Raw genomic sequence first — 114,809 nt, 5'->3', positions numbered from 1 at the left:
GCCGCGACGGCACCCACGATCGCGCCGATGATGGCCCACTTCTTGGCGTTGTTCGACGCCTCCTGGGCTTCGGCGTAGCGGCCCTGGACCCACAGCCCGGACACCTTGGTGGAGTAGACGATCGACACGATCCCGAACGGCAGGCAGCACAGCACCGTGACCAGGATCGCCCAGACCAGATAGTTCTCCGGCTCCTGCCATCCCGGCTGGGGCGCCGGCCATCCGGCGGGCGGGGGCTGCCCCTGCCACCCCGGCGGCTGCTGGCCCTGCCACCCGGCGGGGTGCTGAGCCTGCCATTCCGGTTGTTGGCCTTGCCATTCCGGTTGCTGCCCCTGCCATTCTGGCGAACCGCCGGGCGGCACGGGAGGATAACTCATGGCGGCTGCCTTTCCCTGTGGTTCCCGCGGTTGGCGAACAGCTTTGCTGCCGTACCGGTTCGCCCGCCGGAGAAGTCAGGTAAATATACCCCCAAACATTGTTCTCGGGCCGTGAGATTCGCGGGCCGGATCAGATCCCGCCGCGCGTCACCAGCTGGCGGGCAATCACGTTGCGCTGGATCTCGTTGGTGCCTTCGCCGACGATCATCAGCGGCGCGTCCCGGAAGTAGCGTTCCACATCGTATTCGGTGGAATAGCCGTAGCCGCCGTGGATTCGCACCGCGTTCAGCGCGATCTCCATGGCGACCTCGGAGGCGAAGAGTTTGGCCATCCCCGCTTCCATGTCGCAGCGTTCGCCGCTGTCGTAGCGCTCGGCGGCGTACCGGGTGAGCTGTCGCGCCGCGGTGAGTTTGGTCGCCATGTCGGCCAGGTAGTTCCCGATCGACTGATGCTGCCAGATGGGCTGGCCGAAGCTCTCCCGCTGCTGGGCGTAGGCCAGGGCGTCTTCGAGCGCCGCGGTGCCAACGCCGAGGGCGCGGGCGGCCACCTGGATACGTCCGGTCTCCAGGCCCTTCATCATCTGTGAAAAGCCATCGCCCGCAACGCCTCCCAGCAACGCCGTGCGAGGTAGGCGGAAGTTGTCGAATGACAGCTCGCACGACTCCACGCCCTTGTAGCCCAGCTTGGGCAGGTCCCGCGACACCGTCAGGCCCGGCCCGTGCTCGACGAGCGCGATCGAGATGCCCCGGTGACGCGGGGTGGCGTCCGGGTCGGTCTTGCACATCAGGGCGATCAGCCTGGAACGGCGGGCGTTGCTGATCCAGGTCTTGGATCCGTTGATCACCAGGTGATCGGCGTCGTCGGGGCCGGCGGGCAGCGCGGTGGTGGTCATGTTCTGCAGATCCGAGCCGCCGCCGGGCTCGGTTAGCGCCATGGTGGCGCGCACCTCGCCGGTGGCCATCCGCGGCAGGTAGCTGCGCTTCTGGTCCTCGGTGCCGAACAGCGTCAGCAACTTCGCGACCACGGTGTGCCCGCCCATCGCACCGGCCAGGCTCATCCAGCCGCGCGCCAGTTCCTCGGTGACGCGCACGTAGCACGGCATCGACACCGGCGAACCGCCGTACTCCTCCGGAACGGCCAGACCGTAGATGCCGATCCGCTTCATCTGCTCGATCCAGGCCTCGGGGTAGGCGTTTTCGTGTTCGACCTCGCGAATGCTCGGTTTGACGTCGCGGTCGATGAACGCCCGCACCGTGGCGACCAGCATCTCTTCTTCGTCGTTCAGTTCCCCGCTCACCCGCGACCACCCGATCCACTTGCGCCGAACGTCGACTTGATGTGCGAAATCGGAGCGAAAGGGCGCCACCAAGTCGACGGCGGGTCGATTCCGAATTGACCCTCGATTCCACAGCCTGCCAGCATGGGTCGTTGTGACGCGTGACGGGTATGCGGGAATCCGCGAGGGCGGACCGTACTTCGACGACCTCTCGGTGGGGCAGGTGTTCGACTGGGCGCCGTCGATGACGCTGTCGTCCGGATTGGCGGGCGCTCACCAGGCGATCGTGGGCGACCGGCTGCGGCTGGCGCTGGACGCCGACCTGTGCGGCGCGGTGACGGGCCTGCCGGCGCCGTTGGCCCACCCGGGGCTGGTGTGCGACGTGGCGATCGGGCAGTCGACGCTGGTGACCCAGCGGGTCAAGGCCAACCTGTTCTATCGCGGTCTGGTGTTCCACCGGTTTCCGGTGATCGGCGATTCCCTCTACACCCGCACCGAAGTGGTTGGGCTGCGGGCGAATTCGTCGAAGCCGGGACGGGCGCCGACCGGACTGGCGGCGCTGCGGATGATCACGATCGACCAGGCCGATCAGTTGGTGCTCGACTTCTACCGGTGTGGCATGCTGCCGGCCGGCCCGGATTGGCGGCCGGAGGACGGGCCGCACGACGATCTGTCCGGCATCGGCGCCGACGTGGCCGGCCCGGCCCACGATCCGACCGCGCACTGGGCCGGCGAGGTGTTCCGGGACAAGGTGCCCGGCCCGCACTTCGACGCCGGCGTGGCGGGTGCGGTGCTACACAGCACCGCCGACGTGGTCAGCGGTGCTCCCGAACTTGCCCGGCTCACCTTAAATATCGCTGCCACGCACCATGATTCGCGGGTCGGCGGTCGCCGGCTGGTGTATGGCGGGCATACCATCGGGCTGGCCTTGGCGCAGGCGTGCAGGTTGCTGCCCAATCTGGTGACGGTGTTGAACTGGCAATCCTGCGATCACACCGGGCCCGTGCACGAGGGCGACACGCTCTACAGCGAGCTGCACGTCGAATCGGCCGAGCCCACCGATCACGGCGGCGTGCTGGGGCTGCGCTCGCTGGTGTATGCGGTCAGCGACACCGCGGGTGAACCGGACCGTCCGGTGCTGGACTGGCGGTTTCACGCGCTGCAGTTCTGAGACGAGGTGCGCCACGCGCACAATGGGGACGTGAGCTCGGCGGCAACCCACTGGGGAAGCAGCGGGCTGGCCCATTTGACCGGCCTGCCCGACGGTCCCGCCGACTTCTCCCGCGCCAACGTGCTGACTCGCGCCCTCGAGGTCGCCACGGCCGTCGGTGACCGGCTGGGCATCGCTGTCGATGCACCGAGCCTGCTGACGGGGCGGGCGGCATTGCTGGGATTGACCCGCGCCGGGCGGGTCTCGCCCGGCGGCGCCACCCGCCTGCTGGCCGCCCGCGATGGCTGGTGCGCGCTCACCCTGTCGCGCGCCGACGACGTCGACGCCGTCCCGGCGCTGGTGCAGGCCAACGACGTGGGCGCCGACCCGTGGCCGGTGCTGGAGCGGTGGGCCGCCACCCGCCCGGCGTCGGAGATCGTCGAACGGGCGGGGCTGCTCGACATGCCGGCGGCGGGCCTGGGCGAGGCCGTGCCCGCGCCGCCGCGGATACGCGCCGCCGGAGCGCGGGTGGCACCGCGCCCGCCGCAGGGTCTGCTGGTGGCCGACCTGTCCTCGATGTGGGCGGGCCCCCTGTGCGCGGGGCTGCTGGCCCGCGCCGGCGCCACCGTCGTCAAGGTCGAAAGCCCGCGGCGCCCCGACGGCACCCGGGCAGGCAACCGGGCGTTCTTCGACTGGATCAACGGCCAAAAGCTCTGCTATGCACTAGATCTCGAAACTCAAACCGACGAATTGCGGGACTTGCTGGCCGTCAGCGACATCATCATCGAGGGCTCGCGCCCCGCGGCCCTGGCGCGCCGCGGGCTCGGACCCGATGACATCACGCCGCGCGCCGGCCGAATCTGGTTGCAAATCATCGGTTATGACGGCCGCAGACCGGGATTCGGCGACGACGCCGCGGTGGCCGGTGGGCTGGTCGGCACCAGCGCCGACGGGCCGGTGTTCTGCGGCGACGCGATCGCCGACCCGCTGACCGGGCTGGACGCGACCCTGGCGGTGGCCGAATCCCTGGGCCGCGGTGGCGGCGAGTTGATCCGCGTATCCATGGCCGGGGTCGCCGCGGCCTACGCGGCGCTACCGACCGGGCCGTCGGCATCGAGCGCGCGCGTGTCGGCCCCGCAGGCGCCGCCGGCCTCCCCGCCGGCGTCCGGGCTGGGTGCCGACAACGAGGCCGTACGCCGCCTGGTCGGCCAGAAGCGGTGTCTGTCATGCTGATCCAACGGGCCACCTTGCTGGACGGGACCAGGACCGACATCCGGGTGGGTGCGCTGATCGAGGAGATCGCCCCGCCGGGCGAGGGCCTGGCGGCGCGCCCGGGGGAGGGCGTGCTGTACGCCGGCGGTGGCACCGTCCTGCCCGGCCTGCACGATCACCATGTGCACCTGCGCTCGGCGGCCTCGGCGCAGGATTCGTTCCTCGTCGGGCCGCCCGGGGTCAGCACCGAAACCGAACTCGCCCACTTGCTGGCCAACGCCACGCCGGGCCCCGACGGCTGGATTCGCGCGGTGGGCTACCACGATTCGGTTGCCGGAGAACTCGATCGGGGCGCGCTCGACGCCATCGTCCCCCACATTCCCGTGCGCATCCAGCACCGCAGCGGGGCGCTGTGGATCCTCAATTCCGAAGCGCTGGGCCGGGTCGGGCTGGCCGAGCATCCCGACGGCCGGCTGCGCAGCGCCGACCGCGGCTGGTCGTTGGCCCTGCAGCGGCGCGAAACCGATCTGGCCGAATTGAGCCGCCGGATCACCGCGACCGGTGTCACCGGCGTCACCGACGCCAGCCCGGATCTGGACGCCGACGACATCGAATCGCTGACGACCGCGCACCGGCGCGGCGAGTTCCGGCCCCGGTTGAGCTTCCTGTCGCCGGGCAAGAAGATCCTGCACGACGACGCCCTGGACCTCGACGGGCTCACGGAATGGGTTGCGCGCCAGCATGACAACGGTCAGCCGGTGGCCGTGCACTGCGTGACCGCGGCCCAGCTGGTGGTGACCATCGCGGCCCTGCGCGAGGCGGGCGGCCACCCGCACGACCGCATCGAGCACGCCGCGGTGGTGCCCGACGACAACCTGTCCGACCTCGCCGGGCTCGGGGTCACGGTGGTGACGCAGCCCAACTTCGTCGCCGAGCGCGGCGACCAATACCTCGCCGAGGTCCCCGCCGCCGAGCACGATCAGCTGTGGCGCGTCGCATCCCTGCGCAACGCGCGGGTGCCGGTCGCGTTGTCCACCGACATGCCGTTCGGCCACGGCGATCCCTGGACGGCGATGCGCGCCGCGGTGCACCGCACCACGGTCCAGGGCGCCGTTCTCGGCCCGCGCGAATGCGTCTCGGCGCGAGAGGCTTTGACGATGTTTTTGGGCCGAGCCGATCAGCCGGGCCGGCCGCGCACCGTGGACGTCGGGCAGCCGGGGGACCTTTGTGTGCTCAACGAACCGCCGCAGACGGCGCTGGCCGCCCTGGACGCCGGCCTGGTGGCGGCGACCGTCATCGGCGGTGAGTTGGTGTACTTCGCGATGTGAGGCGGTGTCAGGCGGCCGGGCTGAGCGCGGCGCGCAGACTGGTGCATTGGCTGTCGAAAAACCGCCGCGACACTTGGGCTTTCGGCAACACCAGGTCGAAGCCGTGGAAGGCGCCCGGAATGGTTTCGACCTGGCACGGCACCCCCGCGGCCGTCAGGCGCTCGGCGTAGGCGAGGTCTTCGTCGTGGAACAGGTCGTGCGTGCCCACCCCGATCCAGGCCGGCGGCAATCCGCTGAGGTCGTCGCGGCGCCCGGGCACGGCGACCTCGGGGTCGGCGTTGCCGAGATACGCCGCCCAGCCGAACTTGTTGCTGCGGTTGTCCCACAACCGGTAGTGCGCCCTGGGTGCGGTGGCCGAGCTGCGGTCGTCGAGCATGGGGTAGGTCAGCAGCTGAAATGCCGGGCTCAGCTCGGCGCGGTCGCGGGCCAGCAGGGCCAGGGCCGCCGCGAGGCCGCCGCCGGCGCTGGCGCCGCCGATGGCGATGCGGTAGCGGTCCACCGAGGGCAGCCCGGCCAGCCAGGTCAATGCCGAATAGCAGTCTTCCAGCGGCGTGGGATACGGATGTTCGGGCGCCAGACGGTATTCCACCGAGGCGACGGTGATGCCCAGTCGCCTGCTGAAGCCGCTGCACAGCTGGTCATCCTGTTGGGCGGTGCCGATCACGTATCCGCCGCCGTGGATCCACAACAGCGCGGGCGCGGGCGCGCTGACTCCGGCGGGCCGGAACAGCCGGACGCCGGCCCCCGAACCCAGGGTGATCGATTCGACGCCGGCGACGGGCTTGCCCAGGCGTGCCCGCCACGCGAGCCCCGCCCGCATCAGCGGCAGGGTCCTTGGACCGACGAGCCGACGTGGGGCGACGCGGGCGAATCGTTGCAGGTCAGGATGAACATCGTTGTTCGTCACCGCATCAGTATCACCGACGCGGAAAATCAGGGGACGGCTATAGGGGATCTGCCGTGCACCATCGACATCTAGGAGGCAGCGTGACCGCCAACACCCCCCGGCTCGCTTCGCGGTTCGTCGACACGGCTCTGGGAACGCTGCGCGTTCAGGTCAGTGCGGGCACCGGACCCGCCGTCCTGATGTGGCCGAGCCTGTTGATGACGGGCGACCTGTGGGCCGGGCAGGCCGCGCGCTTCGGCGACAGCCATCGCCTGGTGCTGATCGATCCGCCCGGCCACGGCGCCAGTGCGCCGCTGCGCGCGATGTTCAGCTTCACCGACTGCGCGCGCTGCGTCGTCGACCTGATGGACGGCCTCGACATCGACAGGGCCCATTTCGTCGGCAACTCGTGGGGCGGGATGATCGGCGGCACCTTCGCCGCCCGTCACCCCGACCGCCTCGACCGCGCGGTGCTGATGAATTGCACGGCCTCGAAAGCCGGTGTCGCGCAACAGGTGCAGTATGCCGCCATGCTGTGGTTGGCGAAGGTGCTCGGCGGCATCCGGCCGCCGCTGACCCACTCGGCCGTCCGCGCTTTCCTGGGGCCGACGACGCTGCGCACCCGCCCGGACGTGGTGGCGACCGTGCGGGCAGCCGTGCAGTCGGTGGACACCGATTCGGTCCGCTGGGCGGTGCGCAGCGTGGTGTCCGCGCGGCCCGACCAGCACGCCCTGCTAGCGGGGGTCACGGCGCCGGTGCTGGTGGTCGCCGGCGCGGAAGACGCCACCTTTCCGGTGGCCGAGACCCGCGCCATGGCCGACTCGATCCCCGGCGCGTCCTTCGCCGTGCTCGACGGGGTCGCGCACCTGGCGGCGCTCGAAGAGCCCGCACGGGTCAACGAGCTGCTGGACGCGTTCTTGTTCGGCCGATGAGGTAGGCCGACGCCGTCCCGCCACGAGCCGAAAAGCCTTGCCCGAGAACATAACTCCGAAGCACCCGCTACCCCGGCGAGGGCGGCGCGCACGTCCGGCACGCGCCGGTGGGTGAACCGTGCCGGTCGCTGCACCGTAGCCGCAGGGAGGGTCTGGACGAGAAATGGATTAACGGAGCCACGATCGGGGTATCGGAGCAATGCTGACGCACGGGCTTGCCGTCAGCGTGTTGGGGTTTGCCGGTGCGTCGCCGCAACGTCCCGCAACGGGACCGAGTGGCGGCACACCGCCCGATCGGCCAGGACGCGAGGACGTGGAATGCTTGGGCAGCTTTACGATCGGGCACTTGGCGGGGAGCGATGTTGGATCCGTCATGACGACGGCGAACTGCGGCCGCTGCCGGCGCACCGATGGTTGGGTGCGCGACGTCCCGGCGACGGAACTGGCGACGCCGTCGACCAAGCCTTCGACGAAATCTTCGACGAAGCCGTCACGCGGATGTGCACCGGACCGACAATCGAGCTGGGTTGCGGTCCGGGCCGGTTGGTGGCGAGGCTGGTGCAGCGGGGCATCCCCGCGCTCGGCATCGACCGGTCCGCGACCGCGATCCAGCTGGCGGGTCGCGGTGGTGCACCCGCCCTGTTGGGCGACGTCTTCGAGCCGCTGCCGGGCACGGGCCTGTGGCAGACGGTCCTATTGGTCGACGGCAATGTCGGGCTCGGCGGGGATCCCCGCCGAATCCTCGGGCGCGCCTTCGAGCTGTTGGCCCGCGGCGGGCGGTGCGTGGCCGAATTCGAGGCCGAGGCCATCGGCATCTGTTCGCGCTGGGTGCGCCTGGAGTCGGCGGGGGAGGTCGGACCCTGGTTTCGCTGGGCATCCGTCGGGGTGGACAGCGCCGCCGCCCTGGCCGCGCAGGTGGGGCTGACGCTGACCAGCGTCAGCCTTATCGGTGGCCGGGTGATCGCCGACCTGACGGCCGGGTAAGCGTGTCGTACACAGCAAAATTCGGCGAACGCAGCGAACCTTCAAAAGCCGTTCAAACAGCGTAAATATCGTCGTCAGCGAGCATGCCCGGCAAAGCGATTCCGCCACGCCCGCGCGTTCTGAGGAAACCTCAGTTTGCGAAACCCCGTGAGGGGTACAGTCCCGTTCATGACGGCGAATGGTCCGGGCATTACCGATTGCGTGAAATGGTTGCTGCGGGCCCGCCCCGGCGACTATGCGCTGGCGTTGAGTGTGGCCGGGGCTTCGCTGCCCGTGGTAGGCAAGCATCTTGAACCCCTGGGGGGTTTGACCGCCATGGGTGTGTGGGGCGCCCGGCACGCGCCCGAGGCGATCTCCGCGGTGACCAAAGGCTGGTTCACACCCGGCATCAACGACGTCCGTCGCCGTGACCGCGAGAGCACCCAGCAGGTGTCCCTCGCCGCATTGCGTGGGGTCGTGGCGGCCGCGGACCTCGAGGCGGACTGGCCCGTCGCCGAGAAGACGCCGCCGATCTGGGACGGCCTGCGCCAGCGCCGCTATCTCTATCGCCGCGCCGTCCACTACGGGGACCACCCCGATCAGGTGCTCGACGTCTGGCGGCGCAAGGACCTGCCGGCGCAACCCGCACCCGTCCTGATCTTCCTGCCGGGCGGCGCCTGGGTGCACGGCAAGTGCATGGGCCAGGGATCGGCGCTGATGTCCCGGCTCGCCGAGCAGGGCTGGGTTTGCCTGGCGGTCAACTACCGCGTCTCGCCGCACCACCGCTGGCCCCGCCATATCGTCGACGTCAAGACCGCCATCGCGTGGGCGCGCGCCAACGTCGACAAGTTCGGCGGCGACCGCGATTTCGTTGCGGTGGCGGGATGTTCGGCCGGTGGGCACCTGAGCGCGCTGGCCGGGCTGACGCCCCACGACCCGCAATTCCAGGCGAAGCTGCCCGAGGGCGCGGACACCTCGGTGGACGCGGTCGTCGGGATCTACGGCCGCTACGACTGGGAGGATCGCTCCACGCCGGAGCGCGAACGGTTCGTCGAATTCCTCGAGCGCGTCGTGGTGAAAAAGTCGATCGCCCGGCGCCCCGAGATCTTCCGCGACGCGTCCCCGATCGCGCGCGTGCACCGAAACGCGCCGCCCTTCTTGGTCATTCACGGCAGCAAGGACACCGTGATCCCGGTCGAGCAGGCGCGCAGCTTCATCGAGCGGCTGCGGGCGGTGTCGCATTCGATGGTCGGCTACCTGGAATTCCCGGGCGCCGGTCACGGCTATGACCTGCTCGACGGCGAGCGTGCCGGCGCCGCGGCGCACGTCACTTCGCTGTTCCTCAACCAGATTTACCGCACCAAGACACGCGTCGGGGCTAAAGAGGTCATCTGAACCGGCACCGCTGAGTATGGTCCCTCTATGGGCAAGGGGCAGGGGTGAAGAGGCTTAGCGGGTGGGACGCCGCACTGCTGTACAGCGAAGCGCCGAATGTCCACATGCACACCATCAAAGCCGCCGTCATCGAGCTCGACGCTGACCGCCGGTCACTGGACGTCGACACCTTCCGCGAGGTCATCGCCGGGCGGCTGCACAAACTAGACCCGTTCTGCTACCAGCTCGTCGAGGTGCCGCTGCACTTCCACCACCCGATGTGGCGGGAGAACTGCGAGCTCGACCTGAACTATCACATCCGCCCCTGGCGGGTCTCGCCCCCCGGAGGCCGGCGCGAACTCGACGAGGCCATCGGGCAAATCGCCAGCACGCCGCTCGACCGCAGTCGCCCGCTGTGGGAGATGTACTTCGTGGAAGGCTTGGCCAACAACCGGATTGCGGTCGTCGGCAAAATTCACCACGCCCTGGCCGACGGCGTCGCCTCGGCGAACCTGATGGCCCGCGGCATGGATTTGCAGCCGGGCCCGGAGGGCAAGCCGTACGCCTGTGACCCGCCCCCCACCACGCGGCAGCTGATGGCGTCGGCCTTCGCCGACCACATGCGCCATGTCGGACGGCTGCCGCACACCATCCGCTACACCGCCCAGGGTTTGGGCCGGGTGCGCCGCAGTTCGCGCAAGTTCTCCCCGGAGCTGACCCGGCCCTTCGAACCGCCACCGACCTTCATGAACCACAAGATCACCCCCGAACGCCGCTTCGCCACCGCCACCCTGGCGCTGGCCGACGTCAAGGAGACCGGCAAGCGGCTCGGGGCGACGATCAACGACATGGTGCTGGCCATGGCGACCGGGGCGCTGCGCACCCTGCTGCTGCGGTACGACGGCAAGGCCGAACCGCTGTTGGCGTCGGTGCCCATGAGTTTCGACTTCTCGCCCGAACGGATCTCGGGCAATCGCTTCACCGGCGTGCTGGTGGGCCTGCCGACGGACTCCGACGACCCGCTGGAGCGGGTGCGGTGCAGCCACGAGAACGCCATCGCCGCCAAGGAAAGCAACCAGCTGATGGGCCCGGAGCTGGTCAGCCGGTGGGCCGCCTACATGCCGCCCCGGCCCACCCAGGCCTTCTTCCGGTGGGCGTCCGGTCGCGACGGGCACAACAAGATCCTCAACCTGAACATCTCCAACGTTCCGGGCCCGCGCGAGCGCGGCCGGGTGGGCGGGGCGCTGGTCACCGAGATCTACTCGGTGGGCCCGTTGACCGCGGGCAGCGGCCTGAACATCACCGTGTGGAGCTACGTCGATCAGCTCAACATCTCGGTGCTCACCGACGGGTCCACCCTGGAGGACCCGCACGAGGTCTCCGACGCCATGGTCGCTGACTTCATCGAAATACGCAGGGCCGCAGGACTTTCCGAAAAGTTGACGGTCGTCGAGGCCGCGATGGCCCCGGCGTGATCGGGCCGGATCGCTAGCTGATCACCGTCGGCGGTAAGCCGGATCTCGCCGGGACGTTAACGCCATTTCCGGCGCCCGTTACCATCGGTCCGACAGGAGCTATCTGGAAGCCACCCATTCCCTGAAGGAGCTGTGCGGCACGTGAGCACTGGGAACGACGACGCCAACGAACCCGAAGTCCTGGTCGAACAACGGGATCGAATCCTCATCATCACGATCAACCGGCCCAAGGCCAAGAACGCGGTCAATGCCGCGGTGGCCAATGGCCTGGCCGCCGCCGTGGACCGGCTCGACAACGAGACCGGCCTCTCGGTGGGCATCCTCACCGGCGCGGGGGGCTCGTTCTGCGCGGGCATGGACCTCAAGGCCTTCGCCCGCGGCGAGCTGCCCATCGTGGAGGGCCGCGGCATGGGCTTCACCGAGCGTCCGCCGGTCAAACCGCTGATCGCGGCGGTCGAGGGCTACGCGCTGGCCGGCGGCACCGAACTGGCGCTGGCCACCGACCTGATCGTGGCGTCCAAGGATTCGGCGTTCGGCATCCCGGAGGTCAAGCGCGGGCTGGTCGCCGGCGGCGGCGGGCTGCTGCGGCTGCCGCAGCGCATCCCGTCGGCCATCGCCATGGAGCTGGCCCTGACCGGTGAGAACCTGAGCGCGGAGCGCGCGCATGCGCTGGGCATGGTCAACGTGCTGGCCGAGCCCGGCACGGCGCTCGACGCCGCGATAGCGCTGGCCGAAAAGATCGCGGCGAACGGGCCGCTGGCGGTGGCCGCCACCAAGCGGATCATCGTCGAGTCCCGCGGCTGGAGCCCCGAGGAGATGTTCGCCGAGCAGAACAAGCTGCTGGGCCCGGTGTTCTCGTCGAACGACGCCAAGGAGGGCGCGATCGCCTTCGCCGAGAAGCGCCCGCCCAAGTGGACGGGCACCTGAGTTAGGCAGCTCGATCCCCTTCGGCCGCAAGGCTTTCTGAGTCCGCGCTGTCCTCGGCGGTGACCGGGCCGGCCACCGCCGCTGCGGCATCGGTGGTCGGCGGCGGAGCCAGCCCGGGTTCGGGGGTCAGCAGCATGGTCGTGCGGGCTTCCAGCACGTGGCCGATGAAGAAGTCGTAGATGACGATGCCGACGACGGCGCCGATCAGCGGGCCGACGATCGGGATCCACCAGCAGCCGGTGGTGCCGCCGTAGTCGCCGGGCAGCCCGGCGCGCAGTCGGGTCATCGTGGTGGTGTCCAGTCGGGTCTGTCCGTGGCGGAGGGTCGGCGATTCCACGTGGTTCCTTACCGGGTCGGCGGTCTACGGGCCGGGCACCGTGAAGCGGGTCCGGGCGGGCATCGGGGTGGGTTAACCCACCGCCAGCTGCGGGTAAACCTCGCCGGCACGCTCGGGCGATGCGGCGTGCTGACGGCGCTGGGCCGCAAGATAGTTGCGTGATCTAAACTACAGTCGAGCATGACACTTTTGGCCAGCTTTGTAACGTGTTGAGACCGGAGAAAGATCGAGGATGAGCATTTCGTTGCTGCTCGAGATGGCCGCGTCGGGCAACGCCGAGCGCACGGCCGTGGTGTCGGGGGACCTGCGGCTGACAACGCAACAGCTCAGCGATCTCGCCGACGGCGGCGCCGGGGTGATCGCCGCGTCGAACGCCAAGCACGTCGCGTACGTGGGCACCGGCGGCGCGATGCTGCCGGTGCTGATCTTCGCCGCGGCGCGCGCCGGCGTGCCCTTCACGCCGATCAACTACCGGCTCTCCGCCGACGGCATCCAGGCGCTGATCGGACGGCTGCCCGAGCCGTTGGTGATCGTCGACAGCCGCTACCGCGACGCCGTCGGCGAGGTGTCCGACCGCGCGATGGTGTCCGACGATTTCCTGGAGGCCGCGCGCGATCGCGGCCAGGCCGCGGAGGTTCCCGCGTTTCCCGACCCGGATTCCATCGCGATCGTGCTGTTCACCTCCGGCACCACCTCGCAGCCCAAGGCCGTCGAGCTCTCACACAACAACCTGACCAGTTACATCACCGGGACGGTGGAATTCGGGGCGGCGGAGGACACCGACGCCGCGCTGATCTGCGTGCCGCCGTATCACATCGCCGGGGTCAGCGCCGCGCTGTCGAATCTGTACGCCGGACGCAAGATGGTGTATCTGCCCAATTTCGATGCGCAGGAATGGGTTCGGTTGATCAACGCCGAGAACGTGACCACCGCGACGGTGGTGCCGACCATGCTGGACCGCATCATCAGCGTGCTGGACAACGGCGATGGAACGGCCATCGAGCTGCCGTCGCTGCGCAACCTGGCCTACGGCGGTTCCAAAGTGGGCCTGCCGCTGGTCCGCCGCGCGCTCGAGCTGCTGCCCAACGTGGGCTTCGTCAACGCCTACGGCCTGACCGAGACCAGCTCGACGATCGCGGTGCTCACCCCCGACGACCATCGCGCCGCGCAGGCGGCGTCGACCGCCGAGGCCGCCCGGCGGCTGGGGTCGGTCGGCCAGGCGGTGGCGGGCATCGAGCTGCAGATCCGCGACGAGGCCGGCAACGTGCTGCCGCCGGGGCAGACGGGCGAGCTGTTCGTGCGCGGCGAGCAGGTGTCGGGCCGCTACACGGGGATCGGCTCGGTGCTCGACGACAACGGCTGGTTCCCCACCAAGGACATCGCCATGCTCGACGACGAGGGCTACCTATTCATCGGCGGGCGCAGCGACGACACCATCATCCGCGGCGGCGAGAACATCGCGCCCGCCGAGCTGGAAGAGGTCCTGGTCGAGCACCCGCACGTGCGTGACGTCGCCGTGGTCGGCGTCGAGGACCCGCAGTGGGGCCAGGCGATCGTCGCGGTGGTGGTGCCGGCGGCGGGCGCCGACCCCGACCCCGAGGAATTGCGTGAATTCGTCCGCAAGAGTTTGCGCGGTTCGCGCACTCCCGACGAGGTAGTGTTTCGCGACGAGCTGCCCACCACCGCGACCGGCAAGGTCTTGCGGCGGGAGATCATCCAGACCCTCACCGGATTGCGCGCCGCACCGGCCCAGCAGTAAGCGATCAAGGACGGAAATCAATGATCAAGAACGGAACTCGTCTCGCCAGCCAGGTGTGCGACACCCAGGTGATCGTCGTCAGAAGCGCCGACAGCCTGGACGACTTGCGGTGTGGCGGTGCGCCGATGGTGCCGGTCGGGGGCGAGCGGTCGGGCGAATTGGACCCGGCGTTCGCCGACGGCACGGTCATGGGCAAGCGCTACGTCGGCGAGACCGGCGCCGAGGTGCTGGTGACCAAGCCGGGCGCGGGCAGCCTGAGCATCGGGCAGACCGCCCTGCAGCTCAAAGAGGTCAAGCCGCTACCCGCCAGCGACTGAGCGGGTCAGCGCGCGGCGTCCTGCTTGCCCGAAATCTTGTTGCGGGCAACGAATTCCTTTGCCTTGATCAGGAATTCGAGTTGCTCGCCGACCTGATGCAGCGGGCCCGCGTTGCGGGTGGAGCGGCAGAGCACGATCGCGCCCTCCAGCGCGGCGATGGACATCACCGCCAGGGAGGCGGCGTCGGCGTCGTCGAAGCCGTCGTTGACGAATGCGCGGGTGAGCGCGGTGCACCAGCGGCCCAGGATGGCGCCGGCCTCGGCGGAGAGCTTGGGACCGTCGTCGTCCGAACAGCCGATCGCCGCCGCCACGACCGGACAGCCGGCGGTGAAACCGCCGTCGGTGAGCAGCCGCTCCCAGAATCCGACGAACTCGGCCAGCAACACCCTGGCGCCCCGCCCGGCGGCGTCGTCGATCATGGCGGTGATGGAGTCACCCGAGTAGCGCAGCGCCTCGGTCAGAATCTGGTTGCGCCCGTCGGGAAAGTGGTAGTACACCGAACCGCGCGGGGCGCCGCTGCGGGCGAGCACCGCGTCGATGGTCACGCCGGCGGCTCCGCGCTCGCGCATCACTTCGGCGGCGCTGGCCAACATCTTCGTGCGGGTGCCCCCGCGTTTCGCCCGGCCCTGCCCCGGCGCGGCCTCATCGATCGTTGACGTGGGAGCACCTCCCGGAGCTGGGATCATGCAGCGTGCGAGTGCCGCAACGCGGGCCAGTGCATGTGGCGGGGGCTGAAGCGGAAGGTGCGGCGCCGCAAGTCTGGCATCTCGCGGGTGTATTGATAGCCGGCGACGTTGAGCTCGATGATCCACATGATGTTCTCCCGGCCTGTGATCGGCCCTAGATTATGCTATGAAACATATAAGACATCCGTAAACTAAGCAATTCCTCAGGCAAAGTGTGATCTACGTCGCACAAATTGCAGGCTGGCCGCATCCCGGCTTGCGGGCGCCGGCGCACAGCGACCTCAAAATTATGCTCTTTAGCATAATTTCGAGGCGTGCGGCTCGCTGAGCGGATGGTCGTCAGCCCCGCGCCGGCAGACCCGTCTCGGGGAGCGCCGAGGCTGAAACGCCGAACGTGCACCCACGGCGAAAAATCGACGGAAAATTCGCTCTGAGTGCACGCTCGGCGGTGAAAGCCAGGGTCACTCGATGGTGTGGCCCATCGGCATCAACACGCTCTTCTGCTGGGTGAAGTGCTCGACGCCCTCCGGCCCGTTCTCACGGCCGATGCCGGAGTTCTTGTAGCCGCCGAACGGGCAGCACGGGTCGAACGCGTACCAGTTGATGGCGTAGGTCCCGGTGCGGATCTTCTCCGAGACCTCGATGCCCCGCTGCACATCGGCGGTCCACACGCTGCCGGCCAGGCCGTAAACCGAGTCGTTGGCGATCTTGATCGCGTCCTCTTCGGTGTCATAAGGGATGATCGACAGGACCGGGCCGAAGATCTCTTCCTGGGCGATCGTCATCTTGTTGTCGACGTCGGCGAAAACCGTTGGCTGCACGAAGAATCCGCTGTCCAGACCCTCCGGGCGGCCGCCGCCGGTCACCAGCCTTGCGCCCTCCTCGATGCCCTTGGCGATGTAGCCCTCGACCCGGGCGCGCTGCTTCTCCGAGATCAGCGAGCCGATCTGGGCGGCCGGGTCCGACGGCAGGCCCACCGGCAGCGCCTGAACGAAAGCGCTTACGGCGTCCACGATTTCGTCATACCGCGACCGGGGGGCCAGGATGCGGGTCTGGGCCACGCAGGCCTGTCCGCTGTTCATGATCCCGGAGAACACCAGCATCGGGATCGACGCGGCCAGGTCGACGTCGTCGAGCACGATGGCCGCTGACTTTCCGCCCAGCTCCAGCGTGCACGGCTTGAGCATGTCCGCGGCGCGACGGCCGATCTCCTTGCCGACGGCCGAGCTGCCGGTGAAGGAGAAGAGGTCGACGTCCGGGTTCGACGTCAGCGCCTGCCCGGTCTCGATCCCGCCGGGCACCACCGACAGCACGCCCTCGGGCAGCCCGGCCTCGGCGAAGGCCTCCGCCAAAGCGTTTGCACTCAAAGGGGTTTCGGCGGCCGGCTTGAGCACCACCGTGCAGCCGGCCAGCAGCGCCGGGCCCAGCTTGTTGACGGCCAAAAACAGCGGCACGTTCCACGCGACGATCGCGCCCACGACGCCGATCGGCTCGCGGTGCACGATGCTCTGCCCGTAGCCGCCGGTGCGGACCTCTTTCCACTTGACCTGGTCGACGGCGGGGCCGGCGAAGAAGTTCAGGGCCCCGATCGAGCTCATCCAGTGCATCGTCTCGACGCTGGTCGGCGGCTGCCCTGTCTCGGCGGCCAGCAGCTGGGTGAACTGGTCCTTGCGCTCCTCCATCAGCTTGAGCGCGTTGGCGATCACGGCCGCGCGCTCCTTCGGCGAGGTGGTGGGCCAGGGGCCGTTGTCGAAGGCCGCGCGCGCCGCGGCGACCGCGGCGTCGACGTCGGCGGCCGCGGCCAGCGGCACCTTCCCGACGTACTCGCCGGTGGCCGGACAGTGCACCTCGATGACATCGGAGGTGGACGGTTCGGTCCACTTGCCGCCGATGAAAAGCTTGTCGTATTCGGTCTTGCTCTCGGTCATGGCGCCACCCTACCCAAGGCGACGCAAAACGAGAACACGTTTCACTCTTGGGGTTGCAGGACCAGCACCAGATTGCTGACCAGGAACTCGCGCAGTAGCGGCACCGAGGTCAGCCACCACGCCCATCGCGGGTGGTAGCGGGGAAATGCGGCCACGCCGGCCCCGGTATTGGCCGCCCAGGCCAGACCGTCGGCGGCGGACACCTCGAACAACGACGACCCGTAGTTGTTTTTGGGCGGGTGGCCGTGCTTGCGGGTGTATCGCGCGGCGGCCCGGGCGCCGCCTAGGTAGTGCGTCAGGCCCATCTCATGGCCACCGAACGGCCCCAGCCAGACCGTGTAGGACAGCACGGCCAGCCCGCCGGGCTTGGTGACCCGCAGCATCTCGGTGCCCAGCTGCCAGGGCCGCGGCACATGCTCGGCGACGTTGGAGGACAGGCAGATGTCCACGGAGTCGTCGGCGAAGGGCAGCGCCATCCCCGAGGCGCGCACGCATGGCGCCGCCGTGCGGACACCGGCGGGCCCGGCCGCGTGCATCTCGCGGGGGTCGGGTTCGACCCCGACATAGCGGACCCCGGCATCGGTGAAGGCCGCCGCGAAGTAGCCGGGGCCTCCGCCGACGTCGAGCAGCGTGCGCCCGGCCGGTGAACCGCCGTGGGTGCCGCGCCACAGGTCGCCCACCATCGCGGCGGTATCGGCGGCCAGGGCGCCGTAGAACCGGGCCGGATCCGACTGCTCGTAGCGAAACTCCGACAGCAGCCGCACCGAGCGGGCCAGCGTCGCCCGGCGCGCGAAGAGGTCGGTGGCGCCCACCGGGCACACCCTACGGAGGCGGCCGGAACCGTCGGCATGCCGCCGGCGCGTATCGCCGCCGGTTAGGCTGGCCATCGATGTCTTCCTTGCGCTCCGTGCTGCTGCTGTGCTGGCGCGATACCGGGCACCCGCAGGGCGGCGGCAGTGAGGCGTATTTACAGCGCATCGGCGCGCAGCTGGCCGCGTCCGGCATCGCCGTCACGCTGCGCACCGCCCGCTATCGCGGTGCGCCGCGCCGCGAGGTCGTCGACGGCGTGCGGATCGACCGTGCCGGCGGCCGCTATTCGGTGTACGTGTGGGCGTTGCTGGCGATGTTCTGGGCCCGGCTCGGGCTCGGCCCGCTGCGCAGGGTGCGGCCCGACGTGGTCGTCGACACCCAGAACGGCCTGCCCTTTCTGGCCCGGCTGATCTATGGCCGCCGGGTGGTGGTGTTGGTGCATCACTGCCACCGCGAGCAGTGGCCGGTGGCGGGCCCGGTGCTCGGCCGGCTCGGCTGGTTCGTCGAGTCGACGCTGTCGCCGCGGGTGAACCGGCACAACCAGTACGTGACGGTGTCGCTGCCGTCGGCGCGCGACCTGGTCGCCCTGGGCGTCGACGGCGCCCGGATCGCGGTGGTGCGCAACGGCGTCGACCGGGCGCCGGCGCAATCCCTGTCCGGCCCCCGCTCGGCGGCGCCGCGGGTGGTGGTGCTCTCGCGGCTGGTGCCGCACAAGCAGATCGAGGACGCCCTGGATGCGGTCGCGCGGCTGTTGCCGCGGATACCGGGTCTGCACCTGGACATCGTCGGCGACGGCTGGTGGCGCGGCAGGCTCGTCGAGCACGCGGCTCGGCTCGGCATCTGTTCGGCGGTGACGTTTCACGGTCACGTTGACGACCTCACCAAACACCATGTGCTGCAAGGGGCTTGGGTGCACCTGCTGCCCTCGCGCAAGGAGGGCTGGGGCCTGGCCGTCGTCGAGGCGGCCCAGCACGCGGTGCCGACCATCGGCTACCGATCCTCGGGCGGACTGTCGGACTCGATCGTCGACGAGGTGACCGGGATCCTGGTGGACAGCCACGCCGAGCTGGTGGATCGGCTCGAAGAACTGCTCGCCGATCCGGTCCTGCGCGATCAACTGGGCGCCAAGGCGCACACCCGCAGCGGCGAATTCTCCTGGACGCAAAGCGCCGACGCGATGTGCGGCGTGCTGGAAGCGGTGCAGGCCGGCCGCACGGTCAACGGGCTAGTCACCGGGCGGGGCTGAGCGGGCGCGGCGCCGCCACGCGCCGATCACCGCGCCGGCGCCGGCGCTGATCAACATCGCCAGCCACGCCAGGTGCGCGATCACCGTGGCGGTCCGCTGACCGGCGGCCACCGTGGCGGTCCGCCCGCCGATCCGGTAGAGCGCGATCTCGTGGTCGCGATAGACCGGTGCCATCGCCCCCAGGGTGCGTGCGGCCGCCCCCATGTCCCCGGCGCTGTCGGATTCGACCACCAGCCAGGCCACCCCGGCCGCGGCCAGCGCCGACGGGTCCGGGCCGGACAACAGGAGCTGCTGGACCGCGCGGGCGTGCGCGCCTTCGCCGGTGATGGTGGTCCCCGAGATCACCAAGTCGCCGGTGCTCAGCACGTCGGCGCGCACCCACCGGGGCAGCGGATCCAACACCGGCGCCGCGCCCGACCAGGAGAACAGCCGCATGGTGCCGGCCGGCAACACCGCCACTGCGCCCGGCTGGGCGTCGATCGCCGCAGCGACGGCGGCCCAGCCGCGCGGATAGCGCACGGGCGCCACCTTGCCGAACACCCCCCAGCCCAGGTCCGGCAGCGCCAGCAACAGCGCCAGACAGCAGACCAGCGCCGGGGCGCCGCCGCCGGGGAGTCGGAGCCAGCGGCGCAGCGTCACCACCGCGCCGGCCCCGGCCAGCGCGTAGCCGGGCATCGCCAGCGCCACCCACTTCTGCCCGTCGCGTAGCACCCCGAAGCCGGGCACGGCGTCGACCACCGTGCCCAGCAGCGCCACGCCCGGCCCGGTGGCCAGCGCCGCCGGGATCAGCACGGACACGGCCGCCAGCGCCAGCAGCGGCACCACCGCGGGGCGCCGGACGACCGTCGGCAACCCCGCGGCCACCACGCCCAACAGCACCACCGCCGAGAACACCGCGAAAAGCGTGGTGCGCGAACCGGGTACGGCGTCGCCGTTCCAGATTCCGCCGAGGCTGGCCAGGCTGCCCAGGGTGCCCAGCCCCGGCTCGGCGCGGGGGGCGAAGGCCTCGACCCCTAGCCGGTTGGCCGCCGTGTGCGCGGTCAACGACGAACCCATCGCCGACGCCGTCAGCCATGGGGCCGCCGCCACCAGGGCGGCGCCCAACGCAACCCCGGCGCACCACCCGCGCCCCCGGCCGGGACCGGGCGCCGCCAGGCAGGCCAGCGCCACCGTCGCGGTGAGCAGCAGGCCCGTCGGGGTCAGCCCGGCAAGCGCGATCCAGAAGGCCAGTGCGAAGAACCCGAACCGGCTTGAGTTCGGTGCCGTCCGCAGCGTCAGCATCGCCGCGGCTACCCAGGGCAGGCAGCCGTAGCCGACCAGCAGGCTCCAATGCCCCTGCAGAAGCCGTTCCGCGACATAGGGATTCCAGATCGCCACGGTGGTGGCGACGAACTGGCCGGGCGCGCCCGCGCAGGGCAGCGCGACCGCAACGAGCCGGGCCGCGCCCCATCCCGCCAGCCACAGCCCCGCCACCAGCAGCGCCTTGACCACGACGCCGCCGTCGATCAGTTGGGAGGCCAGCGCGACCGCGAAATCCTGCGGGGTGGCGCGTGGCGCCGACGTGAGCCCCAGCGCGGTGTCGGACAGGTAGGACCGCGGCGTCGACACCGCGTCACGCAGCAGCAGGTATCCGGGCGTCAGGAGCGGCCCGACCACCAGCAGCGCCAAGACCAGTGCGTACCCGGGTCGGGTCCAGCGCACGGTTAACGCATCCGGGCCGGGCTATTCCCGGTCGTGCGTGCCGGGCGGCTTCGCCTCGGTGGGCCCCGCCTCGGTGGGCTCCTCCGGGCCGGGCGTGCCGGGCTCCTGACGCGCCTCGGGCCGCTGGGTGGGCAGCTTCTCGGTTTCGGCTTCGGCGCCGGGCACCGGTTCCTCGAGGCCGCTGCGGCCGAAGAAGTCCTGGTCGCCGCGGTCCAGGCCGGGGTCGGTCAGCGCGCTCTCGCTGCGCAGGCTGAACGATGCGAGCAGCCCGCCGCCGATCAGCGCGATCAGGCCGACCGCGGTGAAGGTGATGGGCAGCACCCGCGACCACAGCGCCAGCCGGTCGCGCTCATCGCGGGCGGCGTTCACCTGGGATTCGATGGTGTCCTCGTTCGAGGTGACCTTGTAGTCGGCCAGCGTGAGCTCCGGCTTGAGCGGATCGCGGGCGAAGTAGTGATCGGCGTGCTCGGTCTGCTTGACGATGGTGCCCGACACGGGATCCACCCAGAAGGTGCGTTGCGCCGCGTAGTAGCGGGTCATGGTGATCTGTTCGTTCGGGTCACCGCCCTGCACGCCCCACATCGACGCCGACGTGGTCTGCTTGGCGTCCTCGTTGCCCGCCAACAGCGACGGGTAGGCCACCGGGGCCACCAGCTTGCCGTCGGCGTTGTAGCCCACGTTCTGGGTGAACTTGTACGTGGTCAGGCCGTTGACGTCTTCCTGGGTGTCGTAGTTGACGTCGAACGCCTTCTGCGCGATCGGATCGAAGTAGGGGTAGGTCTTCTTCTCGGTGTGGAACGGGAACCGGTAGGACAGCCCCTCGTGCCGCAGCGGCATCGCGGTGGGCGGGTTTTCGTCATTGACGGCACGCGGCTTCTGGACCGAACCGCCGGCATGGGTGTCGTCGGAGACGGCCAGCGCGGTCTTGCGGTTGAGCGTGACGGTGTCGACGATCGCCAGCAGCAACCCGCTGTCCTTCTGCTTGTCCGTGCGGCGCAACGAACTTCCGACTTGCAGCGTGACCACGTCGGAGTTGGCGGGCGACTCCACGCTGATCTGCTGCTGGGAGACCAGCGGCACGTTCTGGTTGACGACGACGTGGTCGGTCGACAACGACCCGGAGTCCAGCGCGGTCCCCGTGCCGTCACCGATCAGCGTCGCGTCGATGTTCAGGGGGACCTTGGTGATCCTGCTGGTGGTGTACGTCGTCAACAGCAGCGCGGCGATCAGCAGGGCAGCTCCGAGTCCGATGATCCCGCATGCGGCGAACCGCAACATGACTGCTCGGTTCACGTCGCTGTGCCCTCCTCATTTTCGTGCTTCATCAGCCGCGACCCGCCCCGAGCAGGCAGCCCGGGGCAAACTCGTTCGACCCTAACAGCAGAAAGTAAGGCAGCGACTTACGAACCTGTTGCTCGCGCGGACGGGCCCCCGGTGTGCCCATTCGCCCGGCCGCGCGGCACAGGCAAACTGTGGTGGTGAGCGACGACCAGCGGGTGGGTGGGGTGCGCAGCTTCCTGCCGGCCGTGGAAGGCATGCGCGCGTGCGCGGCCATGGGCGTGGTGGTCACGCACGTCGCGTTCCAGACCGGGCATTCCAGCGGCGCGACGGGCAGGCTGTTCGGCCGCTTCGACCTGGCCGTGGCGGTGTTCTTCGCGCTGTCGGGTTTTCTGTTGTGGCGCGGGCATGCCGCGGCCGCACGAGGTTTGGGGCCGCGCCCGGCCACCGGCCACTACCTGCGGTCGCGGGTGGTCCGCATCATGCCGGCCTATGTGGTCGCGGTGATCGTGATCCTGACGCTGTTGCCCGACGCCGACCACGCCAGCCTGACGGTCTGGCTGGCCAACCTGACGCTCACCCAGATTTACGTGCCGCTAACGCTGACCGGCGGGCTGACCCAGATGTGGAGCCTGTCCGTCGAGGTCAGCTTCTACCTGGCGCTGCCGATCCTCGCGCTGCTGGCCCGCCGCCTACCGATGCGGGGCCGGGTCCCGGCGATCGCCGCAGTGGGGGCGCTCAGCTGGGCGTGGGGATGGCTCTTCGGGGCCGACTCCGGCTCCGGCAGCAATCCGCTCAACTGGCCGCCGGCGTTCTTCTCCTGGTTCGCCGCCGGCATGCTGCTGGCCGAGTGGGTGCACAGCGGTGTCGGGTTGCCACACCGCGTCGCGCGCCGGCGGTTGGTAATGGCCGCCGTCGCGGTGGGCGCCTACCTGGTCGCGGCGTCCCCGCTGGCGGGCCCCGAAGGCTTGGTGCCGGGCACGCCGGCCCAGTTCGCGGTGAAGACCGCCATGGGTTCGCTGGTGGCCTTCGCGCTCGTCGCCCCGCTGGTGCTGGACCGCGTCGACACCCCGCACCGCATCCTGGGGACCACCGCCATGGTGACCCTGGGGCGATGGTCCTACGGGCTGTTCGTCTGGCACCTGGCGGCGCTGGCCATGGTGTTCCCGGTGCTCGGGACGTTCCCCTTCACCGGCCGCATGCCCACGGTGCTGGTGCTGACGCTGCTCTTCGGCTTCGCGATCGCCGCGGTCAGCTATGCGCTGGTCGAGTCGCCGTGTCGAGAAGCGTTGCGCCGCTGGGAGAAACGCGAGAGGCCGGGCGAGTCGGCTCGGGGTGTCGACGCCGAGGCGGACGCGATCGCGCCCTAGGAGTTTCAGCTCGGGCGCGGGTATACGGCTTCGGGAGGTAAGAGGTTCAGGGGGTACTCGTTCATCGACAGTACGAGCAAGTCGGCGGGCTTGGAGATGTCCACATAGTGGTGGCCCGAGCCGGGGTGATCATGCATTTCCGTCAGCAATTCGATGATCTCCGCGGCAACGGCCGCGTCCAACCGCCACACCACGGCGCCGTCGCGAAATTCAATCTCGGCAGCTTCCGGCTCGATGATGAACTGGTGAATCGTTGCCCCGTGGTCCAGCCGGGCTGAAGCCTGTTGTGCGGCCTCAGTCAGTGCCGCAAGGACAGTGTCGACGCCAGCGGTATCCATCGCCAGCAGCACCGCATCGTCGCCCATGTACAGCTTTTCGGCCAGTTCGGCATAAATCACGCTCATAAGCACCATGCTTTCTCATTGTCAAACAAATGTTAATGGCCGGAAGCTGTTGGCGGCTGCGCTAATTGCACCCCGGTCCTACCATCTTGTGTCTCGAACAGGTTCACCGCTGGGATCAAAGTGTTCGGCGTGAGGGCCGCAGCAGTGCATAGTGGTCGGGACCGATTGCGGGTGAGCCTATTTGCTTCAGAAGCAAATCAGTGGCTGCCGGCCGGGCCTTCTTCCCATTCTTCGATGTTGGTTTCGCCGAGCCAGTGTTTATGAGCATGTGGCGGCGGGATCACTTGCGGTCCAAAAGAAGGTCCGCCGCCGATTACCGGTTCCTCACCCAGCTTCGGCGCTGGCAGTTTAGGTGCAGGAGCTGGGGGTTGGGGGGCGGTGGGCGGGATACCGACCGTCCCCGAGCGCGGTGGGGCTGACGCTTCCTTGTGAGTTGGAAGACCGTTGATTCCGACGTTGTCCCACCTGCTGTTCGGCGCGTTGTGCGGGTTGTAGTCCCAGTGCGGGTAGTGATACCGATCTTGGCCAGGGTCGTACCGCCACTCGCCGCCGTTCTTGTCCCACAAGTGCTGTTCGCCCTTTGCTTGGGCGCTCGGCTTACTAGCCGGTCCGACGGTCACCGGTCCATCGACAGGCGGGCGAACACCTTCGGGCGGCAAGCCGGGGCCTACAGGCTTGCCTTGGGGGTATGGCGGCGGGGGTGGTTGCCATGGCTGCGGGGCTGGGTCGTCTTTGAAGGTGTGACTGTCGACGGTGTGGACGGGGTTGTCCTTCGGTGGACTGTCGAAGGCCGGACGTTGCGGGAAAGTGTCGCTGACACCGGCCACTGCGGCGGTAATTTTCCCGGCGACTTGTTGGTCTAGGGCGACCAATTGTGCGGCGCGCCGGCGGATCTCGCCGGCGAGGACTTGCGCTTGGGATTGGCGGGCGGCCCGCTGCGCGGTCGATCCGCCAACCATGCGATCTGTGACGGAAAGGTCTTCGCCGACTTTATATCCCGCCGATTGGGCATCCTGTATGGCGTAGCGGACTCGGGAGCGGGCGGCATATAAGTCAGAGGCGCCGTTGCGCGCCACGCGTGCAGCCGCCTGCAGCTGGTCGGCAGCTGAGCTGACGGTTTCCATGTCAGCGCGCGTCGCGACGCGCAGCGCCGTAGCGGCTTCGCCTCGCCAATCGACCGAAGCGGCGTCCCACCATACCTGGTGGGACAGCGCATAGCTGCGCTCGGCCACGGTCTCCCAGTGGGCGGCCGCCTCAGTAAGATGGTCGGTCGGCCAGGTCAACACCGCCGACAGGCCAGGAACCCCTGCGACCGTGGCCATCGCTACACGCTTATCACGGGCTGCACCACAGAGGCCAGCTGATTAGCCGATCGGTTCTCGTTGGCAAGATAACGGCGGTCTGCTTCAGAGACGTGCGTAGCGGTGGACCCTACCCGAGCGGCCAGTGCCGCGGTGAAGACTGTGACATCGGCGTGGGCGGCGTTGACTGCCGTCGCGCTGGGCTGCCATGACAATCCGAAAGTCGCCGGCGACACCATCGCGTTCAAATCGTCCGCAGAGACGGCCCAGCGGGCCGCCATCGCTTGCACGCCCGCGTTATTTACCCGCAACGTCTCCTGCACAAGCGAAAGTGTAGGCAATCGAGAGGGTCCGAGCCATTCACCCATCATCGTCTATGAACTGCCTAGCAGGCCTTCACCGCTGGCGGCACTCGCACTTAATTTGGCCGGCTTGCTACAGGCATGTCATGCGACCTTTAACCCGTACACGTCATTGTTGAGTGGGCCGGCTTCGCTTGGACCCAGGTGTCGACGCGGAAGCCGACGCGATCGCGCCCTAGCCGGTGCGGTCCATCCACTCTTCCAGCTCGTGCGCGGACGGTAGACAGATGGCCCGCTCGATCTTGGCGAACAGATCGCGCCCGTACTCGACGGCCGATTCGATGAGATTGCCCAGCGCCTCGAGATGGATGCCGTCGCTGAGCAGGTAGGCGTTCTCACCGACGACGCTGACGTGGCTGGGCTGAGCCGTCTCGCGCAGAAACACCTTGGGCCAGTAGGTGTCTCGGTTCCAATCGTTCATCAGTTCCATCAGGCGTGGGCGCTCGCCGGCCGGGTAGTAGGCGGACGGGCTGATCGAGATCTCCAGCAAGTCGCGCCGTAAACCGTTGACCCGCAGGTTGACGTGCAGCTTGCCGCGCTCGTAGCTGGACAGCAGCAGGAACTCCTCGCCGTCGTCGCTGCGGAAGAACCGCAGCTGGCGCGAGCGCAGATAACGTTCGATCAGCTCGGTACTCAACGGCTCGATCCGCATGTCCCCGACGATGGTGCGGCGTCCTTGGAGAATCCTTGGCGGCGTCGGTCAGCTGGCTTCCGCGGCCGCCAGACGCTCGATGATCTGTTCGCGGACCGCGGACCGGCGGGCCTTGCCGGCGTCGTCGCGTAGCGGGGTGTCGACGAACTCGACGGTGTGTGGCACCTTGTACCCGGCCACGTGGTCGCGCAGAAACGCTTGCACACCAACGGAATCCAGAGCGGAACCTTCTTGCGGGTGCACCAGCGCGTACGGCACCTGGCCCAGGTCGTCGTGGGGGACGCCGACGACCAGACAGGACAACACGTCCGGGTGCGCCGAGAGCGCGTTCTCGATCTCGGCGGGGTAGACGTTGCGGCCGCCGACGGTGAACATGTCGACCCGCCGGTCCGAGAGGTACAGGAAGCCGTCGGCGTCGAAATAGCCCAGATCACCCAGTGAGTCCCAGCCGTCGCGGCTTTTCGCCGTGGCGCCGACGTAGCGGTAGGTGGGCGCGCTGTCCGGGCCGGGCCGCATATAGATCTCGCCGACGACCCCGGGCGGGCAGGGATTGCCGTCGTCGTCGAGCACCTTCATCTCCCCGGCGACCACCACGCCGACCGAGCCGCGGTGCGCCAGCCATTGGTCCCCGGAGATGAAGGTCAGCGCCTGTAATTCGGTGCCGCCGTAGAGCTCCCAGACTTTCTCCGGGCCCAGCAGGTCGATCCACGCCTGCTTGATGGCGGGCGGGCAGGGCGCGCCCAGATGCCAGAACCGGCGGATCGACGACAGGTCGTAGGTATCCGGGTCGGCCTGGTAGACCGGCAGCGTCCGCTGCATGATCGTCGGCACCGTCGTCAGGAACGTCACGCGGTGGTCGGCGATCAGTCGCAGAAACCGCTCGGGGTCGAACCGGCTCATCAGCACCAGGTGATGGCGCATCAGCAGCGCGATCGTCGCGGTACTGAAACCGGTGTTGTGGCTCAACGGCACCGGCACCAGGGTGGTGTCGCCTTCCTGGGCGCCCAGCGGGTAGCCGATCGCCGATGGTATCCGGCTGTCGCCGCCGGATTCGATCAGTTTGGGCCGCCCGGTGCTGCCACCGGATCCCATCACCTTCCACACCGGCGACACCGCCTCGGGCAACGCCGCGTCGGACAACGTCGGATCGGGCTCGAAACCTGCTGGCACGCTTGCCATTCCAGGGTGGTCGCGCCCGACCAGCAGGGCGGGTGGCCGCAAGTCCAGCAGGGCCTGCAACTCCGCGTCGGGCAACCGGGCGGACAACGGCTGCGGCACCGCGCCCAGCTTCCAGCACGCCACCGCGGCCTGGATCCACTCGACCGAATTCGGCAGCACCATGGTCACGTAGTCACCGACACCCACACCGCGCTCGGCGTAGGCGCGGGCCAGCCGATTCGTCGAGCGGTCGAGCTGGGCGCGGGTGAGGGTGATGCCGTCGCAGGTGACCGCCGGCTCGTCGGGGGCGAGTTCGGCCAGTGCCGAAATCTGCGTGCCGATCGGCGGGATCGGCTCACTCATACGCGCCCTGCCGCTCGAAGATGCGGCGCGGGTTGTCGACCAGCATCGTATGCAGCTGCTCGTCGGTGACGCCGCGCTCCTTGAGCGCCGGGATGACGTCGTTGTGGATGTGCAGGTAGTGCCAGTTCGGCAGCATCTGCGATCCCAGCTCCTCCGGGATCGCATCGAAGTAACAGTTGGCGTCGTGCGAGAGCACCATCTTGTCGGCGTGTCCGCGCTCGCACATCTGCACCACCGTGTTCACCCGATCCTCGAAGGGCAGGAACGCGTCGATGCCGAAGCGGTCCATCCCGAGGTAGGAGCCGGCGGCGATGAGCTCCTCGAGGTAGCCGATGTCGGTGCTGTCGCCGGAGTGCCCGATGATCACCCGGCTCAGGTCGACGCCCTCTTCTTCGAAGATGCGCTGCTGCTCGAGCCCGCGCCGCAGCCCCGCGTGGGTGTGCGTCGAGATCGGCACACCGGTGCGCTTGTGCGCCTGGGCGACCGCGCGCAGCACCCGCTCGACGCCCGGTGTGACGCCGGGTTCGTCGGTCGCGCACTTGAGGATCCCGGCCTTGATGCCGGTGTCGGCGATGCCCTGCTCGATGTCGCGGACGAACATGTCGGTCATGATCTCGGGGCCGCCAGCCAGTGCGCCCGGACCGAGGTAGTGGAAGTACATCGGGACGTCGTTGTAGGTGTAAAGACCTGTCGCCACAACGATATTCAGCTCGGTCTCGGCCGCGACCCGGGCGATCCGGGGGATGTAACGGCCCAGGCCGATCACGGTGAGGTCGACGATGGTGTCCACGCCGCGGGCCTTCAGCTCGTTGAGCCTTTCGATCGCGTCGGCCACCCGCCGATCTTCGTCGCCCCACGCCTCGGGGTAGTTCTCCGCGATCTCGGTGGTCATGATGAACACGTGCTCATGCATGAGGGTGACGCCTAGCGCGGCGGTATCGATGGACCCGCGAGCGGTATTGAGTTCTGACACGCCACTGATGCTAGGTCGACTGACAGCCGACCAACAGAGCCGTTTTGTTCCAGCCACCCCGACGGCCGCCGTATTGCAGTACCGTCACCCTCGTCTTCGTCGAGAACCCACTGGGAGTCACGTCATGTTGCTCAATCCCAACCACCTGCAACGCCAGTACCCAGACCGCCGCTCGGGGGAGATCATGGCCGCCACGGTGGACTTCTTCGAATCCCGCGGCAAGGCGAGGCTGAAGGCCGACGACCACGAACGCGTGTGGTACTCGGACTTTTTGGAGCACGTCGGCCGCGAGCGCATCTTCGCCTCGCTGCTGACGCCGAAGCAGTACGGTGCCGACGATTGTCGCTGGGACACCTACCGGATCAGTGAGTTCGCCGAGATCGTCGGCTTCTACGGGCTCAACTACTGGTATCCGTTCCAGGTCACCGCCCTGGGCCTGGGCCCGATCTGGATGAGCGCCAACGAGGATGCCAAGCTCAAGGCCGCCGCGTTGCTCGAGGCCGGGGAGGTCTTCGCCTTCGGCCTGTCGGAGCAGACCCACGGCGCGGACGTCTACCAGACCGACATGATCCTGACGCCGAAAGGCGGGGGCTGGACCGCCGCCGGCGAGAAGTACTACATCGGCAACGCCAACGTGGCCCGGATGGTCTCCACCTTCGGCAAGTTCGACGGCACCGACGAGTATGTGTTCTTCGCCGCCGACTCGCAGCACGAGCGCTACGACCTGATCAAGAACGTGGTGAACTCCCAGAATTTCGTCGCCAACTATGCGCTGCGCGACTACCCGGTCACCGAGGCCGACATCCTGCATCGCGGCCCCGGGGCCTTCCACGCCGCGCTGAACACCGTCAACGTCTGCAAGTACAACCTCGGCTGGGGCGCGGTTGGTATGTGCACGCATGCCATGTACGAGGCGGTCACCCACGCCTCGAACCGCATCCTGTACGGGACGGTCGTCACCGACTTCACCCATGTGCGGCGGCTGCTCACCGACGCCTACGCGCGGCTGGTCGCGATGCGGCTGGTCGCCACCCGGGCCTGCGACTACATGCGCAGCGCGTCTGCCGAAGACCGTCGCTACCTGCTCTACAGCCCGCTCACCAAGGCGAAGATCACCAGCGAGGGCGAACGCGTCATCACCGCGCTGTGGGACGTCATCGCGGCCAAGGGCGTCGAGAAGGACACCATCTTCGAGGCTATGGCGCGCGAGATCGGCCTGCTGCCCCGGCTGGAGGGCACCGTCCACATCAACATCGGGCTGCTCGGCAAGTTCATGCCCAACTTCCTGTTCGCGCCCAACAGCGAGCTGCCGGTGATCGGCCGCCGCGACGATGCGGCCGACGACACCTTTCTGTTCAACCAGGGGCCGACTGGCGGGCTGGGCAAGGTGCGGTTCCACGACTGGCGCGCGCCGTTCGACGCCTTCGGACACTTGCCCAACGTGGCGCTGCTGCGATCGCAGATCGACGTGCTGGCCGAGATGCTGGCCAGTGCGACGCCGGATGCCGTGCAGCAGAAGGACATTGACTTCGCGTTCGCAGTCGGGCAGCTGTTCGCGACGGTGCCCTACGCGCAGCTCATCCTGGAGGAGGCCGCGCTCTCCGACATCGACGAGACGCTGACCGACGCGATCTTCGCGGTGCTGGTTCGCGACTTCAACGGCTATGCCGTCGAGCTCAACGACAAGCCGTCGACCACCGACGCGCAGGCCCGTTTCGCTACGCGGATGATCCGTCGTCCTGTGTACGACCCGTCGCGCTATGACCAGATCTGGAAAGAGCACGTGCTGCCGCTCAGCGGCGCGTACCGCATGCGGCCGTAGCTGCGCGTCGCCTCGCGGCACCGAACGTGAAGTTAGTTTCACGCCGGGCCGCCAACGTGAAGTTACTTTCACGCTCGACAACGAGCGCTGGTGGCACGTCTTCTGCGCCCTGCGCCCAAGCGCGTCATGCGCGAGTTTGATGCGCCTTCCAGCGATCGGGGTCGTCTTCGAGCGCGGCGCGGTCCCAGCCGGCATGCACCGCAGCCGCTTCGTAGGTGTCTTGTAAGAACCCCAGGAGCGTGCGGTCGGGGTCGGCCGCCTGCCGCACCGCCTCGTAGGGCAACAGGTACTCGCCGAGATCCGTGTCGTAGCCCGCCTCCTCGGGACCGACGGGGTGGTCGGCAAAGCCATCGGGTTCGGGATAGGCGTAGGCGTAGAAGGCGCCCTCGTCACCCCCACCGGGAAAGAATCCGCAGCTGCTCAGTTCTCGCGAGTAGCCCTCCACCATCACCCAGTCTCCGCAATTGGGTGCGCCCCCCGGGTGGCGGGGCGCACCGCGCCCGGAAAATCTGGTGCACGCGAGATCCATTGCCCCCCAGAAGAAATGGACGGGACTTACCTTACCCATGAACCGGGACCGAAACTGGCCGAGCACGCGGTTCGCCGCAATCAGCTGACGCCAGAACAGGTTTGCCGCATCGGGATCGTATGACGCATGCTCGACGTCTTCGGCGAACGGCACGGCCGGGTCTACCTCGTTGGGATGCGCTTGAATGCGCGTGGAGAAACCCAGCTCGTCGAGTGCCCGCATCGTCTCCGCGTAGAACTCGGCCACCGATTTCGGTTCCAGGCGCACACCGCGGGTCGCACCGGTGCTGCTGCGGATCATCAGCACGTGGTCGATGAAATCGAACTCCATGTCGAAGACCGCCTTCCCATACGGAATCGCAGATGTCGTCAAGCCACGCGGGGTCACATACGAGGTGACCTGCCACCAGTGGTTGACCAAGGGCGAATGGGCCAGCCGGACCTTTCCCACGATCTGTGCCCACATGTGCAGCGTCTGCCTCGTTGCGGCCCAGTCGTCGACCCGCAGGCTGGGCCAGGCCACTTTGTCCTGGTGCGTCGTCACGATCACTCCTCGGCTGTTGTTCGGCGGCGTCGCTACCACCGATAGTGCTCGCTTGCCGGATTTCTCGCTGGCGTGCGCGGCGGTCTGCCAATCGTCTGCAGCCCCTTGACTGTGACGCAGCTCACCGTAATATGACCAGTGGTCATTCACCATAGGAGGGGCATTGCCAACGGTCACCTGGGCACGCGTCGATCCGGCCCGTCGTGCCGCGATCATCGAAGCCGCGGAGGCGGAGTTCGGGGCGCACGGGTTTTCCCGGGGCAGCCTGAACGTCATCGCACGCCGTGCCGGGGTGGCCAAGGGCAGCCTGTTCCAGTACTTCGCGGACAAGCGAGACCTGTACGCGTTCATCGCCGACATCGGCAGCCAGCGGGTGCGGGCGTATATGGAAGACCGCATCCGCGAACTCGACCCGAGCCGGCCGTTTTTCGAGTTCCTCACCGACTGGCTCGACGCGTGGGTGGCCTACTTCGCCGACCACCCGCACGAACGGGCCTTGCACGCCGCGGCGACGCTGGAAGTCGACACCGAGGCCCGGGTCAGCGTGCAGCACGTCATCCACCGGCACTACCTGGAAGTGATGCGCCCACTGGTGCGCGAGGCGCAGCGGCGGGGCGACCTGCGCGCGGATTCCGACACCGATGCGCTGCTGTCCTTGCTGCTGCTGATCTTTCCGCACCTGGCGCTGGCGCCCTACATGCGCGGCCTGGATCCGATTCTCGGGCTCGACGAGCCCACACCGGAGCAGCCGGCGCTGGCGGTGCGCAGGCTCGTCGCGGTGCTGGCGGCCGCGTTCTCGGCTTCGCCGCTGGAATCCGCCCCCAAACGATCTGAGGAGGTCACATGAATCGCACCCGAATCGCCTCGATGGCCCAGGGCGGCCTCAACTGGGACAGCTTGCCGCTCAAGCTGTTTGCGGGCGGCAATGCGAAGTTCTGGAATCCGGCCGACATCGACTTCTCGCGCGATCGCGAGGACTGGGAGCGGCTCACTGACGACGAACGCAGCTACGCGACGCGGCTGTGCGCGGAGTTCATCGCCGGCGAGGAGTCGGTGACCCAAGACATCCAGCCGTTCATGGCCGCGATGCGGGCCGAAGGCCGGCTCGGCGACGAGATGTACCTGACGCAGTTCGCCTTCGAGGAAGCCAAGCACGTCCAGGTGTTCCGCATGTGGCTCGACGCCGTCGGCATCACCGAGGACCTGCACTACTACCTGGAGGACGTTCCGACCTATCGCACGATCTTCTATGAGGAACTGCCGGACTGTCTGAACGCGCTGACGGTCGACCCGTCACCGGCCGCGCAGGTCCGCGCGTCGGTGACCTACAACCACATGGTCGAGGGCATGCTGGCGCTGACCGGTTACTTCGGCTGGCACAAGATCTGCGTGGAGCGCGGGATCCTGCCCGGCATGCAGGAGCTGGTGCGTCGCATCGGCGACGACGAGCGACGCCACATGGCGTGGGGCACCTTCACCTGCCGGCGCCACGTCGCCGCCGACGACGCCAACTGGGGCGTCTTCGAAACGCGGATGAACGAGCTGATGCCGCTGGGTCTGCGCCTGATCGAAGAGGGCTTCGCCCTCTATGACCCGATGCCGTTCGGCCTGTCGGTGGACGAGTTCATGGCCTACGCCTCCGACAAGGGCATGCGACGCTTCGGCACCATCTCCAGCGCGCGCGGGCGCCCGCTCGCCGAGATCGACCTCGACTACGAGCCCGTCCAGCTCGAGGACACCTTCGCCGAAGAGGACGAGAAGCTGCTGGCGGGCGCCTCGGCTTAACCGGCCCGGGCGCTCACTCGACCTTGTTGCCGCCCGACGAGGAGCCGCTCTCGGATTCCCCGACCCACACGGTCTTGGCGTTGACGAACGCGCGGATGCCCAGGCCCGCGAGTTCGCGTCCGTAGCCCGACCGCTTGACGCCGCCGAATCCCAGCTCCGGGTAGGACACCGTCATCCCGTTGATGAAGACCTGGCCGGCCTCGATCTCGTCGATGAAGCGCTGCTGTTCGGCCTCGTCGTTGGTCCAGGCGTTGGACCCCAGGCCGAACGTGGTGGCGTTGGCGATCTCGATGGCTTCGTCGATGTCGGCGGCCCGGTACATCGACGCGACGGGGCCGAACACCTCCTCGGTGTAGAGGGCCATGTCCTTGGTGATGTCGGTGACGACGGTCGGCGGGTAGAACCACCCCGGCCGGTCGATCGGCTTGCCGCCGAGGCGAATCTTGGCCCCCGCCGCGGCGGCGTCGTCGACCTGCTTGGCGATCTCGTCGCGGCCCGACTCGGTGGCCAGCGGACCCACGTCGGTGTCCGGGTCGGTGGGGTCACCGACGGTCAGCGCCTCCATCTGTTCGGTGAACTTGTCGACGAACGCGTCATAGATGTCGGTGTGCACGATGAACCGCTTTGCGGCGATGCAGGATTGGCCGTTGTTCTGCACTCGGGCGGTGACCGCCGTCTTGGCCGCCTCGTCCAGGTTCGCCGACGGCATCACGATGAACGGGTCGCTGCCGCCGAGCTCGAGCACGGTCGGCTTGATCTCGTCACCGGCGATGGCCGCCACCGACTGGCCGGCCGGCTCGCTGCCGGTCAGGGTCGCCGCCGCCACCCGCGGATCGCGCAGGATGCGCTCGACCGCGCTGGAGGAGACGAGCAGGGTCTGGAAACAGCCCTCGGGGAAGCCGCCGCGGGCGATCACGTCGGCGAGGTACAGCGCGGACTGTGGCACGTTGGACGCGTGCTTGAGGATCCCGACGTTGCCGGCCATCAGCGCCGGCGCGGCGAACCGCACGGCCTGCCACAGCGGGAAGTTCCACGGCATCACGGCGAGCACGACCCCGAGCGGTTGGTAGCGGGTGTAGGCCTTCTTCGCGCCCACCGCCTCGGCGTCGGCCGGCTCGTCGGCCAGCATCTTCTCGGCGTTTTCGGCGTAGTAGCGAAAACCCTTGGCGCACTTCAGCGCTTCCGCCTTGGCCGACTTCAGGGTCTTGCCCATCTCCAGCGTCATCATGGCGGCGACCTCGTCGGCCTCCGCTTCGAGCAGGTCGGCGGTGGCGTTTGCCCACTCGGCGCGTTGGGCAAACGTGGTGTTGTGGCGGTAATCGAGGAAGCGTTCGTAGGCACGGGCAATCGCGGCGTCGACCTCCTGGTCGGTGGCCGGGGTGAAGGTCTTCACTGTCTCGCCGGTAGCCGGGTTAATGGTGGCGATGGGCACGTCGGCCCTCCTTCATCGGGTTCGTGTTGCATACGGCTGAAAAGTCCAACACCTAGCCTGCCACTATCGTTCCCCTAAGGGAGGTGTCGGATGAGCAAAGCCGCTGAGCTGATCGTCAAGTGCCTGGAAAACGAGGGTGTTTCCGTCGTGTTCGGGGTTCCGGGCGAGGAGAACATCCGGTTCGTGCAGGCGCTGGCGTCCTCGAACATCCGCTATGTGCTCACCCGGCACGAGCAGGCCGCCTCGTTCATGGCCGAGATGTACGGCAGGGTCACCGGACGCGCCGCGGTGGTGTCGGCCACGCTGGGACCCGGCGCGATCAACATGCAGCTCGGGGTGGCCGACGCCACCACCAACAGCACCCCGTTGGTCGCCATCTCCGCGCAGGTCGGCCACGACCGGGAGTTCAAGGAGTCACACCAGTACGTCGACCTGGTGTCGATGTTCGCCCCCATCACCCGGTGGTCGGCCGGCGTCCCGACGGCGCGCGCCATCCCCGAGATGGTCCGCAAGGCGTTCAAGGTCTCCGAGGCCGAACGTCCGGCCGCGGTGTATCTGGCCGTGCCCGAGCACATCGATGCCGACGACACCGACTATGACCTGGCGCCGTTGCCGCGCAACGTCGTCCGCGCCGACGCCCCGGCGCCCCGCCAGGTGGCACGCGCGGTCGAGGTGCTGCGCAACGCCAAGCGCCCGGTGGTGCTGGCCGGGCACGGCGCCGCGCGCGCCGACGCCACCAAGGCCCTGGTGCGCTTCTCCGAGGAGTTCGGCATCCAGGTGGCCAACACCTTCCACGGCAAGGGCGTCATGCCCGACGACCACCCGAACAGCATCGGGACGCTGGGCTTCATGCGGCACGACTACGTCAACTTCGGGTTCGACAACGCCGACGCCGTCATCACCGTCGGCTACGAGCTACAGGAATTCGACCCGGTCCGGATCAACCCGCAGGCCGACAAGAAGATCATCCACATTCACCGGTTTCCCGCCGAGGTCGACGCTCACTACTCGGTCGACGTGGGGATCATCGGCGATATCAGCGACTCGCTGAACGCGCTGACCGACGCGCTGTCCGGCCATACCTTCGAACATGCCGCCGATGTCCCCGGATCGGGCCTGCTGGCCGAGGAATTCGAACGGGGACAACAGGATTCGCGCTACCCAATGGCGCCCGCCCGGGTGGTCGCCGACACCCGTGCGGCACTGGGCCGCAGCGACATCGTCCTGGTCGACACGGGCGCCACCAAGATGTGGATGGCCCGGCTCTACCCGACCTTTGAGCGGAACACCTGCCTGATCTCAAATGGCTTGTCCACCATGAGTTTCGCCCTCCCCGGGGCGCTGGGCGTCAAGCTGGCACAGCCAGAGGCGAAGGTGCTGGCCGTCGTCGGCGACGGTGCGTTCTTGATGAACTCCCAAGAGATCGAGACGGCCGTGCGCGAGCGGATCCCGCTGGTGGTGCTGATCTGGGAGGACGGCGGTTACGGCCTCATCGAGTGGAAGATGGACCTCGAGCTCGGGGCGCACTACTACGTGAAGTTCAACAACCCCGACGTGGTGAAGTACGCGGAAAGCTTCGGCGCCAAGGGATATCGGATCTCTCACGCCGATGAACTGCTGCCGACGCTGCGGGCCGCGCTCGACGACGACGGGGTCTCGCTGATCAGCTGCCCGGTCGACTACTCCGAGAATCTGCGGTTGACCGACCGCCTCGGCGAGCTGGACGAAACGCTGTAGACGCCTGCGCCGGCTCGGGTCAGGACGCCTGCTTGATCTTTATCTGGTCGGTGTAGGAGTAGCCCGCCGGGTGCCCGCAGGCGGGGATGACATAGGTCTGCTGCGCCGTGCCCTCAAGGGTGTTCGGGTCCCACGTCATATGGGAGCTGGAGGCATACTGAACGGAACTGCCGTCGGCGCAGGCGACGTTGTTCATCGTGTCCAAGACCCATTGACCGTCGATCAATCGCGCCTGGCTGCCACCCAGCCCGGCTTTGATGAAGATGCATCCGTCGCCACAGGAGTTGACCGCCCAAGAGGTGTTGAACGTTGCCCCGGCCGGTGTTGTCGCGGTCTCGGTGTAGTTGCCGTTCATTGTGGGCGTATCGGCCCATGCGGTGCCGGCGCTACAGGCAGCTAAGCCGGCGAACATAGCGGTTGTCGCAAAACCCCGTGCGAAAGCCATGCCCATCTTTCCTTCCGTCGAGCTCACCCAGGTGTCGAGCGTTCATGATGGTGTATCACAGGTCGCGCTTCACCGCTATTCGGCAAACTTATTCGACGTCGGGTGGTGCGGCGGGGGTCCGCGGTGCGGGCGGTCTCGCGCGGGCCGTCATGGTGAAAGCCCTTGACTGTCACGGCAATTAACGGGGGCTGGGTGGTGCCCGCCGTGGGGCACCTGGGAATGGGCACCGGGGCGGGACCGTGGTCGAATGGGCACATGCTGTTCCGTCAGCTGGAGTATTTCGTCGCGCTCGCGCAAGAGCGCCACTTCGCGCGCGCGGCCAGGGCCTGTTACGTCTCCCAGCCCGCGCTGTCGGAAGCCATCCGCAAGCTCGAATCCGAGCTCAACGTCCCGCTGGTGCGGCGCGGACAGAAGTTCGAAGGGCTCACCCCCGAAGGTGAGCGGCTGGTGCCATGGGCGCGGCGCATCCTGGCCGACCGCGACGCCCTCAAGCAGGAGGTGACCGCGCTGCGGGCCGGCCTGACGGGCGAACTGCGGCTCGGGGTGGTGCCGGCCGCTTCGACTACCGTTGCGCTGCTGACGGACCCATTCTGCGCGGCGCATCCGTTGGTGCGGGTTCAGCTCGAGGTCAACCTGCGCTCGGCCGGCATCGTGGAGCGCGTCCGCAAGTTCGAATTGGACGCGGGCATCCTGTATCCGGACCAACAGGACACGGCCGACCTGCTGGTCACCCCGCTCTATCATGAGCAGCCGGTGCTCATCGCCGCCGCCGAACTCCTTGGCGGCGAGGCGAAAACCATGGCGTGGACGGATGCCGTGCGGCTGCCGCTGTGTCTGCTGACGCAGGGCATGCGGGGGCGCCGGGTCATCGACGACGCGCTGGCCACCCACGGCCTGCAGGTCACCCCGCAGCTGGAAACCGATTCCGTGGCAGCGCTGTTCGCCCACGTTCGCACCGGCCGGTGGGCAAGCATCGTGCCGCAACCATGGATCCACACCTTGGGCGTGCCCGCGGGCGTGGTGGTGCTGCCGTTGCGGCGCCCGTCGGTCACGGCGTTGATAGCGCTGGTCACCAACCGGGCCGAGCCGGGTTCGTTGCTGACCCGCGCGCTGCGCCGCATCGCGCGCGAGGCCCGCCTCGGCGTCACGCTGAGCGAGCCGTCCTAGCCGCGCTGATCGGCGCCGCCTATCAGCCGGTCGGAACCGCGTCTTGGACAACCGCGCGGTCGCCCTCCGAGACTGGGCTTGACCCCCGGCTGAAGGAGGCCTCGATGGCCAAGTGTGTGATGGTGCTCTACCCCGACCCCGTCGACGGGTATCCGCCGCGCTACGCGCGCGACAGCGTGCCGACGATCCGGGGATACCCCGACGGCAGCACCGTGCCGACCCCGTCGACCATCGACTTCACCCCCGGCGAGCTCCTCGGCTGCGTGTCGGGCGCCCTGGGGTTGCGCAGGTTCTTTAAAGACGCGGGACACGAGTTGGTGGTGACGTCGGACAAGGACGGGCCGGATTCGGAATTCGAACGCGAGCTCGCCGACGCGGAAATCGTGATCTCGCAACCATTTTGGCCGGCCTACCTGACCGCGGAGCGCATCGCCAAGGCGCCCCACCTCAGACTGGCGCTGACCGCCGGCATCGGCTCGGACCACGTGGATCTGGACGCGGCGCAAGCGCGCGGGATTACCGTGGCCGAGGTGACATACAGCAACAGCATCAGCGTCGCCGAGCACACGGTGATGCAGATCCTGGCGCTGGTGCGCAATTTCGTGCCGTCGCATCGATGGGCGGCCGGCGGCGGCTGGAACATCGCCGATTGCGCCGCGCGCGCCTACGACCTGGAGGGGATGGACGTCGGATTGATCGCCGCCGGGCGGATCGGGCGTGCCGTGCTGCGCCGGCTGGCGCCCTTCGACGTCAACCTGCACTACACCGACACCCGCCGGCTGGCGCCCGAAGCCGAGAAACAACTCAACGTGACGTTTCACCCCACGGTCGAATCGCTGGTGCGGGCGGTCGATGTGGTGTCCATCCACTCACCGCTCTACGACGACACCCGCAGGATGTTCGACGAGAAGCTGATCTCGACGATGCGGCGGGGCTCCTACATCGTCAACACCGCCCGCGCCGAGGAGACCGTCCCGGAAGCCATCGCGGACGCGCTGAGGTCCGGCCAGCTGGCGGGCTACGCGGGAGACGTGTGGTATCCGCAGCCGCCGCCCCCCGATCACCCCTGGCGCTCGATGCCGAATAACGCTATGACACCGCATGTTTCGGGCACCACATTGTCCGCGCAGGCGCGCTACGCCGCCGGCACCCGCGAAATCCTGGAAAGCTGGTTCGCCGGCAAGCCCATCCGCCCCGAGTACCTGATCGTCGAAGGCGGCAAGCTCGCGGGCACCGGAGCGCTGTCCTACCAGAAGTAACCGATCCATTGGCCGCGTCATGCGCGAAAGCGGTTGCACCACAGGGGCGACTCATCGCGGCGCCGCGCGACCCGTCGCCGCGGTGGCGTTGAAGCGGCGATCCACCCAGTCGCCGAAACGCGGCGCGGATTGGATCTGGCCGGCGGCCGCGAAGAGATCGGTGAGGCGTTGCTCGCTGCCGACCACGGTGTCGTCCAGCGGGATCGGCTGCCGCAGCGTGCGGCCCTGCGCGACGGCGGCGACGGTGGGATCGACGCCTGCGGACCTGGCGTACTCGCCGGCCCACTGCTGCGAGTGCTCGCGCGCCCAGGCCGCGGCTCTGGCGTACCGCGCCAGTAGATCCCCCAGGGCCGTGTTGGTCTTGGCGTCGCCCAACGTCTTGTCGGACGCGACGCCGAACGAGTACTTGTGCTTGCGTGTGACCAGGCCGCGCACCGGGAGTTGCTGTTCGGCCTGGGCGGTGTAGGGGTCCCAGACCGCCCAGGCGTCGACCTGACCGTTGCGGAATCCCGACAGGGCGTCGGCGGGCTGCAGGAACACGAGGTGGACATCGGCCGGTGTGAGACCGGCCTTGTCCAGCTGGTCGAGCACATTGGCGTGCGCCGAACTGCCCTTGGCCAGCGCGATCGTCTTGCCGCGCAGGTCGGGGACCGTCTGGACGGTCGAATCGGTGTGGACCAGGATCTGGTCGCCGGGGCCGCCGCCGTCGTATGCGGACACCACCTTGATGCGGGCGCTGGCGACCGCGCCGAAAATCGGTGGGGTGTCACCGGTGATGGCGAAGTCGATCTTGCCCGCGGCGGCGGCTTCGATCATCGGCGGCCCGGATGTGAAGGTGGAGAAAGCGATCCGGTACGGGAGGCCCTGCAGTTCGCCGGCGGCGCGCAGCATGGCGTCGGTGGCCACGCTCTTTTGATCGCCGACCGTCAGCGTGACGTCGGCCAGCTCTGACAGCGGGACTTGCTGCGGCACCTGGCCGGGACCGGCGGCGTGTGGGCGGGAGACGCACCCCGGCAGCAGGAGGGCGACGGCAGCCAGCAGCAGCGCGGCATGGCATCGTAGATTCACGGGTTGCGTAATCCTCTTGGCTGTCGGCGGGTGCGATCCGCGCCGGCAAGTCTGCGGCGCAGTGCCAGGCGAGGTTATGGCAGATCGGTTGGGCTGACCAGGGTTTGAATTGCGGTGAACGGAACCGCGATGGGAAACCCCTCGGCCGTCAGTTGGCGCTGGTCGCCCGCGGCAAGCTCATCGGCGGGACGTAACCGCCGATCAGGGCGCGGTGCCACCACGCCCGATCACGCCGCAGCTCGGCGGGTGTGGTGAAGCGGTACTGGTAGAGCTGCGCCCGCACGAACCGGGGGGGCGCATCCGGAAAGGGATTGTGCCGCAACAACCGCAGCGTCGGTCGATCGTTTTCCAGCAAGCGTTGCAGGAGCGGCCTCAGCCACGGCTGCGCGTAGCCCGGCGAGATCGCGGCGAACCACATCAGCCAGTCCAGGCGCAGGTGATAGGGCGCCCACTGCCGCGGCAGCCGCCGCGGTGCGCCCGGCTTACCCTTGAATTCGTATTCCTGCCAGACGGTCTGGGCGGTGATGACCGCTTCGTCGGTGCCCTCGAGCACCACCTCCCGGCGGATCCGTCCGATGCTGCCGAAGGCGCCGTAGGTGTTCACCAAGTGGAACGAGTTGAACGACATGTTCATTCGTTGCCGCGACGACAGCATGTTGGCCACCGGCCAGTAACTCATGAACACCACGGCGGCGGTGACCGCGACCACCAGACCGACGAACCAGGGCGGCGTCGGGCCCGCATGCGCCGGGACCAGGCCGTTGGGCAGCACGGTCGCGATCGACGCGTCATCGATGGCGCTGAACGCCAGCACGATCGTGACCCAATTCAGCCACGCGAAATTGCCCGAGGCGACCAGCCACAACTGGGTGACGACGATGATCGCGGCGGCCACGCTGGCCACCGGCTGCGGCGCGAACAATCCGAACGGCACGATCAGCTGCGCGAAATGGTTGCCCGCCACCTCGATCCGATGCAGCGGCTTGGGCAGGTGGTGGAAGAACCAGCTCAACGGACCCGGCATGGGTTGCGTCTCGTGGTGATAGTACAAACACGTCAGATCGCGCCAGCACGGGTCGCCGCGCATCTTGATCAGTCCCGCACCGAATTCCACGCGGAACACCAGCAGCCGCACCATCCACAACGTCAGGACTGGAGGGGCCACGTCGTGGTTGCCCACAAAGATCATCAGGAACCCGGTTTCGAGCAACAGCGATTCCCAGCCGAACGAGTACCAGGTCTGCCCGACGTTGACGATCGACAGATAAAGCACCCACAGTGCCAGCCACATCACGATCGCGGCCCACAACGGCACCGCGTCGGCGGCCCCGGCGACGACCGCCGCCGACAACGCCGCCCCTAGCCAGGCGACGGCGGAAAACAGCCGATCGGAATACCGCAGATGAAACAGGCTCGGTGTGCGCCAAAACGATTGCCGCGCCAGAAACCGCGGAATGGGCAGTATGCCGCGCTCCCCGATGAGGGCGCGGAACTGGACCGCGGCCGCTATGAACCCGAGCAGGTAGATCGCCGCGGCGCCGCGCTCGAGCACCAGTCTGCCCACCCAATATTGGGGTGCGGAAAACCAGTCCATGGCGCTAACTCCTCGGTCGGTGACGGCTACGCCAACCCGCGTATCCAGTCAATCAGCCGGTAAACGGGTAGCCAATAGCCCGGCCGACTATGCGTCGCGGGCCACCGGCGCGTGGGGGGAGCGCAACCACCGAAGCGGCAAGCACCGCAAGCGAAATCAGGGCCAGCGCCTGGACACTCGCGGAATGGCCGGCGTAGCCGTCGGCCGACCGCCAGGGTTGCCGTGACACCGCCGCCCCGGCCAGGATCAGCCCGCCCGCGCCGCACACCACGCTCAGGCGCTCCCAGCGCCGCTGGTGCAGGACGTATCGCAGGCCCAGGGCCGCCCCCATCACCACCGCACCGCCCACGCCCGCGATCAGCGCCCCGGCGGCCAGCACGGGGACGGCCGCCCAGGGGCCGGGCCGCCACGGTCGCGCGGGTTCGGCAGTGTCGTCGACCGTTCGTCGCCGGGTGCGCCAGAGCGCCAACAGCGCCAGCAACGGCAGCAGGGCCAGCCCCACCGCCAGGCCGGCCCGGTAGAGCGAGTTGGAGGCGAACGTCAGCGTGATGGTCCCCGGGTCGCCCGCGGGCACCACCCAGCCCTGCTGCCACCCGTTGACCGCGACCGGCGTCAGGCGCGCCCCGGTGCTGGTGCGCGCCACCCAGCCCGGGTTGATGCTTTCCGGGATGACCAGCACCCGGGAGTTCGGGGAGGCGGGTGCCTGCACTTCGCGCCGATCCGGGCCCCATGCGCGCCATGTCGAAACATGAAGGGGCCGTGCGATTTCGGCGGGCACCGGGGCGGACAGCTGGGCCCCGTCCACGACGAATTGAGCGCCCGGGCTGATCAGCAACTCCTGTTGGCCCGCGGGCAGCGCGATCGGGTCGTGTTCGCACGGCACCGCCGCGACGGGGGCGTCGTCCAGGATCGCCCCCACGGTGGTGTGAATCGCGGTGTGCACGAACCGGCCCGCGACCGCGATGACCGGTCCGCGCTCGCAGCCGACGGTGACCTCCCGGGCGCGGTTGCGGCCGGGGTCGGGGGCGGCGATCGGGTTGCCGTCGACGCCCAGGGCCGCGATCTCGGCCAGCCCCGGCGGCTTGAGTTGGTCGAAACCCAAAGCGTTGCGGTCGATGACGTCTTCCCAGTTCAGCAGGCTGATGGTCACGGTGTCGGTCACCCGGGGTTTGAGCGGGACCGTCTGCGTCCCCTCGGCGTTCACCGCGACCACCTGCGGGCCGTCCCCCAGGTTGACGGCCACCATCGTCGGGTGCACCGGCAGCACCGATCGACCGGGAGTCAGCCGCACGCCGGTGACCTCGGTGGGCCGCGGCAGGGTGAGCGTCAGCGTGGGCGGGGTCTTGTGCTGCACCACCCGCTGGGGTGCCGTCCACGCGGTGGCCGGGTCGCCGTCGGTGGCCGCGTAGGCGGAGCCGAGGACGTCCACCGTATCCGAATCACCGTGGGCGACCGTGCTATTCGGCTCTGCGATCAGGTCGGCGAGCTTCGGGCCCTGCCGCGGCCGTACCCACACCGCCGGGATCACCGACACCGGTTCCGGCACGGTCAGCGTCCGGCTGAAGTTGACCGGTTCCTCCGGGGCCAGGGCCATCGACGGCGCGCAACGCACAGCGTCGGGCCCGTGGGCGCAGCCCGGCCTGCCCAGCAGTTCGGATCCCAGGTCCCACCCCGTGATCGGCGTGCCCGGCGGCGGCCCCGGCACCCGCACGGTGTGCCGCAGGTCGACCTGGTGGGCGAATCCGGACGCGTCGTACTGGGTGACCGTCAGGTCGGTGATGCCGAACTGCACCCCGGCCGAACCGTCGTCGGTGCCCGCCGCGGTGATCCGCACCCACGGGGTCTCGCCGTAGGGGAGTGCCGCGGCCAGCGGCTTGCCGGGCTGGTCGAAACGCAAAGTGGTGCTGCCGGTGGCGGTTTCGATCAGGATCCGCCGCACCTGCGCCCCGACGGCGGTGGCGCTGGGTGTCAGCGTGATCGCCGCGTTGGTCACCGGGTGGTCGAAATCGATCTGCATCCATTGACCGACGGCGGCCTGCAGCGAGTTGGACACCCAGGCGGTCGCCGAATCCCCGTCGATCGCGGCGGCCGGCGAGGTCGCCGGTGCGACGTCGGGCATGGCGGTCGAATCCGACGACGAACTCGATACCGTGATCCGGCCGCCGGTCCACGCCCCGGCCACCGGATCGGCGCCGGGGACGGGGTAGTCGGGCACCCGATTGAAGGTGTGCCGGGCATCGCCCGGAGCGCGGATGGCCGACGAATGTTGGTCCACCCGGCCGTAATCCGTCTCGCGGGCCACCGGGGTGTCGGTGATCGTGACCCCGCCGTTCGTCGCCAGCCCGGCGGCTCGCGCGTCGGCGCTCAGCAGCGCCGGGCCCAGCGGTGGCCGGCCCAGCAGCCGCCGCCGCTCGTCCAGACGCAGCAGCGCCTCCGGCCCGCCGTCGACCCGGGCCATCCGGTCGGCGTCGACGAAATACGGCGCGCCGGGCTCGTCATCGCCGCCGACCCGGTAGATCTCGACGGCCGGGTAGCGCGGTCGCAGCCCGCTGTCGGCGACGAAACCGGTCAGGGTGCCGGGGCCCACCGGCGCGCCGAACTGGGCGACCTTGCGCAGTCCGGGGGACCCGTCGATGGCGCGGTGGACCAGGATGGGGCGCGCCGAGCGTGACGTGTCCGGGTCCAGGTCATTGCGCAACGCCAGGTAGGAAATGCCTTGCCGGACAAGGGTATCGGCGAGCCCTGCCGAGGGGCGGCCGGCGGCCAACAGGCGCTGCACCGAATCGAGCGCCCGGATGGTCTGCGGCGGGGTCAGCGGAATGGAATCCCGCACCCCCCACGGGCTGGCGCCCAGCACCTGCAGCGGCTCGTCATGGCTGGTGCCCCACACCTGGGTGGCGAACGGGGCGCCGGGAACGACGAGCACCCGCCCGGGGGGAGGGGACCCGGGCCCGGCGGCGGCGTTGTGCTCGGTGAGCCAGTCGGCGGCCTCCTGCCAGTACTGCGGGATCGCGGTGAACGTCCCCGGCGGGGCGAGCCGGCCCGTCCAGGCCAGCGACGTGCTGACCAGCAGGGCCGTCACGACCACGATCGCCGTCGCCACCCGTTTGTCGCGCTCGGGATGCGCAAACGCGCGCAGCCACACCGGCATTGGCGCGCTGCCCGGCAGCGGGATCCGCCCCAGCAGCTGCGCGAGTCCCAGCACCACCGGGATCCTGATCACCGAGCCGAGCTTGTGCACGTTGCGCAGCGGGGCGCCGCCGGCGTCCAGGAACCCCTGCACCGCGTGGGCCACGGGCGAGCCCAGCCCGCCGCTGTACCCGGCGGCCATCAGCACCACCCCGACCAACAGCATGGTCACCAGCCGCCCGCGCGCCGGCATCGCCGGGCGGGCCAGCCCCGCCAGGCCGGCCGCCGCGACGAGGCAGGTGCCCAGGATGGCCGCCGACCCGGTCACCAGCGGAGCGCCCGCGGTGGCGGTCGGCGCCACGTACGGGGTCCAGCTGTCGGTACCGCGCAGCATCTCGACCAGCGACGACCATTGCGTCGTCACGCCGGACGATTCGATGAAATCCAGGAACGGCGGGCTGATGGCGCGCAGCATCATCAGCGCCACCGCCCACCACAGCGTGGCCAGCACCAGCGCCACCAGCGACCAGCCGGTGTAACGCCACCACAACCGGTTCGGCCGGTGGCACGCCCACCAGATCGCCGCGGGCAGGCAGCCCGCCGCGGTCGCAATGGCGTTGACGGCGCCCATCAGGGCGATCGCCAGGCCGGCCTGACCGGCCAGCGCGCGCACCGAGCGGCCGCCGGTGCCCCGCAGGGCGAGGATGGTGGGCAGCAACACCCACGGCGCCAACATCATTGGCAGGGTTTCCGACGAGATCGAGCCGAGCGTGGTCAGCACCCGCGGGGACAGCGCGAACGCGGCGGCGGCGATCACCCGCGACGCCGGGCTGCCTATCCGCAGCGCCTCGGCGACCCGCAGCAGCCCCCAGAAGCCGACGGTGAGCAGTAGCGCCCACCACAGCCGCTGGGTGATCCAGCCGGGCACGCCCAGCGCGTGGCCGAGGAGAAAGAAGGTGCCGTGCGGAAACAGGTAGCCGTAGGCCTGGTTCTGGGCCTGCCCGAACGGCAGCTCGCTGTTCCACAGGTTGGTCGCGCGGGCCAGGAACCGCAGGGGGTTGGCGGTCAGGTCAAGCTTGGTGTCCGGGGAGATCCGTCCCGGCGATTGGGCGAACGTCAGGGCCAGCGCGATCGCACCGACCAACCACAACCACCGCCGCGAAACCGGCCCAGCCGTCGAGCATGAGGCCGGCGCTGCGGCCCCCGTCCGCGACTGGCTAGCTACGGTTGCCGTACTCGACCCGGTTGAGCACTGACGACTGCGGATCGCCCCCGGGAAGTGGCGGCTTCGTGTCTTGCTGGACCATCAAGGTGATCCCGAAGATCGCGGCCGCGCCGAGCAACAGGCCAACCACAACGCTCGCTGCGGCGGGCGCAACGATCCGGTTCATCGACGGCTCCTGAGTATCGGCTTGCGGTCCTGACTTTCGACCTAGCGCCAACCTAGCAGAAGGGCTCCCCGTCAACCGGGGTGCCGGTCACCAGTGCAGACAGTGTCCGTGGAAACAGCGGTCGCCGTATTCCACCTGGTAGGGCCCGGCCGGAAGCGCGGGGCGCTGCAGGCTCGGCACCGACACCAGGCTCTGATCCGCCACGGCCAGCGTGATCCCGACGGTCGTCGCCACCCCGACGGACAGGCCCACCGCGACGCTGACCGCGGCGGCCAACGTGAAACCGGTCATCGCTGGCTCCTCCCTGCCAGTCCGACGGGCGTGCAGCCCCCTGATCAGCAACGTACCGTTGATCCCCCCTGGAGCCAGGCGCGAAACGCCCGCCGTGAAAGCATGGCCCGATGGCATTTTCGCGCACCTTCGCCGTGCTCGCAGCCGCGTCGGTGTTGGTGGCCGGCTGCGGCCACCCACACGCCGCCCACCCGTCCAGCCCGTCGACGTCGAGCAAGCCGGTGGCCGCTCCGGCGCCGCCGGTGTGCGCCGACCCGTCGGCGGTCCCGGCCACGTTGGGCATCCGCGACAAGCTCGCCCAACTGCTGATGGTGGGCGTGAAGAACGCCGACGACGCCCGCAACGTCGTCAACGGCTACCACGTGGGTGGCATCTTCATCGGTAGCTGGACGGACCTGTCGATCTTCAAGGGACCGCTGGCCGACATCGCGGCCAAGGCGGGGCCGCTGCCCCTGGCGGTCAGCGTCGACGAAGAGGGCGGGCGGGTCTCGCGGTTGAAGTCGTTGATCGGGACCTCGCCGTCGCCCCGCGAGCTGGCGCAGACGCAAACGGCCCAGCAGGTGCACGACCTGGCCGCCGACCGCGGCAAGAAGATGCGCGACCTGGGCATCACCGTCGACTTCGCACCCGTCGTCGACGTCAGCGACGAGCCCGACGACGCCGTGATCGGCAACCGGTCGTTCGGCGCGGATCCGGCCACCGTCACCGAGTATGCCGGGGCCTACGCGCAGGGCCTGCGCGACGCCGGGCTGCTGCCGGTGCTCAAGCACTTCCCCGGCCACGGCCACGGCTCGGGCGACTCGCACACCGGGGGCGTCGTCACGCCGCCGCTGGACGCTCTGCAGAACAACGACCTGGTGCCCTACCGGACCCTGGTGACCACGCCGCCGGTCGGGGTCATGGTGGGCCACTTGCAGGTTCCCGGCCTCACCGGCGACGCCCCGGCCAGCCTGAGTCCCGAGGCGGTGCAGCTGCTGCGCAACGGCGTCGGCTACAAGGGCCCGCCGTTCACCGGGCCGGTATTCAGTGACGACCTGTCCAGCATGGCGGCCATCTCCGACCGATACGGGGTGGCGGAGGCCGTGCTGCGCAGCCTGCGGGCCGGCGTCGACGTGGCGCTGTGGGTCACCACCGACGAGGTGCCGGCGGTCTTGGACCGGTTGCAGCAGGCGGTGGCGTCCGGCGACCTGCCGGCCAAGCAGGTCGACGATTCGCTGGTGCGGGTGGCGACGATGAAGGGCCCCAGCCCCAGCTGCGGCCACTAGCGAGGCGCATTGCTTACCCTTGAGTCAGATAGACGGGCTGGAGAGGTAAGCGATGGCGGGTGGCACCAAGCGGTTACCGCGCGCCGTCCGTGAGCAGCAGATGCTCGACGCCGCCGTCCAGATGTTCTCGGTCAACGGCTATCACGAGACCTCGATGGATGCCATCGCCGCCGAGGCGCAGATCTCCAAGCCGATGCTGTACCTGTACTACGGCTCCAAGGAAGACCTGTTCGGTGCCTGCCTGAACCGGGAGATGGGCCGGTTCATCGACGCGGTACGCGCCGACATCGATTTCCAGCAGAGCCCCAACGACATGCTGCGCAACACCATCGCGTCGTTCATGCGCTACATCGACGCCAACCGGGCGTCCTGGATCGTGATGTACACCCAGGCCACCAGCTCGCAGGCGTTCGCCCACATGGTCCGCGAGGGGCGCGAGCAGATCATCGACCTGGTTGCCGGGCTGATGCGGGCGGGTAGCCGCAATCCGCGCTCCGAGCGCGAACACGAGATGATGGCCGTGGCCCTGGTGGGCGCCGGCGAGGCCGTCGCGAATCGGCTCAGCACGGGCGACGTCGACGTCGAGGAGGCGGCACAGCTGATGATCGACCTGTTCTGGTACGGCCTCAAGGGCTCACCGGCGGAACGGGAAGCGGCCGCGGCGCACCCCGATGGGGGCGGCGCGGACGCCGCCGGCGACTAGACCCAGCCGTTCAGGTGGCCCGAATGAGCGCGCCGAGCTCGGACCGCGCCAACGTCGAATTCTTCTGCGCGGTAATCATCGTCGGCTTGCTCGCCGGGGTCGCCGGATTGGCGACGACGTTCGTGCTGCGCGTGGTCCAGCACGCCACCTACCACTACGGTTTCGGTCCGCTGCTGGCCGGGGTGGCCGCCAGCAGCCCGATCCGGCGGATGCTGGGCCCGATGATCGGGGCCGGCCTGGCGGGCCTGGGGTGGTGGCTGTTGCGGCGCCGGGCCGAGGTGCCCGCGCTGGCGCAGACCATCGCCGACCGCGCACCGGTCCCGCGGCTTTCCTGGAGCGTCGACGCCATGCTGCAGGTGCTGCTCGTCGGATCGGGGGCCTCGCTCGGGCGAGAGGGGGCCCCGCGCCAATTCGCCGCTGCGCTCGGCGATGTGGGAACCGGATGGCTCAGGCGGCTGGGTCCGCGCGACCGCGAGATCCTGCTTGCCTGCGCGGCCGGCGCGGGCCTGGGCGCGGTGTATGCGGTTCCGCTGGCCGGTGCGCTGTTCTCGATCCGGATCCTGCTCACCACCTGGCGGCCGCGGGCGGTGGGCGCGGCCTTTCTGTCCTCCGGCTTGGCGGTCGCCGTCGGCTCGGCCATCACCCGCGATCAACCCAATCTGCAGTGGCCGATCGGAGAGTCGACGTATCTGCTGACCGCGCACGGATTGCTGCTGGCGCCAGTGGCTCTCGTGGTGGGGCTGGCGTTCAACCGGTTGATGGCCGCGGCCCGGCCCACCCGCCAGCCCAGGACTGCGCTGCTGATCCCCGCGCTCGCCGGCGCGGGCCTGGTGATGGGCGTGTGCTCGCACTGGTGGCCCGAGTTGCCCGGCAACGGCCGCAGCATCCTGACCGTGAGCCTGGCCAGCGGCATGACCCTGGTGTCCGCGCTGGCGATCCTGGCGCTGAAACCCCTACTGACCGCGCTGTTTCTGCGCGCCGGCGGGGCCGGCGGACTGCTGACGCCGTCGCTGGCCACCGGCGCAGCCGCCGGGGCGGCGCTGGTCTTGGCGATCAACGCGGCGACGGGAACTCACCTGCACGTGCCGGCGGTCTCGCTCGCCGGCGCCGCCGGCGTGCTCGCGGTGACCCAGGGCTCACCGATCTGGGCGGCGATCTTCGTCTGGGAACTCGCCCGGCCACCGTTGTGGCTGTTTCTGCTCTTCCTGCTGACCGCGAGCAGCGCCTACGCACTGAAAGTGCTTGCCCAGGGCCGCGGTACGACGCACGCGGGCTAGCGGTGACGCGAGGCCGTCGGCGCTAGAGGGGCCGGACGGTGCCGGTCAGGTGCGGGTACCCCTTGGCGATGTTGCGCAGCGAAATGTCCCAGCCGCCGTCGTGTTCGTCGATGTAGAGCCCGGCGGTCGCGGGCAGCACCAGCGGCTTGCCGAACCGCACCGAATACCGCACAGCATCGGGAATCTGCGCTTCGATGTTGGCCAACACCGCTGCGGCGCTGTACATCCCGTGCGCGATCACGGTCGGGAATCCGAACAGCTTCGCCGCGACCGAGTTGGTGTGGATCGGGTTGTGGTCGCCCCCGGCGTCGGCGTAGCGCCGGATCAGCCCCGGGCTGATCCGCAACACCGTGGACGGCGGCGGCAGCTTCGGCTGCTTCTGCGGGGGCGGCTTGGGCTCATCGGACAGGCTGGTCCGTTGCTGGTGCAGGAAGGTCGTCACCTGATGCCAGGCGGTGTCGTTGCCCACGCTGACATCGGTCACCAGATCGACCAGCAGGCCCTTGCGGTGCTCGCGCAGGTTCTCGGCGTGCACGCGCACCCCGACGGTGTCGGTGACCGCGATCGGGCGGTACTGGGTGATGTGGTTCTCGGTGTGCACCGAACCCATTGCGGCGAAAGGGAAATCGAACCCGGTCACCAGCGACATCAGCGCCGGAAAGGTCAACGCGAACGGGTAGGTCAGCGGAACATGATTGCCGTAACGCAGACCGGTGACCCCCGCGTACTCGGCCACGTGCGCGCGGTCGATCGGCAATTCCTCGATGCTCACCGTGCGGGTGGGCAGTTCGCTGCTGCGGGACACCACCGGCAGCGCCCCGGCCGCCGCACGCAGCATGTTCTTCAGGCCGCTTGGCTGATTCATCGCATTCTCCTCGACAGCCCGTTGCGCTACGCGCCCAGCATGGCCTGGCCGCAGACGCGAATGACGTTGCCCGTCACCGCGTTTGATGCCGGGCTGGCGAAGTAGGCGATGGCTTCGGCGACGTCCACCGGCTGCCCGCCCTGCAGCAGCGAGTTCATCCGGCGGCCCACCTCGCGGGTGGCCAGTGGGATGGCGGCGGTCATCTGAGTTTCGATGAATCCCGGTGCGACGGCGTTGATCGTGATGCCCTTGCCGTACAGCTCCGGGGCCAGCGACTGGGTGAGCCCGATCATCCCGGCCTTGGTCGTGGCGTAGTTCGTCTGGCCGCGGTTGCCGGCGATGCCGGCCATCGACGACAGGCCGATCACCCGGCCGCCTTCGCCGAGGGTGCCGTTGGCCACCAGACCTTCGGTAAGCCGCAGCGGGGCAAGCAGATTCACGGCCATGACGGCGTCCCAACGGGCGTCGTCCATATTGGCCAGCAGCTTGTCGCGGGTGATGCCGGCGTTGTTGACCAGGACGTCGGCGCGGCCGCCGTGGTGCTCGCGCAGGTGCTCGGTGATCTTGTCGACGGCGTCGGAGGCGGTGACGTCGAGCCACAACGCGGTGCCCCCGACCCGGCTGGCCGTCTCGGCCAGCGCCTCGGCGGCCGATTCGACGTCGATGGCGACCACGCGGGCGCCGTCGCGGGCGAACACCTCGGCGATCGTCGCGCCGATGCCGCGGGCGGCGCCGGTCACGATGGCCACCTTGCCGTCCAGCGGGCGCTCCCAGTCGGCCGGCGGCGTGGAGTCGGCCGCCCCGACGTAGAACACCTGGCCGTCGACGTAGGCCGACTTGGCCGACAAGATGAACCGCATCGTCGATTCCAGGCCCGTCGCGGCGGGCTTGGCGTCCGGCGACAGATACACCAGCGCCACCGTGGCGCCGTTGCGCAGCTCCTTGCCCAGCGAACGGGTGAAGCCCTCCAGCGCGCGCTGCGCGATCCGCTCGTGCGGGCTGGCGGCGGCGTCGGGCGTGGTGCCGACGACCACCACGCGCGCGGAATGGCCCAGGTTGCGCAGCAGGGGGGTGAAGAACTCGTACAACCCCCGCAGCCCCTCGGGCGTGGTGATGCCGGTCGCGTCGTACACCAGCCCACCGAACTTGTCGGCCCACCGGCCGCCCAGGTTGTTGCCCACCAGGTCGTAATCGGCGTCCAGCGCCGTGCGCAGCGGTTCGACGACCCGGCCATCCCCGCCGATCAGCAGGGCGCCGGCCAGTGGCGGTTCACCGGCCTTGTAACGGCGCAGCGTCTCGGGCTGGGGCACGCCGAGCTGCTTGGCGAGAAACGATCCAGGACCGGAATTGACGATCTGGGAGAACAGATCGGACGAAGCCTTGGGAGCCACCGGAGCTACCTTCCATGTTCTTGCGAAATCGGGGTATGACTACAGCACAACCGTATCGGGGACGAACTTACTGCAGAGTAAGAACAGTGGGTAGTATGGCCCCGAACGGGCGATTCCCAAACCGATAGACCGCGCAAACACGGAGAAGAATAGTGGCCGCTGCAAGTTCTGAGGCAAGTAAACAGTCTGCTCAGCGCAGTTCTGAGCGTCGGCGGGTGGCCGTGCTGGGCGGCAACCGCATTCCGTTCGCCCGATCCGACGGCGCCTACGCGGAGGCGTCCAACCAGGACATGTTCACCGCCGCCCTGGGCGGGCTGGTGGATCGCTTCGGATTGGCCGGCGAGCGGCTGGGCGTCGTGGTCGGCGGCGCCGTCCTCAAGCACAGCAGGGACTTCAACCTGACCCGCGAATGCGTGCTGGGGTCGCAGCTGTCGTCCCACACGCCCGCATTCGACCTGCAGCAGGCCTGCGGTACCGGGTTGCAGGCGGCCGTCGCCGCCGCCGAGGGCATCGCATCCGGGCGTTACGAGGTGGCCGCCGCCGGCGGCGTCGACACCACCTCCGACGCGCCCATCGGCCTGGGCGACAACCTGCGCCGCACGCTGCTCAAGTTGCGCCGGGCCAAGTCCAACGTGCAACGGCTGAAGCTGGTGGGCACGCTGCCCGCCACCCTGGGCGTCGAGATCCCGGTCAACAGCGAGCCGCGCACCGGGCTGTCCATGGGGGAGCACCAGGCGCTCACGGCCAAGAAAATGGGCATCTCGCGCGTCGCCCAGGACGAGCTCGCCGCCGCCAGCCACCGCAACATGGCCGCGGCCTACGACCGCGGTTTCTTCGACGACCTGGTCACGCCCTTTCTCGGGCTGTACCGCGACGACAACCTGCGCCCGGACTCGTCGGCGGAGAAGCTGGCCAAGCTGCGCCCGGTGTTCGGCGTCAAGGCCGGCGACGCGACGATGACGGCCGGCAACTCGACGCCACTGACCGACGGTGCGTCGGTGGCGCTGCTGGCCACCGACGAGTGGGCGGCCGCTCATTCGCTGACCCCGCTCGCCTACCTGGTGGATTCGGAGACCGCGGCGGTGGACTACGTCAACGGGCGCGACGGCCTGCTCATGGCCCCGACCTACGCCGTGCCGCGACTGCTCGCCCGCAACGGCCTGAGCCTGCAGGACTTCGACTTCTACGAGATCCACGAGGCGTTCGCGTCGGTGGTGCTGTGCCACCTGCAGGCGTGGGAATCCGAGGAGTACTGCAAGGAGCGGCTGGGCCTAGACGGCGCGCTGGGCTCGATCGACCGGTCCAAGCTCAACGTCAACGGGTCGTCGCTGGCCGCCGGTCACCCGTTCGCGGCCACCGGCGGGCGGATCCTGGCCCAGGCGGCCAAACAGCTGGCCCAGCGCAAGGCCGAGCAGAAGGGCGGCGCCCCCGTGCGCGCCCTGGTCTCGATCTGCGCGGCCGGCGGCCAGGGCGTGGCCGCGATCCTGGAGGCCTGACGGGGACCTCGGGCGCCTCGCCCCGCCGGCTCGACGCTCGTCATGAGTTGAGTCACATCTGGTTAGTCAGAAGGGGGCGCGGGTATCCGCCCCACCGGATAGCCCCGTGTTGTGGTCTGACCCCCCGACCCCGACGGCAATACGGGGCATCCCCCGAATGCGACCGCCCGTCCGCCACGCGGACTGGCGTACGAAAAGGGCCGCCGCTGGAGTGAGGGGATCCAGCGGCGGCCTTTTGCGTGCAAGCGGGCCTTTCAAGCAGGGCCTCGTCGTTACCTGCCGAACGCAAATCCCCCGCTTCGCAGGCGAGGCGGGGGATTTGTGCGTGGCCGTCGAAGGTCTCCTAGAAGGCGGCCTCGTCGAGTTCCATGATGTCGTTGTCCAGCGTGTCGATGACCTCGCGGGTGCTGGTCAGCAGCGGCAGGAAGTTCTTCGCGAAGAACGACGCCACCGCGATCTTGCCCTCGTAGAAGGACCGCTCCTCGCCGCTGGCACCGGCGTCGAGCGCCGCCACGGCGACCGCGGCCTGACGCTGCAACAACCAGCCGATGACCAGGTCACCGACGCTCATCAGGAAGCGCACCGAACCCAGACCCACCTTGTACAGGCTGGTCACGTCCTCCTGCGCCGCCATCAGGTAGCCGGTCAGCGTGGCCGCCATCGCCTGCACGTCGGTCAGGGCCTTGGCCAGCAGCTCGCGCTCGGTCTTCAGGCGGCCGTTGCCGGACTCGGCATCGACGAACTTCTGGATCTGCTCGGACACGTGGGCCAGCGCCACACCCTTGTCGCGGACGATCTTGCGGAAGAAGAAGTCCTGCGCCTGGATGGCGGTGGTGCCCTCGTAGAGCGAGTCGATCTTGGCGTCCCGGATGTACTGCTCGATCGGGTAGTCCTGCAGGAAGCCGGAGCCACCGAAGGTCTGCAGGCTCTCGGTGAGCTTGGCGTACGCCTGCTCCGAGCCCACACCCTTGACGACCGGCAGCATCAGGTCGTTGACCTTGACCGCCAGCTCGGGGCCCACCCCATACAGCGCCTCGGCGACCGCCGCGTCCTGATAGGTGGACGTGAACAGGTACAGCGCGCGCAGACCCTCGGCGTAGGCCTTCTGGGTCATCAGCGACCGGCGCACGTCCGGGTGGTGCGTGATGGTCACGCGCGGCGCGGTCTTGTCGGTCATCTGGGTCATGTCGGCGCCCTGGACGCGAGACTTCGCGTACTCCAGCGCGTTCAGGTAGCCCGTCGACAGGGTCGCGATGGCCTTGGTGCCGACCATCATGCGGGCCTGCTCGATGACCTCGAACATCTGCGCGATGCCGTTGTGCACCTCGCCGACCAGCCAGCCCTTGGCGGGGACGTCGTGCTGGCCGAAGCTCAGCTCGCACGTCGCCGAGACCTTGAGGCCCATCTTGTGCTCGACGTTGGTGACGAAGACGCCGTTGCGCTCGCCCAGCTCGCCGGTCTCGAAGTCGAACAGGAACTTGGGCACGAAGAACAGCGACAGCCCCTTGGTGCCCGGCCCGGCGCCCTCGGGGCGGGCCAGCACCAGGTGGAAGATGTTCTCGAACAGGTCACCGGAGTCGGCGGAGGTGATGAACCGCTTCACGCCGTCGATGTGCCAGGAGCCGTCGTCCTGCTTGACGGCCTTGGTCCGCCCGGCGCCCACGTCGGAACCGGCGTCCGGCTCGGTGAGCACCATGGTCGAACCCCAGCCGCGCTCAGCGCAGATGACGGCCCACTTCTTCTGCTCCTCGGTGCCGAGGTGGTACAGGATGTTGGCGAAGCCCGCGCCGCCGGCGTACATCCACACGGCCGGGTTGGCGCCGAGCAGGTGCTCGTGCAGCGCCCAGACCAGCGCGCGGGGCATCGGCATGCCGCCCAGCACCTCGTCGATGCCGACCTTGTCCCAGCCGGCCTCGATGACGGACTGGACCGATTTCTTGAAGGAGTCCGGCAGCGTCACCGAGTGCGTCTTCGGGTCGAACACCGGCGGATTGCGGTCACCCTCGACGAAGGAGTCGGCGACCGGCCCCTCGGCCAGTCGGCTGATCTCATTCAGCATTTCTTGGGCTGTGTCGGCGTCCAGGTCGGCGTATTCGCCCTGGCCCAGCGCCTTGTCAACGCCCAGAACTTCGAACAGGTTGAATACCTGGTCGCGGACGTTGCTCTTGTAGTGGCTCACTACGGTCCTCCTCGTTGAGAATGCCACTTGTGGTTGGGTACTAGGTCTAAGTTACCCACCAGTAACAAGACCTAAAATATCGTTCGCGTCAGCCGTATGCAAGTCAATGTGAGCTAGATTTCATTGCCTAATTAACCAACCGGTTGGGAAGCTGCTGGTCATGCCGTTGAAATCCGATCTACCTGCGGCGACGATCCACCCGTGACCGATGTGCGCGCCGTCAGTGCCCCGCCCGTCGAGATACCGACGGTGGACCTGCGGGCCGAGTCCGCGCGCGCCCGGCAGCAGCTGCGGGAGGCGAGCCACCAGGTGGGCTTCTTCTACCTGACGGGTCACGGTGTGCCCCCGGATCTGGTGACCCGGATGCTGGACGCGGCGCGACGGCTCTTCGGGCTGCCGCAACCGGACAAGGACGCGGTCGCGATGGTGCGCAGCCCCCATTTCCGCGGCTACACCCGGCTCGGCGGCGAACTGACCCGCGGCGAGGTGGACTGGCGCGAGCAGATCGACGTCGGACCGGAGCGCGCCCCGATCGACGGGCTGGACAAGACCGACTATCGGTGGCTGCAGGGCCCGAACCAGTGGCCGGCCGCCCTGCCGGAGCTGGCCGGGCTCGTCGAGGAGTGGGACGCCGCGCTGTCCGCGGTGGCCCGCACCCTGTTGCGGCACTGGGCGGCCTCGCTGGGCAGCCCGCCCGCCGTGTTCGACGCGTCCTTCGCCGACGCGCCGGCCACCCTGATCAAGATCATCCGGTATCCGGGACGCGCGGCGAGCGCGCAAGGCGTCGGCGCGCACCGCGACTCCGGCGTGCTCACCCTGTTGCTGGCTGAGCCGGGCAGCACCGGCCTGCAGGTCCGGCGCGGCGGCGGCGGCGCGAGTCCCGACGACGGCTGGATCGAGGTGCCGCCGCGCGAGGGGGCGTTCATCGTCAATATCGGCGAGCTGTTGGAGGTGCCCACGCGTGGCTACCTGCGCGCCACCGAGCACCGGGTGAACCTGTGCGGGCAGGCGGGCGAGCGCATCTCGGTGGCCTTCTTCTTCAACCCGCGCCTGGACGCGCGGATACCGGCGCTGTCACTGCCCGACGAGCTTGCGGCGCGGACCGATCAGCACTGGACGCCGTCGCACGATCCGGCCGACCCCATGTTCTCGGTCTACGGCCGCAACGCCTGGAAGAGCAGGTTGCGGGCCCATCCGGATGTGGCCGCGGCGCACGGATATTCGGCAGAACGCTTAGAAAACGGCTGAGGGTGGCCGTGCCGGCGCGACCGGCGCCGGGTAGGGTCACAGTCGAAAATCCCGTGTCCGGCTCTAGGGGCGAATCAGTCCGGTGAACTCGAACAACAAGCTGACAGCGTCGTCACTGCGTGAGGCCTTCGGTCACTTCCCGTCCGGCGTGGTGGCGATCGCCGCCGAGGTCAACGGAACCCGGGAAGGCCTGGCGGCCAGCACCTTTGTCCCCGTCTCGCTGGACCCACCGCTGGTGTCGTTCTGCGTGCAAAACACCTCGACGACGTGGCCCAAACTCAAGGACCTGCCGATGCTGGGCATCAGCGTGCTCGGCGAGGCGCACGACGAGGCCGCCCGCACGCTGGCCGCGAAGACGGGCGACAGGTTCGCGGGCCTCGAGACGGTCTCGCGGTCCACCGGCGCGGTGTTCATCAAGGGCACCGGGCTCTGGCTGGAAAGCGCCATCGAGCAGCTCATTCCGGCCGGCGATCACACCATTGTGGTGTTGCGGGTCAACGAGGTGACCGTCGACGCCGACGTGGCGCCGATCGTGTTCCACCGCAGCGTATTCCGCCGCCTCGGCGCCTAGTCGGCTCGGCGCACGATTGACCGCCTAGGGGCGGTGGCTCAATTCCTCCCGAAAGCCCTGGATGCGGCTCTCGAGCTCGGCGGCATCGGCGTATCGGCCTTCTTTGTTCGCAAGCTGCGCGCGAACCGACAGCTGGCGGATCGCGGTGCGAATGTTGTTGATGCTGGCGGTTTCTCGCATGGGTTCCATGAACTGCCTTTCCGGTCGTGGACAGACGGCCGCACGGGGCGACCCGACAGGATGCAGTGTGGTTACCCGGGTCCCGCGACGGCCTAACGTGCCACGGCGGGACGGCCCGGATGGCGGGGCCGGCAGCTCAGCGGCGGAACAGCTTGTTGCCGAGCCACACCACCGGGTCGTACTTGCGGTCGGCGACCCGCTCTTTCATCGGGATCAGCGCGTTGTCGGTGATCTTGATGTTCTCCGGGCAGACCTCGGTGCAGCACTTGGTGATGTTGCAGTAGCCCAGGCCGTGCTCGTCCTGGGCGTCGTTGCGCCGGTCGCGGGTGTCCAGCGGGTGCATTTCCAGCTCGGCGATCCGCATCAGGAAGCGCGGACCGGCGAACGCCTTCTTGTTCTCCTCGTGGTCGCGCACCACGTGGCACACGTTCTGGCACAGGAAGCACTCGATGCACTTGCGAAATTCCTGGGAGCGTCCGACGTCCTCCTGCGCCATCCGGTACTCCCCGGGCTGCAGGTCCTTGGGCGGCGCGAAAGACGGGATCTCGCGCGCCTTTTCGTAGTTGAACGAGACGTCGGTCACCAGGTCGCGGATCACCGGGAACGTCCGCAGCGGCGTGACGGTGACGACCTCGTCCTCGGCGAAGGTGGACATCCGGGTCATGCACAGCAGCCGCGGCTTGCCGTTGATCTCCGCCGAGCAGGAGCCACACTTGCCGGCCTTGCAGTTCCACCGGACCGCCAGGTCGGGCGTCTGGGTCTGCTGCAGGCGATGGATGATGTCGAGGACGACCTCGCCCTCGTTGACCTCAACCGTGAAGTCCTGCAGACCGCCGTCGGCGTCGTCGCCGCGCCACACCCGCATCGTCGCGTTGTAGGTCATTTGCCACTCCGTCCCGGGTGCCCGGCGAGTTCTTCGTCGGTGTAGTACTTCTCCAGCTCGGCGATCTCGAACAGCTCCAGCAGATCGGGCCGCATCGGCGTCTGATCCTTCTTCGTGATGGTGATGTCGGGGATCACCTCGTCGCCGCCGGCCGCCTCGCAGACCAGCAGCACCTTGCGCCACGACGAGTCCATCCCCGGGTGGTCGTCGCGGGTGTGCCCGCCGCGGCTCTCGGTGCGCTGCAGCGCGGCCTTGGCGACGCATTCGCTGACCAGCAGCATGTTGCGCAGGTCGATGGCCAGGTTCCAGCCCGGGTTGTACCGGCGCTGCCCCTCGACGTGCAGGTTCTTGAACCGCTCGCGCAGCTTGGTGAGCCGCTCGAGGGCCTCGGTGATCTCTTCCTCCTTGCGGATGATGCCCACCAGGTCGTTCATCGACTGCTGCAGCTCGAGCTGCAGGGTGTACGGGTTCTCCCCGGCCGCGCCGTTGGCCGGCGCCTCGAAGGGGGACAGCGCCCGCTTGGCCGCGGCGTCGACGGCGCCCTCGGCGATCGTCGGGCGGCTGCTCAGGGCCCGCACATAGTCGGCCGCACCCAGGCCGGCGCGCCGGCCGAACACCAGCAGGTCCGACAGCGAGTTGCCGCCCAGCCGGTTGGAGCCGTGCATGCCGCCGGAGCACTCGCCGGCGGCGAACAGCCCGGGGACCGTGGCCGCGCCGGTGTCGGCGTCAACCTCGACGCCGCCCATCACGTAGTGGCAGGTCGGCCCGACTTCCATCGGCTCCTTCGTGATGTCGACGCCGGCCAGCTCCTTGAACTGGTGGTACATCGACGGCAGCCGGCGGTTGATCTCCGCGGGTGTGAGCCGCGAGGCGATGTCCAGGTAGACGCCGCCGTGTGGGCTGCCGCGGCCAGCCTTGACCTCCGAGTTGATCGCGCGCGCGACCTCGTCACGCGGCAACAGGTCCGGAGTGCGGCGGGCCGAGTCGTTGTCCTTGAGCCACTGGTCGGCTTCTTGCTCGGATTCGGCGTACTGCCCCTTGAACACCGAGGGGATGTAGTCGAACATGAACCGCTTGTCGTCGGAGTTCTTCAGCACCCCGCCGTCACCGCGGACACCCTCGGTGACCAGGATCCCCTTCACACTCGGCGGCCACACCATGCCCGTCGGGTGGAACTGGACGAACTCCATGTTGATCAGGGACGCGCCCGCCCGCAGGGCCAGGGCGTGGCCGTCGCCGGTGTACTCCCACGAGTTCGAGGTGACCTTGAACGACTTGCCGATCCCGCCGGTGGCCAGCACCACCGCGGGCGCCTCGAACAGGATGAAGTTGCCGCTTTCGCGGATGTAGCCGAACGCCCCGGCGATCGCGTCGCCGTCCTTGATCAGCTCGGTGATCGTGGTTTCGGCGAACACCCGGATCCGGGCTTCGTAGTCGCCGAGCTCGGCGAAGTCCTCCTGCTGCAGCGAGACGATCTTCTGCTGCATGGTGCGGATCAGCTCCAGGCCGGTGCGGTCACCGACGTGGGCCAGCCGCGGGTAGGTGTGCCCACCGAAGTTGCGCTGGCTGATCTTGCCGTCCTTGAGGCGATCGAACAGCGCCCCATAGGTTTCCAGCTCCCAGACGCGGTCGGGGGCTTCCTTGGCGTGCAGTTCGGCCATGCGCCAGTTGTTCAGGAATTTCCCGCCGCGCATGGTGTCGCCGAAGTGGGTCTTCCAGTTGTCCTTCGGGTTGGTGTTGCCCATGGAGGCCGCGCAGCCGCCCTCGGCCATGACCGTGTGGGCCTTGCCGAACAGGGACTTGCACACCACCGCGACCCGCAAACCCCGTTCGCGCGCTTCGATAACCGCACGCAGTCCGGCGCCGCCGGCACCGATCACGACCACGTCGTACGTGTGCCGCTCGATTTCCACCATGAAACCCTCGCTAGCTAAATTCTTGATGTGTGTCGAAATGGCTTGTCAGCCAACAAATCGGAGGTCAGGAATGGTGCCGCTGGCCACCAATGCGATGTAGAAGTCGGTGAGCATCAGGGTGCCCAGGGTGATCCAGGCGTACATCTTGTGCCGGGTGTTCATCCGGCTGACCTGGGTCCAGATCCAGTACCGCACAGGGTGCTTGGAGAAGTGCTTGAGCCGCCCGCCGGTGACGTGCCGGCACGAGTGGCAGGACAGGGTGTAGATCCACAGCATGATGACGTTGCCGAGCAGGATCAGATTGCCCAGCCCGAAGCCGAATCCGCCCGGCCCGCTGTCGGAATGGAACGCGACGATCGCGTCGTAGGTGTTGATCACCGAGATGATGCCGGCGATGTAGAAGAAGTACCGGTGGGTGTTCTGGATGATCAGCGGGAACTTGGTCTCGCCGGTGTAGTGCACGCGGGGCTCGGCCACCGCGCAGGCGCTGGGCGACTGCCACACCGTGCGGTAGTAGGCGCCGCGGTAGTAGTAGCAGGTCAGCCGGAACAGCAGCAGGAACGGCAGCGACAACGCGGCGTACGGCAGCCACCACACGTCGGGCAGGAATTGCGGCCAGATGTCGCCGGCCTCACCGCAACCCTTGCTCACGCAGGGCGAGTAGAACGGCGTTAGGTAGTGGTACTTGGGAACGAAGAAGTAGTTCTGCTGGAACGCACGCGCCGTCGCGTAGATGATGAAGGCCGCGAAGCCGAGATCGATCCGCAGCGGCGACATCCACCACCGGTCGGTGCGTAGGGTCCGTTGCTGGATACGGGCGCGCGTGGGTGAAAAGACACCGGACGCAGGACGGTTCGCCGTGGGTGCGCTCATTTAGTGTGTTCCTCTTCGAACGGGCTGTAGGTCGAAGGGTACACAGAGGAAAGCCCCCCTCTTGTGGGGGGCTTCGTTGTTCAGGACCTGTTGTGACCGCCGACACCCTCGTCGTCGACATCGCGCCAGAATTCGCTGTCGTATTGGGTGTCGGGAATGACGATTTTCTCGCCGGACTGCTGCACGGTGGCGCGGGCAAGATCCAATTCGGAGACGTCGGTGTCGAGCAGGTCCACGTCGGACAGGATGCGGTCGGCGTCGATGACGATGCGCCGCATGGCCGGGCTGTCACCGTATCGGGCCCGCAGGGCGTTCACGCACTGCCGCAGGCCGCCGATGAGGTCGTGCAGTTCGGCGAATTCGGTCGTGCCAGTCGTGGTCGGCGTGCGAGTCAAAGGATCTCCTCGGCAGTGTTTCGGATCACAGTTCGCCCTCGATACTATCCATCGCACACCCGGACGTCAGCTCGCCGAGCCGGATGCCGAGGGAGCAAACACGTATGACGGGACGCGCCGCCCCGGCCGAGAAGGCCGCCACGCTGCTGGAACTGCACCGGCCGGGCAACCCGGTGATCCTGCCGACGGTGTGGGATGCCTGGTCGGCCCGGCTGGCCGCCGGCGCCGGATTCGCCGCGCTCACCGTGGGCAGCCATCCGCTGGCGGATTCGATCGGCAAACCGGACGGCGAGGGCATGTCGTTCGACGACGTGCTCACCCGGGTCGCCCAGATCACCGCCGCGGTCGACGTGCCGGTGTCGGTGGACATCGAGTCCGGATACGGGCAGCGGCCGGCGCGCCTGATCGAGGGCCTGCTGAGCGTCGGCGCCGTCGGGCTGAACATCGAGGACACCGTGCACGCGGAGGGCAAGCGGCTGCGGTCCGCCGACGAACACACCGAGTTGGTCGGCGCGCTGCGGTCGGCCGCCGACGCGGCCGGGGTGCACGTCGTCATCAATGCCCGGACCGATCTGTTCCTGCGCCAGGACGGCGAGGCCTCCGATCGCGTCGAGCGGGCGGTGGCCCGACTGAACCAGTGCGCGGCCGCGGGCGCCGATGTTCTTTATCCGGTGGGCCGCCACGATCCCGACACGTTGCGGCGCCTGACGGCCGAATTGGAGCTGCCGGTCAACGCGATCGCGCTGGCCGATCAGGACGACCCGGCGTCCTTCGGTCCGCTGGGCGTTGCGCGCATCAGCTTCGGGCCCTTCCTGCAGGCCGCGCTGGCGGGCCACGCCAAGCAGTTGTTGGCCCGCTGGCGCTGACGCGCTGAATCCGGCGGAGCCGTTGGGACTCCGCCGGATTCGCCTACTTCTCTGCGGACGGGCCCGCGCTTATTTGGTGATCGCGATGCGCTGCGCCTGGCTTCCCGCGTACGCACCGGTGACCCGCACGGTCAGCACACCGGCGTCGTAGCTGGCCGTGATGGCGTCGCCGGTGACGTGGGCGGGCAGCTGGAACGACCGGCGGAACGAGCCGTACCGGATCTCCCGCAGCGTGCGGCCTTCCTTTTCCTCGGCGTGCTCGTCGCGGTGTTCACCGTGGATGACCAAGCGGCCGCGGTCGACCTCGACCTTGACGTCCTGGTCGACGTCAACGCCCGGGAGCTCGACCCGTACGATCGCGTCGTCGCCGTCCTTGACGATCTCGGCTGCGGGCCTAAAACCGCTGGTCGCCGGGGTGTTCCAGTCCGCCGCGGCGGCGGGGCCGAAAAAGTCGCGCAGCCACCGGTCGGTGTCCCAGGCCGGTCGCGACCACAGTGCGAGGTTGCTCATGACGCTTCCCTTCCAATTCCTTGAGCTTCATTGTGAGATTCCTGTGACCGGCGCCTCCGTGGCCGGCTACTCGTACAAACATGAGTCGACCACGCTTAAGTTCCACCTCGCCGTTCGCCGGCAGCGAACGATCAATCACAGTCGTTCCTGTGAGTTGTGAGATCCTCGTCATAGGACCGTCACATTGGGCGAAAAGAACGTAATTTCTGGCCGTTACTCTCAAAGCCATGTCTGCAGACGGGATTTCGCGCGCCAGCTGTGCGCCTCGTCACATCATCGTAGTCGGACATGGCATGGTGGGGCACCGGTTCGTCGAGGCGCTGCGCGCCCGTGACACCGAGGGACTGTGGCGCATCACGGTTTTCGCCGAGGAGACTAACGCGGCCTACGACCGCGTGGGTCTGACCTCCTACACCGAAAGCTGGGATCGCAAGCTACTGGCCTTGCCCGGCAACGAATATGAGGGTGACGAACAGGTCCGGCTGGTGCTCAACCAGCGCGTTACCGAAATAGACCGCGCGGCAAAGACGGTGGTCACCGCCGACGGTCAGCGGCACGGTTACGACGCCTTGGTCCTGGCGACCGGGTCGTACGCCTTCGTGCCGCCGGTGCCGGGTCACGATCTACCTGCCTGTCACGTGTACCGCACGCTGGACGACCTCGACGCCATCCGCGCCGACGCCCAGCGCGCGGTGGAGACCTCACACGCCGCCGCGGGCGTCGTCATCGGTGGTGGCCTGCTCGGGCTGGAAGCCGCTAATGCGCTGCGCCAGTTCGGGTTGCAGACCCACGTCGTCGAGATGATGCCGCGGCTGATGGCCCAGCAGATCGACGAAGCCGGCGGCGCGTTGCTGGCCAGGATGATCGGCGAGCTCGGCATCTCGGTGCACGTCGGCACGGGCACCGAATCGATCGAGCCGGTCGAGCACGGCGACGGCACCACCTCGGTGCGGGTCAGCCTGACCGACGGCCAGGTCATCGACGCGGGCCTGGTGATCTTCGCGGCCGGCATCCGGCCGCGCGACGAACTGGCCACCGCCGCCGGGCTGCAGCGCGCCGAGCGTGGCGGGGTGCTCACCGACGTGGCTTGCCAGACAAGCGATCCCGACATCTACGCGATCGGTGAGGTCGCCGCGATCGGAGGCCGCTGCTACGGCCTGGTGGGGCCGGGCTACACCTCAGCCGAGGTGGTGGCCGACCGGCTGCTCGACGGCGTCGCCGAGTTCGGCGAGGCCGACCTGTCCACGAAGCTCAAACTGCTGGGCGTCGACGTGGCCAGCTTCGGCGACGCGATGGGCACGACCGAGAACTGCCTCGAGGTCGCCATCAACGACGCGGTCAACCGGACCTACGCCAAACTGGTGCTCTCCGACGACGCCAAGACGCTGCTCGGCGGCGTGCTGGTCGGTGACGCCTCGTCCTACGGGGTGCTGCGGCCCATGGTCGGCAGCGAGCTGCCCGGCGACCCGCTGGCGCTGATCGCGCCAGCCTCCTCCGGCACCGGCACGGCGTTGGGCGTTGGGGCGCTGCCGGATTCGGCGCAGATCTGCTCGTGCAACAACGTGACCAAGGGCGATCTGAAGTGCGCGATCGCCGACGGCTGCGCGGATGTCCCCGCCCTCAAGGCGTGCACCTCGGCCGGTACCTCCTGCGGATCGTGCGTCCCGCTGCTCAAGCAGCTGCTGGAGGCCGAGGGCGTGGAACAGTCCAAGGCCCTCTGCGAGCACTTCAGCCAGTCGCGCGCAGAGCTTTTCGAGATCATCTCCGCCACCGAGATCCGGACCTTCTCCGGACTGCTGGAGCGCTTCGGTCGCGGAAAGGGTTGCGACATCTGCAAACCCGTGGTCGCCTCCATCCTGGCGTCCACCGGGTCGGACCACATCCTCGAGGGCGAGCAGGCCTCGCTGCAGGATTCCAACGACCACTTCCTGGCCAACATCCAGAAGAACGGCAGCTACTCGGTGGTGCCGCGGGTGCCCGGCGGTGACATCAAGCCCGAGCACCTGATCCTGATCGGCCAGATCGCCCAGGACTTCGGGCTCTACACCAAGATCACCGGCGGTCAGCGAATCGACATGTTCGGCGCCCGGGTGGACCAGCTGCCGGAGATCTGGAAGCGCCTGGTCGACGGCGGCATGGAGTCCGGCCACGCCTACGGCAAGGCCTTGCGCACCGTGAAAAGCTGCGTGGGCACCGACTGGTGCCGCTACGGGCAACAGGATTCGGTGCAGCTGGCCATCGATCTCGAACTGCGCTACCGCGGGCTGCGGGCGCCGCACAAGATCAAGATGGGCGTTTCGGGCTGCGCGCGGGAATGCGCCGAGGCGCGTTCCAAGGACGTGGGCGTCATCGCCACCGAAAAGGGCTGGAACCTCTACGTCGGCGGCAACGGCGGCATGACACCGAAGCATGCGCAGCTCCTGGCCAGCGATCTGGACACCGAAACGCTGGTCCGCTATGTCGACCGGTTCGTCATGTACTACATCCGGACGGCCGACCGGCTGCAGCGCACGGCGCCGTGGGTCGACTCCCTCGACGGCGGACTCGACCACGTGCGCGAGGTCGTGTGTGACGACTCGCTGGGCCTGGCCGCCGAATTCGAGGCCGCAATGGAGCGGCACGTCGAGAACTACAAGTGCGAATGGAAGGGCGTGCTGGACGACCCGGACAAGCTGTCGCGGTTCGTGTCCTTCGTCAACGCCCCGGATGCCGTCGATTCGACGGTGGCGTTCACCGAGCACGCCGGACGCAAAATCCCTGTGTCCATTGGCATGCCGCGCGTTCGTGCAGCGACAACTCCGGAAGAATGAGGAAGGGATCATGACACTTCTCAACGACATCCAGGTGTGGACCCGCGCTTGCGCTTACGACCACCTCATTCCGGGCCGTGGAGTCGGCGTGCTGCTCGACGACGGTTCCCAGGCGGCGCTGTTCCGGCTCGACGACGGCTCGGTGCACGCGATCGGCAACGTCGACCCGTTCTCCGGGGCCGCGGTGCTCTCGCGCGGCATCGTGGGGGACCGCGACGGCCGCGTCACCGTGCAGTCGCCCATCCTCAAGCAGGCCTTCTCGCTGGAAGATGGTTCGTGCCTGGACGATCCGACCGTCTCGGTGCCGGTGTACCCGGTGCGGATCACGGCCGACGGCTACGTGCAGATCGCGCGGGACTACCAGCAGCGGGCCGCCTGAGTCCGAGGCCGGCTCACCGGGTGATGTCGCCGACCAGGTAGCGCTGCAGCGTCGGCCCGATGGCGTCGACGATCGCGTCGACCGACATGGAATGCAGCGGCTCGGAGCGGATGCCGTAGCGCATGATGCCCAGGCCCACCAGTTGTGAGGCGCACAGCGAGGCCCGCAGGGCGACCTTGTCGGCCCCGAGGATCTTCAGCAGTGGGCCAAAGACCGGGCCGACGAACATGTTTTGCACGATCTCGGCGGTCTTCGCCATCCCCGTCGACGCGATGGCGCTGGCCGCGAACGGGCCGCCGCCGGCGGCGTCCCAGGTGGTGATCAGCGTGCGCAGCGTCCGGCGGCCCACCTGATTGACCCCGCCGGTGACCATCCGGTCGATGAATTCCGGTGTGCCGAAGGGCAACCGCAACATCTTGGCGACCGGGTCGAGGATCCCATGCGATGGCTCTTCGCGACGGGGCATGGTGCCAGGATCGCCCGTCTGGGGGCAAAGATCAAGGAATGGCGGGCAACGGCGCGCCTCGAAACCCGGCGTTTCGCGCTACGGAACCGAGCGCACGGCGTGGCCGCGAGCCAGCTGATGCGGGCTCGATCGGCGCGACGCGTGCCGTGCGGTGGGGGCCAGCACCGGCGGCAGGGCCCGCCGAAACCGGTTCGCGACCAGGCGCGCCAGCCCGGAGTGGGTGCTCAGCGGTTCGCTGACCAGGTCCGCGCCGCAGCCGTGCAGCCGTTGCTGGAACAGGCCGTCGGCCAGCAGGTATGAGGCGACGACGACACGACCGCCGGGGCGCCGCGCACGGGCCCGGGCTACGACCCTTTCCAAGGCCTCGGGCAGTTGCGCATCACCGGCCGCGAACGCCAGGCTCACCCGCGATCCGGTGAGGGCCGACACCAACGTCGCGGTGGTGTGCAGGTCGGTGCGCGCCGCGGCATCCGAGGTTCCCGCGGCGGCCAGGACCACCGAATCGCCCGGTCGCCAACCACATTTCACCAACTGGTCGCCGACAATACGAGCGATCTGACCGCTCGGACCCAACGCGGGGGTGACGAGCACGTTCGGGTTTCCACTGGCCGCGACGTGGGCGGGCAGGTCCGCCCGGACGTGGTATCCCCGCGACAGGAACGCGGGCACCACGATGGCCGGCCGGTCGCACGCCTTCGCGCGCATCAGAGCCTCGGTGGGGGTGGGACCCACCACGTCCACGAAAGCGACGTCCACCGGGCTGTGGACGAGCGTACTCACCTGTGCCGCAAGGCCTTCGACCATCGCCACGCCGCCCGGCCTGCGGGTGCCGTGTGCCGCCAGGATCAGTGCCATGGCGAGTCTTCCGGGTGATCGATCGCGAGCCGGTAGCCGCGCTTGACGACAGTCGCCACGATGTTCTTGTCGCCCAACGCCGTTCGCAACCGCAGCACCGCGGTATCGACGGCGTGTGGGTCGCTGCTGTTGCCGGGCAACACGCGCAGCAAGTCGTTGCGCGCGACGACATCTCCGGGGCGTTGCGCCAGCGCGCGCAGCGTCGCCATGCCCGACCCCGACAGCGACTTCACCGAACCATCGACCAGCACGCAGGTGCCGCGGATCTCGATGTCGTGACCGGCCGCGCGGATGGTGCACGACCGCAGCGGCGGGAGTTCCTGGGCGATGTGGCGGGCCAAGGCCCCTAGCCTCATTCGCTCGGGCGACGACGTCGGGATCCCGGCGCGGATCAGCGGTTGCGCGGTGACCGGGCCGACGCACATCGCGTGCACGTCGCTGCGCAGCGCTTGCAGCAGTTGATCTTCGATGCCCAACTCGCGGCTGCGCTCCAGCAGCGCCGCGCCGGCGGGGGCGGAGGTGAAGGTCACCGCGTCGAACTGCCGCCGGGCGACCGAGGCCACCAGCTGGTCGAAGTCACCGCCGGCCGGCGTCGGCTTCCAGCGGTATACGTGAATGGGCACCACCTGCGCGCCCGCCGATCGCAAGCCGTTGATGAACTCGGGGAACGGATCCCACCCGTCGGCCGCGCCGTGCAGCTGGACGGCGATGCGCTTGCCGGCGACATCCGATTCGAGCAGGTAACGCAGAACTTCGCGGGACGACTCGGATTTGGGCGACCATTCTTCGTGTAACCCGGCGGCGCGCAACGCTCCCGTCGCCTTGGGGCCGCGCGCCACGATCCGCGACTTGGCAAGCGACGCCAGCAGCTGGGTGGCCAGGCCCCACCCGTCGGCCGCGGCGACCCAGCCGCGAAAGCCGATGCCGGTGTGCGCCACCAAAATATCCGGCGGGTCGGCGATCACCGCCTCGGTGTGGCTGTGTAAATCTTCGTCTTCGGGCAGCGCGATGATGTTGATGGCCGCGGCGCTGGACACCTCCGCGCCGTTGCGGCGCAGCAACGCGCACAGCTCCTCGGCGCGGTTCGCCGACGTGACGGCGATCCGGTAGCCGGTCAGCGGCGCGGAGTCTGGTGGGGCCAGTTGGGGGGCCATATGAAGTGTGTATGCCTGCGACGTTTCCGTTGCGTTACCGGTCAATTGCTGTGGCATTGCCCGTGTTGCGAGTCCGCTCACACGCGGGCCGCCTCGGTTTCCGGCGCCGAGGCCGACAGGCCCGGCGCGGACGCGGGCCGGCGCACATAGACCATCCAAGTCATGATCGCCGCCACCACATAGGACGCCAGAAACGCCCAGTACGCCGAGGTTTCGGTGCCGGTGCTCAGGTAGGACTGGCGCAGCGCGAGGTTGATCCCCACGCCACCTAGCGCACCGACGGCGGAGCAGATGCCGATCAGCGATCCCGCCTTGGCGCGGGCCCAATGACGGCGTTCGTCCTCGCTCGCGTCCAGCGAGCGGCTGCGCGCGTCGTACACCGACGGGATCAGCTTGAACACCGAACCGTTGCCCATGCCGGACAGGATGAACAACACCATGAAGCCGGCGACGAAGCCGATCATAGTGGCGGCGTGCCCCGCGGCGTGGTGGTCGTCGACGGTGCTGACGGTGACCAGGAGCCCTGCGCTCAGCGTCATGCCGGCCAGGACGCCCAGGGTGACGCGGCTGCCGCCGAGGCGATCGGACAGCCGGCCCCCGTAGATGCGCGCCAGGGACCCCAGCAGGGGTCCCAGGAAGGCCAGCTGTGCGGCGTGCAGCGCCGCGTGCTTGGGGCTCTCGCCGCTTTCGGCGAAGTTGACCTGCATCACCTGCCCGAAGGCGAAGGAAAACCCGATCCAGGAACCGAAGGTGGCGATGTAGAGCAGCGAGATCACCAGGGTGTCGCGCTCGAACAGGATCGAGCGCATGGTGCTCAGCTGGGTGCCGTGGTTGACGTTGTCCATGAACACCGCGGCAGCGATGCCGACGACGACCAGCAACACCAGGTACACCGCGCACACCCAGTACGGCGCCTCGTGCCCGGCGGTGGCCAGCACCAGCAGGCCGACCAACTGGATCACCGCCACCCCCAGATTGGCGACGCCGGCGTTGACGGCCAGCGCGGCGCCCTTGAGTCGCTGCGGATAGAAGGCGTTGACGTTGGCCAGCGAGGCCGCGTAGTTCCCGCCCCCCAGCCCGGTCAGGGCGGCACACAGCACGAACGGCCACAGTGGCACGCCGGGATTGGCCAGCAACACGATCGTGCCGACCGTGGGGATCAGCAATACGAAGGCCGAGAACGTCGTCCAGTTGCGGCCGCCGAAGGCGGCGATGCCCAAGGTGTAGGGGATGCGGGCGCAACCACCCACGAGGGTGGCGACCGCCCCCAACAGCAGCTTGTCGCTGGCGGAGAAGCCGTAAACGGACCCCGGCATGAACAGCGCCATGACGGGCCACAGGGTCCAGATCGAAAACGCGACGTGATCACCGGCGATGGTGCACAGCAGGTTGCGCCGGGCGATGTTCTTGTTGCCGGCATCCCAGGCCGCCGTGTCCTCCGGGTTCCAGTCCGCGATGCGGTGGCTGCGGCCCATCCGATCGTCACCTTTCGTCGCCATGGCGCTCATGCCCATGCCCCTACCACGGAAATCGATTGCGGCCCAACGGCATTTCGCCGGTCGGCGTGCATACAGGTCCCTCTCGTCAGGCTCCACGAACCGCGCATCCGGCCGCCGCCGCGTCAAGGGTCACCGGGCTCGCCCGACATCGGGAAAGCGGTTCGGAGACTGGCTTTCGACGTTTGGGCGCCCCGATATGGAGGGGCGTGGCCCCGCCGTATGGTCCGATGCTCACATTTACGACGCGAACGGGTCAACCGGAATGGGCCGATATCGCCTGTTAGTTGTTTACCAGTTATCTGGTAAATGCCTGAGGGGCAATCAGTTCGCCCAGGTGCCGTTTCGCCGGCGGTGAATAGGCGGCGCCGTCAAGTGATTTCACGCATAGATCCACTCTCGTGTGAGCTGGAATACACGCGGTTGCGGCGCCGACGGTTCGCCCCGCCGAATTGGGTTAGGAAAACGGCCAACTCGCGGCGCCGGACGGGGCGCCCACCAGCGACCTGGGCCGCGCCCAGTGCAGCCGCACCGTCTGGCCCGGCCGCACCTGGGCGACCTTGTCGACGTCCTCGTCGACCACGACGCCGATCACCGGGTAGCCGCCGGTGACGGGATGGTCGGGACCCAGGATCACCGGTAAACCATTGGGCGGCACCTGGATTGCGCCGCGGGTGGCACCCTCGCTGGGTAGCTGCCGGTCGGGATAGCAGTGCTGCAGCGGCCGGCCGGTCAACCGCATCCCCACCCGGTCGCTGCGATCCGAGGCCACCCAGTCGGTGTGTACCAGGGCGTCGGGATCGACGAACCAGTCGTCGCGCGGCCCGGGCACCACGGACAGCTCGACGACATGGTCGGTGATCGCCGCGACCGGCGCCTGGTCCAGTTCGGGGTAGGCGTCGGTGTGCTCGCCGATCGGCAGGCGATCGCCGCTGTGCAGCGGCGCCGGGCCGATGGCCGACATCACGTCGTAGCTGCGCGACCCCAACACCGGGTCCACGCAGATGCCGCCGCGGACCGCCAGGTAGCTGCGCAGCCCCGCGCGCGGGGCGCCCAACGAGATCACCTCGCCATCGCGGACATGGTGAATGCTGTTGGTACCGAACGTGATTCCGTTGACGGTGGGGTCGGTGTCGGCGCCCGTCACCGCGATGTCCACATCTCCGCCGATGACCCTGGCCGCGAAACCACCGAACGTCACCTCAACCGTGGCGCGGTCGTCGGGGTTGGCCACCAGCCGGTTTGCCAGCTTGTGCGCGCGCCGGTCGGCGGCTCCGGAGCGGCTCACCCCTAGGTGGGCCAGGCCCGGGCGGCCGAGGTCTTGGACGACGGCGAACGGTCCGGTGCGCAGGATCTCCAGGATCGGCACGGCTATCTCCTTAGCTAGGGTGGCGAATCACGTGCTGACGGCCCGGAACTGAACCCACATGCCCTGCGCCAGCAACGCAGGGCTCGGCCGCCGCAGATCCCACAGCACCGCGTCGGTGTGGCCGATGAGTTGCCACCCGCCGGGGGATTGCCGCGGATAGACCGCGCTGAATTCACCGGCGAGGCCGACCGAGCCCGCCGGCACCGATGTCCTCGGCTCGGGGCGCCGGGGCACTCTCAGCCGCGGATCGCCGTCGACCAGATACGCGAAACCGGGTGCGAATCCGGCGAATCCGACCCGCCACGGTGTGGCGGTGTGGGCGTCGATCACCGCCGCGATGGTCAGTCCGGTGCGCTCGGCGACCTCGGCCAGGTCCGGGCCGTCGTAGACGACGTCGATGACAACGTCGGCGCTGCGCTGCGAGGCGGCGCCGGGGGTGGCGTCGACGCGCATCTTGCGCAGCCGCTGACGGACGACGCCTTGATAGCGCGGCGTGTCCAGCTTCACCAGCACCGTGCGGGCGGCGGGGACGACGTCGACCACGCCCGGTATCGCCACGGCGTGCAGCGCGTCCGCCCACGCCAATACCTCGGCGGTACTGCCGCATTGCACCATCAGCGCGCGGTCGCCGTAGTCCACGACGGTGTTGCCGACCAGCTCCGTCGGCAGGTTGTGGGCCAGGTCGCCGCTAAGGTCCGTCACGCTCATTACTCGACGGTAACCCCGGGATCGGGGCCTGTGCGAGGGTCGGCCGACGGATTTTCGAGCACTGCCAGAGCTGCCTTAGCAAACGCTCAAACAGCCGCGACGCGCCCGCGTGGCTAGCCCAGGATCTTGGTGATCAGCGGTGGCAGCTGGTCGGCGATGACGGGGTAGCTCAGCGGCGACGCGAACGCGATGGCGCCGGCCTGGTCCTTGGTGGTGAAGATGTGCCGGTTCTGCGCGGTGGTCAGGGACCCGGCCACCTCCGGGTCGGCCAGGATCGCCTTCTGATCGTCCGGGTTCTGGGTCGTCCAGATCACCACGTCGGCGGAATCAAGCACCGCCTTGATGTGATCGCGCGGGATGACGGCGCGCTGATCGGTGCCGAAGGGTTTGATGCCGTCGGAGATGACCAGTCCCATCTGGTTCAAAAAGTCCGTCCGCCAGCCCGCCATCGTGGCGACGACGGTGCCTTGCCACAGCGCGCCGTGCATCAGCAGGGTCTTCTTGCCCGTCCATTGCGGATTCTTCTTGCCGATGTCGGTGAACTTCTGTTCGACGCCGTCGATCAACGACTTCATCTGGTCGGCCTGGAACACCGCCTGGCCGACGGTGGTGGCCTGCTCCTTCCACGGCTCGAAGAAGGCGTCGCCGTCCGACTGGGCGACGGTCGGGGCGATCGCGGACAGCTTCTGATAGGTGTCGGCGTCCAGGCCGGCGTTGACGGCCACGATCAGATCCGGTTTCAGGCCGGCGATCTGGTCGACGGGAATGCCGTTGTCCAGGTTCAGCACCGTCGGCTGCGCCCCGCCGAGCTTGGGCGCGGCCCACGGCCAGACCGCGGACGGTTGGTCACCGAACCAGTTGGTCACCGCGATCGGCACCACCCCGACCGCCAGCAGGTCGTCCTGCTCGGTGTAGCCGGCGCTGACGACGCGCTTGGGTGGTTCTTTGATGACGGTCTGACCGAACAGGTGGGTGACCGTCACCGACCCCGGCGTGGCCCCCGGGGCCGGTTTGCTCGACGAGCACCCCGCCACGAGCTCCGAGAGCGCGGTCGCACCGCCGATCGCGGCGACCCCGGCAGCCCCTGCGAGCTGCAAGAATCCCCGTCGATTCCATCCCTGTCGCATCGCGTGAGAGTATCGCGTTCCGCCCGCGCAACTGCATCGCCGCGCTGTTGAGGCGCTTTAGCCCAGCGGCATGCCGGCGTCCATGAAATCCAGGGCCCGATAGATCGTGTCGGCGGTCTTGGGGGCGTTGTCGACGGCGGCCATCATGGCACCCGTCAACGCGCCGGCGAACACCCGGACCTCGAAATCGTCTGCGGCACGGCCGATCCGGTGCGCGATCGCCTCGGCGGCGACCGTCACCGTGCGGTAGTACTCGTCGTACATCGCCGCCTTGAGCTCGGGTATCGAGAACATCAGGCGCTGCCGGGTGCTCTCGAACTCCAGCTGGTCGTCGGGCAACTCGGCGATGACGGCGGCATACGCCCGGCGGAACGCCTGCGCCGGGGACAGGTTGAGCGGCTGGGCCTTCAACGCCTCGAGGATCAGCGGGTCAAGGTCGTCGGCGAGCAGCAGCGATTCCTTGGATCCGAAGTAGCGGAAGAACGTGCTCGGCGACACGTCGGCCGCCTCGGCGATCTGTTCGACGGTGGTCGCGGCGTAGCCGTTCTCCTCGATGAGGCGAAACGCCTCGCGCCGGATGGCGCGGCGGGTCTTGATCTTTTTGCGCTCCCGTAGGCCCAGGGGAGCCCCAGTCACCTGCATGCGCCGATTGTCGCGCATCCAGCCCGCGCCGTGGGTCCGCGACGTCCGTGCGTTGCAGAGTTCTGACAAACGGGTGCGGGCCGTTGCGATTTCTGCGTATCGCCCACGTAACTGTGCACACCCAGACCGGTAACAGTGCTTCTTTAGCGTCGAGTCGTCACTGCCCGCGCCTCATTCAACCCAGGAGTCCCACCAGATGACCACGACCATCACCCCGGTATCGCAGCCCGCGCCGCCGCGCGAGTCTCGCAAGGGGCGGCACTGGATCGATGACTGGCGGCCCGAAGACCCCGATTTCTGGGAGGCCACCGGCAAGCCGATCGCCCGCCGGAACCTGATCTTCTCGATCTTCGCCGAGCACGTCGGGTTCAGCGTGTGGATGTTGTGGAGCATCGTGGTGGTGCAGATGACGGCCGGGGCGCACGGGCACGCCGCCGCGTCCGGGTGGGCGCTGACCGCCAGCCAGGCCCTGTGCCTGGTGGCCGTGCCCAGCGGTGTCGGGGCGTTTTTGAGGTTGCCCTACACCTTCGCGGTTCCGCTCTTCGGCGGCCGCAACTGGACGACCATCTCCGCGGCGCTGCTGCTGATCCCGTGCCTGCTGCTGACGTGGGCCGTGAGCCATCCCGGGATTCCGTTCGGCGCCCTGGTGGCCATCGCCGCGACCGCCGGCTTCGGCGGCGGCAACTTCGCCTCGTCGATGGCCAACATCTCGTTCTTCTACCCGGAGAAGGACAAGGGCTGGGCGCTGGGCCTGAACGCGGCCGGCGGCAACATCGGCGTCGCGGTGGTGCAGAAGATCATCCCGCCCATCGTCATCGCCGGCGGCGGGATGGCGCTGTCGCGCGCCGGACTGTTCTATGTGCCGCTGGCGGTCGTGGCCGCGGTCTGCGCGTTCTTGTTCATGAACAACCTCATCGAGGCCAAGGCCGACGTGCGGCCGGTGCTGGAATCGCTGCGGCACCCCGACACCTGGATCATGTCGCTGTTGTACATCGGCACCTTCGGGTCGTTCATCGGCTACTCGGCCGCCTTCCCGACCCTGCTCAAGACCGTTTTCGGACGCGGCGACATTGCCCTGACGTGGGCCTTTCTGGGTGCCGGCATCGGATCGGTCATCCGGCCGCTCGGCGGCAAGCTGGCCGACCGGATCGGGGGCGCCCGCATCACCGCCGCCAGCTTCGTGATGCTGGCGATCGGGGCAGCGGCCGCGCTGTGGTCGGTCAACGCGGTCAATCTGCCGGCGTTCTTCGCCAGCTTCATGTTCCTGTTCGTCGCCACCGGCATCGGCAACGGTTCGACCTACCGGATGATTTCGCGGATCTTCAAGATCAAGGGCGAGCTGGCCGGGGGCGATCCCGAGACCATGGTGGACATGCGCCGCCAGGCCGCCGGTGCGCTGGGCGTCATCTCGGCGGTGGGTGCGTTCGGCGGGTTCGTCGTTCCGCTCGCCTACGCGTGGTCGAAGTCGGAGTTCGGCAGCATCGAACCGGCGCTGCGGTTCTACATCGGGTTCTTCCTCGCCCTGCTCGGCGTCACCTGGTACTGCTACCTGCGCAAGCACAACGCGATCACCCGGGTGGGGATCTAGGGTCAGGACGGCTTCTGCCGGCCGCCGTAGCCTTCCCAAGGGCTGTAGTCGGCGATCAGCTCTTCCTGGGGTGGCCGCTGGTCCTCGGGAACGTGCTGCAGGTTGATCCGGATCCGGTACCAGATCGAACTGGGCCCGCGCATCCCGTCGACCAGGACGTCGACCGGCTGCAGCCGGTCGGCCACCGCCGGATAGCGATCGCGCCAGACGTCCAGCGCCGCCATCGCCTCATCCTTGGTCTTGGTGCGGGCGATCTCGATCAGCGGCATCGCCGATTGCCGCCTGCCGCCGGTGCCCCTGCCGCCCTTGCCCGACCCTTTCGGGGCGCGCTCGGGCGGCCCCATCTCCTCGGCCAGCACCAGCAGCCGGTCGAGAGAGCCAACGACCGCTGCGTTGGAGGGGTCCATCCCCGCCCAGGGGTCACCGAGCTCGGCGAACCGGGCGGGCACGGTGTCGATGGTGAACGCCTCGGGCCGGCAACCGGCGACCTCGTCCCACCGCAGCGGTGTCGATACCCGGGCATCCGGAGTCGCCCGCACGGAGTAGGCCGAGGCGACCGTGCGGTCCTTCGCGTTCTGGTTGAAGTCGACGAAGACGCCCTCGCGCTCTTCCTTCCACCAGCGGCTGGTCGCCGCCTCGGGCACGCGCCGCTCGACTTCGCGGGCGACGGTCTGCGCGGCTAGCCGCACCTGGCGAAACTCCCAGCGCGGGGCGATGCGGGCGTAGATGTGAAAGCCGCGCGATCCGGACGTCTTGGGCCACGCGGTCAGGCCATAGTCCTCGAGCACCTCGCGGGCGACCAGCGCGACGTCCACGATGTGCCGCCACGAGACGCCGGGCATCGGATCCAGGTCGACCCGCAGTTCGTCGGGGTGATCGAGGTCGTCGGCCAGCACCGGATGCGGGTTGAGGTCGACGCAGCCCAGGTTGACGGCCCAGGCCAGCCCCGCGGCGTCGTGGATCACCGCTTCGGCGGCGGAAGTGCCTCGGGCGTACCGCAGTTCGGCAACGTCGATCCAGTCCGGCCGTTTGGCCGGGGCGCGCTTCTGGAACACCGCTTCTTCGGTGATGCCCTTGACGAAGCGCTTCAGGATCATCGGGCGGCCGGCCACACCGCGCAGCGCGCCCTCGGCCACGGACAGGTAATAGCGGACCAGGTCGAGCTTGGTGTACGGACCCGAAGAGGAGCCAGTGGTTTCGCGGCCGCTCGCGCCGGGGAACACCACCTTGTCCGGATGGGTGATCGTGACCTCGCGCCCGGCCACCTCCAGCAAAACCGGACCCATGTTCATCATCGTAAGTCGACGGGTACTTACCCCTCGTAATGCGACGGACGTCACATAGGGTGGGATCCATGCCTAATCTGATCGGTCTGCCCGGGCAGGCGGTTTCGAAGGTTCAGCAATACGCGGAGCGCGGTTTGGCCGAGCTGCACTATGTCCGCAAAATTCTCGAAGCCGGCGGCTTTCCGCTGGAGCCGCCGCAAAACCTCGCCGCCATGGCCAACGACCTCCGCAAGTGGGGCGAGATCGGCATGCTTCCGGCCCTGCACGCGCGCCGCAACCCGGACAAGGTGGCCATTATCGACGATGACGGCGAATTGACCTGGAAGGAGCTCGACGACGCCGCCAACGCGGTTGCCCACGGCCTGCTGGACAAGGGCGTCAAAGGTGGCGACGGCGTCGCGATCCTGGCCCGCAACAGCCGCTGGTTTTCCATCGCCGAGTTCGGGTGCGCCCGGGTCGGTGCTCGCATCATCCTGCTGAACAGTTCTTTCTCCGGGCCACAGATCAAGGAGGTGGCTGAGCGCGAGGACGCCAAGCTGATCATCTACGACGACGAATACTGCGAGGACGTCAGCAAGGCCGACCCGCCACTGGGCAAGCTGCGGGCGCTGGGAACCAACCCTGATTCCGATAAGAAGTCGGGCAGCAAAGACGAGACACTGGCCGACCTGATCGAACACAGCAGCGGCGAGCCCGCACCCAAGGCGAGCAAGCACTCGTCGATCATCATCCTGACCAGCGGCACCACCGGCACCCCCAAGGGTGCGAACCGCAGCACCCCGCCGACCCTCGCACCTGTCGGCGGCATCCTGTCGCATGTCCCGTTCAAGGCCGGCGAGGTGACGGCGCTTCCCGCGCCGATGTTCCATGCGCTGGGCTTCCTGCACGCCACCATCGGAGCGTTCCTGGGCTCGACGCTGGTGCTGCACCGCAAGTTCAAGCCCGAGGTGGTGTTGAAGGACGTCGCGAAGCACAAGACGACCGCGATCGTCGTCGTCCCGGTGATGTTGTCCCGGATGCTGGACGCCCTGGAAAAGATGGATGAGAAGCCCGATTTGTCTTGCCTGCGAATTGTGTTCGTCTCCGGCTCCGCGCTGAACGCCGACGTGGCCGAGCGGGGTCTCAAGGAGCTCGGGGACGTCATCTACAACATGTACGGCTCGACGGAGATCGCTTTCGCCACGATCGCCGAACCCAAGCACCTTAGGCACAACCCCTCGACGGCGGGCCCGGTGGTCAAAGGCGTCAAGGTGAAGATCTACGACGAAAACGGCAAGGAGCTGCCGCAGGGCGAAGTCGGTCGCATCTTCGTCGGAAACGCCTTCCCGTTCGAGGGTTACACCGGCGGCGGCAAGAAGCAGGTCATCGACGGCCTGATGTCCTCGGGCGACGTCGGCTACTTCGACGAGAACAATCTGCTGTACATCAGCGGCCGCGACGACGAGATGATTGTGTCGGGCGGCGAGAACGTCTTCCCCGCGGAAGTGGAGGACTGCCTAAGCGGACATCCCGACGTGGTGGAGGCGACAGCGATCGGTGTCGAAGACAAGGAGTGGGGTCACCGCCTGCGCGCCTTCGTGGTCAAGAAGGACGGCTCCGACGTCGACGAGGACACCCTCAAAAAGCACGTGAGGGACCAGTTGGCCAAGTACAAAGTGCCGCGTGAGGTGGTCTTCCTCGACGAGCTGCCGCGCAACCCCACGGGCAAGATCCTCAAGCGCGAGCTGCGCGAAATGGACGTCGACTAGCCCGGTGCGGCTCGCGCGCCGCGAGTCAGCGGCGGTCTTTGATGGCGCGGGTGATCTGCGCCGTGAGTTTCGGGTCGACCAGGAGTTGGTCGATGAGCGCGGTGAGGACCTCCTGCCCGGTCACCCGGGCGACGCCCAGCCGGTCGGCCGCCTCACGCTGCCAGATGTCGAGGGCCCGGTGAGTGGCCGCAGGCAGGTCGACGGTGCGACGCGTCCGCTGGGTGCGACCAGGCTGGGCGGCGGCCGGTTGGCCGACGATCCGCTGGCCGCCCGGGTGCCCGAGACTCGTGAGACGCTCGGTCGGTGCGGCGTCTCCCGCCGGGCCGCCGGCCGAGTTGGGGGCGCGAAAGGCTCCGACGCTGGGTCCGCTGTGGCTGCTGTTGAAGTTCACTTCGGTGTCTTCCTCCGTGAGTGCCAATCAGTAAATCAGCGCTCGGTGCCGTTGTGTCAATACTGATTCTGTCACCGAGGCCAGCGTAAGTCGCGTCGCCGGGCCGCCCGTGGACCGGTCGGTGGCCCTGCGCGGCGGACCGCACTTGCGCGGCGCGTTCGCCGCCGCGTTCCGCAGATCGTGCCGCAAACCGATAGAAGTAGCTGCCAGTGCAACCGCTGAGCCTACTGGCCATTGAATGGCGCTGATTAGTTAGCCGAAAATACCGGCGAATTCAGCGGATCCGCTTACGCGGAATATCTGATATCAGTAGATACGCCTTCCGCAATCCAGTAAATCAGTAAACATAGTCTGAGCTGCGGATAATTTGACGACTGGCCCGCGGCGTCAGTATTTGCGAGAAAGTGAATTACGTAAATACGCTTTCAAATTGTCGGCTCGATATAGGGCCGGAGAGGGGCCTTGTTGCCTAATTCACATCCAAAATATTCGAATTGCCCTTGTTTGCTCAGAAATGTCCGATTAACGTTTTTGGTATCGATAGCAAGTGGTTGGAAGGAATGACTCAAATGATCATCGGGCGATCATTACGCGGCGCGGCCGCAGGTGTCATCGGTGCCGGGGCTGTGGCCGGCGCGCTGCTGGTCGGCGGCGCCCCCGCGGCCCAGGCCGCTCCTGCGCCCGCAGCCACCACGAGCTTCGCCAGTGCTGGGCCGCACGGCGGACCGGGCTTCATCCCCGATCGCCCCGGCGGTCGCGGGTGGGGCGGCCATGATGGTCGGGGAAATGGCCATTGGCGGCCGGGTAACTGGGGCCACGGCAATTGGGGCCACGGCAACTGGGGCCGTGGCTACTGGGGCCCCCAGCACTGGTGGAACTGGTGGTGGTGACCACCATCTCCGCGCGGTAACGGCCGTCGCCGACACGCCAACCCTCGGGATGGCCGACCGCGTTCTGGAGGGACCCATGCCGGCCTGACTTAGTCAGGTCGGCATGGCCCTGTTTGGGGGGACTTTCGCGGCGGCTTACGGGTCGCGGGGCAGGCCCAGCAGCCGCTCGGCGATGATATTCAGCTGCACCTCGGAGGTGCCGCCGTAGATGGTGGTGGCGCGGCTGGCCAGCAGGTATTCGCCCCATTTGCCCGGCAATTGGTCCGGGTCACCGATCGCGGCGTCGGTGCCGAACGACGACACCGCGAATTCGGCGTAGCCCTGGCCGGTGCGCATGGACAGCAGTTTCGAGATCGCCGCCGACGGCATGGCATCCCCACCGGCGAGCGTCAGCAGCGTCGAGCGCAGGTTGAGCACCTTGGCCGCGTGGCCCTCGGCGATCAATTGGCCGGCACGGTGCTGGGCGATCTGGTCGAAGTGGCCGTCGCGGACGAACTCGACGAACTGTGCCAGCGTGGCCAGGAAGTTGGCCTCACTGGACCCGATCGACACTCGCTCCGCGGTCAGGGTGTTGCGGCTGACCTCCCAGCCGCGGTTGACCTCACCGAGCACGCAGTCGTCGGGCACGAACACGTCGTCGATGTAGACGGTGTTGAACATGGCGTTGCCGGTCAGCTCGCGCAGCGGCTTGACCTCGACGCCTTCACTTTTCATGTCCAACAGGAAGTACGTGATGCCGGCGTGTTTCGGGGCGCTGGGGTCCGTCCGCGCCAACAGCGCCCCCCACTGCGAGAACTGCGCGGCGGTGGTCCAGATCTTCTGGCCGGTGATGCGCCAGCCGCCGTCGGTGCGGGTCGCCTTGGTGGTGAGGCTGGCCAGATCCGATCCGGCGCCCGGCTCGGAAAACAGCTGGCACCAAATCATTTCGCCGCGGAAGGTGGGCGGCAGGAACCGTTGCTTTTGCTCCTCGGTGCCGAACGCCACGATCGACGGCACGATCCAGGTCGCGATCCCGGTCTGGGGTCGCTTGACCCGCCCGGCGGCGAACTCCTGGGCGATGATGATCTGCTCCACCGGGCTGGCGCCCCGCCCCCATGGCTTCGGCAGATAGGGCAGCACCCAACCGCCTTCGGCGATGGCGACCTTGCGCTGCTCACGCTCGATCGCCTTGAGCGCGGAGACTTCGGCGCGGATCTCCGCCCGCAGCTTCTCGGTGTCGGGGTCGAGATCGATGTCCACCGCACGCATGCCGGTGGTGGTGGCGGTGTCGACGACTTTCTGCGGGTAGTCCGAACCGCGACCGAACGAGGCGGCGAGCATCAGGGCCCGGCGGTAATACACGCCAGCGTCGTGCTCCCAGGTGAAGCCGATCCCCCCGTGCACCTGAATGCAGTCCTGCGCGCAGCGCTGGGCGGCCGCAGGAGCCAGCGTCGCCGCGACGGCGGCGGCGAACTCGACGTGCGAACCCGCTGTGTCCCAATTGTTTTCGCGCGCCTCATCGACCGCTCGGGCCGCGTCCCACACGGCCGCGGTGGCCCGCTCGGTGTCGGCGATCATCTCGGCGCACTTGTGCTTGATGGCCTGGAACTGGCCGATCGGCCGGCCGAACTGCTCACGGATCTTGGCGTAGTGCGAGGCCGTGTCGGTCGCCCAGCGTGCGACACCGATGGCTTCGGCGGACAGCAGCGTTGTCATCAGCGCGTGCGCGGTCGCCATGGTCAGGTTCGTCAGCACGACGTCCTCGCCGACCTCGACGGCGTTGGCTCGCACGTCGGCGATGGGGCGCAGCGGATCCAGGCTCTTCACCGGCTCGATCTCGAGCTGGTCGGCGCGCAGCACCACCCAGGCCTCGCCGCTGTCGATCGCCACGGGCAGCACCAGCAGCGTGGCCTGCGCCGCGGCGGGGACCGCCCGCACTTCGCCGCGGATCACCAACGAATTGCCGTGCCGGGTCGCGGTCAGCGCGCAGCAATTCAGGCCGTAGGAGGCGATTTCGGCGCCCGACGCCAGCTCGGAGAGCACCTTCGCGTCCGGGTCGTGCGCGGCGATCAGGGCACTGGCGATGGCCGATGGCACGAACGGGCCCGGCACCGCCCCGTAACCGAATTCGGCCAGCACGATGGCCAACTCGAGGATGCCGTAGCCCTGCCCGCCGACGGATTCGGCCAGATGGACCCCCTGCAGCCCCTGCTCGGCCGCGGCCTGCCAGTACGGCGGAGGGTTCTCGAGGGGAGTCTCCATCACCGCGTGCAGCGTCTCGGACGGCGCGATCCGCGCCACCAGCGATCGCACGGAATCGGCCAGCTGTTGATGCTCGGGATTTATCGCGATCGGCATTGGTCGCCTTCCGTTGCTGCAGGACGCCGTTTCGGCCAAGCACCTTCCAAGCTAACAACCAGTCGGTTGGTTGACGATAGGGGCCGGTGGCGATCCCAAGCGCGGCGAAGCCGGCCGCGGCGGGTCGCCACGATGGTTCGCGGCTCTCAGCGCCACCGCTTGTTGATCCAGTGGGCGATGATGTCGGCCTGCTCGGTGCGCGCGCCCGGGGTGGTGAAGTAGTGGTCGGTGTCCACCGATGCCTGTGTCTTGTCGGTGCCGGCGAGCGCGCCGAAAATGCGCTGGGCGTCGGAGGGGAACACCCCGGTGTCGGCCTCGGCGTTGATCACCAGGGCGGGACAGGTGATGCGGGCCAGGTGCGGTTCGGCACGCGTTTGCGCCACCCGCAGGCTCCACATGCTCAGCCAGTTGCGCAGCGTGCAGGCCGCCGCGATGCCGTGCGCCGAGCGGTTCGCCTTGGCCGGAACGCCCGCGTAGCACATGTTGGGCGGACGCTTGGTGGGCTCGATGCCGGCGTCGACCATGCGGGGGTCGGCCCAGGTCCGCATCACCGAAAACGGTCGATCGGAAAAGCCCGCCGCGCGAACGCGTTTGAGCTCGGTTTCGACCCAGTCGGTGATGGCGTGGTTGCGCGCGGTCTGCGCGCTGCGGTACCGGGCGAGAAACTCCGGCGAGTAGGGCGGCCCGTTGCGCTCGTTGAACAGGTCGAGGTCGGCGTCGGTGGCGACGGGGTCGTTCTCGTCGACGACGGCGGCGTCCATCCAGGCGGTGAGCACCTCCGGGCGACCGGGATGGGCGGCGGTGGCCACGTAACCGTCGGCGGGCGGCAGCTCGGTCACCCCGGCCGCCGGGCGCATCCCGTCCAGGGGAGTGACGTTGGGGTCCACGGCCTGTGACTGGTAGGCGGCCATCAACGAGCCGCCACCCGAATTACCTAGCAGCACAATGGTATCCACGCCCTGCACCTCGCGCAGCCAGCGCACCCCGACGCCGATGTCGACCAGCGCGTGGTCGAGCAGGAAGCTGCTCTCGAAGCCGCGAAATCTGGTGTTCCAGCCCAGGAACCCGACACCGCGCGTGGCCATGTAGTCGGCGAGATAGTGCTCGGAGAAGTCGATCTGGTAGTGCGTGGCGATCATCGCGACCTTGGGTCTGCGTCCCACGCCGCGGTGATACAGCCCCTGGCAGGGGTGGCCGCCCGCGCCCGCGCGCCCCGCGGTGCGCGAGGGCAGCCCGACGAATTCCCGGACCACTCCGGCACCGGTGCGACGAGTCAATTCAGCGGTCCTCCTGACGCGTAGATGGCCCGGTAATAGATGTTGGCGAGGGTTTGGATGCACGCTTGATCGTCGGGCTCCTCCGCGCGCGCCCCGGCGAGCTGCAGGTAGCAGAACTGGTTGAACATCGCCACGATGGCCTCGGCGATCAGCCGCGGATCGTCGTCGGGACAGTGGCCCTCGGACTGGGCGCGCCGAACCGACTCGGCAATGAACGACACTGGTATCTCGCAGATCTCGGACCAATACCGGGCGAAGTCGTCGTTGATCATCGCCAGCTGCGACACGCTGATCACCTCGGCGAGCCGGTTGCGGTAGGTGTGCCAGTGCGCGGCGGCGGCAGCGTGGGCGCGCTCACGATCGGACAAACCGTGTCCGGTGACCGACTGCGCGCGCTCGGTGGCCTCGTCGCGAAAGCGCAGCGCCCACTGGCGCACCATCGCCTCTTTGGAGTCGTAGTAGTTGTAAAACGACGCCGCCGAACGGCCCGCTTCCGCGGCGATGTCGGAGATCGTCGTGGCCAGCACGCCTTTGCGCGCGATGACGGTCCGGGCGGCCATATCGATGGCGGCCTGCGTCCGCCTGCCGCGACGGGTGGGAAGTGTGGCGGGCTGGCCGTCGCGGTCAGCAGGGGACGCCGCGGTCGACACCTATGCACCTCCCTGGGCCAAAACTGAAACTGATGTTAGATTCAGATTTGGATCTTGGCCAGGATCGTCACGCCGGGGACCGAGGGGAGCCACCAGATGATCAAGCCGCACAACACCAACACGGAATTCGAACTGGGCGGGATCAACCATGTCGCCCTGGTGTGTTCGGACATGGCGAAAACCGTGGACTTCTACAGCAATATCCTCGGCATGCCGCTGATCAAGTCGCTCGATCTACCCGGCGGCGCCGGCCAGCACTTCTTCTTCGACGCCGGCAACGGCGACTGCGTCGCCTTCTTCTGGTTCGCCGACGCTCCGGACCGGGTGCCGGGGATCTCGTCGCCGGGCGCCATCCCGGGCATCGGCGACATCACCAGCGCCGTCAGCACGATGAACCACCTGGCCTTTCATGTGCCGGCCGAGAAGTTCGACGCCTATCGCCAACTCATCAAGGACAAAGGGGTGCGGGTGGGCCCGGTGCTCAACCACGACGAAAGCCCCATGCAGGTGTCGGCGACCGTGCATCCCGGCGTCTACGTGCGCTCGTTCTATTTTCAGGACCCCGACGGCATCACCCTCGAATTTGCCTGCTGGGTCAAGGAATTCGAGAGCGGCGATGCCAAGGCTGTGCCCAGAACCGCGGCGGACCGGCGCCCTGCGGTGGGTGCCGCCCACTGATCCGACCGGGCCGAGCCGCAGGATGGGTTCATGACCGACGGCATTCTGACCGACGCGCAGATCGCGGCGCTGACGCCCGAGCAGCGTCGGGAACTGATCACCCGGCTGGAGCAGCCGCTGGGCGACGTGATCGACCCGGAGTTTCTGGCCCGGGTGCGGCGCATTCGATTGAGCCTGATGATCGGTGGCTCCATGGCGATGGTCCCCTGGCTGGGGTATCTGTCCGTGACGCTGCCCGAGAACTACGTCGCGCACAACTGGCCGATCACCTGGGTCGGCTTCGACGTGCTGCTGGTCGGGTTCATGTTGACGACGGCGGTGCTCGGATACCTGCGTCGTCAGCTGCTGGTGCTCGCCGCCTTCACCACCGGGGTGCTGCTGATCTGCGACGCCTGGTTCGACCTGATGACCGCCGGCCCCAAGGACATCTGGCTGTCGGTGATCACGGCGCTGCTGATCGAGGTGCCCCTGGCGATCTTCCTGATCACCAGCGCGGTGCGCATCCTGCGGCTCACCATGATGCGGTTATGGCTGCTGCACCCTGGCATGCGGCTCTGGCACCTGCCGCTGTTCCCATGAGGCGGTGAGGGTTTGGCCCGAGCCGCTCCGGTTCGGGCCGCTGCCGGTCGCGGCGCGAGCCGAACAATGCTATCCCGAATCCTGGCCCCGGGCAGGCGGATCGGCGACGGATCCATTTGTGGTTAGATACTTTTTGGTACGCACCCGCCGGCCCTGCGACCGGTTGGCGGAGAAAGACTACCGCACCACCGATGATCTCGCGCGAGAATGCGAGTCTTCGTAAAACCGCGAAATCCTCGGCCCCCTCAGCTAGCGTCCACGGCAGCGACATAGGGGGTGCAGCGACGCGGTAGTTCAGCCCGACATACCGATAATCCGTCGCGAAATTTCACACGCGAGACCGAACAGATGATGCGCCAAACACCAAGCGCTGACCACACTTTCACAGCCCCCCAGACCGCACAACAGATGTCGGTATCTCACAGCACAAGGACTCGACGAAATGGTCGCACTCGGAAACATCAACGAATGGCAACCGCCACAGGGCCCGGTTACCATGTGGATGGCCGCCCCCACGGCGCTCGAAGCGGCGCGCGCCGCGCGACGAAGCGATCTGGCACCGAGTTATCAACAGAATCAACACCTCTGGGCCTCCTATCACGGTAAGAACCTGAACCGGCAGCTGCCCCGGCTGATGATCGTGGCGTGGGACATCCCCGGAACCTGCAACATCGAGGCGATGACCGCGACGATCAATGCCCATGTGCGCCGCCAGGACACGTACCACCACTGGTTCGAATTCGACAATGGAATCTTCGTGCGCCGCGAACTCGAGGACCCCGCAGCCATCGATTTCGTCCCCGTCGCCCTCGGGGAGATGACACCGGATCAGGCGCGTAACCACGTCCTCACCACGACTCCACACACGCTGGAATGGGGCTGCTTCACCTACGGAATCGTCCAGCACGCCGACTATTTCACGTTCTACGCCAGCGTCGACCACCTGCACATCGACGGCCTGTCCGCCGCCCTGATCTTCCTCGACATTCACCTGATGTATCAGGAGTTAGCGCAGGGCGGGCACCGGGCCGCCCCGCTGCCCGAGGTGCGCAGCTACCGCGACTACGTTGCGCGACAGCGCGAGAGGGCTGCCGGCTTGGACCTGTCGTCGCCAGAGATCAAGGACTGGATCGCCTTCGCGCGTGACACCGATGGCGACTGGCCCAGCTTTCCGCTGCCGCTCGGTGACACCTGGGCCAGCACCAAGGGCGATCTGCTGACGGTCGAATTGATGGATGCCGCCGAGACCGAGGCCTTCGACGCCGCCTGTGTGGCCGCCGGCGCCCGGTTCATCGGCGGAGTCCTGGCCTGCGCCGCGTTCGCCGAACACGAATTGACCGGCAAGCACGCCTATCACGGGTTCACCGCCAAGGACACCCGGGCCGCGGGTATCGACACGATGACCGTGGGCTGGTTCGCCAGCCTGATTCCCATCACCGTGCCGACAGCCGGCGAGACGTTCGCCCAGGCGGCCAGGGCGGCGCAGAAGTCGTTCGACGACGCGCAGCGCCTCGCCGACGTGCCCGTCGAGCGGGTCTTGGAGTTGGCGACCCCCGACGAACTGGGGCTCAAGCTGCCCACGCAGCTGCCGATGATGCTGTCCTTCCTGGACTTCCGCAAGATTCCCCTCAACGGGCTATGGGCGGAGACGAAGTTCGGCACCTACGGCGACAGCCTGTCCCACGGCGGGATCAACTTGTGGATCAACCGGCAGGCCGAGAACACCACGGTGACGATGTCCTTCCCGGACAACGCGATCGCGCGCGAGTCCGTCCTCCGCTACATCGCGACACTGACCCAGGCGTTCGTGCGCGTCGCCAAGCCCACCCTGGACGATCCAGTTATCGTTGCGCCCCAGTCGGATTCGGAAGGGTCCTACCCCGTCGCGCCAAACGCGGACGACCACGAAGCGGCCTGACCATGAGCAACGTGCTGGACCTGGCCGACCAGACCCTCTTCCTCGGTGAGCGGGCGACGGGGGCCACCAGCCTGTTGCAATGTATGTGGGTGTATGACCGCGCCATCGACATCGGCGGGCTGCGCGAGTTCCATCGTCGGCTGGGCCAGGGACGGTTGTCGCGCCGGGTCGAGCGCTCGCCCTTGCCGTTCGGCCGGCATCGCTGGGTGTCGCCGAACGACCGGTGCGCCCTCGAGATCGTCGGCGCGCCGCGTTCCCGTGACGGGATCGACGCCTGGCTGGCCGAACAAGCCACCCGACGCCCGGATGCCGAGCACGGGCCCGGCTGGCACCTTGCGGTGCTGCCGTTCACCGACGGTGGCGCGGCGGTCAGCCTGGTCACCACGCATTGCCTCACCGACGGCGTCGGGTTGTGCGAGGCGTTGGCGGACGCGGCTTCCGGGCGTGACGACGCGATCCGCTGGCCCGCCGCGAAGGCACGGCGGCGGTGGCGGGCGCTGCGCGAGGACGCACGCCAAACGGTGCGCGACGCCGGCGATGTCGCTCGGGCCGTCGGCGCAGCGGCGCGCATGCTCAGTCAGGGCCGCGACGCGGTGCAGGCCGCATCCGCCGAGAAGCCGTCCGCGCCAACGGCGACCGGAGACGAGCGCGTCACCCTGCCGATGACGACGTTCTTCATCGATGCCGACGAATGGGATGCCCGCGCCCGCTCCCTCGGGGGCACCAGCAACGCGCTGCTGGCCGGATTGGCGGCCCGGCTGGCCCAGCGCGTGGGACGCGTCGCCGCGGATGGCTCGGTCAACGTGGGGATGCCGGTCAACGAGCGCGCCCCGGGCGACACCCGCGCCAACGCGGTCACGAACGTCGACGTCACGCTGCGGCCCTCGGCGATCGGCACGGACCTGCGGGAGATCCGCGCCGTCATCAAGGACGCGCTGATCCGCCATCGGGATGTGCCCGACGAGCGGTGGGCATTGCTGCCCCTGGTCCCGCTGATCCCCAAGCGGCTCTTCCGGCGGCTGATCAGCGTGGTCACCGGCGGCGCAACCACCGTCGTATCGTCCAACCTCGGTGCCATGGACCCTGCGGTGAACCGGCCGGACGGCCGCGAGGCCGACTACTTCGCGATGAGGTCGGTGTACCCCGGCGTGACCAGCGCGACGATGCACCGCACCAACGGTGCGCTGGCGTTGCTCTCGGGGCGGGTCCACGGTCGGGTGTTCGTCTCGGTCCTGGGCTATCAGCTGGGTCACCGAAATTCGAACGAAGGGTTACGGCAGGCCATCCACGGCGTGCTGAGCGATTTCTCGCTGACCGCCACGACGGACTGGCGCGCGTTCAGCCGGGTGTGAACCCACCACGCGGCGCGAGGCGTCCGCACGCGCGTGCGCGGCCACCGGCCCGCCGCGCGCCGTCCTAGATCGGTGTGACCCTCCTCACAAGTGGGGCACGTTTGTGGCCTATTCGACTACCGTCAGTCCGGCGACGCAGGGGGCGCACGCGACACGGCAACGTCAGTCCGCATGCCGCGACACGTCGTAACAGTTCCAACGAACGGGATTCTGCGCGAAGGGGTCACCGGCAAAAGTCCCATGACTCTTTCGTGTTCCCTTGCTGTGCACTAAATGTCGGCATCAACGGGAGGGACGACTTAAGCAAATGGTCGCACTCGGAAGTATCAACGAATGGCAACCACCGAGCGGTCCGCTGACGATGTGGACCCCCACACTCGCGGCGCTTGATGCGGCTCGCGCCGCGCGTCGGTCACCGCTTGCTCCGAGTTATCAACAGAATCAACATCTTTGGGCAGCCAACGTCGGTAGCACCCTGAACAGGCAGCTACCCCGCCTGATGGTCGTAGCCTGGGATATCCCCGGCGTGTGTGATATCACCGCGATGACAGCGACCATCAATGCACACGTTCGGCGCCAGGAGACCTATCACAACTGGTTTGAATTCGAGGACGGCGCGATCGTGCGACGCACGATCGATGACCCCGCGGTGATCGATCTGGTTCCGGTGCGCTACGGGCATATGAGCGCCGAACAGGTGCGCACCCACGCGTTGACGACGACCCCCGGGACCCTCGAGTGGGGCTGCTTCACCTTCGGCATCGTCGAGCACGCCGACTATTTCACCTTCTACGCCAGCGTCGACCATCTGCACATCGACGGCTTGTCCGCCGGCCTGATCTTCGTCGACATCCACCTGACCTACCTGGAACTGGCGCAGGGCGCTTATCGGCACCCGCCCCACCTCCCCGAGGTGAGGAGCTACCGTGACTACGCCGTTCGGCAACGCGAGAGTGCCGCGGCCTTGACGTTGTCATCCCCGGAGATCAAGGAATGGATCGCGTTCGGCCGCGACACCGAGGGAAACTGGCCGAGTTTCCCACTGCCGCTTGGGGATACATGGGCCAGCACCGAGGGCGACCTGGTGACGGTCCAGCTGTTGGACGCGGCGGGTACCGAGGCTTTCGACGCCGCCTGCCGCGCGGCGGGCGCGCGGTTCATCGGGGGAGTCCTGGCCTGCACGGCGCTGACCGAACACGAGTTGACCGGCAACGAGACCTACCACGGGTTCACCGCCAAGGACACCCGGATGCCCGGCACCGACACGATGACCGTGGGCTGGTTCGCCAGCCTGATCCCGGTCACCGTGCCGACCGCCGATGTCTCATTCGGCGAGGCGGCCCGCGCGGCCCAGAAGTCGTTCGACGCCGCACGGCCGCTGGCCGATGTGCCGTTCGAGCGCGTGCTGGAGTTATCGACGCCGGAGGAACTGGGCATCAAGCTGCCAACCAGGCTGCCAATGATGTTGTCCTACCTCGATTTCCGCAAGATACCGCTGGCCGGATTGTGGGCGGAGACGAATTTCGGCACCTACGGCGACAACCTGTCCGCCGGCGGCATCAACATGTGGATCAACCGGCACGCCGAAAAGACCACGGTGACAATCTCCTTCCCGGACAACGAGGTTGCGTGCGAGTCGGTGCGGCGCTACATCGCGGCACTGGTCCAAACTTTCGGGCACGCCGCCGAAAGCCTCACGTCGGCCGCGGATATGGCCGCGCGGCAGGACGTTTCGGACGAGCCGCAGGACGGTGCTGACGAAGACGACACCGAGGCGGCCTAGACGTGAGCAACGTACTGGACCTGGCCGACCAGACCCTGTTTCTCGGCGAACGAGCGACGGGCACCACCAGCCTCGTGCAATGCGTCTGGGTGTACGACCGGCCCGTCGACATCGACGGCCTCACAAGGTTTCACGACCACCTGGGGCGGGGGAGGTTGGCCCGCCGCATCGAACGGTCGCCCCTGCCGTTCGGCCGCCACCGCTGGGTGTCACCCCGCGAGCAGCCCGGCCTCGAGATCATCACGACGCCCCGGCCCCGTGCGGAACTCGACACCTGGTGCGACGAGCAGGCGGCCCAGCGCCCGGACGCCGAGTTCGGCCCCGGCTGGCGCCTGGCCGTGCTGCCGTTCACCGACGGCGGGGCGGCGGTCAGCCTGGTAATCACGCATTGCCTCACCGATGGCGTCGGGCTGTGCGAGGCGGTGGCGGATGCCGCGTCCGGGCGTGACGACGCGGCCCACTGGCCCGCCGCGAAGGCACGGCGGCGGTGGCGGGCGCTGCGCGAGGACGCGCGCCAAACCGTACGCGACACAACCGATATCGGCCGCGCGGTGATGGCGGCGGCGCGATTGGCCCGGGCCGGTCGTCGGGATGCCCCGCCCGCGAAGCGACCCGCGCCGGTCGCCGGAGGCGACGAAAGCATCACGCTGCCCGCGGCGACGCTCTTCTTCGACGCCGACGAATGGGACGCGCGCGCCCGCTCCCTCGGGGGCACCAGCAACGCGCTGCTGGCCGGATTGGCGGCCCGGCTGGCCCAGCGCGTGGGACGCGTCGCCGCCGACGGCTCGGTCAACGTGGGAATGCCGGTCAACGAGCGCGCCCCGGGCGACACCCGCGCCAACGCCGTCACAAATGTCGACATCACGGTCGACCCCGCGGACGCGACCAACCTGCGCGAGATCCGCGCCGTCATCAAGGACGCGCTGATCCGCCATCGGGATGTGCCCGACGAGCGGTGGGCATTGCTGCCGCTGGTGCCGCTGATCCCCAAGCGGCTCTTCCGGCGACTGATCAGCGTGGCCACCGGCAACGCGACCGCCGTCGTATCGTCCAACCTCGGCGCGGTCGACCCGGCCGCCAACCGGCCGGACGGCAGCGATGCCGACCATTTCGCCATGAAATCCCTGTACCCAGGCGTCACCCGCGCGACCATGCAGCGCACCAACGGCGTGCTGGCGTTGCTATCGGGACGGGTGCACGGACAGGTCTTCGTCTCGGTGCTCTCCTATCAGCCCGGCCGCCCGAACTCGGACGAGGTTTTGCGGCAGCACATTTCAAGCACGCTGAGTGACTTCTCGCTGACCGCCACGACGGGCTGGCGCACGGTCAGCAGGGTGTGAGCCCGTCACGGGATGCTAGGCGTCCGCTCGTGTTTCGCTGAGGCGGTACAGGTTTGGCTCGGCGAGCTCGTCGAGCAGCGCCGCCAGGTGGTCGACGAGCTGGTCCGGGTCGAGTCGGACGTCACCGGCCAGCCAGGCGCTGATGGTCTGGCCGACGCCGCCCACCACGAAATGCGCGGCGGCCTTGATGCGTTCGTTCGCCGGGACCCGTAGCGCGTGGCCGACGTGCTGGCCGGACAGCATGGCGAACAGCGCGCTCGACTCGGCACGCTTGCGCACGATCACCGGATCGGCCAGCTGCGTGCTGAACAGCAGGCGGCCCACGCGGGGGTCGTCGGTGATGGTCCGCACGATGTTGGCCATGCCCGCGCGGGTTTGCTCACCGGCCGGTACCGCGGCCACCGCCGCCTGCGTGGTGGCGGCCAGTTCGGCGACCACCCAGTCGAACACGCACGCGACGAACTCGTCCTTGTCGGCGAAGCTCTCGTAGAAGTAGCGGGCGGCCAGGCCGGCGCTGCGGCACACGCCGCGCACGGTGACCGCCGAGATGTTCTGTCGCTGCGCCCCGAGCAGGTCCAGTCCCGCGGCGAGCAGCCGGTTACGGCGGGTGGCCAGGCGCTCGGCGGCCTCGACCCCGCGGTACGGCCGCGCGCTGGACGTCTCGCTCATGGAAACCATCTTGACACTAACGCCCAGCCGCGACAATATCAGGAAACAAGCGTTCGCACATTAGCGGACCGGCGCGGCGGGAGGACCTGACGAATGGCTATTCACGAGCCGGTGCACCGGCCGATCGCGCATGTCGAGCGCAGGGTCACCGATCCGCCCCGGCCGCAGCGCCGCCGGCGGCGGACGACGCTGGGTGTCGACGAGGGGCTGATGGGCGTCGCATTGCTGGCCGGGCCGGCCAACGTGATCATGCAATTGGCCCAGCCCGGCGTCGGATACGGCGTGATGGAGAGCCGGGTCGAAAGTGGCCGGGTCGACCTGCATCCCATCAAGCGCGCCCGCACCACCTTCACCTACCTTGCGGTCGCGACCAACGGCACCGATGCCCAGAAAGCCGCCTTCCGCCGCGCGGTGAATCGCGCTCACGCCCAGGTGTATTCGGCCCCGGACAGCAAAAGCCCGGTGGCTTACAACGCTTTCGACCCCGCGCTGCAGCTGTGGGTGGGGGCGTGCCTCTACAAGGGCGGGGTCGACATCTACCGCATGTTCATCGGCGAACTCGAGGGCGAGGACGCCGATCGTCACTATCGCGAGGGCATGACGCTGGCCACCACCCTGCAGGTGCCGCCGAACATGTGGCCCGCCGACCGTGCGGCGTTCGACCGCTACTGGGAGGAATCGCTGGCCAAGGTCCACATCGACGACGCCGTGCGGGAGTACCTGTTTCCCATTGCCGCGAATCGCATTCGGGGGGTGAAACTGCCGGATCGGCTGCAGCGCCTCTCCGACAACTTCGCGCTGCTGATCACCACGGGGTTCTTGCCCCAGCGGTTCCGTGACGAGATGCGGTTGCCCTGGGACGCCAAGAAGCAACGCCGTTTCGACAGGCTGATCGCCGTGCTGGCGACCGTGAACCGCTATCTCCCGCGGTTCATCCGCCAGTTCCCGTTCAACGTCTTGCTCTACGACCTGGACCGCAGGATCAAGAAGGGTCGCCCGCTGGTCTAGTGCGCGGGCCGGATGCGGCCCTGGTTGAAAACGATAATCATATTCATTAAGCTCCTCAGTCTGGTAACCCTTCCAGCCTGAGGAGTGCCTGATGACGGCCCCGATTTGGATGGCCTCGCCGCCCGAACTGCATTCGGCGCTGCTCAGCAGCGGCCCCGGACCCGGCCCGCTGCTGGCCGCGGCCGGCGCCTGGACGCAGCTGAGCGCCGAGTATTCCTCTGCCGCGGAGGAATTGAGCGCGTTGCTGGCGGAAGTGCAGGCCGGGGCGTGGCAGGGGCCCAGCGCTGAGTCCTACGCGGCCGCGCACGCGCCGTACCTGGCGTGGCTGACGAAGTCCAGCGCCGACAGCGCGACCGCCGCCAGTCAGCACGAGGTGGCCGCGGCGGCATACACCGCGGCCTTGACCGCCATGCCCACGCTGCCGGAACTGGCCACCAACCACGTCGTGCACGGGGCGCTGGTGGCGACGAATTTCTTCGGCGTCAATACGATCCCCATCGCGGTCAACGAGGCCGACTACGCGCGGATGTGGACGCAGGCGGCCACCACCATGTCCACCTACCAGGCGGTGTCCACCGCGGCGGTCGCGGCGACACCGCCAGCCGATCCGGCGCCGCCGATCGTGAAATCCGATGCGTCAAGCGATGACTCGGGGGTCGACGACACAAACGACTTCCCCGACCCCACGGTCGACAACCCGCTCAACGACTTTATCGCGCAAATCCTGCGTCTCTTTGGCATCAATTGGAACCCCGGCCAGGGGACCGTCAATGGACTGCCCTACGACTCCTACACCAACCCGGGCCAGCTGATGTTCTGGGTCGTGCGAGCGCTGGAACTTCTCGAAGATTTCGAACAGTACGGGGTGTACCTGCAGCAAAATCCGGCGTTGGCCTTTCAGTATCTGGTCGCCCTCGAGACGTCGGACTGGCCCACGCACATCGCCGAAATCGCCAGTTGGCTATCGAGCTCGCCGCAGTTGCTGCTCATCCCCGCCCTCGTGGCAGTCGCCCCCCTCGGGGCGCTGGGTGGCTTCGCCGGCTTGGCTGGGCTGGCCGCCATCCCGCATCCGCCGGTCCTGCCGGCACCCGTTGCGCCCTCGCCCCCGAGCTTGCCCGTCGTGACCCCGGCCACGAGCCCCGCCGCGCCGATCGCGGCGCCTGGCGTCTCGGCCCCGGCCCCCGCGCCGACCGCGGCGACGAGCACCGTGGCCAGTGCGCCACCGCCTCCGCCGGCTCCGGCCGCCCCCGCGACCGGGTTCTTCCCTCCCTACGTCATCGGCCCACCGGGGATGGGCACCGGCGCCGGCATGAGCGCGGGTGCCAGCTCCAGCGCGAAAAGGAAAGCGCCCGAACCGGATAGCGCCGCGGCCGCAGCGGCCGCAGCCGCGCGGGACGCCGCCCGCGCGCGCCGCCGCCGGCGCGCGACACAGCGCGGACACGGCGACGAGTACATGGACATGAACGTCGACGTCGACCCCGACTGGGGCGGTTCGACCGCATCGGATCACGGCGCCGGCCACCTCGGGTTCGCCGGCACCGCCCGCAGGGAGGCGGTCGCCCCGGCGGCCGGGCTGACAACACTGGCCGCCGACGAGTTCGGCGGTGGCCCAACGGTACCGATGACGCCCGGCACCTGGGAACCCGACGGCGCGGCGCCGCGCAGCGACGACCGCGACGTCTAGCGCCGGAACCACCGAGTTGCCGTCGCGACCCGGCGATGCGTCCCGACGCCGCCGGCCGCCGCGCGCTGAGATAATGACCCGGTGCAGACGCTGAAGTCCGGGCGCAGGCTGCGGCCGGGGTCGATGGAAGTGCTGGTGGCCCTCCTGTTGGGCTGCGCGGTGGCCGCGACGACCCTGCGCAACGCGGTCTTCAACAGCGCGGCGCTCTCGACGGTGGGCACCGTGTTCTGCGGGGTTTTCGTGCAGGCGATTCCGTTTCTGGTCCTCGGGGTCGTGGTCAGCGGATTGATCGCGGTGTTCGTGTCGCCGGAGCGGTTGGCGCGGTGGTTGCCGCGCCGGCCGGCGTTGGCAGTGGTGGCGGCCGGTGCCGGGGGGGTCGCGTTGCCGGGCTGTGAGTGTGGGTCGGTTCCGTTGGCGCGCCGTTTGTTCGGCGAAGGCGGCGCAACAGGGGCCGCGGCATTGACGTTCATGCTGGCCGCGCCGGCGATCAATCCGGTCGTCCTGGTGGCCACGGCGGTCGCGTTCCCGGGTGCACCCAGGATGGTCGTCGCCCGCATGGGGGCGTCGCTGCTGACCGCGATCGTGATGGGCTGGGCGTGGTCGCGGTGGGGGCGCCCGGAATGGATCACCCGCGGGCTGCCCGCCGCGGCAACGCAGAGCGAATCGCGGTGGGTGGTCTTCTCCGAGGCGGCCCGCCACGACTTCCTGCAAGCCGCATCGTATTTGGTGCTCGGCGCGGCGGCGGCGGCGTTGCTTCATGTGGCGGTGCCCCAGTGGGTCTTCGCCCATCTGGCGACCGACCTCGTCCTCGGGGTGGCGCTGATGGCCACGCTGGCGGTGGTGCTCGCCCTGTGTTCGGAGGCGGACGCGTTCGTGGCGGCCAGCATGACCATGGTGCCGCTGCTGCCCCGGTTGGTGTTCCTCGTCGTCGGTCCGGCCGTCGACGTCAAGCTGTTCGCCATGCAGGCGGGCATGTTCGGCCGGGCGTTCGCGGCGCGCTTTGCGCCGTGCACGTTCGTGGTGGCGACGGTGAGTGCCTGTGCGATCGGGTTTTTCGTGCTGGGAGCCCGGTGATGAGCCGCGAAGCCGAGAACACCGTGTTGCTGTTGGTGGGCATCAGCATCGCGATGATCACCGCGTCGGGTGTGTTCACCCGTTATGTCAAGCCGGGGCTGTTGCCGTGGTTGGCCGTATCGGCGGCGGTGCTCATCGGTTTGGCGCTGGTCGCGATCATCGGCGACATTCGCCGGGGCGGGCCCCGGGGGAGCGATGCGCCAGGCGAGCACGGCGGCGCGCACTCCCACCGGAGTGGCGTCGCCTGGTTGCTGGTGGCCGCGGTGCTGGTGCTGATGTTCGTGGCTCCGCCGGCGCTGCGGCCCTCGGCCGCCTCCCCGTCGGTGACGTCGGTCTCCAATGACGTTCTGAACAAAGCGTTTTCACCGCTGCCGCCCGGGCCGGCGCCGGAGGTCTCGCTGCCGGAGGTGCTGATGCGCGAGGCGCACGACACGACCGGATCCTTGACGAACCGATCGATCACCGTCACCGGCTTCGTGCTCAACGAGGCGCAGGGTGTGGACCTTGGTCGCATCGTCATCATCTGTTGCGCGGCCGACGCCCAGCTGGCCCGCATCCATCTGCGGGGCCCGGCCGCCGGCGGCGCGTCCGGCCTACCGGACAACACCTGGCTCAAAGTGCAGGGGCAGGTTATACCCGCACCGCGGCAACCGAATTCGCCGGCCATCCCGACGCTGCAGGCGACCGCCGTCACGCGCATCGATGCCCCGCCGAACCCCTACGCCTATCCGCGCTGACGCGTCAGTTGCTTTGACTGGCCGCCCAGCGTTGATGGCCCCCGAGTCGGCCTGGGACGGGCGCGGTTTCCCACCGTCCGAGCTCCAGCCACTCGCGTAGTTCGGCGGCCGCGTCACTGTCGGCGATGGGGCCGATCCAATGGGCCGGGCCGCAGGCCACTCGGTCGTTCGTGCAGGGCTGCACCACGGCCATGGCACCGCCGCCGGTCGGCCGGGACGCACAGGTCAGTGGCCCGAGCATGCAGGAGGCCGCGACCAGCATGGAGCGCGGGCAGCGCCGGATGGCCGGCCGCAGTTCGTCGATCAGCGACAGATCATCGGTCATCGCGCAAGCGGCGCAGACGATCACGGTGAAGGGGCGGTCGGTGCCGCGGCGCGGAGTCGTCACCGCGATAGCGCGGTCCGGCGGGCCCGCGCGGTTTTCCCGGCCATCACCAGCTCGCCTTCCGCACTCCGGGTAGCTGCCCGGCGTGCGCCAGTTCGCGGACCCGCACCCGCGAGAGGCCGAACTTGCGCAGGTGGCCGCGTGGTCGCCCGTCGACGGCGTCGCGGTTGCGGACCCGCACCGCGCTGGCGTCGCGGGGCTGGCGGGCCAACTCGTCTCGCGCCGCGGCCCGCTGCTCGTCGGTGCTCCCCGGGGCGCGGATGATCTCCTTGAGTTCGGCGCGGCGTTCCGCGTATCGCGCCACGATCGCGCGGCGGCGCTCGTTCTTGACGATCTTGGATTTCTTGGCCATGCTCAGCGCTCCTCGCGGAAGTCGACGTGGCGGCGGACGACCGGGTCGTACTTGCGCAGCACCAGCCGGTCGGGGTCGTTGCGTCGGTTCTTGCGGGTGATGTAGGTGTAGCCGGTGCCCGCCGTGGATCGCAGCTTGACCAACGCGCGAATCTCGTTGCGTGCCATCAGATTCGCTGCCCTTCGCGGCGTAACCGGGCCACTACCGCCTCGATGCCGTCGCGGTCGATCACCTTGATGCCCTTGGCGCTGACGCGCAGCCGGATCCGGCGGTCTTCGGAGGGCAGGTAGTACGTCTTGCGCTGGATGTTGGGGGAGAAGCGCCGCGAGGTCCGGCGATGGGAATGCGACACCGTCCTACCGAAACTCGGTCGACGGCCGGTCACCTGGCAGTGGGCGGACACGGGCACCTCCGTTGCAGCTTATTGAAAATCATTTTCGACAAGGCCCGACGCGAACGGTACCGTATGAGGGGCCTAGATGAAAACCATTCTCAATAAGGAGGACGATGCAGACGCCCGTCATCCCGGCTCGGTTACGACGCCCCGACCCCTCGTGAAATCCGGCTGACGATCAGTTCGCGCACCGTCGAACGGCAAACGCCGGTGAGAGCCGGTGACCGCCTCGGCCCATTCGTGTTGCGCGCCACCGGAAAAGGGGTGTCGGTGACGCGGCGTAGTGTGGGTCGGGTGCGAAGCGAAGGCGATACCTGGGACATCACCACGAGCGTGGGCTCCACCGCATTGTTCGTGGCAACGGCGCGGGCGTTGGAGGCGCAAAAGCCCGACCCGCTGGCCGTCGACCCCTATGCGGAAGTCTTCTGTCGCGCCGTGGGCGGTTCGTGGGCGGACGTGCTCGATGGCAAGGATCCCGACCACCAGCTGAAGACCGCCGAGTTCGGCGAGAACTTCGTCAACTTCCAGGGCGCCCGCACCAAGTACTTCGACGAATACTTTCGTCGAGTCGCCGACGCGGGCGTGCGGCAGGTGGTCGTCTTGGCCGCGGGCCTGGACTCGCGCGCCTACCGCTTGGACTGGCCGGCCGCCACGACCATCTTCGAGCTCGACCAGCCGCATGTGCTCGACTTCAAGCGCGAGGTGCTCACCAATGCCGGCGCCCAGCCGCGTGCCGAGCGTCGGGAGATCGCCATCGATCTGCGTGAGGACTGGCCGCAAGCCCTGCGCGACAGCGGTTTTGATCCCGCCAAGCCGTCCGCATGGATCGCCGAGGGCCTGCTGATCTACCTCCCCGCGACCGCCCAGGAGCAGCTGTTCACCGGCATCGACGGGCTGGCCGGTCACGGCAGCCACGTCGCCGTCGAGGATGGCGCCCCGATGAAGGGCGAGGACTTCGAGGCCGCCGTAACCCAAGAACGCGCGGCCACCGCGCAGGGCGACCAGCGGGTGTTCTTCCAGCTGGTCTACAACGAGCAGCACGCGCCGGCCACCGAATGGTTCGGCCGGCACGGCTGGACCGCGGTCGGCACTCCGCTGGCCGACTACCTACGCGAGGTCGGGCGCCCGGTGCCAGGCCCGGACACCGAGGCCGGCCCGATGATCGCCCGCAACACCCTGGTGAGCGCCATCCGGGCGTGACCCGGCGAAACCACGACCGGCCGCGATCAGCGATCGCGGCCGGTTTTTTCATGAGTTCTCCCTGAATCGTGCCGGCCGCGCACACCGCGCAGGGGCAACGGGGTTGATCAGCTGGCCGGTCGACGAGTCCGGTGCCGAGCCCTCGGCCCGAGGCCGCCGGGCAGCTCACACAGCGATCGGTGGGAACTTTTCCGGCCCGTCAGCCGACCACTGCTGCGTGATCGTCGCGCCGGCCATCAGGTCCTGGCGACCGTCGAACTCGTCCCATCGTCCGAACTCGTCCCATCGTCAAGGAGTCGCTGCTATGACCGCGCCGGCGCGGACGCAGTCGTCCCGGATCCGCTCGGCCGGGGCGGCGGACCCGCAGCGGCCGGCCCTGCTTGATAATGAAAATGATTTTCATTAAGGTAGGGCCTTGCTGTGAGACCGCCCGACGTGCGGCTGTGAGTATGCCGAAAAAGCGGCGAAACGCTCCCGGAAACGTCCTCAACAGCGGTAGAAGAAGGGCAGAGCAGTGGTGAGCCGGACAGGCCCAAACGCCTCGACAGTTAGCTTATGCAATGCTAACTTCAGGCGGGTTAAGTTAGGGGAGACTACATTCATGAGAAGACGCGGCCGTGGAACTCGGTGACACCGGCATGCTCACAGCTCAGCCTGTTAATTCGCGAGTCGACGTGCGGGTTGACGAGGACGTCGTCAGCCGGTTCGCCACGTGCTGCCGCGCGCTGGGCATCGTCGTCTACCAACGCCAACGGCCGGCCGATCTGGCGGCCGCCCGCTCCGGGTTCACCGCGCTGACCCGCATCGCCCACGACCAGTGCGACGCGTGGACCGGCCTGGCCGCCGCCGGCGACGTATCGCTGCGAGTGCTCGAGGCCGTATCGCGGACCGTGGCGACCGCGGGCACGCTGCAGCGCCAGGTCGACCTGGCCCCCGGTTCGCTGGGCTTCCGCTACGACACGGGTCTGTATCTGCAGTTTCGCGCCGCGACCCCCGACGAGTTCCAGCTCGCCTACGCGGCCGCGCTGGCAACGGCCGGGCGATTTGCTGACGCCGACGAGATCGTCGCCGCGCTGACCGCGGCCCGCCCGAACTGGCGCGAGGCCCGCTGGGTCTCCGTCGTCATCAACTACCGCGCCGAGCGTTGGTCGGACGTCGTCAAGCTGCTGACCCCGATCGTCAACGACGCCGATCTCGACGAGGCGTTCTCGCACGCCGCCAAGATCGCGTTGGGCACCGCGCTGGCCCGGCTGGGCATGTTCGCCCCGTCGCTGTCGTATCTGGAGGAGCCCGACGGTCCCGTGGCGGTGGCCGCCGTCGACGGCGCGCTGGCCAAGGCGCTGGTGCTGCGCGCGCACGTGGACGAGGACGCGGCGAGCGAGGTGCTGCAGGATCTGTACGCCGCGCATCCCGAGAACGAGCAAGTCGAACAGGCGCTGACCGACACGAGTTTCGGCATCGTGACCACCACGGCGGCCCGCATCGAGGCCCGCATCGATCCCTGGGATCCCGAAACCGAGCCCAGCGCAGAGGATTTCGTCGACCCCGCAGCGCACGAACGCAAAGCGGTGCTGCTGCACGAGGCGGAACGTCAGCTGGCCGAATTCATCGGACTCGATGAGGTCAAGAACCAGGTGTCGCGGCTGAAGAGCTCGGTCGCCATGGAGCTGGTCCGCAAGCAGCGTGGCCTCGCGGTCGCCCAGCGCGCCCACCACCTGGTCTTCGCGGGCCCGCCCGGAACGGGTAAGACCACCATCGCCCGCGTGGTCGCCAAAATCTATTGCGGCCTGGGGCTTTTGAAGCGGGAAAACATCCGCGAGGTCCATCGCGCCGACCTCATCGGCCAGCACATCGGTGAGACCGAGGCCAAGACCAACGCGATCATCGACAGCGCACTGGACGGCGTGCTGTTCCTCGACGAGGCCTACGCGTTGGTCGCCACGGGCGCCAAGAACGACTTCGGGCTCGTGGCCATCGACACCCTGCTGGCGCGGATGGAGAACGACCGCGACCGCCTGGTGGTCATCATCGCCGGCTACCGGGCCGACCTGGACAAGTTCCTGGACACCAACGAGGGCTTGCGTTCTCGGTTCACCCGCAACATCGACTTCCCGTCGTACGCACCGTCGGAGCTGGTCGAGATCGCGAACACGATGGCCGAGCAGCGCGACAGCATCTTCGAGCCGGCCGCGCTCGAACACATGGAGGCGTTGTTCACCAAGTTGGCCACCGAGTCGACCCCGGACGCCAACGGAATCTCGCGACGCAACTTGGACATCGCCGGTAACGGTCGATTCGTCCGAAACATCGTCGAACGCTCCGAAGAAGAACGAGAGTTCCGGCTCGACCATTCGGAACACGCCGGAACCGGCGAATTCAGTGACGAGGAGCTGATGACGATCACCGACGACGACGTCGCACGGTCGGTAGAGCCGCTGTTGCGCGGCCTAGGCCTGTCGGTGCCGGCATGACGTCCAATCACGAGTCCGACGAACGCCGTTCGTTCGCCTCGCGCACCCCGGTCAACGACAACCCCGACCAGGTCGAGTACCGCCGCGGTTTCGTCACCCGCCACCAGGTCAGCGGCTGGCGGTTCGTGATGCGCCGGATCGCCTCCGGTATCGCCTTGCACGACACCAGGATGCTCGTCGACCCGCTGCGCACCCAGTCGCGTGCGGTGGCGATGGGCGCGGTCCTGCTGGTCACCGGACTGGCCGGCTGCTTCGTGTTCTCGCTGATCCGGCCCAGCGGCACGGTGGGCACCAACGCCGTGCTGGCCGACCGGTCGACCGCCGCGCTGTATGTCCGCGTTGGCGACGACCTGCATCCCGTGCTCAACCTGACTTCCGCCCGGCTGATCACCGGCCACCCCGTCGACCCCACCATGGTGAAAAGCACTGAGCTGGACCGCTTTCCGCGTGGCAACCTGATCGGCATCCCGGGCGCGCCGGAACGCATGGTGCAAAACCCGTCGCGCGACGCGAACTGGACGGTGTGCGACGCCGTCAGCGAGCCGGCCCAGGGCGGCCACGCCGCCCACAGCACCGGCGTCACGGTGATCGCGGGCCGCCCGGACAGCAGCGGTGCCCGCGCGGCCACTCTCGCGTCGCGCCAGGCGATCCTGGTCGAGCGGGATGGCAGCACCTGGTTGCTGTGGGATGGCAGGCGATCGCAGATCACCCTGACCGACCATGCGATCACGAACGCACTCGGCCTGGGGCAGAACAACTCCGAGATCCCGGCGCCCCGGCCCATCGCGCTGGGCCTGTTCAACGCCATTCCCGAGGGACCGTCGCTGACGGCGCCCGGCATCCCGAACGCCGGTGCCCCGGCACCGTTCAGCGTGCCCGCACCGATCGGCGCGGTGGTGGTCTCCTACGCCCTGGATCAGAGCTCCTCGGGTGCGCCGCGCTACTACGCGGTATTGCCCGACGGCCTCCAGCAGATCTCGCCGGTGCTCGCCGCCATCCTGCGCAACACCAATTCCTATGGGCTGGACCAGCCGCCGCGGCTGGGTGCCGATGCGGTGGCCAAGCTGCCCGTGTCGCGGATGCTGGACACCGCGCGCTATCCGGACCAACAGCTGACCGTGGTGGACGCGGGCAAGTCCCCCGTCACGTGCGCCTACTGGAGCAAACCGGCCGGGGCCGCGACCAGCTCGCTGAACCTCCTGTCCGGCTCGGCGCTGCCGATCGCCGAATCGATCCACACCGTCGACCTGGTCGGCGGCGGTGCCGCGACGAGTGGTGCGGTGGCGACCCGCGTCGCCCTGGCGCCCGGCACCGGTTACTTCACCCAGACCGTCGGCGGCGGCCCGGACTCGCCGGGCACCGGATCGTTGTTCTGGGTCTCCGACACCGGCGTGCGCTACGGCATCGACAACGAGGCCGAACACTCGGCCGCTGGGCACGGCAAAACCGTTGAGGCCCTTGGCCTTTCCGGGTCGCCGGTCCCCATTCCGTGGTCGGTGCTGTCGCTGTTCGCCAATGGTCCGACGTTATCGCGCGCCGACGCGCTGCTGGCTCATGACGGGTTGACGCCCGACCAGAAGCCCGGCCGTGTGGCATCTGCCGAGGGAGCCCCCCGATGAGCCGACTGATCTTCGAAGCGCGCCGCCGGTTGGCGCCGCCGGTGACCCGCAAGGGCACCATCGCCATCGAGGCCCCGCCCGAACTGCCCCGGGTCATTCCGCCGTCGTTCCTGCGCCGGGCGATGCCCTATGTACTGGTGATTTTGATCGTCGGGATGATCGTCGCCCTGTTCGCCACTGGGATGCGGTTGATCTCACCGCAGACGCTGTTCTTCCCGTTCGTGCTGTTGCTCGCCGCGACCGCCATGTACCGCGGCAACGACAACAAGACGCGCACCGAGGAGGTCGACGCCGAACGCGCCGACTACCTGCGCTACCTGTCGGTGGTCCGGGACAACATCCGCACCCAGGCCACCGCGCAGCGCGCCGCCGCGCAGTGGTCGCATCCGGAGCCCTCCGCGCTGGCGACCGTGCCGGGATCCCGCCGGCAGTGGGAGCGCGACCCGCACGATCCCGACTTCCTGGTGCTGCGGGCCGGCCGCCACCACGTGCCGCTGGCCACCGCGCTGCGGGTCAACGACACCGCGGACGAAATCGATCTGGAGCCGGTGTCGCACAGCGCATTACGCAGCTTGCTGGACACCCATCGCACCGTGCGCGACGTGCCGACCGGGATCGACCTGACCAAGGTCTCCCGGATCACGGTGCTGGGGACACAGGACGAGGCGCGGGCGGCGCTGCGCGCCTGGATCGCCCAGGCGGTGACCTGGCATGACCCGACCGTGCTCGGGGTCGCGCTGGTGACACCGGACCTGGAGAGCCCGGACTGGTCGTGGCTGAAGTGGTTGCCGCACATCGACGTTTCCGGTGAGCTCGACGGGGTCGGGCCGGCCCGCAACATGGCGACCAACGCCGACGAGTTGGTCGCGAGCCTGGGTTCGGCGCTCGTCGACCGTCCGGCGTTCACCGGTGAACCCGCCGACGCGCTGCGGCACCTGCTGATCGTCGTCGACGACCCCGACTATGACCTGAACGCCTCGACGCTGGCGCTGGGCCGGGCGGGCGTCACCGTCGTGCACCGCAGCGCCGCGGCGCCGAACCGGGAGCAGTATTCGGATCCGGAAAAGCCGATCCTGCGCGTGGCGAACGGCGCCATCGAGCGCTGGCAGACCGGGGGCTGGCAGCCCTACATCGACAACGCCGACCAGCTCGGCGCCGACGAGGCCGCGCACCTGGCGCGCCAGTTGTCGCGCTGGGACTCCAATCCGACCCACACCGGGCTGCGCTCGGCGGCCACCCGCGGCGCCACGTTCACCACGATGCTGGGCATCTCGGACGCCTCCCAACTCGACGTCCCCACGCTGTGGGCGCCGCGGCGCCGCGAGGACGAGCTGCGCGTTCCGATCGGGGTCACCGCCACCGGTGAGCCGCTGATGTTCGACCTCAAGGACGAAGCCGAGGGCGGCATGGGTCCGCACGGGCTGATGATCGGTATGACGGGCTCGGGTAAGTCACAGACCCTGATGTCGATCCTGTTGTCGCTGTTGACGACTCATTCCGCGGATCGGCTGATCGTCATCTACGCCGACTTCAAGGGTGAGGCCGGGGCGGACAGCTTCCGCAACTTCCCGCAAGTGGTCGCCGTCATCTCCAACATGGCGGAGAAGAAGTCGCTGGCCGACCGGTTCGCCGACACACTGCGTGGCGAGGTAGCCCGACGCGAGACGCTGCTGCGTGAAGCGGGCCGCCAGGTCCAGGGCAGCGCGTTCAACTCGGTGGTGGAGTACGAGGCCGCCGTCGCGGCCGGGCACGACCTGCCACCGATCCCGACGCTGTTCGTGGTGGCCGACGAGTTCACCCTGATGCTGGCCGACCATCCCGAGTACGCCGAGCTGTTCGATTACGTTGCGCGTAAGGGCCGCTCGTTCCGCATCCACATCCTGTTCGCCTCGCAGACCCTGGACGTCGGCAAGATCAAGGACATCGACAAGAACACCTCCTACCGCATCGGTTTGAAGGTGGCCAGCCCCAGCGTTTCCCGCCAGATCATCGGTGTGGAGGACGCCTACCACATCGAATCCGGCAAGGAGCACAAGGGCGTCGGCTTTTTGGTGCCCGCCCCGGGTGCGACGCCGATCAAATTCCGCAGCACCTACGTCGACGGCATCTACGATCCGCCCCAGAAGGCCAAATCCTTTGTGGTGCCGTCTATCCCGGAGCCGAAGCTGTTCACGGCCGGGCGGGTCGAACCGGATCAGGACACCGTGATCACCGCCCCCGAGGAAGACGAATTCACCGGGCCCCCGCGCAAGCTGATCGCCACCATCGGCGAGCAGCTGGCCGGCTACGGACCGCGGGCGCCGCAACTGTGGCTCCCGCCGCTCGACGAGCCGATCCCGCTCACCGCCATGCTGGCGCGCGCCGGCGTGCCGCCCCGGCAATGGCAGTGGCCGCTCGGCGAGATCGACAAGCCGTTCGAGATGCGCCGCGACCCGCTGGTCTTCGACGCCGCCTCGTCGGCCGGGAACGTGGTCATCCACGGCGGCCCCAAGTCGGGCAAATCGACTGCGCTGCAGACGTTCATCTTGTCCGCCGCCAACCTGCACTCGCCGCGCGAGGTCACCTTCTACTGCCTGGACTACGGCGGCGGCAAGCTGCGCGCGCTCGAAGGCCTGGCGCACGTCGGGAGCGTGGCCTCGGCGCTCGAGCCCGAACGCATCCGGCGCACCTTCGGAGAACTCGAACAACTGCTGCTGTCCCGGCAGCGGCGCGAGGCGTTCCGGGAGGGACGCGGGGCGGCCCCGGACGACGGCTTCGGCGAGGTGTTCCTGGTCATCGACAACCTCTACGCGTTCGGCCGCGACAACACCGACCAGTTCAACACCCGAAACCCGTTGTTGGCCAAGGTCAGCGAGTTGGTCAACATCGGTCTGGCGTACGGCATTCACGTCGTCATCACCACCCCGAGCTGGCTGGAGGTGCCGCTGGCGATGCGCGACGGGCTCGGGCTGCGACTCGAACTGAAGCTGCACGACCCGCGGGACAGCAACGTGCGGGTGGTGGGCGCGCTGCGCCGGCCGGCCGAAGCGGTGCCGCACGATCAGCCCGGTCGCGGATTGACCATGGCCGCAGAGCATTTCCTGTTCGCCGCCCCGGAGCTGGATCAGGTGGGCGCCATCAACGACCGCTACCCGGGCGTCGCCGCGCCGCCGGTGCGGTTGCTGCCGACCAACCTCGCGCCGGAATCGGTCGGGTCGCTGTATCGCGGGCCGGAGCAGGTCGTCATCGGTCAGCGCGAGGAGGATCTCGCGCCGGTGGTGATCGACTTCGCCGAGAACCCGTTGTTGATGGTGTTCGGCGACAGCAAGTCCGGCAAGACCACGCTGCTGCGCCACCTCATTCGCACGGTCCGCGAGCACTCGACTCCCGATCAGGTGGCCTTCACGGTGCTGGATCGGCGCCTGCACCTGGTCGACGAACCGTTGTTCGCCGACAACGAGTACACGGCCAACGTCGACCGCATCATCCCGGCGATGCTGGGCCTGGCCAACCTCATCGAATCGCGGCGGCCACCGGCCGGGTTGTCGCCCGCCGAGCTGTCCCGCTGGACGTTTGCGGGCCAGACTCACTACCTGATCATCGACGACGTGGACCAGATACCGGATTCGCCGGCGATGAGCGGCCCCTACGTCGGGCAGCGTCCGTGGACCCCGCTGATCGGGTTGCTCTCGCAGGCGGCCGATTTGGGGGTGCGAGTGGTCGTGACCGCACGCGCCACGGGTTCGGGACACGCGTTGATGACGAATCCGCTGCTGCGTCGTTTCAACGACCTGCAGGCGACCACGTTGATGCTGGCGGGCAACCCGCAGGACAGCGGCAAGATCCGCGGCCAGCGATTCGGCCGGTTGCCCGCGGGGCGCGCGATCCTGTTGGGCGACAGCGACGGTCCGACGTATGTGCAGCTGGTCAACCCCTTGATCGGGGAGTCCGTAATGGCAAGTGAAGGGCAACGGGAGGAGTAGAGATGACGTTGCGAGTGGTTCCCGAAGGTCTGGCCGCCACCAGTGCGGCGGTGGAGGCCCTGACGGCCCGGCTGGCGGCCGCGCATGCGGCGGCGGCCCCGGCGATCACCGCGGTGGTGCCGCCGGCGGTCGATCCGGTATCGCTGCAAACCGCCGTCGGATTCAGCGCTCAGGGCCAGGAGCATGCCGCCGTGGCGGCCCAGGGCGTCGAGGAGTTGGGCCGCGCCGGCGTCGGCGTCGGCGAAGCGGGCGCAAGCTATCTCGCGGGAGACACCGCGGCCGCCGCGACGTTCGGAATCGCGGGCGCCTGACCATGACCGCCCCCGTCGCCCCCATCTGGATGGCTTCGCCACCCGAGGTGCATTCGGCGTTGCTCAGCGCCGGTCCAGGCCCGGGGCCGCTGTTGGCGGCCGCCGGCGCGTGGACCGCGCTCAGCGCCCAATACGCCTCGGCGGCAGCCGAACTCAGTGGGCTGTTGGCGGAGGCCCAGGCCGGCGCCTGGGAGGGGCCCAGCGCCGAGCAGTACGTGGCGGCCCACCTGCCGTACCTGGCGTGGCTGCAGCAGGCCAGCGCCGACAGCGCGGGTGCCGCCGCGCAGCAAGAGGTCGCGGCGACGGCGTACACCGCCGCGCTGGCGGCCATGCCGACGCTGGCGGAGCTGGCCACCAATCACACCGTGCACGCCGTGTTGGTGGGGACGAATTTCTTTGGCATCAACACCATTCCGATCGCGGTCAACGAAGCCGACTATGCGCGGATGTGGGTCCAGGCGGCCACCACCATGGGCATCTACCAGGCGGTGTCGGGCTCGGCCCTGGCAGCCGCTCCGCGCACCACGGCGGCGCCGTCCATCGTCAATCCCGGCGGCCAGACCAACAGCCTCGTGGCCAACGCCTCGCAGGACAGCTCCGGGGACTGGTGGCAGAACTTCATCCAGCAGTTGTCCAAGTTCTTCCAGGACTTCTTCCAGAACATCCAGCAGATGCTGCAGAACTTCTTTTCGAATCTGCCGGCGTTCCTCGCCGCCAATGGGCCGCTGCTGTTCTTCGTCGCCTACCAGGTGTTCTTCAATGCCGTCGGCTGGCCGACCTGGGGTGCGATCCTGACGGCTCCGTTCCTGATCCCGCTGCTGCTGGGCATCGGGCTCAGTTCCCTGCTCACGACGCCCGTCGAGGCCGCCGCTCCGGAGGCCGCCCCCGCCGTGGTGGCTCCCGTGCTGACGTCGAACAAGCCGTCCATGTTGCCGGCGGTGGCGCTGGCCCCGACGGTGCCGAGCCCGGCCGGGGCCCCGGCCGGCACGGTCGCCGCGGGTTCCGGGGCGCCGGCCGCTCCGGCTCCGGCGGCCGCGGCCAGCAACTTCGCCTACCTGGTCGCCTTCGGCGGTGACCCGGAGGCCGGGGTCGGACCCACGCTGGGGGGCCGCGGCGGCGCCAAGGCTCCGGCGGCGACCATCCCGGCGGCCGGCGCCGCGGCGGCGAGTCGCGCCGAGTCGCGGGCGCGGCGCCGTCGGCGGGCCGCGCTGCACGACCACGCCGACGAGTTCGCGGACATGGAATCCGATTTCGGGGTGCCGCCGGATTTCGGCGACGAGGAGGAGCTGGCCGCGGCCACCGCATCCGCGCAGGGCGCCGGAGCGCTCGGTTTCGCGGGAACGACGCAGCGGCAGAAGGCTTTTCAGGCGGCCGGATTGACCAAGCTGGCCGACGACGACTTCGGCGGCGGCCCACGCATGCCGATGGTGCCCGGCACGTGGGAGCACGAGGCCGGAAACGGAACGGGCCCAACCGAGCCGGGGAAAGGGGGGTAAGGCAGTCAGCCGGACGCAGATGAATCACCGAACCCCCAACGGACGCAACAGAAAGGAATCAACATGAGTATGTTGGACGCTCACATTCCGCAGTTGGTAGCCGCACAGTCGGCCTTCAGCGCCAAGGCGGCGTTGATGCGCAGCACGATCAGCCAGGCCGAGCAGGAAGCCATGTCGGCGCAGGCGTTCCACCAGGGCGAGTCCTCGGCCGCATTCCAGGCCGCGCACGCGCGGTTCGTCGAGGTCGCCGCGCGGGTCAACACCCTGCTCGACATCGCCCAGGCCAACCTCGGTGACGCCGCCGGCACCTACGTGGCCGCCGACGCCGCCGCCGCGTCCGGCTACACCGCGTTCTGAGCTCACCGCTAGCAACCTCGAAAGGACTTGTCATGTCGCAGATCATGTACAACTACCCGGCGATGTTGAGCCACGCCGCCGACATGTCGGGATACGCCGGCACCATGCAGGGGCTCGGTTCCGATATCGCCAGCGAGCAGGCCACGTTGTCCAACGCCTGGCAGGGTGACACCGGTATGACCTACCAGGTGTGGCAGGCCCAGTGGAACCAGGCGATGGAAAGCCTGGTGCGCGCCTACCAGTCGATGGCCAGCACCCACGAGGCGAACACCATGTCCATGCTCGCCCGCGACCAGGCCGAAGCCGCCAAATGGGGCGGCTAGTTCGTGACTGAACGAACCTGATGCAGCAAGCGCCCAACGCCGTCGAGCTGACGGTCGACCACGCTTGGTTCATCGCGGAAACGGTTGGGGCGGGGAGCTTTCCCTGGGTGCTGGCAATCACCTCGCCCTATCGTGATGCCGCGGAGCGCAACGCGTTCCTCGACCGTCAGAGGGCCGAGCTGACCGAGCTGGGCCTGGTGTCCGAAGGCGGACTCGTCCATCCCGCGGTCGCCGAGTGGATCAAGGTGGTGTGTTTTCCGCAGCGGTGGCTCGACTTGCGTTACGTCGGCCCCGCCAAGGACACCGGTGAGCCCGGCGCCGAGTTGCTGCGCGGCATCGTCGCGCAGCGCACCGGGGTGGCCGGCAAGCCGTCGATCACAGTGGTCGCGTTGCGCAGCGCACAGCTGATCACCTTCACCGCAATGAACATCGACGATCCACGCGCGCTGGTTCCGGTGCTCACTGTCGGTCTGGACCAACAACCGCCGGCGCGGTTCGAGGAGTTCACCATGCCGATGCGGGTCGGGGCGAGGGCCGACGAGCGGCTGCGTTCGGGTGCCCCCCTCGCCGAAGTCCTTGACTACCTGGGTATTCCACAATCGGCGCGGCCGGTGGTGGAATCGGTGTTCAACGGGCCGCGCAGCTATGTGGAGATCGTCGCCGGCTGCCACCGCGATGGCCGGCACTCCACCAGCGAGGTGGGGATGAGCGTTGTCGACGCGCGCGAGGGGCGGGTGCTGGTCAGCCCGTCCCGGGCATTCGACGGCGAGTGGGTTTCGACCTTCGCGCCCGGAACGCCCTTCGCGATCGCTGTCGCGGTGGAACAACTGACCGCTTTACTGCCCGACGCCGAATGGTTCTCCGAACACCGGTTGACCCGAGACTTTTCCAATTCAACACTGTCCGTCCAACACTCATAGAAAAAGAGAAGAGAGCACGATGTTCCAGCAACGGCCGCAACACGTTTCGAGGGTCCGGTGACGTCCGGAACCGTCATGCCGATCGTCCGCGTCGCAATACTGGCGGACAGCAGGTTGACGGAGATGGCCTTGCCTGCGGAGCTGCCGCTGCGCGAAATCCTGCCCGCCGTCCAGCGTTTGGTGGTTCCCGCTGCGATCAACGGCGACTCCGAAGACGGCACCGCCACGCGCGGGGCCGCCGAGATCGGCGGGGCGACCCAACTGAGCCTGGCGCCCATCGGCGGTGCGCCGTTTAGCCTGGACGCCAGCCTGGACACGGTCGGCGTCGTCGACGGCGACCTGCTGGCGCTGCAAGCGGTGCCGGTCGGCCCCGCCGCACCCGGCATCGTCGAGGACATCGCCGACGCGGCCATGATCTTCTCGACCTCCCGGCTCAAGCCGTGGGGCACAACGCACATCCAGCGTGGCGCCCTGGCCGCGGCGATCGCCGTGGCCTTCCTGGCGACCGGGCTGTCGGTGACCTACCGGGTGGCCACCGGTGCGCTGTTGGGACTGGTCGCGGTCAGCGCGGTTGCGGCCCTGACGGCAATCGTCGGCCTGCTGGTCACCGCGCGCTCGGCGCGCACCGGGATGGCGCTGTCGATCGCCGCACTGGTTCCCATCGCCGCCGCGCTCGCGCTGGCGGTGCCGGGCAGGTTCGGTGCCGCCCAGCTGACGCTGGCCGCGGCCGGCGTCACCGCCTGGTCCCTGATCGCCCTGATGGCGCCCAGCGCCGAGCGCGAGCGCATCGCCGGGTTCTTCACCACGACCGCGGTGGTGGGCACCGGGGTGCTGCTGGCCGCCGGTGCCGAAATGCTCTGGCACCTCACGCCGATCACCATTGGCTGCGGGCTGATCGTGGCGGCGCTGCTGGTCACCATCGAGGCGGCCCAACTGTCCGCGCTGTGGGCGCGGTTCCCACTGCCGGTCATCCCGGCCCCCGGCGACCCCACCCCGTCGGCGCCGTCGCTGCAGGTCCTCGAAGACCTGCCCCGCCGCGTGCGGATCAGCGACGCGCATCAGAGCGGATTCATCGCCGCCGCAGTGCTGCTCACGGTCCTGGGCTCGGTGGCGATCGGGCTGCGACCCGAAGCGCTCAGCGGTGCGGGCTGGTATGTGGTGGCGGCCGCCGCGGCGACGTCCGTGCTGCGGGCCAGGGTGTGGGATTCGGCCGCGTGCAAGGCGTGGCTGCTCGCCCAGCCCTTCCTGACCGCCGGCGTGCTGCTGGTGCTCTACACCTCGACCGGGCGCTACGCGGCGGCGCTGGGCGCGGTGCTGGTGCTGCTGGCGCTGGTGGCGGTGTGGATCGTGGTGGCCCTGAACCCGGGCATCGCTGCGCCGGAAAGCTATTCGCTGCCGGTGCGCCGGCTGGTGGGATTCGTCGCGACCGGGCTCGACGCGTCGCTGATCCCCGTCATGGCGTTCGTGGTCGGTCTGTTCAGCTGGGTGCTCAATCGATGATTCGGCCGGCATCAGCCTGCTTCGCGGCGGCGTTGGCGTTGCTGCCCGCCGCCGCGACGTGGACCAGTCCGCCGGCATCGGCGATCAGCCCGCCGACGGTCGATCCCGGTGTCCCGCCGCCCAGCGGGGCGCCCGGGCCCGGGCAGCCGATGGAGCAGCGCGGCCCCTGCAGCACAGCCGGGGTGGTTCCAGGCAGCGAGCCGGGTGCCATCACGCCGAGCCAATCGATGCTGAATCTCCCTGCGGCACGGAAGTTTTCGCGGGGCGAGGGGCAGCTGGTGGCGGTGCTCGACACCGGCGTGCGGCCGGGTCCACGCCTACCCAACGTCGAAGCGGGCGGTGATTTCGTCGAGACGACCGACGGCCTGACCGACTGTGACGGCCACGGGACGCTGGTCGCCGGGATCATCGCCGGCCAGCCCTCGGGCGATGACGGATTCTCCGGCGTCGCGCCCGCGGCGCGGGTGGTGTCGCTGCGGACGACGTCGGCCAAGTTCTCGCCGCGGACGCCGGGTGGCGATCCGATGATGGCGCGGGTGTCCGCCGAGGTGTCCACGCTGGCCCGGGCGATCGTGCACGCGGCCGACCTCGGTGCCCGGGTGATCGACATCGGCTCGGCCACCTGCATGCCCGTCGACCGGCCCGTCGACCAGGCCGCACTCGGCGCCGCCGTCCGCTACGCGGCGGTGGACAAGGACGCGGTGATCGTCGCCGGCGCGGGCAACAGCGGGCCCACCGGAGCCGCGGGCGGCGGGACCTCGTGCGAGTCCAATCCGCTCACCGACCTGAGCCGCCCGAACGATCCCCGCAATTGGGCCGGCGTCACGTCCGTGTCCATCCCGTCGTGGTGGCAGCCCTACGTGTTGTCCGTGGCGTCGCTGACCCCGGACGGCCAGCCGTCGAAATTCACCGTGGCGGGTCCGTGGGTGGGCGTCGCCGCACCCGGCGAACGCGTCGTGTCGGTCGGCAACGCCGACGGCGGCGGGCTCGCGAACGGCCTGCCCGACGAACACCAGCAGCTCGCCGCTCTCAGCGGCACCGGTTACGCCGCCGGCTACGTGGCCGGCGTCGCGGCGCTGGTCCGCAGCAAATACCCCGACCTCAACGCCACCGCGGTGCAGCGCCGCATCACCGCAACCGCGCACAACGGCGCCCGCGACCCGTCCAACGTGGTCGGCACCGGCAGCGTGGATCCCGTGGCGGCCCTGACCTGGCAACTGCCCGCCGGTGACCAGCCGGGCGCGGCGGCGGTGAAGCCCGTCGCCGTGCCGCCGGCACCGGCGCCCAAGGACACCACACCGCGGACCGTCGCGGTGGCCGGCACCGCCGCGCTGGCCGTGCTGGTCGCAGTGGCCGGCGCCGTCACCGCAATCGCCGCACGCCGACGAAAGGACCCCACCCCGTGAGCAAGCATCGGATACCGACTCCCGGCAGCGGTCGAATCACGTTGGCGTTACTGGCTATCGTGCCCGCGGTCATGGCCTACCCGTGGCGCACGCCCCGCGACTACTGGCTGCTGGGCGTCGCCGCCGCCGTCGTGATCGTGTTGTTCGGCTGGTGGGGCGGCCTGCATTTCACCACCATCGTGGGCCGCCGCCTGGCGATGATCGCCCGCGGCAACGCCGTCCCGTCGAGCACGTCCGACACGGCGGCGACCGCCCTGATCCGCCTCGGCGCGCCCGGGGACGACAACGAGGTGCTGCCGCTGCCGCTGATCGCGAGCTACCTGGACCGCTACGGCATCCGGGCCGACAAGATCCGGATCACCAGCCGCGACAACGCCGCCGACGCGTCGCGACGCGAGACGTGGATCGGACTCACCGTCTCGGCGCCGGACAATCTGGCCGCGCTGCAGGCCCGTTCACCGCGAATCCCGTTGCACGAGACCGCTCAGGTCGCCGCGCGCCGGCTGGCCGACCATCTTCGGGAGCTCGGTTGGGAGGCCACCCCCGTCGCGGCCGACGACGTTCCCCGGCTGCTGACCAACAACCCGCGCGAGCGGTGGCGTGGCGTGCAGCGCGGCGCATCGGATTACCTTGCCGCATACCGAATTCAGGTGGACGACGCGCTGCCCGAGACCCTGGCGGCGATCCGGTCGTATTCCGCCCGCGAAACGTGCACCGCGCTCGAGGTCGCCGGCGACAAAACCCAGCCCACCGTGGCGGTGGC

103 protein-coding genes (2 of these 103 cut by a window edge) are annotated in these 114,809 nt (G+C 68.6%); 51 read left to right on the top strand and 52 right to left on the bottom strand.

Annotation, left to right across the window (positions count from 1 at the left end; all coding sequences use genetic code 11):
* Positions 1 to 377 carry the 5' portion of a CD225/dispanin family protein gene (locus AC5Y5B_RS03840; RefSeq protein ID WP_500003698.1) on the bottom strand. 91 nt of this gene lie to the left of the window's left edge, so the window shows 377 of its 468 coding nt (coding positions 1–377); the start codon lies at positions 375 to 377; its stop codon lies beyond the left edge, outside the window.
* A 130-nt stretch (positions 378 to 507) separates the two neighbouring features.
* A complete protein-coding gene (locus AC5Y5B_RS03835; protein WP_165821900.1) occupies positions 508 to 1,662 on the bottom strand; it encodes an acyl-CoA dehydrogenase family protein in 1,155 nt (384 codons plus the stop codon).
* 145 nt (positions 1,663 to 1,807) lie between these two features.
* On the opposite strand from AC5Y5B_RS03835, the gene AC5Y5B_RS03830 reads away from it, so the two are divergent.
* The 3 genes from AC5Y5B_RS03830 to AC5Y5B_RS03820 are packed head-to-tail and all read left to right on the top strand — an operon-like array spanning position 1,808 to position 5,343.
* Positions 1,808 to 2,824 (top strand): MaoC family dehydratase, encoded by a 1,017-nt coding sequence (locus tag AC5Y5B_RS03830; RefSeq protein WP_112635559.1) that lies wholly within the window; start codon positions 1,808 to 1,810, stop codon positions 2,822 to 2,824.
* Between the two features lie 30 nt (positions 2,825 to 2,854).
* Positions 2,855 to 4,036: a CoA transferase gene (locus tag AC5Y5B_RS03825; RefSeq protein WP_289176449.1), complete on the top strand. Its 1,182-nt coding sequence runs from the start codon at positions 2,855 to 2,857 to the stop codon at positions 4,034 to 4,036.
* Positions 4,030 to 5,343 carry an amidohydrolase family protein gene (locus AC5Y5B_RS03820; protein WP_500003695.1) on the top strand — a complete coding sequence of 438 codons (1,314 nt, stop codon included), beginning with the start codon at positions 4,030 to 4,032 and terminating at the stop codon, positions 5,341 to 5,343. Before AC5Y5B_RS03825 ends, AC5Y5B_RS03820 begins: the two co-directional genes overlap by 7 nt.
* 7 nt (positions 5,344 to 5,350) lie before the next feature.
* On the opposite strand, the gene AC5Y5B_RS03815 is transcribed toward AC5Y5B_RS03820, so the two are convergent.
* The gene (locus AC5Y5B_RS03815; protein WP_500003693.1) at positions 5,351 to 6,250 is read right to left on the bottom strand and encodes an alpha/beta hydrolase; all 900 of its coding nucleotides are present in this window, start codon (positions 6,248 to 6,250) and stop codon (positions 5,351 to 5,353) included.
* Between the two features lie 179 nt (positions 6,251 to 6,429).
* On the opposite strand from AC5Y5B_RS03815, the gene AC5Y5B_RS03810 reads away from it, so the two are divergent.
* From AC5Y5B_RS03810 to AC5Y5B_RS03790, 5 genes are all read left to right on the top strand, one after another.
* Entirely contained in the window at positions 6,430 to 7,161 is a 732-nt protein-coding gene (locus AC5Y5B_RS03810; RefSeq protein WP_112632785.1) for an alpha/beta fold hydrolase, read from the top strand.
* Positions 7,162 to 7,479: 318 nt separating this feature from the next.
* Positions 7,480 to 8,145, top strand: coding sequence for a class I SAM-dependent methyltransferase (locus AC5Y5B_RS03805; RefSeq protein ID WP_112632776.1), 666 nt, complete (start codon positions 7,480 to 7,482; stop codon positions 8,143 to 8,145).
* Between the two features lie 168 nt (positions 8,146 to 8,313).
* The gene (locus tag AC5Y5B_RS03800) at positions 8,314 to 9,519 is read left to right on the top strand and encodes an alpha/beta hydrolase fold domain-containing protein (protein WP_500003689.1); all 1,206 of its coding nucleotides are present in this window, start codon (positions 8,314 to 8,316) and stop codon (positions 9,517 to 9,519) included.
* Between the two features lie 44 nt (positions 9,520 to 9,563).
* Entirely contained in the window at positions 9,564 to 10,973 is a 1,410-nt protein-coding gene (locus AC5Y5B_RS03795) for a WS/DGAT/MGAT family O-acyltransferase (protein ID WP_500003687.1), read from the top strand.
* Positions 10,974 to 11,105: 132 nt separating this feature from the next.
* The gene (locus AC5Y5B_RS03790; RefSeq protein WP_500003682.1) at positions 11,106 to 11,900 is read left to right on the top strand and encodes a crotonase/enoyl-CoA hydratase family protein; all 795 of its coding nucleotides are present in this window, start codon (positions 11,106 to 11,108) and stop codon (positions 11,898 to 11,900) included.
* A 1-nt stretch (position 11,901) separates the two neighbouring features.
* Here AC5Y5B_RS03790 and AC5Y5B_RS03785 read toward each other — a convergent pair whose 3' ends face one another.
* Positions 11,902 to 12,237, bottom strand: coding sequence for a hypothetical protein (locus AC5Y5B_RS03785; RefSeq protein ID WP_205869081.1), 336 nt, complete (start codon positions 12,235 to 12,237; stop codon positions 11,902 to 11,904).
* Positions 12,238 to 12,469: 232 nt separating this feature from the next.
* Here AC5Y5B_RS03785 and AC5Y5B_RS03780 point away from each other — a divergent pair, with 232 nt between their 5' ends.
* Together AC5Y5B_RS03780 and AC5Y5B_RS03775 are read left to right on the top strand one after the other, a co-directional pair.
* Positions 12,470 to 13,996 (top strand): class I adenylate-forming enzyme family protein, encoded by a 1,527-nt coding sequence (locus AC5Y5B_RS03780; protein ID WP_112632772.1) that lies wholly within the window; start codon positions 12,470 to 12,472, stop codon positions 13,994 to 13,996.
* Between the two features lie 20 nt (positions 13,997 to 14,016).
* Entirely contained in the window at positions 14,017 to 14,313 is a 297-nt protein-coding gene (locus AC5Y5B_RS03775; protein ID WP_500003679.1) for a hypothetical protein, read from the top strand.
* Positions 14,314 to 14,318: 5 nt separating this feature from the next.
* On the opposite strand, the gene AC5Y5B_RS03770 is transcribed toward AC5Y5B_RS03775, so the two are convergent.
* The 4 genes from AC5Y5B_RS03770 to AC5Y5B_RS03755 all read right to left on the bottom strand — a co-directional run bounded on the left by AC5Y5B_RS03770 (position 14,319) and on the right by AC5Y5B_RS03755 (position 17,739).
* Positions 14,319 to 14,906, bottom strand: coding sequence for a TetR/AcrR family transcriptional regulator (locus AC5Y5B_RS03770; RefSeq protein WP_500003677.1), 588 nt, complete (start codon positions 14,904 to 14,906; stop codon positions 14,319 to 14,321).
* 89 nt (positions 14,907 to 14,995) lie between these two features.
* Positions 14,996 to 15,127, bottom strand: coding sequence for a hypothetical protein (locus AC5Y5B_RS03765; RefSeq protein WP_255361682.1), 132 nt, complete (start codon positions 15,125 to 15,127; stop codon positions 14,996 to 14,998).
* 333 nt (positions 15,128 to 15,460) lie between these two features.
* Positions 15,461 to 16,927 (bottom strand): aldehyde dehydrogenase, encoded by a 1,467-nt coding sequence (locus AC5Y5B_RS03760; RefSeq protein WP_500003675.1) that lies wholly within the window; start codon positions 16,925 to 16,927, stop codon positions 15,461 to 15,463.
* Between the two features lie 41 nt (positions 16,928 to 16,968).
* Positions 16,969 to 17,739 (bottom strand): class I SAM-dependent methyltransferase, encoded by a 771-nt coding sequence (locus tag AC5Y5B_RS03755; protein WP_500003673.1) that lies wholly within the window; start codon positions 17,737 to 17,739, stop codon positions 16,969 to 16,971.
* Positions 17,740 to 17,816: 77 nt separating this feature from the next.
* Between AC5Y5B_RS03755 and AC5Y5B_RS03750 the strand changes: the two genes are divergently transcribed.
* Positions 17,817 to 18,983 (top strand): glycosyltransferase family 4 protein, encoded by a 1,167-nt coding sequence (locus AC5Y5B_RS03750; RefSeq protein WP_112632768.1) that lies wholly within the window; start codon positions 17,817 to 17,819, stop codon positions 18,981 to 18,983.
* On the opposite strand, the gene AC5Y5B_RS03745 is transcribed toward AC5Y5B_RS03750, so the two are convergent.
* Both AC5Y5B_RS03745 and pgfA read right to left on the bottom strand, forming a co-directional pair.
* Positions 18,963 to 20,684: an MmpA family trehalose lipid delivery protein gene (locus tag AC5Y5B_RS03745; RefSeq protein WP_500003669.1), complete on the bottom strand. Its 1,722-nt coding sequence runs from the start codon at positions 20,682 to 20,684 to the stop codon at positions 18,963 to 18,965. The two genes, AC5Y5B_RS03750 and AC5Y5B_RS03745, sit on opposite strands and share 21 nt — an antisense overlap.
* 21 nt (positions 20,685 to 20,705) lie before the next feature.
* A complete protein-coding gene (gene pgfA / locus AC5Y5B_RS03740; protein ID WP_165821787.1) occupies positions 20,706 to 21,977 on the bottom strand; it encodes a cell envelope lipid trafficking protein PgfA in 1,272 nt (423 codons plus the stop codon).
* Positions 21,978 to 22,156: 179 nt separating this feature from the next.
* On the opposite strand from pgfA, the gene AC5Y5B_RS03735 reads away from it, so the two are divergent.
* Positions 22,157 to 23,332, top strand: a complete 1,176-nt coding sequence (locus AC5Y5B_RS03735) for an acyltransferase family protein (RefSeq protein WP_500003665.1) — start codon at positions 22,157 to 22,159, stop codon at positions 23,330 to 23,332.
* Between the two features lie 5 nt (positions 23,333 to 23,337).
* Here AC5Y5B_RS03735 and AC5Y5B_RS03730 read toward each other — a convergent pair whose 3' ends face one another.
* From AC5Y5B_RS03730 to AC5Y5B_RS03705, 6 genes are all read right to left on the bottom strand, one after another.
* Complete coding sequence (locus tag AC5Y5B_RS03730) at positions 23,338 to 23,745, bottom strand: hypothetical protein (RefSeq protein ID WP_133259232.1); 408 nt, start codon at positions 23,743 to 23,745, stop codon at positions 23,338 to 23,340.
* Between the two features lie 188 nt (positions 23,746 to 23,933).
* Positions 23,934 to 25,058 carry a hypothetical protein gene (locus tag AC5Y5B_RS03725; RefSeq protein WP_500003663.1) on the bottom strand — a complete coding sequence of 375 codons (1,125 nt, stop codon included), beginning with the start codon at positions 25,056 to 25,058 and terminating at the stop codon, positions 23,934 to 23,936.
* A 2-nt stretch (positions 25,059 to 25,060) separates the two neighbouring features.
* Positions 25,061 to 25,360, bottom strand: coding sequence for a hypothetical protein (locus tag AC5Y5B_RS03720; protein WP_500003661.1), 300 nt, complete (start codon positions 25,358 to 25,360; stop codon positions 25,061 to 25,063).
* A gap of 214 nt (positions 25,361 to 25,574) precedes the next feature.
* Positions 25,575 to 26,051 carry a type III secretion system chaperone family protein gene (locus tag AC5Y5B_RS03715; RefSeq protein WP_500003659.1) on the bottom strand — a complete coding sequence of 159 codons (477 nt, stop codon included), beginning with the start codon at positions 26,049 to 26,051 and terminating at the stop codon, positions 25,575 to 25,577.
* A 48-nt stretch (positions 26,052 to 26,099) separates the two neighbouring features.
* Positions 26,100 to 27,572 carry an AMP-binding protein gene (locus AC5Y5B_RS03710; RefSeq protein WP_500003656.1) on the bottom strand — a complete coding sequence of 491 codons (1,473 nt, stop codon included), beginning with the start codon at positions 27,570 to 27,572 and terminating at the stop codon, positions 26,100 to 26,102.
* Positions 27,565 to 28,545 (bottom strand): phosphotriesterase family protein, encoded by a 981-nt coding sequence (locus AC5Y5B_RS03705; protein WP_500003652.1) that lies wholly within the window; start codon positions 28,543 to 28,545, stop codon positions 27,565 to 27,567. The genes AC5Y5B_RS03710 and AC5Y5B_RS03705 overlap by 8 nt, the downstream gene beginning before the upstream one ends.
* A gap of 124 nt (positions 28,546 to 28,669) precedes the next feature.
* Here AC5Y5B_RS03705 and AC5Y5B_RS03700 point away from each other — a divergent pair, with 124 nt between their 5' ends.
* The gene (locus tag AC5Y5B_RS03700; protein ID WP_500003650.1) at positions 28,670 to 30,367 is read left to right on the top strand and encodes an acyl-CoA dehydrogenase family protein; all 1,698 of its coding nucleotides are present in this window, start codon (positions 28,670 to 28,672) and stop codon (positions 30,365 to 30,367) included.
* A 124-nt stretch (positions 30,368 to 30,491) separates the two neighbouring features.
* Here AC5Y5B_RS03700 and AC5Y5B_RS03695 read toward each other — a convergent pair whose 3' ends face one another.
* The gene (locus AC5Y5B_RS03695; protein WP_500003648.1) at positions 30,492 to 31,439 is read right to left on the bottom strand and encodes a DUF5996 family protein; all 948 of its coding nucleotides are present in this window, start codon (positions 31,437 to 31,439) and stop codon (positions 30,492 to 30,494) included.
* Positions 31,440 to 31,602: 163 nt separating this feature from the next.
* Here AC5Y5B_RS03695 and AC5Y5B_RS03690 point away from each other — a divergent pair, with 163 nt between their 5' ends.
* Both AC5Y5B_RS03690 and AC5Y5B_RS03685 read left to right on the top strand, forming a co-directional pair.
* On the top strand, positions 31,603 to 32,286 hold the full coding sequence (locus AC5Y5B_RS03690; protein ID WP_112632757.1) for a TetR/AcrR family transcriptional regulator: 684 nt from the start codon (positions 31,603 to 31,605) through the stop codon (positions 32,284 to 32,286).
* Complete coding sequence (locus AC5Y5B_RS03685; RefSeq protein ID WP_500003646.1) at positions 32,283 to 33,224, top strand: R2-like ligand-binding oxidase; 942 nt, start codon at positions 32,283 to 32,285, stop codon at positions 33,222 to 33,224. Before AC5Y5B_RS03690 ends, AC5Y5B_RS03685 begins: the two co-directional genes overlap by 4 nt.
* 13 nt (positions 33,225 to 33,237) lie before the next feature.
* Here AC5Y5B_RS03685 and AC5Y5B_RS03680 read toward each other — a convergent pair whose 3' ends face one another.
* Complete coding sequence (locus AC5Y5B_RS03680) at positions 33,238 to 34,656, bottom strand: NADP-dependent succinic semialdehyde dehydrogenase (RefSeq protein ID WP_500003644.1); 1,419 nt, start codon at positions 34,654 to 34,656, stop codon at positions 33,238 to 33,240.
* A gap of 90 nt (positions 34,657 to 34,746) precedes the next feature.
* Between AC5Y5B_RS03680 and AC5Y5B_RS03675 the strand changes: the two genes are divergently transcribed.
* Positions 34,747 to 36,393: an acetolactate synthase large subunit gene (locus AC5Y5B_RS03675; RefSeq protein ID WP_500003642.1), complete on the top strand. Its 1,647-nt coding sequence runs from the start codon at positions 34,747 to 34,749 to the stop codon at positions 36,391 to 36,393.
* A gap of 19 nt (positions 36,394 to 36,412) precedes the next feature.
* Here AC5Y5B_RS03675 and AC5Y5B_RS03670 read toward each other — a convergent pair whose 3' ends face one another.
* The gene (locus AC5Y5B_RS03670) at positions 36,413 to 36,838 is read right to left on the bottom strand and encodes a hypothetical protein (RefSeq protein WP_133259231.1); all 426 of its coding nucleotides are present in this window, start codon (positions 36,836 to 36,838) and stop codon (positions 36,413 to 36,415) included.
* A 255-nt stretch (positions 36,839 to 37,093) separates the two neighbouring features.
* Between AC5Y5B_RS03670 and AC5Y5B_RS03665 the strand changes: the two genes are divergently transcribed.
* Both AC5Y5B_RS03665 and AC5Y5B_RS03660 read left to right on the top strand, forming a co-directional pair.
* Positions 37,094 to 38,005 carry a LysR family transcriptional regulator gene (locus tag AC5Y5B_RS03665; RefSeq protein ID WP_500003855.1) on the top strand — a complete coding sequence of 304 codons (912 nt, stop codon included), beginning with the start codon at positions 37,094 to 37,096 and terminating at the stop codon, positions 38,003 to 38,005.
* Positions 38,006 to 38,109: 104 nt separating this feature from the next.
* Complete coding sequence (locus AC5Y5B_RS03660; protein WP_112632751.1) at positions 38,110 to 39,264, top strand: NAD-dependent formate dehydrogenase; 1,155 nt, start codon at positions 38,110 to 38,112, stop codon at positions 39,262 to 39,264.
* Positions 39,265 to 39,315: 51 nt separating this feature from the next.
* Here the strand turns inward: AC5Y5B_RS03660 and AC5Y5B_RS03655 are convergent, their stop codons facing one another.
* The 5 genes from AC5Y5B_RS03655 to AC5Y5B_RS03635 form a co-directional block, all read right to left on the bottom strand.
* On the bottom strand, positions 39,316 to 40,332 hold the full coding sequence (locus AC5Y5B_RS03655) for an ABC transporter substrate-binding protein (RefSeq protein ID WP_112632750.1): 1,017 nt from the start codon (positions 40,330 to 40,332) through the stop codon (positions 39,316 to 39,318).
* 148 nt (positions 40,333 to 40,480) lie between these two features.
* A complete protein-coding gene (locus AC5Y5B_RS03650) occupies positions 40,481 to 41,926 on the bottom strand; it encodes a lipase maturation factor family protein (RefSeq protein ID WP_500003634.1) in 1,446 nt (481 codons plus the stop codon).
* Between the two features lie 52 nt (positions 41,927 to 41,978).
* A complete protein-coding gene (locus tag AC5Y5B_RS03645) occupies positions 41,979 to 46,205 on the bottom strand; it encodes an alpha-(1->3)-arabinofuranosyltransferase domain-containing protein (RefSeq protein WP_500003630.1) in 4,227 nt (1,408 codons plus the stop codon).
* A 67-nt stretch (positions 46,206 to 46,272) separates the two neighbouring features.
* The gene (locus AC5Y5B_RS03640; RefSeq protein ID WP_007769006.1) at positions 46,273 to 46,446 is read right to left on the bottom strand and encodes a DUF2613 domain-containing protein; all 174 of its coding nucleotides are present in this window, start codon (positions 46,444 to 46,446) and stop codon (positions 46,273 to 46,275) included.
* Between the two features lie 87 nt (positions 46,447 to 46,533).
* Complete coding sequence (locus AC5Y5B_RS03635; protein WP_112632748.1) at positions 46,534 to 46,737, bottom strand: DUF2613 family protein; 204 nt, start codon at positions 46,735 to 46,737, stop codon at positions 46,534 to 46,536.
* A 110-nt stretch (positions 46,738 to 46,847) separates the two neighbouring features.
* Between AC5Y5B_RS03635 and AC5Y5B_RS03630 the strand changes: the two genes are divergently transcribed.
* From AC5Y5B_RS03630 to AC5Y5B_RS03620, 3 genes are read left to right on the top strand one after another with little or no spacing between them, the layout of a single operon-like run.
* Positions 46,848 to 48,002, top strand: coding sequence for a glycoside hydrolase family 3 N-terminal domain-containing protein (locus AC5Y5B_RS03630; RefSeq protein WP_500003625.1), 1,155 nt, complete (start codon positions 46,848 to 46,850; stop codon positions 48,000 to 48,002).
* Positions 48,003 to 48,054: 52 nt separating this feature from the next.
* Positions 48,055 to 48,705 (top strand): TetR/AcrR family transcriptional regulator, encoded by a 651-nt coding sequence (locus AC5Y5B_RS03625; protein WP_500003624.1) that lies wholly within the window; start codon positions 48,055 to 48,057, stop codon positions 48,703 to 48,705.
* Between the two features lie 23 nt (positions 48,706 to 48,728).
* Positions 48,729 to 49,982, top strand: coding sequence for a chloride channel protein (locus tag AC5Y5B_RS03620; protein ID WP_500003620.1), 1,254 nt, complete (start codon positions 48,729 to 48,731; stop codon positions 49,980 to 49,982).
* A gap of 22 nt (positions 49,983 to 50,004) precedes the next feature.
* On the opposite strand, the gene AC5Y5B_RS03615 is transcribed toward AC5Y5B_RS03620, so the two are convergent.
* Positions 50,005 to 50,847, bottom strand: coding sequence for a MaoC/PaaZ C-terminal domain-containing protein (locus tag AC5Y5B_RS03615; protein WP_112632744.1), 843 nt, complete (start codon positions 50,845 to 50,847; stop codon positions 50,005 to 50,007).
* Positions 50,848 to 50,873: 26 nt separating this feature from the next.
* The gene (locus AC5Y5B_RS03610; protein WP_500003617.1) at positions 50,874 to 52,238 is read right to left on the bottom strand and encodes a 3-oxoacyl-ACP reductase; all 1,365 of its coding nucleotides are present in this window, start codon (positions 52,236 to 52,238) and stop codon (positions 50,874 to 50,876) included.
* Positions 52,239 to 52,390: 152 nt separating this feature from the next.
* On the opposite strand from AC5Y5B_RS03610, the gene AC5Y5B_RS03605 reads away from it, so the two are divergent.
* A complete protein-coding gene (locus AC5Y5B_RS03605; protein WP_112632742.1) occupies positions 52,391 to 53,734 on the top strand; it encodes an acetyl-CoA C-acetyltransferase in 1,344 nt (447 codons plus the stop codon).
* 343 nt (positions 53,735 to 54,077) lie between these two features.
* Here the strand turns inward: AC5Y5B_RS03605 and AC5Y5B_RS03600 are convergent, their stop codons facing one another.
* Positions 54,078 to 55,913, bottom strand: a complete 1,836-nt coding sequence (locus AC5Y5B_RS03600; protein WP_112632741.1) for an acyl-CoA dehydrogenase — start codon at positions 55,911 to 55,913, stop codon at positions 54,078 to 54,080.
* Positions 55,914 to 56,114: 201 nt separating this feature from the next.
* Between AC5Y5B_RS03600 and AC5Y5B_RS03595 the strand changes: the two genes are divergently transcribed.
* Both AC5Y5B_RS03595 and AC5Y5B_RS03590 read left to right on the top strand, forming a co-directional pair.
* Positions 56,115 to 57,161 carry an isopenicillin N synthase family dioxygenase gene (locus AC5Y5B_RS03595; protein WP_500003611.1) on the top strand — a complete coding sequence of 349 codons (1,047 nt, stop codon included), beginning with the start codon at positions 56,115 to 56,117 and terminating at the stop codon, positions 57,159 to 57,161.
* An 82-nt stretch (positions 57,162 to 57,243) separates the two neighbouring features.
* Positions 57,244 to 57,732 (top strand): flavin reductase family protein, encoded by a 489-nt coding sequence (locus tag AC5Y5B_RS03590; protein WP_112632740.1) that lies wholly within the window; start codon positions 57,244 to 57,246, stop codon positions 57,730 to 57,732.
* A gap of 24 nt (positions 57,733 to 57,756) precedes the next feature.
* Here AC5Y5B_RS03590 and AC5Y5B_RS03585 read toward each other — a convergent pair whose 3' ends face one another.
* From AC5Y5B_RS03585 to AC5Y5B_RS03565, 5 genes are all read right to left on the bottom strand, one after another.
* A complete protein-coding gene (locus AC5Y5B_RS03585; protein ID WP_500003606.1) occupies positions 57,757 to 57,921 on the bottom strand; it encodes a hypothetical protein in 165 nt (54 codons plus the stop codon).
* A gap of 127 nt (positions 57,922 to 58,048) precedes the next feature.
* Positions 58,049 to 58,795: a succinate dehydrogenase/fumarate reductase iron-sulfur subunit gene (locus AC5Y5B_RS03580; protein WP_067123930.1), complete on the bottom strand. Its 747-nt coding sequence runs from the start codon at positions 58,793 to 58,795 to the stop codon at positions 58,049 to 58,051.
* Positions 58,792 to 60,711, bottom strand: coding sequence for a fumarate reductase/succinate dehydrogenase flavoprotein subunit (locus tag AC5Y5B_RS03575; protein WP_112632739.1), 1,920 nt, complete (start codon positions 60,709 to 60,711; stop codon positions 58,792 to 58,794). The genes AC5Y5B_RS03580 and AC5Y5B_RS03575 overlap by 4 nt, the downstream gene beginning before the upstream one ends.
* A gap of 45 nt (positions 60,712 to 60,756) precedes the next feature.
* The gene (gene sdhC / locus AC5Y5B_RS03570; RefSeq protein ID WP_500003598.1) at positions 60,757 to 61,584 is read right to left on the bottom strand and encodes a succinate dehydrogenase subunit SdhC; all 828 of its coding nucleotides are present in this window, start codon (positions 61,582 to 61,584) and stop codon (positions 60,757 to 60,759) included.
* Between the two features lie 80 nt (positions 61,585 to 61,664).
* Entirely contained in the window at positions 61,665 to 61,979 is a 315-nt protein-coding gene (locus AC5Y5B_RS03565) for an Rv0250c family protein (RefSeq protein ID WP_500003594.1), read from the bottom strand.
* 104 nt (positions 61,980 to 62,083) lie between these two features.
* On the opposite strand from AC5Y5B_RS03565, the gene AC5Y5B_RS03560 reads away from it, so the two are divergent.
* Entirely contained in the window at positions 62,084 to 62,845 is a 762-nt protein-coding gene (locus tag AC5Y5B_RS03560) for an isocitrate lyase/PEP mutase family protein (protein WP_500003590.1), read from the top strand.
* A 69-nt stretch (positions 62,846 to 62,914) separates the two neighbouring features.
* Here the strand turns inward: AC5Y5B_RS03560 and AC5Y5B_RS03555 are convergent, their stop codons facing one another.
* Complete coding sequence (locus AC5Y5B_RS03555; protein ID WP_112632735.1) at positions 62,915 to 63,355, bottom strand: Hsp20/alpha crystallin family protein; 441 nt, start codon at positions 63,353 to 63,355, stop codon at positions 62,915 to 62,917.
* 227 nt (positions 63,356 to 63,582) lie between these two features.
* Between AC5Y5B_RS03555 and nirB the strand changes: the two genes are divergently transcribed.
* Positions 63,583 to 66,165, top strand: coding sequence for a nitrite reductase large subunit NirB (nirB, locus tag AC5Y5B_RS03550; RefSeq protein ID WP_500003581.1), 2,583 nt, complete (start codon positions 63,583 to 63,585; stop codon positions 66,163 to 66,165).
* Between the two features lie 10 nt (positions 66,166 to 66,175).
* The gene (nirD, locus tag AC5Y5B_RS03545) at positions 66,176 to 66,544 is read left to right on the top strand and encodes a nitrite reductase small subunit NirD (protein WP_112632733.1); all 369 of its coding nucleotides are present in this window, start codon (positions 66,176 to 66,178) and stop codon (positions 66,542 to 66,544) included.
* 13 nt (positions 66,545 to 66,557) lie between these two features.
* Here the strand turns inward: nirD and AC5Y5B_RS03540 are convergent, their stop codons facing one another.
* The 8 genes from AC5Y5B_RS03540 to AC5Y5B_RS03505 form a co-directional block, all read right to left on the bottom strand.
* Positions 66,558 to 67,010: a TetR/AcrR family transcriptional regulator gene (locus AC5Y5B_RS03540; RefSeq protein WP_112632732.1), complete on the bottom strand. Its 453-nt coding sequence runs from the start codon at positions 67,008 to 67,010 to the stop codon at positions 66,558 to 66,560.
* 78 nt (positions 67,011 to 67,088) lie between these two features.
* Complete coding sequence (locus AC5Y5B_RS03535; RefSeq protein WP_500003576.1) at positions 67,089 to 67,865, bottom strand: sirohydrochlorin chelatase; 777 nt, start codon at positions 67,863 to 67,865, stop codon at positions 67,089 to 67,091.
* Complete coding sequence (locus AC5Y5B_RS03530; RefSeq protein WP_112632781.1) at positions 67,856 to 69,007, bottom strand: uroporphyrinogen-III synthase; 1,152 nt, start codon at positions 69,005 to 69,007, stop codon at positions 67,856 to 67,858. Before AC5Y5B_RS03530 ends, AC5Y5B_RS03535 begins: the two co-directional genes overlap by 10 nt.
* Before the next feature lie 89 nt (positions 69,008 to 69,096).
* A complete protein-coding gene (locus AC5Y5B_RS03525) occupies positions 69,097 to 70,494 on the bottom strand; it encodes an MFS transporter (RefSeq protein ID WP_112632780.1) in 1,398 nt (465 codons plus the stop codon).
* Between the two features lie 478 nt (positions 70,495 to 70,972).
* Positions 70,973 to 71,884, bottom strand: coding sequence for a 5-oxoprolinase/urea amidolyase family protein (locus AC5Y5B_RS03520; RefSeq protein ID WP_112632730.1), 912 nt, complete (start codon positions 71,882 to 71,884; stop codon positions 70,973 to 70,975).
* A 27-nt stretch (positions 71,885 to 71,911) separates the two neighbouring features.
* The gene (locus AC5Y5B_RS03515; RefSeq protein WP_500003573.1) at positions 71,912 to 72,592 is read right to left on the bottom strand and encodes a 5-oxoprolinase subunit B family protein; all 681 of its coding nucleotides are present in this window, start codon (positions 72,590 to 72,592) and stop codon (positions 71,912 to 71,914) included.
* Positions 72,593 to 72,705: 113 nt separating this feature from the next.
* Positions 72,706 to 73,719, bottom strand: a complete 1,014-nt coding sequence (locus tag AC5Y5B_RS03510) for an ABC transporter substrate-binding protein (RefSeq protein ID WP_500003572.1) — start codon at positions 73,717 to 73,719, stop codon at positions 72,706 to 72,708.
* A gap of 57 nt (positions 73,720 to 73,776) precedes the next feature.
* Complete coding sequence (locus tag AC5Y5B_RS03505; protein WP_500003570.1) at positions 73,777 to 74,361, bottom strand: acyl-CoA-like ligand-binding transcription factor; 585 nt, start codon at positions 74,359 to 74,361, stop codon at positions 73,777 to 73,779.
* Between the two features lie 196 nt (positions 74,362 to 74,557).
* On the opposite strand from AC5Y5B_RS03505, the gene AC5Y5B_RS03500 reads away from it, so the two are divergent.
* Positions 74,558 to 75,949, top strand: a complete 1,392-nt coding sequence (locus AC5Y5B_RS03500; RefSeq protein ID WP_500003566.1) for a NarK family nitrate/nitrite MFS transporter — start codon at positions 74,558 to 74,560, stop codon at positions 75,947 to 75,949.
* A 2-nt stretch (positions 75,950 to 75,951) separates the two neighbouring features.
* Here AC5Y5B_RS03500 and AC5Y5B_RS03495 read toward each other — a convergent pair whose 3' ends face one another.
* Entirely contained in the window at positions 75,952 to 77,244 is a 1,293-nt protein-coding gene (locus AC5Y5B_RS03495; protein WP_500003562.1) for a DNA polymerase domain-containing protein, read from the bottom strand.
* Positions 77,245 to 77,303: 59 nt separating this feature from the next.
* On the opposite strand from AC5Y5B_RS03495, the gene fadD2 reads away from it, so the two are divergent.
* Positions 77,304 to 78,983, top strand: coding sequence for a long-chain-fatty-acid--CoA ligase FadD2 (gene fadD2, locus AC5Y5B_RS03490; protein WP_500003557.1), 1,680 nt, complete (start codon positions 77,304 to 77,306; stop codon positions 78,981 to 78,983).
* 25 nt (positions 78,984 to 79,008) lie between these two features.
* On the opposite strand, the gene AC5Y5B_RS03485 is transcribed toward fadD2, so the two are convergent.
* From AC5Y5B_RS03485 to AC5Y5B_RS03465, 5 genes are all read right to left on the bottom strand, one after another.
* Positions 79,009 to 79,374, bottom strand: a complete 366-nt coding sequence (locus tag AC5Y5B_RS03485) for an ATPase (protein WP_112632779.1) — start codon at positions 79,372 to 79,374, stop codon at positions 79,009 to 79,011.
* A gap of 587 nt (positions 79,375 to 79,961) precedes the next feature.
* Entirely contained in the window at positions 79,962 to 80,168 is a 207-nt protein-coding gene (locus tag AC5Y5B_RS03480) for a hypothetical protein (RefSeq protein ID WP_500003551.1), read from the bottom strand.
* A gap of 231 nt (positions 80,169 to 80,399) precedes the next feature.
* The gene (locus tag AC5Y5B_RS03475) at positions 80,400 to 82,601 is read right to left on the bottom strand and encodes an acyl-CoA dehydrogenase family protein (RefSeq protein ID WP_500003548.1); all 2,202 of its coding nucleotides are present in this window, start codon (positions 82,599 to 82,601) and stop codon (positions 80,400 to 80,402) included.
* Positions 82,602 to 82,747: 146 nt separating this feature from the next.
* Entirely contained in the window at positions 82,748 to 83,878 is a 1,131-nt protein-coding gene (locus AC5Y5B_RS03470) for an alpha/beta hydrolase family protein (RefSeq protein ID WP_500003543.1), read from the bottom strand.
* On the bottom strand, positions 83,875 to 84,438 hold the full coding sequence (locus AC5Y5B_RS03465; RefSeq protein ID WP_165821788.1) for a TetR/AcrR family transcriptional regulator: 564 nt from the start codon (positions 84,436 to 84,438) through the stop codon (positions 83,875 to 83,877). The genes AC5Y5B_RS03470 and AC5Y5B_RS03465 overlap by 4 nt, the downstream gene beginning before the upstream one ends.
* A 186-nt stretch (positions 84,439 to 84,624) precedes the next feature.
* Here AC5Y5B_RS03465 and AC5Y5B_RS03460 point away from each other — a divergent pair, with 186 nt between their 5' ends.
* From AC5Y5B_RS03460 to AC5Y5B_RS03435, 6 genes are all read left to right on the top strand, one after another.
* Positions 84,625 to 85,206, top strand: coding sequence for a VOC family protein (locus AC5Y5B_RS03460; protein ID WP_500003848.1), 582 nt, complete (start codon positions 84,625 to 84,627; stop codon positions 85,204 to 85,206).
* Between the two features lie 30 nt (positions 85,207 to 85,236).
* Entirely contained in the window at positions 85,237 to 85,785 is a 549-nt protein-coding gene (locus AC5Y5B_RS03455) for a hypothetical protein (RefSeq protein WP_112632718.1), read from the top strand.
* 442 nt (positions 85,786 to 86,227) lie between these two features.
* Complete coding sequence (locus AC5Y5B_RS03450) at positions 86,228 to 87,703, top strand: condensation domain-containing protein (RefSeq protein WP_500003536.1); 1,476 nt, start codon at positions 86,228 to 86,230, stop codon at positions 87,701 to 87,703.
* Between the two features lie 2 nt (positions 87,704 to 87,705).
* The gene (locus AC5Y5B_RS03445; RefSeq protein ID WP_500003530.1) at positions 87,706 to 89,055 is read left to right on the top strand and encodes a hypothetical protein; all 1,350 of its coding nucleotides are present in this window, start codon (positions 87,706 to 87,708) and stop codon (positions 89,053 to 89,055) included.
* Between the two features lie 307 nt (positions 89,056 to 89,362).
* A complete protein-coding gene (locus AC5Y5B_RS03440; protein WP_500003528.1) occupies positions 89,363 to 90,838 on the top strand; it encodes a condensation domain-containing protein in 1,476 nt (491 codons plus the stop codon).
* A gap of 2 nt (positions 90,839 to 90,840) precedes the next feature.
* Positions 90,841 to 92,178, top strand: coding sequence for a hypothetical protein (locus AC5Y5B_RS03435; protein ID WP_500003525.1), 1,338 nt, complete (start codon positions 90,841 to 90,843; stop codon positions 92,176 to 92,178).
* 15 nt (positions 92,179 to 92,193) lie between these two features.
* On the opposite strand, the gene AC5Y5B_RS03430 is transcribed toward AC5Y5B_RS03435, so the two are convergent.
* Complete coding sequence (locus tag AC5Y5B_RS03430; RefSeq protein ID WP_112632713.1) at positions 92,194 to 92,856, bottom strand: TetR/AcrR family transcriptional regulator; 663 nt, start codon at positions 92,854 to 92,856, stop codon at positions 92,194 to 92,196.
* Positions 92,857 to 92,940: 84 nt separating this feature from the next.
* Between AC5Y5B_RS03430 and AC5Y5B_RS03425 the strand changes: the two genes are divergently transcribed.
* The 4 genes from AC5Y5B_RS03425 to AC5Y5B_RS03410 all read left to right on the top strand — a co-directional run bounded on the left by AC5Y5B_RS03425 (position 92,941) and on the right by AC5Y5B_RS03410 (position 97,350).
* Positions 92,941 to 93,855, top strand: a complete 915-nt coding sequence (locus AC5Y5B_RS03425; protein ID WP_500003522.1) for an oxygenase MpaB family protein — start codon at positions 92,941 to 92,943, stop codon at positions 93,853 to 93,855.
* A gap of 91 nt (positions 93,856 to 93,946) precedes the next feature.
* Positions 93,947 to 95,539, top strand: a complete 1,593-nt coding sequence (locus AC5Y5B_RS03420) for a PPE family protein (RefSeq protein WP_500003518.1) — start codon at positions 93,947 to 93,949, stop codon at positions 95,537 to 95,539.
* 81 nt (positions 95,540 to 95,620) lie between these two features.
* Complete coding sequence (locus AC5Y5B_RS03415; RefSeq protein ID WP_112635261.1) at positions 95,621 to 96,613, top strand: permease; 993 nt, start codon at positions 95,621 to 95,623, stop codon at positions 96,611 to 96,613.
* Positions 96,613 to 97,350 (top strand): TIGR03943 family putative permease subunit, encoded by a 738-nt coding sequence (locus tag AC5Y5B_RS03410; RefSeq protein WP_500003513.1) that lies wholly within the window; start codon positions 96,613 to 96,615, stop codon positions 97,348 to 97,350. The genes AC5Y5B_RS03415 and AC5Y5B_RS03410 overlap by 1 nt, the downstream gene beginning before the upstream one ends.
* A 4-nt stretch (positions 97,351 to 97,354) precedes the next feature.
* Here the strand turns inward: AC5Y5B_RS03410 and AC5Y5B_RS03405 are convergent, their stop codons facing one another.
* The 4 genes from AC5Y5B_RS03405 to rpmB are packed head-to-tail and all read right to left on the bottom strand — an operon-like array spanning position 97,355 to position 98,490.
* Positions 97,355 to 97,738 carry a hypothetical protein gene (locus AC5Y5B_RS03405; RefSeq protein ID WP_500003510.1) on the bottom strand — a complete coding sequence of 128 codons (384 nt, stop codon included), beginning with the start codon at positions 97,736 to 97,738 and terminating at the stop codon, positions 97,355 to 97,357.
* A gap of 43 nt (positions 97,739 to 97,781) precedes the next feature.
* On the bottom strand, positions 97,782 to 98,087 hold the full coding sequence (gene rpsN, locus AC5Y5B_RS03400) for a 30S ribosomal protein S14 (protein WP_112635255.1): 306 nt from the start codon (positions 98,085 to 98,087) through the stop codon (positions 97,782 to 97,784).
* 2 nt (positions 98,088 to 98,089) lie between these two features.
* Positions 98,090 to 98,254 carry a 50S ribosomal protein L33 gene (gene rpmG / locus AC5Y5B_RS03395; protein WP_112635253.1) on the bottom strand — a complete coding sequence of 55 codons (165 nt, stop codon included), beginning with the start codon at positions 98,252 to 98,254 and terminating at the stop codon, positions 98,090 to 98,092.
* Positions 98,254 to 98,490, bottom strand: coding sequence for a 50S ribosomal protein L28 (gene rpmB, locus AC5Y5B_RS03390; RefSeq protein ID WP_112635265.1), 237 nt, complete (start codon positions 98,488 to 98,490; stop codon positions 98,254 to 98,256). The genes rpmG and rpmB overlap by 1 nt, the downstream gene beginning before the upstream one ends.
* Before the next feature lie 285 nt (positions 98,491 to 98,775).
* Between rpmB and AC5Y5B_RS03385 the strand changes: the two genes are divergently transcribed.
* From AC5Y5B_RS03385 to eccE, 12 genes are all read left to right on the top strand, one after another.
* Complete coding sequence (locus tag AC5Y5B_RS03385) at positions 98,776 to 99,681, top strand: class I SAM-dependent methyltransferase (protein ID WP_500003502.1); 906 nt, start codon at positions 98,776 to 98,778, stop codon at positions 99,679 to 99,681.
* Between the two features lie 617 nt (positions 99,682 to 100,298).
* On the top strand, positions 100,299 to 102,152 hold the full coding sequence (eccA3, locus tag AC5Y5B_RS03380) for a type VII secretion system ESX-3 AAA family ATPase EccA3 (protein WP_500003498.1): 1,854 nt from the start codon (positions 100,299 to 100,301) through the stop codon (positions 102,150 to 102,152).
* Positions 102,149 to 103,771, top strand: coding sequence for a type VII secretion protein EccB (gene eccB / locus AC5Y5B_RS03375; protein WP_500003496.1), 1,623 nt, complete (start codon positions 102,149 to 102,151; stop codon positions 103,769 to 103,771). Before eccA3 ends, eccB begins: the two co-directional genes overlap by 4 nt.
* Positions 103,768 to 107,733 carry a type VII secretion protein EccCa gene (gene eccCa / locus AC5Y5B_RS03370; protein ID WP_500003494.1) on the top strand — a complete coding sequence of 1,322 codons (3,966 nt, stop codon included), beginning with the start codon at positions 103,768 to 103,770 and terminating at the stop codon, positions 107,731 to 107,733. The genes eccB and eccCa overlap by 4 nt, the downstream gene beginning before the upstream one ends.
* Positions 107,734 to 107,735: 2 nt before the next feature.
* On the top strand, positions 107,736 to 108,044 hold the full coding sequence (locus AC5Y5B_RS03365) for a PE family protein (RefSeq protein WP_500003492.1): 309 nt from the start codon (positions 107,736 to 107,738) through the stop codon (positions 108,042 to 108,044).
* A 2-nt stretch (positions 108,045 to 108,046) separates the two neighbouring features.
* On the top strand, positions 108,047 to 109,540 hold the full coding sequence (locus AC5Y5B_RS03360) for a PPE family protein (protein ID WP_500003489.1): 1,494 nt from the start codon (positions 108,047 to 108,049) through the stop codon (positions 109,538 to 109,540).
* Positions 109,541 to 109,603: 63 nt separating this feature from the next.
* Entirely contained in the window at positions 109,604 to 109,897 is a 294-nt protein-coding gene (gene esxG / locus AC5Y5B_RS03355) for a type VII secretion system protein EsxG (RefSeq protein WP_007768837.1), read from the top strand.
* A gap of 32 nt (positions 109,898 to 109,929) precedes the next feature.
* Entirely contained in the window at positions 109,930 to 110,220 is a 291-nt protein-coding gene (locus AC5Y5B_RS03350; RefSeq protein WP_007768835.1) for a WXG100 family type VII secretion target, read from the top strand.
* Between the two features lie 20 nt (positions 110,221 to 110,240).
* The gene (locus tag AC5Y5B_RS03345; protein WP_112635111.1) at positions 110,241 to 111,140 is read left to right on the top strand and encodes an ESX secretion-associated protein EspG; all 900 of its coding nucleotides are present in this window, start codon (positions 110,241 to 110,243) and stop codon (positions 111,138 to 111,140) included.
* Between the two features lie 75 nt (positions 111,141 to 111,215).
* Positions 111,216 to 112,640, top strand: a complete 1,425-nt coding sequence (gene eccD / locus AC5Y5B_RS03340; RefSeq protein WP_112635130.1) for a type VII secretion integral membrane protein EccD — start codon at positions 111,216 to 111,218, stop codon at positions 112,638 to 112,640.
* A complete protein-coding gene (gene mycP, locus AC5Y5B_RS03335) occupies positions 112,637 to 114,046 on the top strand; it encodes a type VII secretion-associated serine protease mycosin (protein WP_500003478.1) in 1,410 nt (469 codons plus the stop codon). The genes eccD and mycP overlap by 4 nt, the downstream gene beginning before the upstream one ends.
* Positions 114,043 to 114,809: the 5' portion of a type VII secretion protein EccE gene (eccE, locus tag AC5Y5B_RS03330; protein ID WP_112635113.1), read on the top strand. Its footprint extends 253 nt past the window's final position; the window shows 767 of its 1,020 coding nt (coding positions 1–767); the start codon lies at positions 114,043 to 114,045; the stop codon falls past the right edge of the window. The genes mycP and eccE overlap by 4 nt, the downstream gene beginning before the upstream one ends.

It is taken from the genome of Mycobacterium sp. NGS33 (assembly GCF_059812885.1).
This window is presented reverse-complemented; position numbering and strand designations above follow the sequence as displayed.

Coding starts and splice junctions, on each gene's coding strand:
- AC5Y5B_RS03440 (WP_500003528.1), top strand. CDS start 89,363: ATGGTCGCACTCGGAAGTATCAACGAATGGCAACCACCGAGCGGTCCG.
- AC5Y5B_RS03500 (WP_500003566.1), top strand. CDS start 74,558: ATGACCACGACCATCACCCCGGTATCGCAGCCCGCGCCGCCGCGCGAG.
- AC5Y5B_RS03575 (WP_112632739.1), bottom strand. CDS start 60,711: ATGGTGGAAATCGAGCGGCACACGTACGACGTGGTCGTGATCGGTGCC.
- AC5Y5B_RS03750 (WP_112632768.1), top strand. CDS start 17,817: ATGTCTTCCTTGCGCTCCGTGCTGCTGCTGTGCTGGCGCGATACCGGG.
- AC5Y5B_RS03715 (WP_500003659.1), bottom strand. CDS start 26,051: ATGCGGATCGAGCCGTTGAGTACCGAGCTGATCGAACGTTATCTGCGC.
- AC5Y5B_RS03770 (WP_500003677.1), bottom strand. CDS start 14,906: ATGTTGGCCAGCGCCGCCGAAGTGATGCGCGAGCGCGGAGCCGCCGGC.
- AC5Y5B_RS03630 (WP_500003625.1), top strand. CDS start 46,848: ATGGCATTTTCGCGCACCTTCGCCGTGCTCGCAGCCGCGTCGGTGTTG.
- AC5Y5B_RS03425 (WP_500003522.1), top strand. CDS start 92,941: ATGGCTATTCACGAGCCGGTGCACCGGCCGATCGCGCATGTCGAGCGC.
- AC5Y5B_RS03515 (WP_500003573.1), bottom strand. CDS start 72,592: ATGAGCGTGACGGACCTTAGCGGCGACCTGGCCCACAACCTGCCGACG.
- AC5Y5B_RS03760 (WP_500003675.1), bottom strand. CDS start 16,927: ATGACCGAGAGCAAGACCGAATACGACAAGCTTTTCATCGGCGGCAAG.
- AC5Y5B_RS03675 (WP_500003642.1), top strand. CDS start 34,747: ATGAGCAAAGCCGCTGAGCTGATCGTCAAGTGCCTGGAAAACGAGGGT.
- AC5Y5B_RS03765 (WP_255361682.1), bottom strand. CDS start 15,127: ATGTGGATCATCGAGCTCAACGTCGCCGGCTATCAATACACCCGCGAG.
- AC5Y5B_RS03585 (WP_500003606.1), bottom strand. CDS start 57,921: ATGGAACCCATGCGAGAAACCGCCAGCATCAACAACATTCGCACCGCG.
- AC5Y5B_RS03450 (WP_500003536.1), top strand. CDS start 86,228: ATGGTCGCACTCGGAAACATCAACGAATGGCAACCGCCACAGGGCCCG.
- AC5Y5B_RS03615 (WP_112632744.1), bottom strand. CDS start 50,847: ATGAATCAGCCAAGCGGCCTGAAGAACATGCTGCGTGCGGCGGCCGGG.
- fadD2 (WP_500003557.1), top strand. CDS start 77,304: ATGCCTAATCTGATCGGTCTGCCCGGGCAGGCGGTTTCGAAGGTTCAG.
- rpmG (WP_112635253.1), bottom strand. CDS start 98,254: ATGGCACGCAACGAGATTCGCGCGTTGGTCAAGCTGCGATCCACGGCG.
- AC5Y5B_RS03710 (WP_500003656.1), bottom strand. CDS start 27,572: ATGAGTGAGCCGATCCCGCCGATCGGCACGCAGATTTCGGCACTGGCC.
- AC5Y5B_RS03625 (WP_500003624.1), top strand. CDS start 48,055: ATGGCGGGTGGCACCAAGCGGTTACCGCGCGCCGTCCGTGAGCAGCAG.
- AC5Y5B_RS03775 (WP_500003679.1), top strand. CDS start 14,017: ATGATCAAGAACGGAACTCGTCTCGCCAGCCAGGTGTGCGACACCCAG.
- AC5Y5B_RS03460 (WP_500003848.1), top strand. CDS start 84,625: ATGATCAAGCCGCACAACACCAACACGGAATTCGAACTGGGCGGGATC.
- nirB (WP_500003581.1), top strand. CDS start 63,583: ATGTCTGCAGACGGGATTTCGCGCGCCAGCTGTGCGCCTCGTCACATC.
- AC5Y5B_RS03725 (WP_500003663.1), bottom strand. CDS start 25,058: ATGGCCACGGTCGCAGGGGTTCCTGGCCTGTCGGCGGTGTTGACCTGG.
- AC5Y5B_RS03360 (WP_500003489.1), top strand. CDS start 108,047: ATGACCGCCCCCGTCGCCCCCATCTGGATGGCTTCGCCACCCGAGGTG.
- AC5Y5B_RS03505 (WP_500003570.1), bottom strand. CDS start 74,361: ATGCAGGTGACTGGGGCTCCCCTGGGCCTACGGGAGCGCAAAAAGATC.
- AC5Y5B_RS03455 (WP_112632718.1), top strand. CDS start 85,237: ATGACCGACGGCATTCTGACCGACGCGCAGATCGCGGCGCTGACGCCC.
- eccD (WP_112635130.1), top strand. CDS start 111,216: ATGCCGATCGTCCGCGTCGCAATACTGGCGGACAGCAGGTTGACGGAG.
- AC5Y5B_RS03475 (WP_500003548.1), bottom strand. CDS start 82,601: ATGCCGATCGCGATAAATCCCGAGCATCAACAGCTGGCCGATTCCGTG.
- AC5Y5B_RS03525 (WP_112632780.1), bottom strand. CDS start 70,494: ATGGGCCGCAGCCACCGCATCGCGGACTGGAACCCGGAGGACACGGCG.
- AC5Y5B_RS03620 (WP_500003620.1), top strand. CDS start 48,729: ATGAGCGCGCCGAGCTCGGACCGCGCCAACGTCGAATTCTTCTGCGCG.
- nirD (WP_112632733.1), top strand. CDS start 66,176: ATGACACTTCTCAACGACATCCAGGTGTGGACCCGCGCTTGCGCTTAC.
- AC5Y5B_RS03510 (WP_500003572.1), bottom strand. CDS start 73,719: ATGCGACAGGGATGGAATCGACGGGGATTCTTGCAGCTCGCAGGGGCT.
- AC5Y5B_RS03445 (WP_500003530.1), top strand. CDS start 87,706: ATGAGCAACGTGCTGGACCTGGCCGACCAGACCCTCTTCCTCGGTGAG.
- AC5Y5B_RS03555 (WP_112632735.1), bottom strand. CDS start 63,355: ATGAGCAACCTCGCACTGTGGTCGCGACCGGCCTGGGACACCGACCGG.
- AC5Y5B_RS03640 (WP_007769006.1), bottom strand. CDS start 46,446: ATGAACCGGATCGTTGCGCCCGCCGCAGCGAGCGTTGTGGTTGGCCTG.
- AC5Y5B_RS03650 (WP_500003634.1), bottom strand. CDS start 41,926: ATGGACTGGTTTTCCGCACCCCAATATTGGGTGGGCAGACTGGTGCTC.
- AC5Y5B_RS03345 (WP_112635111.1), top strand. CDS start 110,241: ATGCAGCAAGCGCCCAACGCCGTCGAGCTGACGGTCGACCACGCTTGG.
- AC5Y5B_RS03665 (WP_500003855.1), top strand. CDS start 37,094: ATGCTGTTCCGTCAGCTGGAGTATTTCGTCGCGCTCGCGCAAGAGCGC.
- AC5Y5B_RS03560 (WP_500003590.1), top strand. CDS start 62,084: ATGACGGGACGCGCCGCCCCGGCCGAGAAGGCCGCCACGCTGCTGGAA.
- AC5Y5B_RS03685 (WP_500003646.1), top strand. CDS start 32,283: ATGAATCGCACCCGAATCGCCTCGATGGCCCAGGGCGGCCTCAACTGG.
- AC5Y5B_RS03495 (WP_500003562.1), bottom strand. CDS start 77,244: ATGATGAACATGGGTCCGGTTTTGCTGGAGGTGGCCGGGCGCGAGGTC.
- AC5Y5B_RS03810 (WP_112632785.1), top strand. CDS start 6,430: ATGTGGCCGAGCCTGTTGATGACGGGCGACCTGTGGGCCGGGCAGGCC.
- AC5Y5B_RS03670 (WP_133259231.1), bottom strand. CDS start 36,838: ATGGCTTTCGCACGGGGTTTTGCGACAACCGCTATGTTCGCCGGCTTA.
- AC5Y5B_RS03540 (WP_112632732.1), bottom strand. CDS start 67,010: ATGCCCCGTCGCGAAGAGCCATCGCATGGGATCCTCGACCCGGTCGCC.
- AC5Y5B_RS03350 (WP_007768835.1), top strand. CDS start 109,930: ATGTCGCAGATCATGTACAACTACCCGGCGATGTTGAGCCACGCCGCC.
- AC5Y5B_RS03465 (WP_165821788.1), bottom strand. CDS start 84,438: ATGGCCGCCCGGACCGTCATCGCGCGCAAAGGCGTGCTGGCCACGACG.
- AC5Y5B_RS03700 (WP_500003650.1), top strand. CDS start 28,670: ATGTTGCTCAATCCCAACCACCTGCAACGCCAGTACCCAGACCGCCGC.
- AC5Y5B_RS03535 (WP_500003576.1), bottom strand. CDS start 67,865: ATGGCACTGATCCTGGCGGCACACGGCACCCGCAGGCCGGGCGGCGTG.
- AC5Y5B_RS03480 (WP_500003551.1), bottom strand. CDS start 80,168: ATGGCCATTTCCCCGACCATCATGGCCGCCCCACCCGCGACCGCCGGG.
- rpsN (WP_112635255.1), bottom strand. CDS start 98,087: ATGGCCAAGAAATCCAAGATCGTCAAGAACGAGCGCCGCCGCGCGATC.
- sdhC (WP_500003598.1), bottom strand. CDS start 61,584: ATGAGCGCACCCACGGCGAACCGTCCTGCGTCCGGTGTCTTTTCACCC.
- AC5Y5B_RS03410 (WP_500003513.1), top strand. CDS start 96,613: ATGAGCCGCGAAGCCGAGAACACCGTGTTGCTGTTGGTGGGCATCAGC.
- AC5Y5B_RS03580 (WP_067123930.1), bottom strand. CDS start 58,795: ATGACCTACAACGCGACGATGCGGGTGTGGCGCGGCGACGACGCCGAC.
- AC5Y5B_RS03730 (WP_133259232.1), bottom strand. CDS start 23,745: ATGGTGCTTATGAGCGTGATTTATGCCGAACTGGCCGAAAAGCTGTAC.
- AC5Y5B_RS03805 (WP_112632776.1), top strand. CDS start 7,480: ATGCTTGGGCAGCTTTACGATCGGGCACTTGGCGGGGAGCGATGTTGG.
- AC5Y5B_RS03660 (WP_112632751.1), top strand. CDS start 38,110: ATGGCCAAGTGTGTGATGGTGCTCTACCCCGACCCCGTCGACGGGTAT.
- esxG (WP_007768837.1), top strand. CDS start 109,604: ATGAGTATGTTGGACGCTCACATTCCGCAGTTGGTAGCCGCACAGTCG.
- AC5Y5B_RS03780 (WP_112632772.1), top strand. CDS start 12,470: ATGAGCATTTCGTTGCTGCTCGAGATGGCCGCGTCGGGCAACGCCGAG.
- AC5Y5B_RS03420 (WP_500003518.1), top strand. CDS start 93,947: ATGACGGCCCCGATTTGGATGGCCTCGCCGCCCGAACTGCATTCGGCG.
- AC5Y5B_RS03800 (WP_500003689.1), top strand. CDS start 8,314: ATGACGGCGAATGGTCCGGGCATTACCGATTGCGTGAAATGGTTGCTG.
- AC5Y5B_RS03820 (WP_500003695.1), top strand. CDS start 4,030: ATGCTGATCCAACGGGCCACCTTGCTGGACGGGACCAGGACCGACATC.
- mycP (WP_500003478.1), top strand. CDS start 112,637: ATGATTCGGCCGGCATCAGCCTGCTTCGCGGCGGCGTTGGCGTTGCTG.
- eccB (WP_500003496.1), top strand. CDS start 102,149: ATGACGTCCAATCACGAGTCCGACGAACGCCGTTCGTTCGCCTCGCGC.
- AC5Y5B_RS03365 (WP_500003492.1), top strand. CDS start 107,736: ATGACGTTGCGAGTGGTTCCCGAAGGTCTGGCCGCCACCAGTGCGGCG.
- AC5Y5B_RS03430 (WP_112632713.1), bottom strand. CDS start 92,856: ATGGTTTCCATGAGCGAGACGTCCAGCGCGCGGCCGTACCGCGGGGTC.
- eccCa (WP_500003494.1), top strand. CDS start 103,768: ATGAGCCGACTGATCTTCGAAGCGCGCCGCCGGTTGGCGCCGCCGGTG.
- AC5Y5B_RS03635 (WP_112632748.1), bottom strand. CDS start 46,737: ATGACCGGTTTCACGTTGGCCGCCGCGGTCAGCGTCGCGGTGGGCCTG.